Annotated in this window: 121 protein-coding genes (2 of these 121 cut by a window edge); 60 read left to right on the top strand and 61 right to left on the bottom strand. The window is 64.4% G+C overall.

Features of this window, described 5'->3' with window-relative positions; genetic code table 11:
- The 5 genes from mnmG to ABEA02_RS11430 all read left to right on the top strand — a co-directional run.
- A protein-coding gene (gene mnmG / locus ABEA02_RS11450) for a tRNA uridine-5-carboxymethylaminomethyl(34) synthesis enzyme MnmG (RefSeq protein WP_345533087.1) crosses the window boundary here: on the top strand, positions 1–1,325 show its 3' portion. The gene continues 598 nt to the left of window position 1, outside the view; 1,325 of the gene's 1,923 nt are visible here — the last part of the coding sequence; its start codon lies off the left edge, out of view; the stop codon is at positions 1,323–1,325.
- On the top strand, positions 1,322–1,849 hold the full coding sequence (locus ABEA02_RS11445; RefSeq protein WP_345533086.1) for a GNAT family N-acetyltransferase: 528 nt from the start codon (positions 1,322–1,324) through the stop codon (positions 1,847–1,849). The genes mnmG and ABEA02_RS11445 overlap by 4 nt, the downstream gene beginning before the upstream one ends.
- Positions 1,850–1,869: 20 nt before the next feature.
- The gene (locus tag ABEA02_RS11440) at positions 1,870–4,074 is read left to right on the top strand and encodes an OsmC domain/YcaO domain-containing protein (RefSeq protein ID WP_345533085.1); all 2,205 of its coding nucleotides are present in this window, start codon (positions 1,870–1,872) and stop codon (positions 4,072–4,074) included.
- 10 nt (positions 4,075–4,084) lie between these two features.
- A complete protein-coding gene (locus ABEA02_RS11435) occupies positions 4,085–4,591 on the top strand; it encodes a GNAT family N-acetyltransferase (RefSeq protein ID WP_345533084.1) in 507 nt (168 codons plus the stop codon).
- Positions 4,592–4,818: 227 nt separating this feature from the next.
- A complete protein-coding gene (locus tag ABEA02_RS11430; protein WP_345533083.1) occupies positions 4,819–5,322 on the top strand; it encodes a hypothetical protein in 504 nt (167 codons plus the stop codon).
- Between the two features lie 106 nt (positions 5,323–5,428).
- Here the strand turns inward: ABEA02_RS11430 and ABEA02_RS11425 are convergent, their stop codons facing one another.
- The 4 genes from ABEA02_RS11425 to ABEA02_RS11410 all read right to left on the bottom strand — a co-directional run bounded on the left by ABEA02_RS11425 (position 5,429) and on the right by ABEA02_RS11410 (position 10,639).
- The gene (locus tag ABEA02_RS11425) at positions 5,429–6,709 is read right to left on the bottom strand and encodes an aspartate carbamoyltransferase (protein WP_345533082.1); all 1,281 of its coding nucleotides are present in this window, start codon (positions 6,707–6,709) and stop codon (positions 5,429–5,431) included.
- Positions 6,710–6,784: 75 nt separating this feature from the next.
- Positions 6,785–8,284, bottom strand: a complete 1,500-nt coding sequence (locus ABEA02_RS11420; RefSeq protein ID WP_345533081.1) for an SH3 domain-containing protein — start codon at positions 8,282–8,284, stop codon at positions 6,785–6,787.
- Positions 8,281–9,531 (bottom strand): SPFH domain-containing protein, encoded by a 1,251-nt coding sequence (locus tag ABEA02_RS11415; RefSeq protein WP_345533080.1) that lies wholly within the window; start codon positions 9,529–9,531, stop codon positions 8,281–8,283. The genes ABEA02_RS11420 and ABEA02_RS11415 overlap by 4 nt, the downstream gene beginning before the upstream one ends.
- Positions 9,532–9,868: 337 nt before the next feature.
- Complete coding sequence (locus ABEA02_RS11410; RefSeq protein ID WP_345533079.1) at positions 9,869–10,639, bottom strand: hypothetical protein; 771 nt, start codon at positions 10,637–10,639, stop codon at positions 9,869–9,871.
- 191 nt (positions 10,640–10,830) lie between these two features.
- On the opposite strand from ABEA02_RS11410, the gene ABEA02_RS11405 reads away from it, so the two are divergent.
- From ABEA02_RS11405 to ABEA02_RS11370, 8 genes are all read left to right on the top strand, one after another.
- Entirely contained in the window at positions 10,831–11,571 is a 741-nt protein-coding gene (locus ABEA02_RS11405; RefSeq protein WP_345533078.1) for a hypothetical protein, read from the top strand.
- Positions 11,572–11,601: 30 nt separating this feature from the next.
- The gene (locus ABEA02_RS11400) at positions 11,602–12,300 is read left to right on the top strand and encodes a response regulator transcription factor (RefSeq protein WP_345533077.1); all 699 of its coding nucleotides are present in this window, start codon (positions 11,602–11,604) and stop codon (positions 12,298–12,300) included.
- Entirely contained in the window at positions 12,300–14,393 is a 2,094-nt protein-coding gene (locus tag ABEA02_RS11395; RefSeq protein WP_345533076.1) for a sensor histidine kinase, read from the top strand. The genes ABEA02_RS11400 and ABEA02_RS11395 overlap by 1 nt, the downstream gene beginning before the upstream one ends.
- Complete coding sequence (locus ABEA02_RS11390; protein WP_345533075.1) at positions 14,390–14,785, top strand: GNAT family N-acetyltransferase; 396 nt, start codon at positions 14,390–14,392, stop codon at positions 14,783–14,785. Before ABEA02_RS11395 ends, ABEA02_RS11390 begins: the two co-directional genes overlap by 4 nt.
- Entirely contained in the window at positions 14,782–15,204 is a 423-nt protein-coding gene (locus tag ABEA02_RS11385) for a GFA family protein (RefSeq protein WP_345533074.1), read from the top strand. Before ABEA02_RS11390 ends, ABEA02_RS11385 begins: the two co-directional genes overlap by 4 nt.
- Positions 15,201–15,812 (top strand): glutathione S-transferase family protein, encoded by a 612-nt coding sequence (locus ABEA02_RS11380; RefSeq protein WP_345533073.1) that lies wholly within the window; start codon positions 15,201–15,203, stop codon positions 15,810–15,812. Before ABEA02_RS11385 ends, ABEA02_RS11380 begins: the two co-directional genes overlap by 4 nt.
- 87 nt (positions 15,813–15,899) lie before the next feature.
- Complete coding sequence (locus ABEA02_RS11375; protein ID WP_345533072.1) at positions 15,900–16,487, top strand: sigma-70 family RNA polymerase sigma factor; 588 nt, start codon at positions 15,900–15,902, stop codon at positions 16,485–16,487.
- Positions 16,484–17,227 (top strand): anti-sigma factor, encoded by a 744-nt coding sequence (locus ABEA02_RS11370; RefSeq protein WP_345533071.1) that lies wholly within the window; start codon positions 16,484–16,486, stop codon positions 17,225–17,227. Before ABEA02_RS11375 ends, ABEA02_RS11370 begins: the two co-directional genes overlap by 4 nt.
- Before the next feature lie 15 nt (positions 17,228–17,242).
- Here the strand turns inward: ABEA02_RS11370 and ABEA02_RS11365 are convergent, their stop codons facing one another.
- Genes ABEA02_RS11365 through ABEA02_RS11345 form a run of 5 tightly spaced genes read right to left on the bottom strand, consistent with a single transcriptional unit; the run spans position 17,243 to position 20,408 of the window.
- A complete protein-coding gene (locus ABEA02_RS11365; RefSeq protein WP_345533070.1) occupies positions 17,243–17,686 on the bottom strand; it encodes a DUF3429 domain-containing protein in 444 nt (147 codons plus the stop codon).
- Positions 17,687–17,713: 27 nt separating this feature from the next.
- On the bottom strand, positions 17,714–18,445 hold the full coding sequence (locus ABEA02_RS11360) for an SDR family NAD(P)-dependent oxidoreductase (protein WP_345533069.1): 732 nt from the start codon (positions 18,443–18,445) through the stop codon (positions 17,714–17,716).
- A 33-nt stretch (positions 18,446–18,478) separates the two neighbouring features.
- Entirely contained in the window at positions 18,479–18,880 is a 402-nt protein-coding gene (locus ABEA02_RS11355) for a thiol-disulfide oxidoreductase DCC family protein (protein WP_345533068.1), read from the bottom strand.
- Entirely contained in the window at positions 18,880–20,064 is a 1,185-nt protein-coding gene (locus tag ABEA02_RS11350; RefSeq protein WP_345533067.1) for an FAD-binding domain-containing protein, read from the bottom strand. The genes ABEA02_RS11355 and ABEA02_RS11350 overlap by 1 nt, the downstream gene beginning before the upstream one ends.
- 35 nt (positions 20,065–20,099) lie before the next feature.
- Positions 20,100–20,408: a high-potential iron-sulfur protein gene (locus tag ABEA02_RS11345; protein ID WP_345533066.1), complete on the bottom strand. Its 309-nt coding sequence runs from the start codon at positions 20,406–20,408 to the stop codon at positions 20,100–20,102.
- A gap of 171 nt (positions 20,409–20,579) precedes the next feature.
- On the opposite strand from ABEA02_RS11345, the gene ABEA02_RS11340 reads away from it, so the two are divergent.
- Positions 20,580–21,665, top strand: a complete 1,086-nt coding sequence (locus tag ABEA02_RS11340; RefSeq protein WP_345533065.1) for a MerR family transcriptional regulator — start codon at positions 20,580–20,582, stop codon at positions 21,663–21,665.
- Here the strand turns inward: ABEA02_RS11340 and ABEA02_RS11335 are convergent.
- Both ABEA02_RS11335 and ABEA02_RS11330 read right to left on the bottom strand, forming a co-directional pair.
- Positions 21,651–23,615: a sensor histidine kinase gene (locus ABEA02_RS11335; RefSeq protein ID WP_345533064.1), complete on the bottom strand. Its 1,965-nt coding sequence runs from the start codon at positions 23,613–23,615 to the stop codon at positions 21,651–21,653. The genes ABEA02_RS11340 and ABEA02_RS11335 overlap by 15 nt on opposite strands.
- Before the next feature lie 33 nt (positions 23,616–23,648).
- Positions 23,649–24,314: a response regulator transcription factor gene (locus tag ABEA02_RS11330; protein WP_345533063.1), complete on the bottom strand. Its 666-nt coding sequence runs from the start codon at positions 24,312–24,314 to the stop codon at positions 23,649–23,651.
- Positions 24,315–24,612: 298 nt separating this feature from the next.
- Here ABEA02_RS11330 and ABEA02_RS11325 point away from each other — a divergent pair, with 298 nt between their 5' ends.
- The 9 genes from ABEA02_RS11325 to ABEA02_RS11285 all read left to right on the top strand — a co-directional run bounded on the left by ABEA02_RS11325 (position 24,613) and on the right by ABEA02_RS11285 (position 29,735).
- Positions 24,613–25,029, top strand: a complete 417-nt coding sequence (locus ABEA02_RS11325; RefSeq protein ID WP_345533062.1) for a COG4315 family predicted lipoprotein — start codon at positions 24,613–24,615, stop codon at positions 25,027–25,029.
- A gap of 62 nt (positions 25,030–25,091) precedes the next feature.
- Positions 25,092–25,904: a peptidoglycan-binding domain-containing protein gene (locus tag ABEA02_RS11320; RefSeq protein WP_345533061.1), complete on the top strand. Its 813-nt coding sequence runs from the start codon at positions 25,092–25,094 to the stop codon at positions 25,902–25,904.
- 95 nt (positions 25,905–25,999) lie between these two features.
- Positions 26,000–26,650 carry a 16S rRNA (guanine(527)-N(7))-methyltransferase RsmG gene (gene rsmG / locus ABEA02_RS11315; protein WP_425584677.1) on the top strand — a complete coding sequence of 217 codons (651 nt, stop codon included), beginning with the start codon at positions 26,000–26,002 and terminating at the stop codon, positions 26,648–26,650.
- 14 nt (positions 26,651–26,664) lie between these two features.
- Positions 26,665–27,435, top strand: coding sequence for a ParA family protein (locus ABEA02_RS11310; RefSeq protein WP_345533059.1), 771 nt, complete (start codon positions 26,665–26,667; stop codon positions 27,433–27,435).
- 5 nt (positions 27,436–27,440) lie between these two features.
- A complete protein-coding gene (locus ABEA02_RS11305; protein ID WP_345533058.1) occupies positions 27,441–27,731 on the top strand; it encodes a nucleotidyltransferase family protein in 291 nt (96 codons plus the stop codon).
- Positions 27,728–28,078, top strand: a complete 351-nt coding sequence (locus tag ABEA02_RS11300) for a HepT-like ribonuclease domain-containing protein (RefSeq protein WP_345533057.1) — start codon at positions 27,728–27,730, stop codon at positions 28,076–28,078. The genes ABEA02_RS11305 and ABEA02_RS11300 overlap by 4 nt, the downstream gene beginning before the upstream one ends.
- A 9-nt stretch (positions 28,079–28,087) precedes the next feature.
- Positions 28,088–28,948 carry a ParB/RepB/Spo0J family partition protein gene (locus tag ABEA02_RS11295; protein ID WP_345533056.1) on the top strand — a complete coding sequence of 287 codons (861 nt, stop codon included), beginning with the start codon at positions 28,088–28,090 and terminating at the stop codon, positions 28,946–28,948.
- Positions 28,949–28,954: 6 nt separating this feature from the next.
- Positions 28,955–29,278: a cupin domain-containing protein gene (locus ABEA02_RS11290; RefSeq protein ID WP_345533055.1), complete on the top strand. Its 324-nt coding sequence runs from the start codon at positions 28,955–28,957 to the stop codon at positions 29,276–29,278.
- A gap of 28 nt (positions 29,279–29,306) precedes the next feature.
- Entirely contained in the window at positions 29,307–29,735 is a 429-nt protein-coding gene (locus tag ABEA02_RS11285; RefSeq protein WP_345533054.1) for an EamA family transporter, read from the top strand.
- On the opposite strand, the gene ABEA02_RS11280 is transcribed toward ABEA02_RS11285, so the two are convergent.
- Complete coding sequence (locus ABEA02_RS11280) at positions 29,725–30,351, bottom strand: cation efflux transmembrane domain-containing protein (RefSeq protein WP_345533053.1); 627 nt, start codon at positions 30,349–30,351, stop codon at positions 29,725–29,727. The genes ABEA02_RS11285 and ABEA02_RS11280 overlap by 11 nt on opposite strands.
- A gap of 82 nt (positions 30,352–30,433) precedes the next feature.
- Between ABEA02_RS11280 and ABEA02_RS11275 the strand changes: the two genes are divergently transcribed.
- Positions 30,434–30,742: a MerR family transcriptional regulator gene (locus ABEA02_RS11275; protein WP_345533052.1), complete on the top strand. Its 309-nt coding sequence runs from the start codon at positions 30,434–30,436 to the stop codon at positions 30,740–30,742.
- A 211-nt stretch (positions 30,743–30,953) separates the two neighbouring features.
- Here ABEA02_RS11275 and ABEA02_RS11270 read toward each other — a convergent pair whose 3' ends face one another.
- The 3 genes from ABEA02_RS11270 to ABEA02_RS11260 all read right to left on the bottom strand — a co-directional run bounded on the left by ABEA02_RS11270 (position 30,954) and on the right by ABEA02_RS11260 (position 33,655).
- A complete protein-coding gene (locus ABEA02_RS11270; RefSeq protein WP_345533051.1) occupies positions 30,954–32,150 on the bottom strand; it encodes a pectinesterase family protein in 1,197 nt (398 codons plus the stop codon).
- Positions 32,151–32,232: 82 nt separating this feature from the next.
- Positions 32,233–32,946: a pectate lyase gene (locus tag ABEA02_RS11265; protein ID WP_345533050.1), complete on the bottom strand. Its 714-nt coding sequence runs from the start codon at positions 32,944–32,946 to the stop codon at positions 32,233–32,235.
- 169 nt (positions 32,947–33,115) lie between these two features.
- The gene (locus ABEA02_RS11260) at positions 33,116–33,655 is read right to left on the bottom strand and encodes a hypothetical protein (protein ID WP_345533048.1); all 540 of its coding nucleotides are present in this window, start codon (positions 33,653–33,655) and stop codon (positions 33,116–33,118) included.
- Between the two features lie 73 nt (positions 33,656–33,728).
- Here ABEA02_RS11260 and ABEA02_RS11255 point away from each other — a divergent pair, with 73 nt between their 5' ends.
- Positions 33,729–34,412 carry a DUF4197 domain-containing protein gene (locus tag ABEA02_RS11255; RefSeq protein WP_345533047.1) on the top strand — a complete coding sequence of 228 codons (684 nt, stop codon included), beginning with the start codon at positions 33,729–33,731 and terminating at the stop codon, positions 34,410–34,412.
- Between the two features lie 23 nt (positions 34,413–34,435).
- Here ABEA02_RS11255 and ABEA02_RS11250 read toward each other — a convergent pair whose 3' ends face one another.
- The 12 genes from ABEA02_RS11250 to ABEA02_RS11195 form a co-directional block, all read right to left on the bottom strand.
- Entirely contained in the window at positions 34,436–35,611 is a 1,176-nt protein-coding gene (locus ABEA02_RS11250; protein WP_345533046.1) for a multidrug effflux MFS transporter, read from the bottom strand.
- A gap of 83 nt (positions 35,612–35,694) precedes the next feature.
- A complete protein-coding gene (locus ABEA02_RS11245; RefSeq protein ID WP_345533045.1) occupies positions 35,695–36,147 on the bottom strand; it encodes a protease complex subunit PrcB family protein in 453 nt (150 codons plus the stop codon).
- Positions 36,144–38,552 (bottom strand): S8 family serine peptidase, encoded by a 2,409-nt coding sequence (locus ABEA02_RS11240; RefSeq protein ID WP_345533044.1) that lies wholly within the window; start codon positions 38,550–38,552, stop codon positions 36,144–36,146. The genes ABEA02_RS11245 and ABEA02_RS11240 overlap by 4 nt, the downstream gene beginning before the upstream one ends.
- 444 nt (positions 38,553–38,996) lie before the next feature.
- Positions 38,997–40,448 (bottom strand): radical SAM protein, encoded by a 1,452-nt coding sequence (locus ABEA02_RS11235; RefSeq protein WP_345533043.1) that lies wholly within the window; start codon positions 40,446–40,448, stop codon positions 38,997–38,999.
- Positions 40,445–41,131: a prolipoprotein diacylglyceryl transferase gene (locus ABEA02_RS11230; RefSeq protein WP_345533042.1), complete on the bottom strand. Its 687-nt coding sequence runs from the start codon at positions 41,129–41,131 to the stop codon at positions 40,445–40,447. Before ABEA02_RS11230 ends, ABEA02_RS11235 begins: the two co-directional genes overlap by 4 nt.
- Positions 41,132–41,171: 40 nt before the next feature.
- Positions 41,172–41,420, bottom strand: coding sequence for a hypothetical protein (locus ABEA02_RS11225; protein WP_345533041.1), 249 nt, complete (start codon positions 41,418–41,420; stop codon positions 41,172–41,174).
- Positions 41,421–41,435: 15 nt separating this feature from the next.
- Complete coding sequence (locus tag ABEA02_RS11220; protein WP_345533040.1) at positions 41,436–41,669, bottom strand: hypothetical protein; 234 nt, start codon at positions 41,667–41,669, stop codon at positions 41,436–41,438.
- Positions 41,666–43,552 (bottom strand): MFS transporter, encoded by a 1,887-nt coding sequence (locus ABEA02_RS11215; RefSeq protein WP_345533039.1) that lies wholly within the window; start codon positions 43,550–43,552, stop codon positions 41,666–41,668. Before ABEA02_RS11215 ends, ABEA02_RS11220 begins: the two co-directional genes overlap by 4 nt.
- 98 nt (positions 43,553–43,650) lie before the next feature.
- Entirely contained in the window at positions 43,651–44,034 is a 384-nt protein-coding gene (locus ABEA02_RS11210) for an endonuclease domain-containing protein (protein ID WP_345533038.1), read from the bottom strand.
- Positions 44,012–46,216, bottom strand: a complete 2,205-nt coding sequence (gene aas, locus ABEA02_RS11205) for a bifunctional acyl-ACP--phospholipid O-acyltransferase/long-chain-fatty-acid--ACP ligase (RefSeq protein WP_345533037.1) — start codon at positions 46,214–46,216, stop codon at positions 44,012–44,014. Before aas ends, ABEA02_RS11210 begins: the two co-directional genes overlap by 23 nt.
- Before the next feature lie 92 nt (positions 46,217–46,308).
- Positions 46,309–46,875 (bottom strand): YebB family permuted papain-like enzyme, encoded by a 567-nt coding sequence (locus tag ABEA02_RS11200; RefSeq protein ID WP_345533036.1) that lies wholly within the window; start codon positions 46,873–46,875, stop codon positions 46,309–46,311.
- Between the two features lie 63 nt (positions 46,876–46,938).
- On the bottom strand, positions 46,939–47,268 hold the full coding sequence (locus ABEA02_RS11195) for an ArsR/SmtB family transcription factor (RefSeq protein ID WP_345533035.1): 330 nt from the start codon (positions 47,266–47,268) through the stop codon (positions 46,939–46,941).
- 202 nt (positions 47,269–47,470) lie between these two features.
- Between ABEA02_RS11195 and ABEA02_RS11190 the strand changes: the two genes are divergently transcribed.
- On the top strand, positions 47,471–49,387 hold the full coding sequence (locus ABEA02_RS11190) for a pectate lyase (protein ID WP_345533034.1): 1,917 nt from the start codon (positions 47,471–47,473) through the stop codon (positions 49,385–49,387).
- Positions 49,388–49,446: 59 nt separating this feature from the next.
- Here ABEA02_RS11190 and ABEA02_RS11185 read toward each other — a convergent pair whose 3' ends face one another.
- Genes ABEA02_RS11185 through glpD form a run of 3 tightly spaced genes read right to left on the bottom strand, consistent with a single transcriptional unit; the run spans position 49,447 to position 51,935 of the window.
- Positions 49,447–49,926, bottom strand: a complete 480-nt coding sequence (locus ABEA02_RS11185) for a CinA family protein (protein WP_345533033.1) — start codon at positions 49,924–49,926, stop codon at positions 49,447–49,449.
- Positions 49,923–50,408 carry a phosphatidylglycerophosphatase A family protein gene (locus ABEA02_RS11180; protein ID WP_345533032.1) on the bottom strand — a complete coding sequence of 162 codons (486 nt, stop codon included), beginning with the start codon at positions 50,406–50,408 and terminating at the stop codon, positions 49,923–49,925. The genes ABEA02_RS11185 and ABEA02_RS11180 overlap by 4 nt, the downstream gene beginning before the upstream one ends.
- A 39-nt stretch (positions 50,409–50,447) precedes the next feature.
- Positions 50,448–51,935, bottom strand: coding sequence for a glycerol-3-phosphate dehydrogenase (glpD, locus tag ABEA02_RS11175; protein ID WP_345533031.1), 1,488 nt, complete (start codon positions 51,933–51,935; stop codon positions 50,448–50,450).
- Positions 51,936–52,062: 127 nt separating this feature from the next.
- On the opposite strand from glpD, the gene ABEA02_RS11170 reads away from it, so the two are divergent.
- Positions 52,063–52,650: a hypothetical protein gene (locus ABEA02_RS11170; RefSeq protein ID WP_345533030.1), complete on the top strand. Its 588-nt coding sequence runs from the start codon at positions 52,063–52,065 to the stop codon at positions 52,648–52,650.
- Positions 52,651–52,652: 2 nt separating this feature from the next.
- Here the strand turns inward: ABEA02_RS11170 and ptsP are convergent, their stop codons facing one another.
- The 7 genes from ptsP to gshA form a co-directional block, all read right to left on the bottom strand.
- Positions 52,653–54,371 carry a phosphoenolpyruvate--protein phosphotransferase gene (ptsP, locus tag ABEA02_RS11165; RefSeq protein ID WP_345533029.1) on the bottom strand — a complete coding sequence of 573 codons (1,719 nt, stop codon included), beginning with the start codon at positions 54,369–54,371 and terminating at the stop codon, positions 52,653–52,655.
- 87 nt (positions 54,372–54,458) lie between these two features.
- Positions 54,459–54,728: an HPr family phosphocarrier protein gene (locus ABEA02_RS11160; RefSeq protein ID WP_345533028.1), complete on the bottom strand. Its 270-nt coding sequence runs from the start codon at positions 54,726–54,728 to the stop codon at positions 54,459–54,461.
- A gap of 6 nt (positions 54,729–54,734) precedes the next feature.
- On the bottom strand, positions 54,735–55,130 hold the full coding sequence (locus ABEA02_RS11155; protein WP_345533027.1) for a PTS sugar transporter subunit IIA: 396 nt from the start codon (positions 55,128–55,130) through the stop codon (positions 54,735–54,737).
- A gap of 24 nt (positions 55,131–55,154) precedes the next feature.
- Complete coding sequence (locus tag ABEA02_RS11150) at positions 55,155–56,219, bottom strand: FAD:protein FMN transferase (protein WP_345533026.1); 1,065 nt, start codon at positions 56,217–56,219, stop codon at positions 55,155–55,157.
- A 55-nt stretch (positions 56,220–56,274) separates the two neighbouring features.
- Complete coding sequence (locus tag ABEA02_RS11145) at positions 56,275–57,069, bottom strand: M48 family metalloprotease (RefSeq protein ID WP_345533025.1); 795 nt, start codon at positions 57,067–57,069, stop codon at positions 56,275–56,277.
- Between the two features lie 168 nt (positions 57,070–57,237).
- Positions 57,238–58,176 (bottom strand): glutathione synthase, encoded by a 939-nt coding sequence (gene gshB / locus ABEA02_RS11140; RefSeq protein WP_345533024.1) that lies wholly within the window; start codon positions 58,174–58,176, stop codon positions 57,238–57,240.
- Positions 58,173–59,462, bottom strand: a complete 1,290-nt coding sequence (gene gshA / locus ABEA02_RS11135; RefSeq protein WP_345533023.1) for a glutamate--cysteine ligase — start codon at positions 59,460–59,462, stop codon at positions 58,173–58,175. The genes gshB and gshA overlap by 4 nt, the downstream gene beginning before the upstream one ends.
- A gap of 296 nt (positions 59,463–59,758) precedes the next feature.
- Here gshA and ribBA point away from each other — a divergent pair, with 296 nt between their 5' ends.
- The 6 genes from ribBA to ABEA02_RS11105 are packed head-to-tail and all read left to right on the top strand — an operon-like array spanning position 59,759 to position 63,807.
- Positions 59,759–60,856, top strand: coding sequence for a bifunctional 3,4-dihydroxy-2-butanone-4-phosphate synthase/GTP cyclohydrolase II (gene ribBA / locus ABEA02_RS11130; RefSeq protein WP_345533633.1), 1,098 nt, complete (start codon positions 59,759–59,761; stop codon positions 60,854–60,856).
- A 16-nt stretch (positions 60,857–60,872) separates the two neighbouring features.
- On the top strand, positions 60,873–61,346 hold the full coding sequence (ribH, locus tag ABEA02_RS11125) for a 6,7-dimethyl-8-ribityllumazine synthase (protein WP_345533022.1): 474 nt from the start codon (positions 60,873–60,875) through the stop codon (positions 61,344–61,346).
- A 1-nt stretch (position 61,347) separates the two neighbouring features.
- Positions 61,348–61,815: a transcription antitermination factor NusB gene (gene nusB, locus ABEA02_RS11120; protein ID WP_345533021.1), complete on the top strand. Its 468-nt coding sequence runs from the start codon at positions 61,348–61,350 to the stop codon at positions 61,813–61,815.
- A gap of 9 nt (positions 61,816–61,824) precedes the next feature.
- Positions 61,825–62,370: a metal-dependent hydrolase gene (locus ABEA02_RS11115; RefSeq protein ID WP_345533020.1), complete on the top strand. Its 546-nt coding sequence runs from the start codon at positions 61,825–61,827 to the stop codon at positions 62,368–62,370.
- Entirely contained in the window at positions 62,367–63,338 is a 972-nt protein-coding gene (gene thiL, locus ABEA02_RS11110) for a thiamine-phosphate kinase (protein WP_345533019.1), read from the top strand. The genes ABEA02_RS11115 and thiL overlap by 4 nt, the downstream gene beginning before the upstream one ends.
- Complete coding sequence (locus ABEA02_RS11105) at positions 63,307–63,807, top strand: GNAT family N-acetyltransferase (RefSeq protein WP_345533018.1); 501 nt, start codon at positions 63,307–63,309, stop codon at positions 63,805–63,807. The genes thiL and ABEA02_RS11105 overlap by 32 nt, the downstream gene beginning before the upstream one ends.
- 112 nt (positions 63,808–63,919) lie before the next feature.
- On the opposite strand, the gene ABEA02_RS11100 is transcribed toward ABEA02_RS11105, so the two are convergent.
- Together ABEA02_RS11100 and dusA are read right to left on the bottom strand one after the other, a co-directional pair.
- On the bottom strand, positions 63,920–64,516 hold the full coding sequence (locus ABEA02_RS11100) for a DUF2799 domain-containing protein (protein ID WP_345533017.1): 597 nt from the start codon (positions 64,514–64,516) through the stop codon (positions 63,920–63,922).
- 38 nt (positions 64,517–64,554) lie between these two features.
- Positions 64,555–65,586, bottom strand: coding sequence for a tRNA dihydrouridine(20/20a) synthase DusA (gene dusA, locus ABEA02_RS11095; RefSeq protein ID WP_345533016.1), 1,032 nt, complete (start codon positions 65,584–65,586; stop codon positions 64,555–64,557).
- A 142-nt stretch (positions 65,587–65,728) separates the two neighbouring features.
- Here dusA and ABEA02_RS11090 point away from each other — a divergent pair, with 142 nt between their 5' ends.
- The 13 genes from ABEA02_RS11090 (at position 65,729) to ABEA02_RS11030 (ending at position 78,148) form a co-directional block, all read left to right on the top strand.
- On the top strand, positions 65,729–66,214 hold the full coding sequence (locus ABEA02_RS11090; RefSeq protein WP_345533015.1) for a MarR family winged helix-turn-helix transcriptional regulator: 486 nt from the start codon (positions 65,729–65,731) through the stop codon (positions 66,212–66,214).
- The gene (locus ABEA02_RS11085; RefSeq protein ID WP_345533014.1) at positions 66,211–67,680 is read left to right on the top strand and encodes an efflux transporter outer membrane subunit; all 1,470 of its coding nucleotides are present in this window, start codon (positions 66,211–66,213) and stop codon (positions 67,678–67,680) included. The genes ABEA02_RS11090 and ABEA02_RS11085 overlap by 4 nt, the downstream gene beginning before the upstream one ends.
- On the top strand, positions 67,677–68,885 hold the full coding sequence (locus tag ABEA02_RS11080) for an HlyD family secretion protein (protein WP_345533013.1): 1,209 nt from the start codon (positions 67,677–67,679) through the stop codon (positions 68,883–68,885). The genes ABEA02_RS11085 and ABEA02_RS11080 overlap by 4 nt, the downstream gene beginning before the upstream one ends.
- 251 nt (positions 68,886–69,136) lie before the next feature.
- Complete coding sequence (locus ABEA02_RS11075; RefSeq protein ID WP_345533012.1) at positions 69,137–70,702, top strand: DHA2 family efflux MFS transporter permease subunit; 1,566 nt, start codon at positions 69,137–69,139, stop codon at positions 70,700–70,702.
- Positions 70,703–70,746: 44 nt separating this feature from the next.
- Positions 70,747–71,511: a hypothetical protein gene (locus ABEA02_RS11070; RefSeq protein ID WP_345533011.1), complete on the top strand. Its 765-nt coding sequence runs from the start codon at positions 70,747–70,749 to the stop codon at positions 71,509–71,511.
- A gap of 195 nt (positions 71,512–71,706) precedes the next feature.
- On the top strand, positions 71,707–72,030 hold the full coding sequence (locus tag ABEA02_RS20170) for a hypothetical protein (protein ID WP_425584676.1): 324 nt from the start codon (positions 71,707–71,709) through the stop codon (positions 72,028–72,030).
- A gap of 15 nt (positions 72,031–72,045) precedes the next feature.
- A complete protein-coding gene (locus ABEA02_RS11060; RefSeq protein WP_345533010.1) occupies positions 72,046–73,044 on the top strand; it encodes a phosphotransferase enzyme family protein in 999 nt (332 codons plus the stop codon).
- Positions 73,045–73,152: 108 nt separating this feature from the next.
- Positions 73,153–74,199 (top strand): Holliday junction branch migration DNA helicase RuvB, encoded by a 1,047-nt coding sequence (ruvB, locus tag ABEA02_RS11055; RefSeq protein WP_345533009.1) that lies wholly within the window; start codon positions 73,153–73,155, stop codon positions 74,197–74,199.
- 2 nt (positions 74,200–74,201) lie between these two features.
- Positions 74,202–74,843, top strand: coding sequence for a DUF502 domain-containing protein (locus ABEA02_RS11050; RefSeq protein ID WP_345533008.1), 642 nt, complete (start codon positions 74,202–74,204; stop codon positions 74,841–74,843).
- Between the two features lie 318 nt (positions 74,844–75,161).
- Positions 75,162–75,803: a hypothetical protein gene (locus ABEA02_RS11045; protein ID WP_345533006.1), complete on the top strand. Its 642-nt coding sequence runs from the start codon at positions 75,162–75,164 to the stop codon at positions 75,801–75,803.
- A gap of 72 nt (positions 75,804–75,875) precedes the next feature.
- Positions 75,876–76,949, top strand: coding sequence for a hypothetical protein (locus tag ABEA02_RS11040; protein ID WP_345533005.1), 1,074 nt, complete (start codon positions 75,876–75,878; stop codon positions 76,947–76,949).
- Positions 76,949–77,587, top strand: coding sequence for a hypothetical protein (locus ABEA02_RS11035; RefSeq protein WP_345533004.1), 639 nt, complete (start codon positions 76,949–76,951; stop codon positions 77,585–77,587). Before ABEA02_RS11040 ends, ABEA02_RS11035 begins: the two co-directional genes overlap by 1 nt.
- A 21-nt stretch (positions 77,588–77,608) precedes the next feature.
- A complete protein-coding gene (locus tag ABEA02_RS11030) occupies positions 77,609–78,148 on the top strand; it encodes a GNAT family N-acetyltransferase (RefSeq protein WP_345533003.1) in 540 nt (179 codons plus the stop codon).
- A gap of 37 nt (positions 78,149–78,185) precedes the next feature.
- Here the strand turns inward: ABEA02_RS11030 and ABEA02_RS11025 are convergent, their stop codons facing one another.
- The 3 genes from ABEA02_RS11025 to ABEA02_RS11015 all read right to left on the bottom strand — a co-directional run bounded on the left by ABEA02_RS11025 (position 78,186) and on the right by ABEA02_RS11015 (position 80,874).
- On the bottom strand, positions 78,186–79,142 hold the full coding sequence (locus ABEA02_RS11025; RefSeq protein WP_345533002.1) for a trypsin-like serine protease: 957 nt from the start codon (positions 79,140–79,142) through the stop codon (positions 78,186–78,188).
- 143 nt (positions 79,143–79,285) lie between these two features.
- Entirely contained in the window at positions 79,286–79,939 is a 654-nt protein-coding gene (locus ABEA02_RS11020; protein WP_345533001.1) for a lytic transglycosylase domain-containing protein, read from the bottom strand.
- Positions 79,940–80,103: 164 nt separating this feature from the next.
- Positions 80,104–80,874: a sulfite exporter TauE/SafE family protein gene (locus ABEA02_RS11015; protein WP_345532999.1), complete on the bottom strand. Its 771-nt coding sequence runs from the start codon at positions 80,872–80,874 to the stop codon at positions 80,104–80,106.
- Between the two features lie 115 nt (positions 80,875–80,989).
- Here ABEA02_RS11015 and ABEA02_RS11010 point away from each other — a divergent pair, with 115 nt between their 5' ends.
- Together ABEA02_RS11010 and ABEA02_RS11005 are read left to right on the top strand one after the other, a co-directional pair.
- Entirely contained in the window at positions 80,990–81,895 is a 906-nt protein-coding gene (locus ABEA02_RS11010) for a DMT family transporter (protein ID WP_345532998.1), read from the top strand.
- A gap of 21 nt (positions 81,896–81,916) precedes the next feature.
- Entirely contained in the window at positions 81,917–83,050 is a 1,134-nt protein-coding gene (locus ABEA02_RS11005; protein ID WP_345532997.1) for an HD-GYP domain-containing protein, read from the top strand.
- On the opposite strand, the gene ABEA02_RS11000 is transcribed toward ABEA02_RS11005, so the two are convergent.
- The gene (locus ABEA02_RS11000) at positions 83,038–83,823 is read right to left on the bottom strand and encodes an exodeoxyribonuclease III (RefSeq protein ID WP_345532996.1); all 786 of its coding nucleotides are present in this window, start codon (positions 83,821–83,823) and stop codon (positions 83,038–83,040) included. The genes ABEA02_RS11005 and ABEA02_RS11000 overlap by 13 nt on opposite strands.
- A 27-nt stretch (positions 83,824–83,850) precedes the next feature.
- Between ABEA02_RS11000 and pyrE the strand changes: the two genes are divergently transcribed.
- The 3 genes from pyrE (at position 83,851) to ABEA02_RS10985 (ending at position 85,697) form a co-directional block, all read left to right on the top strand.
- Positions 83,851–84,489 (top strand): orotate phosphoribosyltransferase, encoded by a 639-nt coding sequence (gene pyrE / locus ABEA02_RS10995; protein WP_425584675.1) that lies wholly within the window; start codon positions 83,851–83,853, stop codon positions 84,487–84,489.
- A gap of 13 nt (positions 84,490–84,502) precedes the next feature.
- Positions 84,503–85,129, top strand: a complete 627-nt coding sequence (locus ABEA02_RS10990; RefSeq protein ID WP_345532995.1) for a hypothetical protein — start codon at positions 84,503–84,505, stop codon at positions 85,127–85,129.
- Positions 85,130–85,490: 361 nt separating this feature from the next.
- Complete coding sequence (locus tag ABEA02_RS10985; protein WP_345532994.1) at positions 85,491–85,697, top strand: hypothetical protein; 207 nt, start codon at positions 85,491–85,493, stop codon at positions 85,695–85,697.
- A gap of 62 nt (positions 85,698–85,759) precedes the next feature.
- On the opposite strand, the gene ABEA02_RS10980 is transcribed toward ABEA02_RS10985, so the two are convergent.
- Positions 85,760–86,929: a class I SAM-dependent methyltransferase gene (locus ABEA02_RS10980; protein WP_345532992.1), complete on the bottom strand. Its 1,170-nt coding sequence runs from the start codon at positions 86,927–86,929 to the stop codon at positions 85,760–85,762.
- A gap of 56 nt (positions 86,930–86,985) precedes the next feature.
- Here ABEA02_RS10980 and ABEA02_RS10975 point away from each other — a divergent pair, with 56 nt between their 5' ends.
- Positions 86,986–87,612 carry an LON peptidase substrate-binding domain-containing protein gene (locus ABEA02_RS10975; protein ID WP_345532991.1) on the top strand — a complete coding sequence of 209 codons (627 nt, stop codon included), beginning with the start codon at positions 86,986–86,988 and terminating at the stop codon, positions 87,610–87,612.
- 25 nt (positions 87,613–87,637) lie between these two features.
- Here the strand turns inward: ABEA02_RS10975 and ABEA02_RS10970 are convergent, their stop codons facing one another.
- The 3 genes from ABEA02_RS10970 to ABEA02_RS10960 form a co-directional block, all read right to left on the bottom strand.
- Positions 87,638–87,877: a hypothetical protein gene (locus ABEA02_RS10970; protein WP_345532990.1), complete on the bottom strand. Its 240-nt coding sequence runs from the start codon at positions 87,875–87,877 to the stop codon at positions 87,638–87,640.
- 167 nt (positions 87,878–88,044) lie between these two features.
- Positions 88,045–88,635 carry a malonic semialdehyde reductase gene (locus ABEA02_RS10965; RefSeq protein WP_345532988.1) on the bottom strand — a complete coding sequence of 197 codons (591 nt, stop codon included), beginning with the start codon at positions 88,633–88,635 and terminating at the stop codon, positions 88,045–88,047.
- Positions 88,632–89,279: a DsbA family protein gene (locus ABEA02_RS10960; protein ID WP_345532986.1), complete on the bottom strand. Its 648-nt coding sequence runs from the start codon at positions 89,277–89,279 to the stop codon at positions 88,632–88,634. Before ABEA02_RS10960 ends, ABEA02_RS10965 begins: the two co-directional genes overlap by 4 nt.
- A 215-nt stretch (positions 89,280–89,494) precedes the next feature.
- On the opposite strand from ABEA02_RS10960, the gene ABEA02_RS10955 reads away from it, so the two are divergent.
- The gene (locus tag ABEA02_RS10955; protein WP_345532985.1) at positions 89,495–89,869 is read left to right on the top strand and encodes a DoxX family protein; all 375 of its coding nucleotides are present in this window, start codon (positions 89,495–89,497) and stop codon (positions 89,867–89,869) included.
- Positions 89,870–89,921: 52 nt separating this feature from the next.
- Here the strand turns inward: ABEA02_RS10955 and ABEA02_RS10950 are convergent, their stop codons facing one another.
- Positions 89,922–90,158, bottom strand: coding sequence for a DUF2798 domain-containing protein (locus ABEA02_RS10950; RefSeq protein ID WP_345532984.1), 237 nt, complete (start codon positions 90,156–90,158; stop codon positions 89,922–89,924).
- Between the two features lie 38 nt (positions 90,159–90,196).
- Positions 90,197–90,712, bottom strand: a complete 516-nt coding sequence (locus ABEA02_RS10945; RefSeq protein ID WP_345532983.1) for a DUF2938 domain-containing protein — start codon at positions 90,710–90,712, stop codon at positions 90,197–90,199.
- An 81-nt stretch (positions 90,713–90,793) separates the two neighbouring features.
- Here ABEA02_RS10945 and ABEA02_RS10940 point away from each other — a divergent pair, with 81 nt between their 5' ends.
- The 4 genes from ABEA02_RS10940 (at position 90,794) to ABEA02_RS10925 (ending at position 92,865) form a co-directional block, all read left to right on the top strand.
- Positions 90,794–91,219, top strand: coding sequence for a helix-turn-helix domain-containing protein (locus ABEA02_RS10940; protein ID WP_345532982.1), 426 nt, complete (start codon positions 90,794–90,796; stop codon positions 91,217–91,219).
- Between the two features lie 78 nt (positions 91,220–91,297).
- Positions 91,298–91,756, top strand: coding sequence for an RrF2 family transcriptional regulator (locus ABEA02_RS10935; protein ID WP_345532981.1), 459 nt, complete (start codon positions 91,298–91,300; stop codon positions 91,754–91,756).
- On the top strand, positions 91,749–92,147 hold the full coding sequence (locus tag ABEA02_RS10930; RefSeq protein ID WP_345532979.1) for a group III truncated hemoglobin: 399 nt from the start codon (positions 91,749–91,751) through the stop codon (positions 92,145–92,147). The genes ABEA02_RS10935 and ABEA02_RS10930 overlap by 8 nt, the downstream gene beginning before the upstream one ends.
- 67 nt (positions 92,148–92,214) lie before the next feature.
- A complete protein-coding gene (locus ABEA02_RS10925; protein WP_345532978.1) occupies positions 92,215–92,865 on the top strand; it encodes an alternative oxidase in 651 nt (216 codons plus the stop codon).
- A 3-nt stretch (positions 92,866–92,868) separates the two neighbouring features.
- On the opposite strand, the gene ABEA02_RS10920 is transcribed toward ABEA02_RS10925, so the two are convergent.
- Together ABEA02_RS10920 and pepN are read right to left on the bottom strand one after the other, a co-directional pair.
- Positions 92,869–93,363: a heme-degrading domain-containing protein gene (locus ABEA02_RS10920; protein ID WP_345532977.1), complete on the bottom strand. Its 495-nt coding sequence runs from the start codon at positions 93,361–93,363 to the stop codon at positions 92,869–92,871.
- Positions 93,364–93,389: 26 nt separating this feature from the next.
- Entirely contained in the window at positions 93,390–96,143 is a 2,754-nt protein-coding gene (gene pepN, locus ABEA02_RS10915) for an aminopeptidase N (protein ID WP_345532976.1), read from the bottom strand.
- Between the two features lie 191 nt (positions 96,144–96,334).
- On the opposite strand from pepN, the gene ABEA02_RS10910 reads away from it, so the two are divergent.
- The gene (locus ABEA02_RS10910; RefSeq protein ID WP_345532975.1) at positions 96,335–96,736 is read left to right on the top strand and encodes a hemerythrin domain-containing protein; all 402 of its coding nucleotides are present in this window, start codon (positions 96,335–96,337) and stop codon (positions 96,734–96,736) included.
- Between the two features lie 20 nt (positions 96,737–96,756).
- On the opposite strand, the gene ABEA02_RS10905 is transcribed toward ABEA02_RS10910, so the two are convergent.
- The 10 genes from ABEA02_RS10905 to ABEA02_RS10860 all read right to left on the bottom strand — a co-directional run bounded on the left by ABEA02_RS10905 (position 96,757) and on the right by ABEA02_RS10860 (position 104,586).
- Positions 96,757–97,386 carry a hypothetical protein gene (locus ABEA02_RS10905; RefSeq protein ID WP_345532974.1) on the bottom strand — a complete coding sequence of 210 codons (630 nt, stop codon included), beginning with the start codon at positions 97,384–97,386 and terminating at the stop codon, positions 96,757–96,759.
- A gap of 65 nt (positions 97,387–97,451) precedes the next feature.
- Positions 97,452–98,147, bottom strand: coding sequence for an ankyrin repeat domain-containing protein (locus ABEA02_RS10900; RefSeq protein WP_345532973.1), 696 nt, complete (start codon positions 98,145–98,147; stop codon positions 97,452–97,454).
- Positions 98,148–98,276: 129 nt separating this feature from the next.
- Positions 98,277–98,774, bottom strand: a complete 498-nt coding sequence (locus ABEA02_RS10895) for a GlcG/HbpS family heme-binding protein (protein WP_345532972.1) — start codon at positions 98,772–98,774, stop codon at positions 98,277–98,279.
- Positions 98,775–98,883: 109 nt separating this feature from the next.
- The gene (locus ABEA02_RS10890; protein ID WP_345532970.1) at positions 98,884–99,540 is read right to left on the bottom strand and encodes a response regulator transcription factor; all 657 of its coding nucleotides are present in this window, start codon (positions 99,538–99,540) and stop codon (positions 98,884–98,886) included.
- Positions 99,537–100,988, bottom strand: a complete 1,452-nt coding sequence (locus tag ABEA02_RS10885; protein WP_345532969.1) for a sensor histidine kinase — start codon at positions 100,986–100,988, stop codon at positions 99,537–99,539. Before ABEA02_RS10885 ends, ABEA02_RS10890 begins: the two co-directional genes overlap by 4 nt.
- A gap of 27 nt (positions 100,989–101,015) precedes the next feature.
- A complete protein-coding gene (gene speD / locus ABEA02_RS10880) occupies positions 101,016–101,375 on the bottom strand; it encodes an adenosylmethionine decarboxylase (RefSeq protein ID WP_345532968.1) in 360 nt (119 codons plus the stop codon).
- Positions 101,375–101,530: a hypothetical protein gene (locus tag ABEA02_RS10875; protein WP_345532967.1), complete on the bottom strand. Its 156-nt coding sequence runs from the start codon at positions 101,528–101,530 to the stop codon at positions 101,375–101,377. The genes speD and ABEA02_RS10875 overlap by 1 nt, the downstream gene beginning before the upstream one ends.
- Entirely contained in the window at positions 101,530–103,032 is a 1,503-nt protein-coding gene (locus tag ABEA02_RS10870) for a DUF4178 domain-containing protein (protein WP_345532966.1), read from the bottom strand. Before ABEA02_RS10870 ends, ABEA02_RS10875 begins: the two co-directional genes overlap by 1 nt.
- A gap of 13 nt (positions 103,033–103,045) precedes the next feature.
- The gene (locus ABEA02_RS10865) at positions 103,046–104,056 is read right to left on the bottom strand and encodes an SPFH domain-containing protein (RefSeq protein ID WP_345532965.1); all 1,011 of its coding nucleotides are present in this window, start codon (positions 104,054–104,056) and stop codon (positions 103,046–103,048) included.
- 137 nt (positions 104,057–104,193) lie between these two features.
- Complete coding sequence (locus tag ABEA02_RS10860; protein WP_345532964.1) at positions 104,194–104,586, bottom strand: DUF350 domain-containing protein; 393 nt, start codon at positions 104,584–104,586, stop codon at positions 104,194–104,196.
- A 433-nt stretch (positions 104,587–105,019) separates the two neighbouring features.
- Here ABEA02_RS10860 and ABEA02_RS10855 point away from each other — a divergent pair, with 433 nt between their 5' ends.
- Positions 105,020–106,534: a polyamine aminopropyltransferase gene (locus ABEA02_RS10855; protein WP_345532963.1), complete on the top strand. Its 1,515-nt coding sequence runs from the start codon at positions 105,020–105,022 to the stop codon at positions 106,532–106,534.
- A gap of 172 nt (positions 106,535–106,706) precedes the next feature.
- Positions 106,707–108,095 carry the 5' portion of a flavin monoamine oxidase family protein gene (locus tag ABEA02_RS10850; RefSeq protein ID WP_345532962.1) on the top strand. Its footprint extends 261 nt past the window's final position, so only the first 1,389 of its 1,650 coding nucleotides appear in the window; its start codon is at positions 106,707–106,709; the stop codon falls past the right edge of the window.

The following is a 108,095-nucleotide window of genomic DNA, read 5'->3' as shown; positions in this document are numbered from 1 at the left end:
TCGGCCGCCTGAAGACCGGCACACCGCCTCGCATCGACGGCAAGACCATCGACTTTTCGGTGATGCAGGAACAGCCCGGCGACGATCCCGAGCCGGTGTTTTCATTTCTCGGCTCGCGCGCCCAGCACCCCAAACAATTGCCCTGCTGGATCACGCACACCAACACGCGCACGCACGACATCATCCGCGCCAACCTCGACCGCTCGCCCATGTACTGCGGCGTCATCGAAGGCGTCGGCCCGCGCTACTGTCCGTCGATCGAAGACAAGATCCACCGCTTCGCCGACAAGGACAGCCACAACATCTTCCTCGAACCGGAAGGGCTGACGACGCACGAGTTCTACCCGAACGGCATCTCGACATCGCTGCCCTTCGACGTGCAGCTCGACATCGTGCATTCCATCCGTGGCCTGGAGAATGCTCACATATTGAGACCCGGCTACGCCATCGAGTACGACTACTTCGACCCGCGTAACCTCAAGTCCTCGCTGGAAACCAAGAGCATTGCCGGCCTCTTCTTCGCCGGCCAGATCAACGGCACGACGGGTTACGAAGAGGCCGCCGCACAAGGCCTGCTCGCCGGCGCCAACGCGGCCTTGCAGGCGCAGGGCAAGGAGCCGTGGTGCCCGCGTCGTGACGAGGCTTACCTCGGCGTGCTCGTTGACGACCTCATCACGCGTGGCGTTTCCGAGCCCTACCGCATGTTCACCTCGCGCGCCGAATTCCGCCTGCAGCTGCGCGAAGACAATGCCGACCTGCGCCTCACCGAACATGGCCGCCGCCTGGGTCTCGTCGACGACCGCCGCTGGGACGCCTTCTGCCGCAAGCGCGACGCCATCGAAGCCGAAGTCGCGCGCCTCAAGACGATATGGGCGCGCCCGCAGCACCTCACCGCTGACGAGATGAACGCCACCTTCGGCCAGGCGCTCGAACGCGAGTACAACTATTTCAACCTGCTGCGTCGCCCCAACGTGAGCTACGCACAGCTGATGGCCTTGTCCGGTGCGCCGACTGATCCGCTGACCGAAGCCGACGTCATCGAGCAGGTCGAGATCTCGTCGAAGTACCAGGGCTACATCGACCGCCAGCAGGACGAAGTCGCCCGCGCGGCGACGCAGGAAAACACCCGCTTGCCCGCCGACATGGACTACACCGGCATCCCCGGGTTGTCCCGCGAACTGCAAGGCAAGCTCAACCAGCAGAAGCCCGAAACCATCGGCCAGGCCTCGCGCATCCAAGGCATGACGCCGGCGGCGATTGGCATCCTGCTGGTGTGGCTCAAGCGGGGTGAGTTGCTCGTCAAAGCGTCCGACCATGCCGCATGAGCACGTTCGATTTCCGCCCTTGGCTTGAGGGTGCGCAACTCAGTTTGCGTCCGATAAGCGAGGACGATTTCGAGCAGCTCTACGCGGCTGCCGCTGACCCACTGATCTGGGCGCAACACCCGGATCCGCAGCGTCATCGTCGCGAAATCTTTCTGGCGAATTTTTTCGCGGGTGCCATTTCCTCTCCGGGCGCCTTGATCGTCATTGACAAGCTCGGAGGCGGCATCATCGGCTCTTCACGCTATTACGACTGGAACCCGGATCGACGCGAAGTTGCCATCGGTTACACCTTTCTCGCTCGCAGCCACTGGGGCGGAGCAGCCAATTCCGAGATGAAGCGTCTCATGCTCGACCATGCTTTTGGGCATGTGGATACCGTATGGCTTCACATCGGCAGCAGCAATCTGCGCTCGCGTCGCGCGGCAGAGAAGATCGGTGCCCGCTTCAGCCATGAAGAAGTGCGCACTCTGGCGGGGCTTTCCGTTCCTTACGCTTTCTACCGACTCGACAAACCGCGCGCCTGAAAGCCCTTTCTGGAATCCTCATGGAAATCAAAGTCAATTTTCTCGACAAGCTTCGCCAGGAAGCGAAGTTCGACGACTTCACGGTCATTGCCGACCAGCCCATCCGCTACAAGGGCGACGGCTCGGCGCCGGGGCCGTTCGATTACTTCCTCGCCTCCTCCGCCTTGTGCGCGGCCTACTTCGTGAAGGCGTATTGCGACACGCGCGGCATTCCGACCGAGCACATGCGCCTGTCGCACAACAACATCGTCGATCCGGAGAACCGCTACAAGCAGACCTTCAAGATCCAGATCGAGCTGCCGCCGGATATCTCGGAGAAAGACCGCGTGGGCATCCTGCGGTCCATCGACCGTTGCACGGTGAAGCGTGTGGTGCAGAACATGCCCGACTTCATCATCGAGGAAGTCGAGAATCTCGATGCCGACGCGCAGGCCTTGCTGTTGCCGAGTGCCGAGGGCACGAGCACGCGCATCGCGGGCAAGGATCTGCCGCTCGAAGAGACGATCGCCAACATGTCGGCCCTGCTGGCGAATCTGGGCATCAAAGTCGAGATCGCGTCCTGGCGCAACATCGTGCCCAACGTGTGGTCGCTGCACATCCGCGATGCGCATTCGCCGATGTGCTTCACGAATGGCAAGGGCGCCACCAAGGAAAGCGCGCTGGCGTCCGCCCTGGGCGAATACATCGAGCGCACAAGCTGCAACCACTTCTACAACGACCAGTACTGGGGCGAAGAGTTTGCCAATGCGCCCTTCGTGCATTACCCCGAGGAGCGCTGGTTCAAGCCGGGCAAGAAGGATGCGCTGCCCAAGGGCTTGCTCGATGAATACTGTCTCGCGATCTACAACGCCGATGGCGAGTTGCGTGGCTCGCATCTGTACGACACCAACTCCGGCAACGTCGAGCGGGGCATCTGCGCGCTGCCCTATGTGCGGCAAAGTGACGGCGAGGTGGTGTACTTCCCCGCCAACCTGATCGACAACCTCTTCCTCAGCAATGGCATGAGCGCGGGCAACACGCTGGCCGAGGCGCAGGTGCAGTGCCTGTCGGAAATTTTCGAGCGCGCGGTGAAGCGCGAAATCCTCGAAGGCGAAATCGCGCTGCCCGATGTGCCGCAGGACGTGCTGGCGAAGTACCCCGGCATCGTGGCCGGCATCAAGGGGCTGGAGGAACAGGGCTTTCCGGTGCTGGTGAAGGATGCCTCACTGGGCGGGGAGTACCCGGTGATGTGCGTCACCCTGATGAACCCGCGCACGGGTGGGGTGTTCGCGTCATTCGGTGCGCACCCCAGTTTCGAGGTGGCGCTGGAACGCAGCCTCACCGAGCTGCTGCAGGGGCGCAGTTTCGAGGGTTTGAACGATCTGCCTCCGCCCACCTTCGAGAGCAATGCGGTGACCGAGCCCAACAACTTCGTCGAGCATTTCATCGATTCCAGCGGCGTGGTGTCCTGGCGCTTCTTCAGCGCAAAGCACGACTACGAATTCGTCGAGTGGGACTTCACCGACGCGGGCAAGGCCTCGAACGAGGACATGGCGGCGACGCTGTTCGGCATCTGTGAGGCGATGGACAAGGAGGTCTACATGGCGGTGTACGACCACTTGGGCGCCCAGGCTTGCCGCATCCTCGTGCCCGGCTATTCCGAGGTGTATCCGGTCGAAGACCTGATCTGGGACAACACCAACAAGGCGCTCGCCTTCCGCGAAGACATCCTCAACCTGCATCGCCTCGATGACGACGCACTCGAAGCCCTGCTCGAACGGCTGGAGGAAAGCGAGCTTGATGAGCAGATGGACATCATTACCCTCATCGGCGTGGAGTTCGACGAGAACACCGACTGGGGGCAGCTGACGATTCTTGAACTGAAGCTCTTGATCAATCTCGCTTTGCAGCAGCTCGATGCCGCCAAGGATCTCGTGGAGTCATTCCTGCAATACAACGAGAACACCGTCGAGCGCGGCCTGTTCTACCAGGCCTTGAACGTGGTGCTTGAAGTGCTGCTCGATGACGAGCTGGAGCTCGCCGATTACGAGCCCGCCTTCCGCCGCATGTTTGGCGACGCGCGCATGGATGCCGCCATCGGCTCGGCCAACGGCAGCGTGCGCTTCCATGGCCTCACGCCGACCAGCATGAAGCTCGAGGGGCTGGACCGGCATCAGCGCCTGCTTGACAGCTACCGCAAGCTGCATGCGGCGCGTGCGAAGGCGGTGGGCGCAGGGCGTCAATAGACGAAGCGTATTGCGCCACAAAGTCTTCAAGGGTGAGCTGATGAACCTGGTGTCGTTCAGACCGGAGATGCAGGGCGCGCTGGAGGCATTCCTTCAGATCATGCAGGAGTCCCGCGGTTACAAATTCGACCGCAGCAAACTGCCGCCAGACATTGCCAACGTTAAAACCGCATACAAGGATTGCGGAGGCGACCTTTGGGTTGTGAAGAACGACGACGCGATTGTCGGCAGCATTGCATTGAGAGCCCTCGACCCCGACGCGGGCATCGGAGAGATCAAACGCTACTTCGTACTGCCCTCATACCAGCGGCGGGGAATAGGCGGTGACCTGATGCACCACGCCATCAACGTGGCCAGAGAGAGCGGGTTGCGCAGGGTCAGGTTGGACACGATGAAGAAGTCCGAGGCAGCGCTGATCGTTTTCAGGAAATTTGGCTTCTACGAGATCCCGAAATACAACAACAACAACGTCGCCGAGATCTTCATGGAGAAACTTCTGAGCGCGGCGACAAATTGAGTGCGGAGGCAAGGCTGTCGAAGCAATTCCCCGTGTAGTGGATTCGACAGGAGGCTGGAAGTCGCTTTGCGCTGTCCCTGCTTGCCTGCTCTTTTGGGAAACGTCCGCCGCAAGTGGATTGACGAACGAGCGTGAGTATCGCTCTGATCCGGAGCATTCATCGCCAGGCTTCGACTTCCGGAACACAACCGAGACTCATTACTTACATCAGACTACGGGCTTCCTGCATGCAACGGATACTTCTTCTTCCGCTGATGTTGCTGTCGCAAGCGGCGTTTGCCGATCAACTGCATGTCGTCGTCGGCGTAATGTGTACGCCCACCCAACTTGAAGTGAAGATCGAGCGAGCCTGGAATGAAGATGGAGTGGAGCTTCTTGCCGACTGGTATCCCAAAAGATGGAATACGGAAGAGCTCCGCACGATTACCTCCAGCGATGAAGTGCACTATCGTACTAAACAGCATCGCAAGACCGTGACCTGCAAGCTATCCGGTACTGCCGTGCGCGTTGTCGTGCAGCCGGAGTTTGCGCTGCGGTGGCATCCGGTTGGTTGGTGTGCAACACGAACGGGTGTCAGGGTAAAGGTGTATCGAGGTGGTTCGCTGCTGATTTCCGATGGACACGACGTGTGCTCAGAAATTGGTGATGTACCGATTTCCATTTCAGTATCTGCAAAGGGAGCGCCAGCTGTGGTGCGCATGCCGGCGACAGAGTTCATTGAAGTGCAATGAACATGAGTTTTTCCGAGCGTTCAGGTTTGAGCCAACGGTGTGGGGCTGTCGCGGACCGTCGCATCTTGCCTGCTGCCTGGAGGCCTGCAGCATTCGCCAGCGTGCCTCACCCGCCAACAGGTCGGTGAAAAGCCGCATCCTGTTTGCCGATTCGAGCAGGCCGTCGCCACCGGGCATCGCGCATCGCGGACGATAGCTGGCTCTCCACCCCTAGCAACACCGCAAACACCGCCATGCGTACGGCAATGCCGTTGTCGGTCTGGCGGAAGATGGCGAGGCGCGGGTCGTCGTCGAGGTCGGTCGCGAGGTCGTTGGCGGCCGGGTCGCTGTCGCGCGGCAGGGGGTGCAGGATCACGGCGTCTTTCTGCGCGACGCGGCGGATCACCGCCTTGTCGATGCGGAAGCGCTCCGGGTAGCTCTCCATGATTTCGGTCGTCATGCGTTCGCGCTGGATGCGTGTGGCGTAGATGACGTCAGCGCCCTTGAGGCCGGTGTCCAGCGTGCTGTGCTGTGTCACTTTGTGGCCCGCAGCGCTAGCGGTTTCGATGAGCTCGGCGGGCATGGCCAGCGCACTCGGTGCGACGAGCTTGAAGTGCACGCCCTTGAACACCTGCAGCAGGCGGAACAGCGACTGCACGGCGCGGCCGTGGCGCAGGTCGCCGACCAGGGCGATGCAGCTGCCGTCGATGGATTTGCCGAGGCGGCGGAACTCCTGCTCGATGGTGTAGATGTCGAGCAGAGCCTGCGTGGGGTGTTCGCCCGCGCCATCGCCGCCGTTGATGACGGGCACTTCGATGTCCTGAGCGAAGCGCGCAACCGAGCCGGTGTCCGGATGACGCAGCACGAGGATGTCGAAGTAGCCGGCGACGACGCGTGCCGTGTCGGCGAGTGATTCGCCCTTGGCCATCGACGAGAAGGTGAAGCCCGTGGTGTCGCAGATCGATCCCCCGAGCCGCGCGAAGGCGGCACCGAAGGAGAGCCGCGTGCGCGTGCTGGGTTCGAAGAAAAGGTTGCCGAGTACCGCGCCGTCGAGCACGGGGCAGACCTTGCGTCGCTGGGCGACCGGCTCCAGCAGCTGCGCGATGCGGAACAGGGCTTCGAGCGAGTCGCGGTTGAACTGGCTCACGCTCAGCACGTGAGGCACGCCCTCGCACTTCAGGCTGTCGAGCAGGGTGCCGTCGGCGAGCGCCCCTGATCCCAGCGGCCAGCGTTGCGTGATGAGCTGGCGCACGGCGTCCGGCATCCGGCGCGCCTCCTTCGAACTATCTGGCAGCAGCCAGGTGTCCAGCGCGCGCTTCTTGATGCCCAGCTGGTTGGCGAACTGCTCGCGGGTGAGCTTCGTGGCCTGCAGGTGGCTACGGAGGAAGTCCTGTTGTGATGTACGCATTGCGCATCCTTGTACTGAGCTTACCGGCAGTTTGCCCGAACGATAGCGAAATCAAAGATGCGCAATGCGTAGTGCTCAGCGCACGCTCACCGTCGTACCCTTCCAGCGCGGGTCCTGCCACTTGTAGAAGGCGGCCAGTGACTCGAAGCGGTCGGCCCAGCGGGCGACCTGCAGGCTGTCGAGGTTGAGGATCTCGAAGCTGCGCTTGTAGCGGCCGTCGACGCGTACTTCGCGCGCGGCAAGGATCTGCTGGTTGCCGGGCACCCAGCCGGCGAACTCGATGTAGCCGATGGCCGGGCCTTCGGTCGTGAAGTTGGCGGAAGGCGGGATCACATCGACGTTCCAGCCTTCTTCGCCCTTGCGGAACAGCCACAGTTCGCGCCAGGTCTCCCCGGTCTGCACAGCGACCGTGACGGCTGTGCGTTGCGCGTTGACGCTGGCCGAGGCAGTCCACACCGTGCCCCAGGTGCAGCGCTCGAACACCGCACTGCTTGCACCCCCACCTGGGCCATTCGGCCCAGGCTGCCCCCCAGGGGGGCTGCGAAAATCTTGGGACGGCCCGGCGATTTTCTTGTTCTCCTTGGCGTCGATCAACTGGATGCAGGTTTCACCGGGTTGGCCGGCGCGGGTCGTCAGGCTCAGGCTGGCGGGCTTGCCCGGCAGTTCGGCGGCCCAGCGCACGGCACCGACGCGCACGGCGGCATCGCTGTAGCTGTTGGCGTCGTCTTCGGTGAGCTCGCTCTTGTTGATCGCGGCGAGGCTGCCGAGTGCACGCTGGGCCGTTTCCATCGGGTTCTCGTTACGGCGTGCCTGTTGATACGCGATGGCAGACAGCACACCGGCGCGTCGCATGTGGATGCGGTTCTTCAGGTGCTCGGGCAGGGGCGTGGTGTCGACGCGGCTCAGCACGTCGTAACGCCAGGCGTCGAGGCTGGCACGCTCGGTGGGCGTCAGCGTGGGGCTCACGCAGTCGTGGCGCGTGAGGGCCAGCGCGGCGCGGGCCTTCTGCTCGGGCGTGCTTTTCGGCAGTGCCATCACGCGGCGGAAGGCTTCGCCGTCGTAGCAGATCTGCATCTGGCCGTCGCGTTCGAAGCTCTGCATCGAGACCCCATACGCAGCGACGACTTCGAGTTGCTGCGCGGTCAGCACGTCACCGGCCTTGCCGCGTGATTGCGAAGCGCGGCGGGCGAGGCGATCGGCCATGGTGCCCAGGGCATCGAAGGCTTCCGGCGTGATCGCCTCGGCCGGTGCAGCGTGCAGGAAGGCCGCTGCGTGGCTGATGCCCAGCGCCTCCTGCCCCGGCGTGTCGCGAACGAACTGTGTGACGGCGAGCAGTGCCGGGGCGGATTCGGCGTTGAGGGTGTAGCGCCGCACCTGGGTGGCGCGCAGGTAGCCGCCGCGCTCGCGGCGGTGATCCCACACCTGCAGGAAGTCGCCCTTCTGGCCGCGCACTTCCAGGCTCTCGCCCTGCGCGAGCTGGACCTGCTGCGGTGCCGAGTCACGCGGTGCGGCGCGCAGGGCGGTCTGGTCCTGCGTCACGATGGCCATGACGGTGAGTGCGGTGGCGAGCATCATTCGGCTCCTTCTTCAGCGGTCTTGGGCGCGGGGGCCGGCGCAGCGCCGTTGCCGATGAGGTTGCTGCCAATGAAGCCGCCGGTGTTGGGCGGGGCGATGATCACCGAGATCTTGTCGCTGAGCTTGTCGGCCATGGCCTTCTGGATCAGCAGCGGGTGTTTCGACAGCAAGGCACCATCGCGCTCCATCTGCGCGCTGGCGGCTTTGCCCATCACTTCGACGCGGTAGGCATCGGCACTCGCGAGCTTCTGGCGCGATTCGGCCTCGGCGACGACTTCGATCTTGCGTGCTTCAGCCTCGGCTTCGGCGCGTTTGATGCGGGCGATTTTCTCGGCGTTGGCTTCCAGCTCGCGTTGCTGGATCTGCTTCTCCTTGAACGGCAGCACATGCTTCATCGCTTCAGCCTGCGCCTTGGCGGCGATTACCTGTTCGTTGCCGGCCGCTTCGGCGGCTTTCTCGCGGCGCACGGCTTCGGCAGCGCTTTCCAGCTCGGTTTGCTTGACCTGCTTTTCCTTGAGCTCCAGCGTGTAACGCATCTTCTCGGTGGCGAGCTCTTCGGACAGCAGGTGGTCGAGACCGGCGCGGTACTCGGCCGGCAAGTCGACCTTGCCCATCATCACGCCGCGCAGGATGATGCCGTCCGCCGCGAGCTTGGGCTTGAGCTCGGCTTCGATGCTTTGCTGGATCTCGGCGCGCTTGGTCGAAAAGATCTCGCGCACCGTGTAACGCGTGAAGGTCTTGTAGACCACGCCCTGCACTTCGGGCTCAACGACCTGGCCACCAATGTCATCGGGCAGCGACTTCGCAATCGCGCTGACGCGCGCCGGGTCCAGCGCGTAGCGCACGGTCAGCTCAACGCCCAGCGACATGCCCTCGAGCGACTGGAAGGGGGCTTCACCTTCCGCTGTCGCGCTGCGCTCGGCGCGGTAGATCTGGTCGCGCAGCGAGAGGCGGCGGATCTGGTGCAGCCCGGGGATGAGCAGGGTCGAACTGTCGCGCACCTCGGTCACCGAACCCGTCAGCTGGTTGGTGCGCAGGCCCACTTCGCCGCGCTCCACCGTCGTCACGGGCGGATGCTTGATCACCGCGTAGCCCACACCACCGACGAGGGTGACGAGAATCAGCGGGCGCACGACGCTGCGCAGGCCGTCGAGCTTGACGGCGTCAGGCGTCTGCAGCCGGCCGGAGATCTTCATGCGCAGGGCGCGCAGGGCGGCGGAGATACGGTTCATACGAGGCATGTTCATGGCGGTGCTCCCTTCGGTTCGGTGGTGGCTGGCGTGATTGCCTTGCCGTGATGCCATCTTCGAACCGGGGCCGTGGAAGGCTCAATGACGCGGCCTTCCGACTTTCTTCCGGGGGGCGGAAGGAATCTTCACGTCGGGGACAAATGAACAAATGCCGTCATTCCCGCGAAGGCGGGAATCCTGTGTCGTAATCGCAAGCTCGTAAAGTCGCTGGATTCCCGCCTGCGCGGGAATGACGGTGTGGGGTTGTTGCCAAAGACGCGGGATCTGTTGCCAACCAGAAATGAAAATGGCGAACCGGGCAAGGCCCGGTTCGCCTTCAGCTGGAAAAGACAGTTCAGCAACCGCAGGCCGGCATGCTGCCCGTGAAGTGTGCGGCCTTGCCCACAAGCTGTCCCTCACGGGCCTGCGATGACATATACAAACGATAGTCGTAGCCGCAGCTGCTGCCCGGCAGGCTCACGATGAAGTCGATGCGGCCGTCGCTGTCCAGATCTCCCACCCAGTGCACGATGGGCGTGGTGTCTTCGCCGTAATGCCCTTCTGCGTCGGTGCGGAAGAGGAACTGCTTCGTCGTGCCATCACCGAGGTGGTAGCGGAAGCTGCCGTCGGCCAGCTTCACCCACGACAGCTTCAGCGAGTCACTGCCCGGCAGCTTCCAGTAGCCCAGCTTGTGCAGGCTGCGATGCTGCGTGGTCGGATGGTTCTCGTCCGGCTGGTAATGGGTGGTGACCGGGCCTGTTGCAAGGTTCAGTGCGTTGAAAACGGCGAGTGGCGAATCGTCGATCAGCAGCTCCTCGCTGGGCTCCAGCTCACCCAGGACGTTTTCTTCTTCGGCCAGCGCGATGCGCACGCGCGCCCGGCGCAGTTCGCAGCCCTTCTTGTCACAGAACAGGCCTTGCCAGCCGGGGCTGCGCGGCAGCGCGTCGCGCTCGTAGCGGCCACCGTCTCCGAGACTGACGAAACCGGGAGTGGGCGACGGAGTGTCCTGCGCATTGGCAGCGGTCGAATACGCCAGTGCGATGGCGCCGATCATGCACAGCAGGTACAGCCAGTGCGCCTTGTAGCGGCGCAGGTTGCGCCAGGTCTGGGTGATGCTCTTGTTCATGGTGTCCTCCCGGTTTGTCTGAAGAGGGCCGGCATGTCGCCTGGCCGTGATGCCATCTTCAAACTGCGCCCGTGGAAGGCTCAACGCCGCTACCGGCCGACTTTCTTCCGGGGCGCGGAAGGAATCTTCACAAGCCGTTTTCGCTCTATCAAACCGGGCAGAATGGCCTCGTCATTCCACGAGGAACCAAGATGAAGCCCGCTAGCCAACCCTCCCGTACCGAAATAGTGCTGGTCCTCCTGATGACTGCACTGTTGCTGGGTGGCATCTACTTTGTCCTGAAGTCCGATGCCGTCGTGACCACAGAGTCTGAGACGGAGACCGTCGAGACCGCGGACGAAGGTGATGAATCGGCGGAGGGTCAGGACGAGACATGCGAACAGGCGTCTGGCGCGGAAATCGCCGCCGCTTGTGAACCCCGGGAACAAGCCAGGTTTGAGGTCTCCCGCCTCGAAGGTCAGGGCGAGCTGGCGTTGATGTTCTCTGACGAGATTGCCGAGCAGGTCTGGCTCATTTTCCGCGCCCACAAATGTGAGTCAGAGAATGTGACCGTATATACCCGGCGCGACCACCCGGAATCGCTGGTTGTGTCGCGCTGCGAGAGGGTCAGTCAGCCGAAGAAGGAAGGGCAGGAAGACGTTCTGGAACGTGAGTACAAGATCATGGTAGTGGTCCGCGAAGATCGCATTTATGAGCTTGCCAATGCTTCAGAGTACGGATTCATGAACGCCTCCGGAAGCGTAGGCTATGTAACGGATATGAACGCAGATGGGCACCTTGAACTGTGGCTCTATGGCAGAGTCTGCGAATGTGATGGCCTGAAGGAAGGCGAGACTTGTGAGTGTGAGGGGACGAAGATTGTCGAGCACTTCGAGGGCGAGCTTCGTCCTTACACTTCGGAACTGAACGCAAAACGAGCAACACGTGACTAGTTTGCAATCTGCAAGCAGAGGAAACTCAGCATGACCAAAGTCGCCGTCATCGAAGACGACATTCCCACCAGCAACCAGCTGCGCGGCTGGATCGAGGCGGCGCGCCCCGGCATCGTCGTCGAGCAGTGGTTCACACGCGACGAGGCCGAGGCGGCGATTGCGCGCGAGCAGTACGACGTCATCCTGCTCGACATCGAACTGGGCCGCGAACGCAACGCCGGCGTGGCCATCATCAATGCCATCAACAAGGCCGGCACGACGCCCGTGCTGGTGGTGTCGGCGATGCCTGCGGCGATCTACCGCAGCATCATGAAGGCGCTGGACGCATGGGACTATCTGCAGAAAACAACGTTCGAGGAGAGCGACTTCGTCGAGACCTTCCTCGACATGCTGCGCAGTGCCAAACCGCGTAGCGAAGCCGCACCGGCAGCGCCTGCAAGGGAGGAGCTCTCCATCGATCCGCTGCGGCAGGGCGCAACGCAGTGGCGTGGCAAACGCGTGAACCTGCCGCTGACGGCCCAGCGCATCCTGCTGGCGCTGTACGAGCATTCCGGGCAGGTCGTGTCTTACGAAGACCTGTTCCAGGTGGTGAAGAGCGGGCGCAACCGCGACAACATCCGCAAGCATGTCAGCACCATCCGCGACGCCTTCCGCGAGATCGACCCCGATTTCGACGGCATCGAGAACGTGCCCATGCGCGGCTTCCGCTGGGCGCAGGGCGAGCGCTGATGCAATCGCTCAGCCGCGCGCTGGCCTGGCTGGCGTCGATCCGCCTGCGTTTCTTTTTCCGCGTGGTGTTTCTGCTGCTGGCGTGCGCCATCGTTGCGCTGGCGGTGTTCGTGCTGCGCGAAGAGAAGCAGCAGGGCTTCGATGCCTATCGCGAGGGCTTCGCCAAGACTGCCGACCAGATTGCGGCGCGCTTGCGTCACCCCACGGGGCAGCTGGCGCTTCTGAATCCCGAAGCAGGCGGGCAGCACCTGACGCCCTTGCGGCCCTTGTTGCTGCCTTATGCCGCGCTCGATTTCGACGATCCCGGCAAGGTACGCGTAGCGGTAGAGACCTCGGGCTGCCTGGTGCAGTACCCCGACGATGCGGCGATGTGCGTGGCCGTCGGTTCGCGGCAGTGGGCCGGTGCTTTCGTCTATGTGGCCGGACGTGTGAACGTCGACACCCTGGTGTCGCACCGTCAGGGTCAGCGTGATCTGAGCCTGGCGCATCGCATGCGCGTGCAGCTGGCGCTGCGCGGTGTGCAGTACAACTGGCTGGCCGTCTTCGAGGGTGAGACACCGCCCGAGGCGCGCGCCCAGCGCGGCCGGCTCACGGGTTTTGTCGAGCGTGCCGATGGCGACTACAGCCGCATGCGGCCCCAGCGCGACTTCCGCGGCTGGCTATGGCAATCGCCGGAATGTGCGCGCCCGCAGGAGGTGCCGCAGGGTGCGGCAGACTGCGCGCGCGAAGTGTTCTATTCGCTGCGCCTGCCCGTGGCCTTGCTGGCCGAAGAGTTCGACACGCGTCGCAACACCGTGTGGCCACCGCCTGACCTTGCTGACATGCGCGTGAGCCTGGCCCTGCATGCGCCGGGCAATGCGACGCCGCTGTTCGACAGCAACCACGATGAAGCGCGCATGGTCTTCCAGCTCGACGACCTGCGCAGTCTGCTGCTGCCCGGTGAGAGCCTGATGATCCGCAAGGTCGGTAGCAGCAAGCCCGGCGCCGAGCTGCTGCGCATGGTGGGCACCGACGATTCGGAAGACCCGGTGTCGCCGCTGATCAATGCCCTGATCCGTCGCCTGCCCGTCGACGCCGGCACGCTCAAACTCGACGCGCAGGAATTCATCAGCACGCCGGGCGGTCGTTACGAGCTGTTGCTTGCCGGTGACGTGCGCAACGCCAACCGCATCCTCGCGCGCACGGCGACGCGCATGTCCTGGATCGTTGGCGCCTTGCTGCTGGCCATTGGCATCGCCTGGTTCCTCATCGAGCTGGGCATCATCCGGCGCATTGCCATCCTCACCCGCCGCACGCGTGCCGCGCGCCAACTGGCGACGGCGGCAGAGCGATTGGAACAGTTCGACGTGGCCGACCTGCGCGGCGGCGACGAGCTGGGCATCCTCGCCACCAACCTGCACGAGTTGCAGGGTCGCGTGCGCGAAGACATGGCCCGCGAAAAGATCCGCGCCGCACAGGAGAAGGACATGTGGCATGCCGTCGGCCACGAGATCATGTCGCCGCTGCAGTCGCTGCTCGCCCTGCATGGCAGTGATGAGGACGCCAGTCGGCGCTACCTGCTGCGCATGCAGCAGGCCATCCGTGTGCTGTACGGCCATGCCTCGCCCAGCGAAGCCTTCGAGACTACCCAGCTGCAGCTGCAGGCGCTGGACGTCGACGCCTTCCTGCAGGCGATCGCACAGAACGCGCCCGCCGCCGGCATTGCCGATGTGCGCTACACACCGGCCGGCGCGCCCGTGTTGGCGCGTGCCGACGAGTTTCCGCTCGAAGACGTGGTGACCCACGTGCTCAGCAATGCCGCGCGCTTCCGATTGCCCGACACGCCGATCAGCATCGAACTCGCCCGGGACGCCGAGCGCGTGCACATCCGCATTCACAACGCAGGCCCGCAGATCGCGCCTGACATGCTCGACAAGATCTTCGAGTACGGCGTCTCTGACCAGCCCGACTCCGCCGCGCAGGGCAATCGTGGCCAGGGCCTGTTCGTCGCCCGCACCTACATGGCCAAGATGGGCGGCACCATCGCTGCGCGCAATGAAGAAGATGGCGTGAGCTTCACCCTCAGCCTGATGCCTGCCAAGGATTCCGCATGAGCTACACCTTGCGCCCCCTGAACCTTGCCGATCATCTGCACCTGCTCGCCCTCATGCAGGCCACGGCGCGCTACCTCGCCCGCAATCCGGGTCTGAGCTTCGTTGCCGAAGTGGCAGACGAAGTGGTCGGCTGCCTCATGGCCGGCCACGACGGCCGGCGCGGCTACCTGCAGCATCTGCTGGTGCTGCCTGCGTATCGCGGGCAGGGCATCGCGCGGGCGCTGGTCGACGCCTGCCTCGCCGCGTTGGCGCAAGAGGGCATCGCCAAGTCGCATTGCGACGTGCTCGTCAGCAACGCAGCGGCGCAGGCCTTCTGGGCGCACCTGGGCTGGGCGAGGCGGGACGATATCCTGCGGTTTTCGGTTATCACCGGTGGGGAAGACAACGCATGAGCATCAATCTGACAGAGGTCGATGGGGTAGCCATCCAGCCGCGGCATCGTGCGCGCTGTCATTGCGGCAGTGTCGAGCTGGAGCTGGACTTGCCGGATGGTCTGATCGATGTGCGCCGCTGCGATTGTTCGCTGTGTCGGCGGCGGGGAGCGATCGTGGCATCGGTGCCTCTGGCGGGCATTCATGTCATCAAGGGCGAGGAGCATCTGACGCTCTACCAATTCAACACACGCACGGCGCGCCACTATTTCTGCCGCGTCTGTGGGATCTATACCCATCATCAGCGTCGCTCGAACCCGACGCAATACGGCTTCAACGTGGCCTGTCTGGACGGTGTGAATCCCCTCAGGATCGAAGGCATTCCAACATACGATGGGGTGAATCATCCGGCAGACCGCAAGACGGGAGAACAGTTGTGACTTACACGGTGTTCGGCGACATCCAGTCCGGCAATTGCTTCAAGATCCGCCTTGTGCTGGATCAGCTGGGCTTGCCGTACCAGTGGCGCCACGTCGACATCCTGAACAAGGAGACGCACACGCCCGAATTCCTGGCGATGAATCCCAACGGCAAGATTCCCGTGCTGGTGTTGCCGGATGGCAGTTGCCTCGCGGAGTCGAACGCGATCCTGCACTACCTGGCTGAGGGCTCGACGCTGTTGCCGACCGATCGCCTGCTGCGTGCGCAGGTGCTGCAGTGGATGTTCTTTGAGCAGTACAGTCATGAGCCGTATATCGCGACAGCGCGCTACATCGTGCGCTACCTGGGGCGGCCGCCTGCGAAGGAGCAGGCCTTGCAGGACAAGATGCCGGGCGGGCATCGCGCACTGGGTGTGATGGAGCAGCATCTGGCTACCCGCCAGTTCTTCGTGGGCGAGCAGTACTGCATCGCCGACATTGCGCTCTACGCTTACACGCACGTCGCGCCGGAGGGCGGCTTCGACATTGCGGCCTACCCGGCGGTGAAGGCCTGGCTGGCGCGCGTTGCTGCGCAACCCGGCTATCGCGGGATGAACTTGCCCGACTGACACCGCTGCGGCCCCAGTTCTGGGGGCAGACAGGGATGCAGGAGTTTCTTAGCTTCGGCCTCTTTCACTGCGATACTTCAGCCTGTGATGCATTCAAGCAAACCTGCCAATCCTGATTCCGCCCTGCTCGCCGAGCAGCTTGCCCGTGTGGCGCTGGGCGACCGTGCAGCCTTCCGGCGCGTATATGAACTGAGTTCAGCGCATCTGTTTGGCGTGGCGCTCCGTATATTGAACCGGCGCGATCTGGCGGAAGAGGTGTTGCAGGAGTCCTTCGTCAGCGTGTGGCACAAGGCGGGGGACTACCAGGCGTCGATGGCGGCGCCGATGACCTGGCTGATCAGCGTAGTGCGCAACCGTGCGCTGGACCTGGTGCGCAGTGCGGCGCAGCGGCATGAGACGGCGCTGCCGCAGGACGAGGATGGGCGCGAGCTCGATATCGAGGACGGGAAAGGGGATCTGCTCGACATGCTGGGAGAGGCCACCGAAGCGTTGTCGGTACGCGGCTGCATGGACGCGCTGGATGCCCCGCACCGGCAGAGCCTCGCGCTGGCGTACTACCACGGCCTGTCGCACAGCGAAGTGGCCGAGCAGATGGCGGCACCACTGGGTTCGGTGAAGGCCTGGGTACGGCGCGGGCTGGATCGCCTGAAGCGCTGTCTGGAGGCGCAGGCATGAACTACCAACGCCCCGAGTTGATCGACAGGCTGGCCAGCGAGTACGCGCTGGGCACCTTGCGCGGCCCGGCGCTGCGGCGTTTCCGCCGCCTCATGCAGCAATCGCCGCAGATCCGGCAGGCCGTGCAGCAATGGGAGACGCGCCTTGCTGCGCTGGCGGTGTCGGTGCCGCCGGTGGCGCCACCGGCAAAAACCCTGTTGGCCATCGAAGCGCAGCTGGGCTGGGCGACCAAGCCCCGGGCTTCACTGTGGTCGTGGCTACGCCCGGCAATGGTCTTCTCGGTGGGTCTGGTGATCGGTGTCGGCGCGGTGATGCTACAGCCGCAGCGCTTCGTCTCGCTCGACGCGCTGGCGCAGCGCGAGCAGGCCCTGCCGCAGAGCTACGTGGGCCTGCTGACCGACCGCGAGGGCCGCCCCACGGTGCTCGCCAGTTCGACCCGGCAGGGCACGCGCATGACCATCAAGCTGCTGCGCCCGCTCGACGTGCCGACCGGCAAGGTGCTGCAGCTGTGGGCCCTGCCGCAGGACGAGGCGGGCAAGCCGCTCGCCGCTTTCCCGCTCGGCGTGGTGCCTGCCACTGCCAAGGGTGGCTTCGAGATGGCCGCAAGCGCCGAGAGTCTGCTCAGCAACGTGACGCGGCTGGGCGTGACGCTGCAGGAAGCGCCGGCTGCGGCCGGTGATGCGCCGCCCGCTTCAGCTGAAGCCTTCGTGCTGACGGGGCATTGCGTCAAGCTCTGGTAGCTAACGCCCGTTGGTTCAGCAGCGCGCGGCCCCGAAAAGGCAGGACATCGTTGCCACCGCGGTCAGCTGCAACCGCAAGCCCAGCCAGGCCTGCAGGCCGTGCGCGGGGTACACCCGGCGGTCCACGCCATAGCACAGCAGCAACATCAGCCCGAGCAGCAGCAAGGCGTGTCGCGCGGGCAGCAGCAGGGCCGCAGCGGCGACCAGCGAGGGCAGCACACCCCACAGGAAGCGCGCCGCGCCGCCGTCGCGAAATGCGAGGCCCCAGTGAATGCCGCCCAGAAACGAGACGATCACCGCTGCATAGGCGCCTAGTGCCTGGCTGGCAAACGCGTGCCAGGCGCTGGGTCCGGCCCACAGCAGTGCCGCCGGTATTACGAAGGGGACGAGGCCGGAATGGCCCAGGCAACGAGCCAGGCGCCGGGGGGCCAACGGCTTGGGCGGGGAATACAGCCTCATCAGAACGCGCTCTCCCCTCGTAGCGGCCTACTTCACCAGCGGACGCACGGCAGTGAAGCCGCCATCCACGGGAATGATCTGACCGGTCAGGCGCGCGGCGCCATCACTGAGCAGCCAGGCCATCACCTCGGCCACCTGTTCGGCGGTCTGCACGCCTTCGAGCGGGTATTGCCGGGCGGCGCCCTCGCGCAAGGATGCGACCTTGAGCATGCCGGCCGTCATCGGCGTGTCGGTCATGCCCGGCGCCACGGCGTTCACGCGCAGGCCCTGACCGGCATAGGTGGCGGCTGCGCTGCGCACCAGCGCCTCTACGCCGCCCTTGGCGGCGGCGATGGCCTCGTGGTTGGCGACACCGATGCGCGCCACGACCGAGCTGGCGAACACCGCTGCGCCACTGCCGCCCTGCAGGGCCGTGATCCAGGCCTGCAGCATGAACACCGCACTGTCGAGATTGACGCGCATCACGTCGTGATAACTCTCGAGGCGCGTGCGATGCAGCGGCGTGATGAGTGTGCTGCCGACACAGTGTGCGAGCAGCGTCGGCATGGCGCCGAGCACTTCCTGGCAACTGGCGACCGCCAGCGCAGCGCCTCCGGGCGTGGTGGTGTCGGCCACGATGCGCGCGGTGGCATCGACCTCGGCGAGCCGTGATTCATCGCGCCCCACTGCGGCAACGCGGTAGCCCTGCGTGTGCAAGCGGCGCGCGAGGGCACGACCGATGCCGCCGCTGGCGCCAGTGATGAGAACGATGGGAGTCATGAAGGCTTGTTCCTTGAAAGAGAGCAATCGGTTTCAGTGGTTCGCACGCTTGCGGTCCAGTCTTGCGGCCCACCGCTGCAGGCGAGGCCGCAGGCGCAGGAAAAGCCTGTAGCAACGCTCCAGCAGCCACTCCACGCCGGGCAGGTGCGCCATGCGCGCCAGCCAGCGCCATCCCGGCAGCGCCGCCCACAGGGCTACAAAGGCCGCGGCGCCGCTGAGCAGTTCGCCATCGGGATTGCGCAGGTGAAAGCGCGCCAGCAACTCGGCGCGCGTGCGCCCCGGCGGCAGCGCGGTCCTCGTGTCGCTGATGTCGACAAAGCACAGCGGCGCGCGCGGCTCCAGGCTGCGGTAGAGCGCCATTTCACGGCGGCACAGGGGGCAGTCGCCGTCGTACAGCACGGTCAGTGGCGCGGTATTGGGTGAGGTCTCGGGCATTACTGCTTAGCCTCCTGCGCGGCGCCGATGTCGAGTCCGGGCGCGGCACGCTTCCACCACTGCGCAAAGGCATCACAGCGCCTGTCGATGGTCGGGAATAACGGCGCCTCGGGCACACAGGTGGCGAGCTGCGACAGCCAGGGCGACAGGTGCGGCTCGGCGACGCTCCATACACTGCGCGCCGAGTGCAGCGCCGTCGCGATGGCCTGCGCGTCGCCCACCCAGCAGCATTCCGCCAGCTCGGCCATGCGCGTGCTGACAAACCGCCAGCGTCGCTCGCTCCAGGGCCAGGCGCGATGGAAGTCGGTCAACACGAGGCCGATCACGCAGACATCGGGCGGCAGATCGGCTGGCAACTTGCCGAGGTTCCAAGGGTGGACCAGCCACACGTCGCGATGCTTGACGCGGGCCGCATCGGGCGCGCTCAGCCCCGCATCGCCGGGCGGGTGCGCCAGTAGCGGGGGCTCGGTGACGGCGGGCGTGGTGGCAGAGCCTTGCGCGCGGAAGGCCGGGTCGCGCGCCCACTCTTCCAGCTGTGCGTAGGTGGTGTCGATCACCGAGCCTGCGCTATGCCAGGCGGGCGGCGCGTAGCGCGCCACGTTCTCGGCATTGAAGAGGTAGGGCTTGCAGCTGCCGGTGCCGGCCACCCACTGCCAGCTCAGGTGGTTGCTGGCGAGGTCGCCATCGAGCAGGTGGCCGTACAGCCAGTCGGCGCCAACGCGCCAATGCACCTTGCGCAGGTGCACCACATAGCTGGCCAGCCACATGCGCGCGTGGTTGTGCAGCATGCCGGTGGCGTACAGGCTGCGCACCGCCGTGTCGATGACCGGCACACCCGTGCAGCCATGGCGGATGTCATCGGGCAGGCTGCGGCTGTAGGCCGCATCCGGCAGGGGCCCCGCGTGCAGGGACTGGAATATGCCCTCGCCCCGGTGCTGCCAGACATGACGGAAGTAGGCGCGCCAGCCCAGTTCGAAGACGAACTTGTGCTGCACATCCAGCGCATGGCGTGCCGCAACGCCCGCCAGCACCTCGGCCAGCGTCACGAAGCCATGCGTGATGTAGGGCGACAGCCCGGTCACCGCTCCGTCGATGGCGTTGCGCGTGCGCGCGTAAGCGGCCGGCTGCACGGCGGCGATGCGGGCATGGGCTGCCGCGAGGGTGGGGGCGAAGTCTTCAGCCATGCTGGCCGCCTGGTGCGTGAAGCAAGGCGTCAGCCTCAGGCTTTTTTGGCCCAGGCACTGCACCAGCCCGCTGCGGCGACCTTGCGTGTGCCGAATGCGGGGCAGCCGCCCAGCTTGTCAGAGGCCTTGCCCTGGAACAGCGCACAGTTGCCGCAGTTGTGGCCGGCCGCGTACTGCGGAAATTTCTTCGCATCGGCCCGCTTGGCATCGGCGACATAGCCCAGCGCAACAGCCTGGGGATCCTTTTCATCCAGCGTGGCCTGCGCCTGCGCCCGTGTGGCGAGGGCGGCACCGGATGCAGCGAGCGTAAGCAGGAAAACGCGACGGGAGACTGGGTGCTTCATGGCAGTTCCTTCCTTGAGTGTGAGACAAGCCGGTGGCAACAGACTTGGGTGGGTATGCCGCAAAAGGCCGAGCAATAACGACTCGGTTTGACTACACGAGCGAATATAGACAAGACAATCTGCGACAAAGCGAGTCAAAATGAAGTCACAAACACGAAATCAGGGGTAAACATGGGAAAAAAGCTGGTCGGCCCTCTGTCGGGCAAGCCCTTGGCCGGGACGGCTGACAGGTCGGGCCTCCGCAGTGGCGCCGTGGCCCGCATGCTGGGCATGCCGGTGACGACCCTGCGCGTCTGGGAGCGGCGCTATGCGCTGACCCGGGCGGCGCTGTCGGCCAGCGGACAGCGCCTCTATTCGGCCGACGATGTGCAGCGCCTCGCGCTCATCAAACAGCTGGTAGACCGCGGCCACGCCATCGGCAGCCTCGCCGGCATGGACATTTCGCAGCTGCAGGGTGTGGCGGCCACGCACGCCAGGACGCGTGCGCGCACCGCAGAGGGCGAGCTGGGCGAGCCCCGAGCGGCCCCGCAGGCGCGGCCCTGGCGGCTGGCCGTGATCGGCGCCGGGCTGGCGCGGCGCATCCAGCGTTCGCGGCCACTGCTGCGCCGCCTCGGGCGGCCGCTGGTGCTGCTCGGGCCATTCGAAAGCTTCGCCGAGGCGGCTGCGGCGTTACCTGCTGCGGAGGTGGATGCCGTGCTGTGTCATGCGCCGCAGCTGCACGCCGGCTGGCTCGACGCCGAGGTGACGCAGGCGCCCGCGCTGGCGCATGTGCCGCGCGCCGTGCTCTACGGCTTCGCCGCCGATTCAACCTGCGAGGCCCTTGCCGCCGCCGGCTTTGCGCTGCTGCGCGAGCCGCAGCCCGATGCCGTACTGGCCCAGTGGTTGCGCGCCTTGAGCCAGGCGACGCCGCCTGCAGCGGCGCCCCCCATGCACGAGCCCGAGAGCGTTCCACCGGTGCGCTGGGATGTCACGGCGCTGGCCGACTTTGCCGTGCGCTCATCGACCATCGCCTGCGAATGCCCGCGCCATGTGGCCGAACTGCTGGCACAGCTCACGCACTTCGAGGCCTACAGCGCGCAGTGCGAGAACCGCAGCGCCGCCGATGCCGAACTGCATGGCTATCTGCGCCGCGTGGCCGCCGCCGCGCGGGCGCGCTTCGAGTCTGCGCTGGAGTACGTTGCCCTGCACGAGGGCCTGCCCCTGCCAGCGGCACGGCCCGTCAGCGCGAAAGACGCGCGGGGCTCAGGCGCTGCCTGAGTTGCTGCCAGAGTTGGTACCTCCGTTGGTACCGCAGTTGGTACCTGAGTCGCCGGGCCGCGGCAGCGGCAGGGTCAGGCGAACCGTTGTGCCCGCTGGCGAGCTGCTCAGCAAGAGCTCGGCACCCAGCGTGCGGGCGCGTTTGTCGAGGCTGTTGAGTCCCTTGCCCTGGCCGCCCTGACGCGTGGCGTCGACCTTGAAGCCGCAGCCGTCGTCACGCACTTCGATGACCAGCGCGGTCGGCGACTGGCTGATTGACACCCACAGTGTCCGCGCGCGCGCGTGCTTGAGCGTGTTGGTGATGCTCTCCTGCACGATGCGCAGGATGGGCAGCTTGCACTCGGGCGGCAGGCTCTGCTCGTTGTGGTCGAGCTCGGCATGCCACTGCAGCGCGATGCCGGCGGACTTGAGGCGCGGCTCCATGCGGAAGCGCAGATTGCCCAGCGCGAGGGCCAGCGAATCGTCGGCGTCGTTCGAGGTGTCGATGGCCAGACGCAGGTCGTCGATGCAGCTGCGCAGCAGCTCGTAGGTCTGCTCGCGGCTCAGCTCGCCGGCCTGCGCCATGGCCAGCGAGCTGACCAGCTGCGAGCCGAGGCCGTCGTGCATGTCCTGCATGAAGCGCTCGCGCTCCATGATGCGCAGATTGGCGGCTTCGGCGGCGCGGATGCGCTCATGGGTCAGCGCGAGTTCGGCGCTCTTTTCTTCGATGCGCGACTCCAGTGTGCGCGTCAGGTGGTCGGCTTCGTCCTGCGCCTGCGCAAAGCGCACGAACATGTTCCACGCCACGGCGATGAACAGCACGGGCGGCCCGTAGTGCAGGTAGTAGGGCGTGCTGTAGTCGAGCAGGTTGGCGTAGACCAGCCAGGCATGCAGGCTGAGGCCGAACACCACCGAGGTGGCGCCCAGCAGCAGCACGGTGGCGGCGCTGCGGTCACGCCAGGCGACGCGCGCCAGCGCGCCGAGGATGTAGGTGCCGATCAGCAGCAGGATGGCGTAGCAGGCGGTGGTGGTGCTGCGGAACTGCAGCGCGTCGACCGCCCACAGCACGCAGGGCGCCAGCACGGCAAAGGCGGCCATGCCGCGCTCCAGCCAGGGGCGGCGCAGGTTCTCGAAGCGCAGCACGAACATGAACATCAGCAGCGCCACCCAGATTTGCGAGCTGGAGACCAGCAGTTCCCAGTAGTGCACGGGCAGCGGCAGGTCGCGGAACAGGAAATGCGTATTGCGTATGCCCCACAGCAGCACCGAGGCGCCGTAGTAGCCGTAGGCGCTGCTCCAGCGGCGCAGCATCCAGGCCAGCAGGGCCAGCGAGCTCAGACCCACGCTGAGCGCGCTGGTCATTTGCACGGTGATGAGCTGCCAGAAGTACTGGTCGCGCCACATCTCGGCAACCGGCGTGCCCACACCGAAGTAGAGCTCGGAGAGACCGCCCGCGTCGTTGGCATAGGCCTTCACGCGGTAGTGGATGACATTGCGCCCCTCGACCAGCAGGCTTTTCGGGATGACGTAGATCTGCGGGCGGTACCACTGCCGCGCGATCGGCTCGGTAAAGCGTCCGCCCGAGCCGACGAACTCGCCATTGATGAAGGCCGCGCCGTTCATGCTCACCTTGGGCACGTGCAGGGCCGAGAGCTGCAGCTGCTTTGCGTTGAGCGTGAACTCGATGCGATACCAGGCAAAGCCGCCGACGCCGGGGCGCGTCAGGCTCCAGTTGTCCGGCAGTTGCTGCGGCTGCCAGGCTGCGCTGTCAGGCGGTGGCGTCAGCGCGTCGCTGAAGAGGATCTGCGCTTGGTCAAGACGCGTTGGCGCGGGGGGCTTCGGTGGGGTGGTGGGTTTGCCGGCGGTGCTCTGGGCAAGCACGCTGGCACACAGCAAGGCCGCAAGCAAAGCGAAAAGACCGGTGGCCCATTTGAGGCTGGCGAACCATCTGAGGGAGTGAGGCTTGGGCACGTAAGGCTTTCGCGGTAGCTGGGTCTCGCCAGCTTACAGCCACCCGCGCTGGCGGGCCTCGAACACGGCTTCGCCGCGCGAATTGACTTCCAGCTTGCGATACACGCGCCGCAGGTAGCCCGTCACGGTGTGCCAGGTGATGCCCAGGGCCTGCGCCACCTCGTCGTAGGTCAGGCCCTTCTCGATGAGGCGCAGCACTTCGTGTTCGCGCACGCTCAGCGTGTTCTCTGATTCGGGCACAGCGGGGGCGCTGGGTGCGGCTGGTGAAGGGGGGGTGGAAACGAAGTGCTGCAGCATGCGCCGCGCCACGCTGGGGCTGATCGGCGAGCCACCTGCCACCAGCTCGGCGATGCGCTGCGCGATCTCGCCGGTCGATGAATCCTTGAGCAGGTAGCCCACGGCGCCGGCAGCGAAACTGCTGACGATGTGTTCGTCGTCGCCAAAGGTGGTCACCACCATCACCAGCGCGCCGGGCTGGTTGCTGGTGATCCAGCGGATGAACTCGCGCCCGTCCGCGTCGGGCAGGCCGAGGTCGACGAGGTAGACCTGGGCGGCATGGGTCTGCGCCAGCGCCTTCGCTTCCGCCACGGTCTGCGCGGCGAAAGCCAGCGTCAGCCCGCTGTCGGCCTGCACGGCGCTTTCGAACAGGCGGCGCACGTGGGTTTCGTCATCCACCACGGCGACGGCGATCGGCAGCATGGCGCTGCTGTGTGCCGTGTGAGGTGCAGAGAGAGGGGCAGGCCCGTTTGTCATCACCCGAGCGTATCGGCGCCCCCGGGGCTTGGCAACGGATTTGTCATGCGCGCGTGGCCCCAATGTTGGGGCTATCTGGCGAAGGCCTGACGTTTCAGAGTCTGCCGGCGCTGAGGGCAACACGCCACACAACACGCCGCAAAAGTATTTTGCGAAAGCTGCATCCGATTCCGGGGGCCATTCCGTATGTGGGGTGTCCGGCCTTGAATCCGGCAAACCTTCAACTCACACAGGGAGTCACACCATGAATCGCATCACCATCCGTATCACTTTCGCTGCCGCCCTCATTGCCCTGACCGGTATGGCACAGGCCAATCCCACCATCGAAAAGAACGGCATCCTCGCCAGCAAGGAAGGCCGCACGCTCTACACCTTCGACAAGGATGCCGCCGGCAAGAGCAACTGCAACGGCGCCTGCCTGACCGCCTGGCCGGCCTTTGCGGTTGCCAACCCGGCCGCGGCAGATGCCGACTTCACGATCATCAAGCGTGACGATGGCAGCAGCCAGTGGGCCTTCAAGGGTCAGCCCCTGTACTTCTTCGTCGGCGATGCGCAGCCGGGCGATGTGAATGGCGACAAGTCGGGTGGCGTCTGGCACGTCGTGCCTGCGGCCAAGAAGGCTGCCGCGGTTGAGGCGCCCAAGAGCGGCTATAGCTATTGATGTTGCAGGATGCCGCGCACCTGGTGTGCGCGGCTCTGGTTTGAATCACAGGAGTCAATGTGATGGCAGTCAATTCGGGTCTGGCCGTGGTGACCATGCTGGGTAATGCGGGCGGTATCGGCCCGGGTCATACCGCGCTGGTGGTCGGCAGTGACACCTACTCGTTCGAAGACTGGGCGTTCTGGCAGGCGCCGAGTGATGCGTGGATGTTCTTCAACACCCGGCAGTACCTGCTGCAGATGAACCGTACGCGCCCTGCGATCGTGCAGGAGCTCACGCGCAGCGTGCAGTTCAAACCCATCGCTACCTACCTGGTCGAATCGATCCAGGCGGGTGATCAGTACGCGGCCGATGGCGTTTGCAGCTCGCAGGTCGCAGCCGCCCTGGTGCGCGGCACGGGGCCGGAATTCCGGCCACGTGGCATCGTCACTCCGCGCGAGGTGTATCTGATGCTGCAGCGTTCCGGCCTGGTGTCGCGAAGCTATTACTACTGGCCCGACGAGCCATCATCGCTGACCCTGCCCGGTGTACCCCCGCCAAAATGGGTTATCACCGAGCGCTTGCGGCGTGAGTATCCCGGCATCGTGCGCGCGCCTGACGATGGCGTCGTGAGCTGGAGCAAGATCAGCCTCCCGGCCCCCGAAGCACCGGCCGCTCCGCCACCGGAAGCCGCGCAGGCGCCGCGCGCCGAATGGCTGACCGGCGTGCAATACCGGCTGCGCTATCTCAAGCTCTACACGGGCCCGGTCAGCGGCGTGCATGATGTGGCGAGTCGTGATGCGGTGAAGGCTTTCCAGCGAGCGCAGCGCATCGCCGTTGACGGCATTCCGGGGCCGATCACCCAGGGCAAACTGGTTGCGGCCTGCGGCTTCTGAAGTGATCGCGGGTGGGCCTGGCGCTTCACCCCTTATCCCGCAACCCGCCGGGTGAATGTGAACATGCCTGGGGTTCGCTGTCGCAAGCCGGTAAAATGCCGCGTTTTGCCAGCCGCAGCCGTCACGTGAACGCCGCCCAACGCCTCGACGCCCATATCCAAGCCCTCGGCCTGTCGCTCGATGCGACGGTGCGTGAGCGGCTGCTGGCCTACGTTGCCCTGATCCTCAAGTGGAACAAGGTCTACAACCTCACGGCCATCCGCGACGAGGCGCAGGCGATTGACCTGCACATTGCCGACTCGCTGACACTCCTGCCGCACATCACGGTGGACCGCCTCGCTGACATCGGCGCCGGGGCCGGCTTGCCGGGCATCGTGCTGGCGATCTGCCGGCCGGATCTGGAAGTCCATCTCGTCGATACGGTCGACAAGAAGTGCGTCTTCATGCGCCAGGCGGCGGGCACGCTGGGGCTCAAGAACGTGACCGTGCATCATGCGCGGGTCGAAAAGCTGGCGCTGACGCCGTTTCCGGCCATTACGTCGCGCGCCTTCGCCGAACTCGCGGATTTCGTGAACTGGACCGGGCATCTGCTGGCCGACGGGGGCCGCTGGCTGGCCATGAAAGGCGTGTATCCTTCTGACGAAATTGCGCGGCTGCCGGCCGGGGTGACGGTGGCCGGATCCATTCCGCTGCACGTGCCGGGGCTGGACGCCGAGCGGCACCTGATCCTCATCCAGAAAACCTGATTCCAGAGGCTGAAATGGCCCGCATCTTTGCTGTTGCCAACCAGAAGGGCGGGGTCGGCAAGACCACCACCACCGTCAATCTCGCTGCCGCGCTTGCCGCCCATGGCCAGCGCGTGCTGCTTGTCGACCTCGACCCGCAGGGCAACGCGACCATGGGCTCCGGCGTCGACAAGCGCACCGTGCCTTCCACCGTGTACCAGGTGCTGGTGGGCCTCAAGACGCTGAAGGAATCCTTCGTCCGCGCCGAGGAGTCGGGCTACGACGTGCTGGCTTCGAACCGCGAACTGGCAGGTGCCGAGGTCGAGCTGGTCGAAATCGACAACCGCGAAAAGCGCCTCAAGGACGAACTGGCGACGGTCGATGCCGATTACGACTTCGTGCTCATCGACTGCCCGCCCTCGCTGTCGATGCTGACGCTCAACGGCTTGTGCTCAGCGCACGGCGTCATCATCCCGATGCAATGCGAATACTTCGCGCTCGAAGGCCTGTCCGACCTCGTCAACACGATCAAGCAGGTGCACGCCAAGCTCAACCGTGACCTCAAGATCATCGGTCTCCTGCGCGTGATGTTCGACCCGCGCAGCACCTTGAGTCAGCAGGTGTCGGCGCAGCTCGAAGCGCACTTTGGCGACAAGGTTTTCAAGGCCGTCATCCCGCGCAATGTGCGGCTTGCCGAGGCGCCCAGCCACGGCCTGCCGGGCGTGGTGTTCGACAAGGCCGCCAAGGGCTCGCAGGCTTACCTGAGTTTCGCCGCCGAGATGATCGAGCGGATCAAGACGATGTGATCGCCATGCGACCTTCTGAAGCCCTTCAACAACATCGCAGCGAAGTGCTGGCGCTGGCCTCGCAGCACCATGTGCGCAGCCTTCAGGTGTTTGGCTCGGTTGCACGCGGTGAGGATACGGACAGCAGTGATCTGGATCTGATCGCGGAGTTTGAGGAGGGCGCTACCTTGTTCAATGCCTTCGCCCTGCAGGAGTCGCTGGAGGCTTTGTTGAAGCATCGCGTTGAACTGGCCACGCGGGAAGGCCTCCATCCCCTCATTCGCGAGCAGGTGCTGCGTGAGGCGCGGATGCTATGAATGCGTCGCGTCGCAACGAGAATCTCTATCTTGCGGACATCGTGCAGGCGGCGCGCGAGATCGAGACTTACACGACACTGAGCAAGGAAGATTTTCTGGCTGACCGCATGCGTCAGCGCGCAGTGATCCAGTGTTTTGAAGTGATTGGCGAAGCGAGCAAAAAGCTGGCCCCTGAATTTCGTGGCGAAAATGCCCATATTCCGTGGCGCTACATGGCAGCATTTCGCGACAAGCTGATTCACGACTACTTTGAGGTCGACCTCCAGCTGGTGTGGGCGACCGCCCGGCAGGAAATTCCGGCCCTGATTGTGCAACTTGAACAACTCGCTCAGCGTCTGGGCGAGTAAGAAACAGACATGAATCCACCCAAGATCAAGAAAGGCCTCGGTCGCGGCCTCGAAGCCCTGCTGGGCGGCGACACCTTGCCGTATGACAACGTCGGCAACCTGACCACCCTGCCCGTCGACAACCTGCAGCCCGGCAAGTACCAGCCGCGTACGCGCATGGACGCCGGCTCGCTCGAAGAGCTGGCCGCGTCGATCAAGGCTCAGGGACTGATGCAGCCGATCACGGTGCGCCCCATCGGTGGGGGCAAACACGAAATCATCGCCGGTGAGCGCCGCTGGCGCGCTTCGCAGATCGCCGAGATGACCGAGGTGCCGGTCATCATCCGCGAGATTCCGGATGAAGCCGCGCTGGCCATGTCGCTGATCGAGAACATCCAGCGCGAAGACCTCAATCCCCTCGAAGAAGCACTTGGCATCCAGCGCCTCATCGACGAATTCGGCATGACCCACCAGCAGGCGGCTGACGCACTGGGCCGCTCGCGCCCGGCAACGTCGAACTTGCTGCGACTGCTGCAACTGTCGAACCCCGTGCGCGAAATGCTGATGGTCGGTGACATCGAGATGGGCCACGCGCGTGCGCTGCTGGCGCTCGACGCCGCAGGCCAGATCCTCATCGGCAACCAGATCGTCGCCAAGCGCCTGTCGGTGCGCGACACCGAGAAGTTGGTCAACAGTCAGCTCGCGCCCAAGGATGCGAAGACGGCCAAACGCGCCGAAGCCAGCACCGATTTGCTGCGTCTCGAAGAAGACCTCTCCGACAAACTTGGTGCCATGGTAAAGATCAAGGCCAACAAGAAGGGTGCGGGCACGCTCTCCATCGACTTCGGCAGCCTTGATCAGCTTGACGGTCTGCTGGCACGGCTCAAGTAACGCTGCGTGACGCCAGAGCTCTTCAACCTGCTCGCCCAGCTGCCGCTGACCAGCGAGGCAGAGGACTTCCAGACCCTGTTCGAGAGCGATCTCGTGCGCATCGAGCGCATCGTCTCGGACGGTCAGCGCAGTGACCCCGATTTCTGGTACGACCAGCCACATGACGAATGGGTCATGCTGTTGCGCGGTGAGGCGACGCTGGAGTTCGAAAGCGGTGATCTGCGCACCTTGCGCGAAGGCGACAGTCTGCTGCTGCCGGCGCGCTGTGTGCACCGCGTGGCCTGGACCGGGCCGCGCACGGTGCGGCTGGCCATTCACGTATTCGGCTGAAAGTCAGCGGGGCAAACGGAGGGCGGCGATGAGCGAAAGCTGGTTTCACTGGGCCCTCTTCTCAGCTGTTTTCGCAGCACTGACCGCAATCTTTGCCAAGCTGGGTCTCGATGGTGTCGATTCGGACTACGCGACGCTGATCCGCACCGGCGTCATCTTCGTCGTGCTCGCGGCGATCGTGCTGGCGCTGGGCAAGTGGCGCAATCCGCTGGCTCTGCCCTCACGCAGCATCGTCTTCCTCGTGCTGTCGGGGTTGGCGACCGGCGCTTCGTGGCTGTGCTACTTCCGCGCGCTCAAGCTGGGCGAGGCCTCGAAGGTGGCGCCGGTCGACAAGCTGAGTCTTGTGCTGGTGGCGATCTTCGCGGTGCTCTTTCTCGGCGAACGTCCGGATGCGCGCAGCTGGCTGGGCATTGCGCTGGTCGCTGCCGGCGTCCTGATCCTCGGCTTCAGGCGCTGACGGGCGTCAGCAATTCCTGTCTGGCCTGACGGATGATCGAGCTGCCGGCGGACAGGGCGAGGCCACCCATGACCACGGCGACGGCCAGATCCGGCCAGCCCTGACCGGTGCCGAAGACGCCTGCCGCAGCGAGCAGTACGGCAATGTTGCCTAGTGCGTCGTTGCGCGTGCATAGCCACACCGAGCGCATGTTCGCCTCGCCTTCGCGGAAGGCATACAGCAGCACCGCCACCGAGACATTCGCGAGCAGGGCCAGCAGGCTGATGGCGCCCATCGTGAACGGCTCCGGCGGCTGACCCTGGCTTGCCTGCCAGATCGCGCGCCTGAGTACGAAGATGCCGAAGCCCGCCATCGACAGACCCTTGAGCATCGCTGCGCGGCTACGCCACACCGGCAGCATGCCCAGCATGGCCAGCGCAATGCCGAAGTTGGCGGCGTCACCGAGGAAGTCGATGGCGTCGGCGAGCAGGGATACTGATCCCGCTTTCCAGTCGGCGGCGAACTCGACACCGAACATTGCGGCATTGATCAGCAATGCGATCCAGAGTGCGCGGCGCACGCGGGTGCGGGTCTTTTTGGGAGCGTGGCAATGGTCGTCGTGGCAGCAGCCGGGCATGGCGTGATTCCGGAACAAATCGGCAATGCCTGCATCAGCTACCCTGTAGCCAATACAGGGTCAAGCTCTTGCCGGAGTTGTCATGCAAGCGGCCAATCTGAAGATCGGAGACCTGGCCCGCCTCGCTGGCTGCGGGGTGGAAACCGTGCGCCACTACGAACGCGAAGGCTTGCTGCCAACCGTGGCGCGCACGTCAGGCAATTACCGCCTGTATGGCGAGGCGCATGTGCAGCGCCTGCGCTTCATTCGACGTTGTCGGGCGCTGGGCATGAGCCAGGACGAAGTGCGTACCCTGCTCGACCTGCAGTCCCGGCCCGGCGAAAACTGCGAAGCCGTGGACGCCTGCGTGACGGCGCACATCCGCCACGTCGAACACCGCATCACGGAATAGCAGGCGCTCCTGCACGAACTGCAGGACTTGCGCGTCAGCTGCGGGTGCAGCGATGTGGTCGCCACATGCGGCATTCCCGGTGCACTGCAGACTGACCAGCCTGTGGCTATTGCAACGGCCCATCCGCAATCCGGCGAGGGCTGCTGCTGACGAAAAAAAGCCTGCCAGGGTGAACCGTGGCAGGCAAGGAGACAGACCGGTGCGACGGCAATCAGTAACCGCTGTTGTTGTATTCGTTAAATCGGTTGGCGGAATAGGTGCAGCTGCTAGAGCAATACGGGCGGCCGGCTGTCGAGGTGCCCCAAGGCGCGCTGCTGCGGATGAAGCTGTCGATAGCTGTGTCACGGATCACCAGCTGACCGTTCGGCGAGGAGCCATTCACGTAGCTCGACACGCTGCTGACGCCTTCGTCCCAGGCACGACCGAGGTAGATGGTTCCGGTCGAGGCGCTGCCTGTGGAGTTGATCGTGCTGCTGATCACCAGGAAGCCGTAGCTGTTGGCCGCCACCGTGCTGGGCGCAAAGATGTAGCTCGCGACGCCGGCACCGAGACGCGCGGCGGAGTACTGGATGGTGCAGCCGTGGAAGACGGCAGTGCCGTGGCCGAACACGAAGTCGGTGTCGCCCTTGATGAAGCTGGAGCGGAAGTAGGCGCGGATCACCGTCGAGTAGCTCGTCGAGCCGACATACACCGTGTCCTGGTTACCGAGCAGGCGCACGTTCTGGTACATGCCTTGGTCACCGCGTTGTGCCAGCGCCAGCGCCGACTGGTTGCTGCCGCTGTAGGTGCCCTCGGCGTAATCGTTCGAGATGGTCAGGTTGATGACGCGGAAGTACTTGGCCAGCACGGTCAGCGTGGCGCTGTTGAGCGTGCCGACGGTCGTTGCGGACGAGTTGCTGACGCAGCCGTTGGTGACGGTGCCGGTAGATTTCGGCGTCAGGTTGGCATTGTTGTAGACGAGCGTCGTATCGGACGCCGTGGTGCTGATGCCGTACAGCGTGATCGGTGGCGCCGAAGCGGGCACGCAGACCACTTCGCGATAGGTGCCGGCCTTGACGCTGATGTACTTGCGGGTCGTGCCGCCCGCGGCCACGGCGGCGCTGATGGCGGCCTGGATGGTCTTGTAGCTGGCGGTGCCGTCGCTGGCGACAGTGTAGTTGGCGGTGAAGCTGCTCGAAGTGCCGACGCCGCCGGTGGGGTCCCAGTTATCCGTGGTCAGCGAGCCGATGGTGCCGGCCTGCGCCATGTATTTGGCGATGGTGTAGCTCGCTGCCGTGGTGCTGGTGAGCTGCGGGCGGGTCGAGGTGCTGGTGGCGGCCGTGGCGGGCAGGCTCGCAACCGTGGCAAAAGTGGCGCAAACAGCGGCCAGCAGGTTCCGCGACATGCGGAACGGGCGGAAGGCATTCATGGCGTTCTCCGGATCGGGGCGGCGCGGGGATAAGGCCGACCACTCGCGCGGCCGGCCCGTGCAGCTCAGGCTGAGGCGGACCTCAGTAGGCTGTGATGTTGGAAGTCGTCACGACGCAGTTGGTCGTACCCCACTTCTCACCCAGCGAAGTCGGCTCGGCACCAGTGTTGTTACCGGTGTAGGCCACGCAGACCTTGGGACTGCCCTTGGTCCAGCCCTTGATCGACAGGTTGGTGATGGTCGCCGTGTCGCCGTAGTTGCTGTTGATGCCGACGACAGCGGCCGACACGCCGTTGAGCTTGACGCTGTCGATGATCACCTTGCGGGCGCCGCTGCTGGTGTTGGTCGTGCAGTTACCGCAGGAGCGGTAGAGCTTGCCGATCGTCTCGCCATAGAAGCCGCCGTAGATCTGGATGGTCGAGCCCAGACCGTTGTGCTGGAATACCTTGTCTGCGGCGCTGTAAGCCGCGCCGCCCTTGACGTACATGACGGTGCCCGAGCCGCCCTTCATGGTGGCGGCGTCTTCGCAGACATCGGCCCAGGTCACGTTCTCGAGCTTGCAGTTGCCCAGGCAGTGGATACCGTCGGCGGCTGCGCCGGCCTTGATCACGACGTTCTTGATGGTGGCGCCAGCTTTCAGCACGAACACCGGCGCCTGGCTTTCGGACTGGCCGTCGCAGGACGTGCCGACCGTGGCGCCGCTGTAATCAACTGTGCCGGAGATAGTGGAGGTGGCGTGGCTCATAGTGGCGGTGGCTGCCAGAACCAGGCCGAACATCAGGTTGCTGTAACGCATGGGAGTCTCCTCTGTTGTGATGCAGGCACCCCCAATGGGCAACCCGCCGGCCTTTGCGACCGGTAACAATGCTAAAACAACAAAACCAACAGAGTTGTTAAGAGCAGTAAAATCTATGAGCAAATAAATGACATTGATCACGAAGGCCGTGATCAATCCCGAACACTGCCTAGTTGCCGGAGCTGCCGTTCCTTCTGGCCGAGGACCAGTGCAGCCAACGCGCGCGCAGACGCTGCACGGCCTGCCACAGCGGGTGTGCCTTGAGCCGCCCGTAGAGATAGGCGCGCAGGCGCTGCAACCCTTCCCACAGGCGGGCAAACCAGGCCAGTTGCATCAGGGCCGGGCGGGTCAGCGCGAAGATGCGCGCACCCAGTGCAGTGCCCACAACCTTGGCGGACAGGAAGACGCCGACGCCCGAGACGACATGCCCCTTGCCGAGCAGCCACAGGCCGGCGAGCTTGAAGGGCAGCAGCGACACCAGCGGAATGGCGAAGCAGGCCAGCGCCAGCCAGGGCGGCGCGCGCTGGATCAGGCCTTCGATCTGGCGGATCACCGGCAGGCGACCGATACCGTGCATCAGCTTGCCCAGCGGCTCCCACAGCCACTCTTCGAGCCACAGGATGAGGGCTGCCAGCAGCACGACGGGAAAACCTGCTGCGCGGCGCAAGCGGCGGGCGAGGTCGGGCTGGGGTTCCTTGGGTTGCTCCATCGGTCGGCAAGACACTGCGTGGCATTCGAAGGCCGTTACTCTCCCATACCTGTCCGAACACGAGGTGAACACCATGCAGCGACGTCATTTCCTTGCGGCCCTGGCCTTTTCCGGCTTGTCCTTCTCCGTGCGTGCCAGCCTGCTCGACGCGCTCTCCAGCAAGGACGCCAGCGCTGGCCTGAAGCAGGCGCTGGAGCAGGGCGCCGGTCAGGCGGTGGCCATGCTGGGCGCCAAGGATGGCTTCTTCGCCAGTGACCGCTTCCGCCTGCCTCTGCCCGACAGCCTGCAGCAACTGGAGCCCGTGCTGCGCACGTTCGGCCAGGGTGCGGCGCTCGACGAGCTTCACCTCGCGCTCAACCGCGCAGCCGAAACGGCGGTGTCCGAGGCCAGGCCCTTGCTGGTGGGGGCGGTGAAGAGCATGAGCGTGCAGGACGCCAAGGGCATCCTCACCGGGGGCGACGATTCGGTGACGCAGTTCTTCCGTGGCAAGACCTTCGATGCGCTGACGCAGAAATTCCTGCCCGTGGTCAGCAAGGTCGTCGCTGGCCAGAAGCTCGCTGAGCGCTATGACCGCATCGCGCGCCAGGCCAGCAAGTTCGGCCTCATCAGCCAGGACGATGCGCAGCTCGACCGCTTCGTGACACGGCGCGCCCTCGATGCGCTCTATATGCGCATCGGCGATGAAGAGAAGGCCATCCGCGAGAACCCCGCTCAGGCAGTCGGCAAGCTGGCGAAGAAGGTCTTCGGCGCACTGTAGGGTGCGCACGGCGCACCGGAAAACTACGACCGCATCGACCACCAGCAGGCCAGCGTGCTCAGCAGCAGACTCGCCGCCCCTGCCAGCGCCAGATGCAGCGTGGTGCCCCACACAAGCGGCGCGATGACGCCTGCCGCGAAGGCCATCACAAGCGTCTGGATGGCGCCCTGGCAACTCGCTGCGAGGCCACGTCGTGCCGGAAACATGTCAAGCGCGTGCAGGGTCAGCGTGGGCATCGCGGCGGACATGCCCAGGGTGTAGAGCGCCAGCTGCGGGATACGCATCGACAGGGTGTCGGGCATCGCGGCACTGAGCACAAGATTGAGCAAGGTGGCGGCAGCGGCGATGGTGTAGCCGAGCTTCACCGTGGCAATGGGTGACAGGCGCCCCGCCAGTCGTGCGGAGAGCATGGAGCCACCCATCATGCCCAGCACCAGCGGCACGAACAGCCAGCCGAACTGGGTGGCATCGAGATGCAGGTGTTGCATCAGAAACACCGGTGCCGACATCACGTAGAGGAAGAAGCCGCCGAACAGGCTGGCCATGGCCAGCGACAGAAGCACGAAGCGATGATCGCCAAGCACGGACGAGTAGGCCTTGAGCAGGCTGGCTGGGTGCAGGGACTGGCGTTTGTCCTGCGGCAGGGTCTCCGGCAGCTGCGTCCACACCAGCACCATCAATGCGGCGGCCATCAGTGCCAGCAGGGCGAAGATCGCTCGCCAGCCCCAGGCTTGGGCCAGCGCGCCGCCGATGATGGGAGCCACGCCCGGCGCGATGGCGAACACCAGGGCGACGTGCGACATGAGACGTTGCGCGGCGGGGCCGTCGAGCAGATCACGCACGATGGCGCGACCGACGATGACGCCCGAGCCGGCCGACAGGCCTTGCAGCGCGCGGCCCAGCCAGAGCATCTCGATGTTCTGAGCGAATGCGCACAGCAACGATGCGACGAGATAGCAGCTCATGCCGACGAGGATGACGCGACGACGCCCCAGCGCATCCGACAGGGCGCCGTGCCAGAGCATCATGATCGAGAAAGGCAGCATGTAGGCCGTCAGCGACTGCTGCACGGACAGGGTGGTAGTGACCAGCCCGCTCTCGATGGCGGGGAAGGCGGGCAGGTAGGTGTCGATCGAGAAGGGACCGATCGCGTTGAGTGCCGCGAGGATCACGGCCAGCAGCGGGTAGGGGATTTTCACGGCGGTGCAGCGCAGGGCGGGAATGCGACTTTAACCCCGCGGACGCCTTGTGGATTGCGCCGGATCATTGCCCCGCGGGCAATTCAGCGTTGCCGCAACTGGGCGAGTACCTTGCCGCGCGAGTCGACGACCTCAAGCGCGTCAGGGGCGCGCTGCGAGGCGCGCAGTATCAGGCAGGGCCAGCTGATGACCTGTGGCAGCATCGCATCGGCCGGGGGCGGTACTTCATCGACGACCAGTTGCCAACGCGCAGCGCGTTCGCTGCCTTCGACACGCATCAGCTTGAGCTGGTAACCCGGCGTCGGGCGTTGCCCGGCGTTGAACACCAGCAGATTGTCACGTCGCCAGTCGAGTGAGCCGAAGCCGTGTGCGGCGTTGCCGGTCAGCGTCGACCACTCGGCGGCGCTGCGCACCACATGCACGCCAGCCTCCATCCTGCCCCACTGGCATTGCTTGACGGGGCTGCTTTCCAGCTGCGGCTGAGTCGCCAGACTGGTGCAGGACGTCAGGCCCAGCACGAATGCCAGTTTTCTCATCTGACGCTCAGGGGTGCAGGCAGACTGCTGCTACCGGTGGTGCCGATCAGGCCCACCGAGAAGTCCACACCCGTCGTCTTGCTGGCGATCGAGATGAAGCTGCCCGTTGCCGGATAGAGACCGCAGGCTTCACCCACATCGCAGAAGTAGCCATTGAAGTTGTTGTCAGTGCCTGCCAGGAAGGTGATGTTGCCGGCCGGGATGCCGGTCAGGCCCCACACGTACTTGCCATTCGAGGGGTTCACGCTCGTCGATTTGATGACGGCGCCGGTGTTGGCATTGCGCGCGACGATCCACAGGCGGCCAAAGCTGGCGCTGGTGTTGGCAGCCGACGTGGCTGTGCGTGTCACCGCCAGCTGTACGATGAAGGTCCGGCTGGTCGTCACCACGGTGATCACCGGGTAGCTGGTACCCACGGCCAGTTTGCTGCGGTCGACCGTAACCGTGTAGTCCCCCAGCTTGGTCGTGTTGTCGATGGACAGCGGTGTCACCGTGATGGCGGCACTGTCATCGGTGATCGAGGTAACGACTTCGGAACTCGCGGCGGTGAGCTTGAGTGTCAGCACTGCGCTATTGGTCGCACTGCCGAAATCGATGCCGGCGGGCGAGGCGATCACCACGCCGCTGGGCGCTGAGCCTGAACCTGATGCCAATGCCAGCGATTCGTCGACGGCTTTGCGGGCGTTGATCAGGCCATAACCCGTAGCATCGTCACGACCACTGCTACCGATATCATCGGTCAGCTTGCCCAGTACCATCAGGGTGTCGATCTGTGCCGGTGTGATGGCTGGGTTGGCGTAACGCATCAGCGCCATTACGCCTGCCACGTGCGGCGCAGCCATGGAGGTGCCCATCATGCCGCCGAACGAGGGGATGCGGGTTGCGCCGTTGTTATTGAAGGCACCCAGCGTGCTGAAGACGTAATCCGGGTAGCCGGTACCTGTCGTCGAGTAGCGCGCATCACCACCGGGTGCTGCGACCATGAGATTGGGGCCGGATTGCGAGTAATAAGTCTGCTGCTTGTTCGGGGCGACAGCGCCGACCGAGATGACGCCGTTGCAATTGGCTGGTGTGGCGACAGCCACGGCGTTGTCCTGGTCGTTACGCGCCGAATTGCCCGCAGCGGCGACAACGATGACGCCCTGCGCGCGTGCCTGGTCGATGACGTTCTGGTACACCGTGGGGCATACGCTGTTGCCCCCCAGGCTCATGTTGATGACGTCGGCTTTGCGCGCCGGCAGGCTGCCCGACACATTGCTCAGACCCGAGGCGTAGAGGATGGCCTGCGAAACATCGTAACTGGTGGTGTAGGCCACGCTGGGCTGGAACACGCGCAAGGGCATGATCAGCGCATAAGGCGCGACGCTGGCGCCGAACACGGCATTGTTGTCGCTGGCGGCGATGGTGCCCGCGACGTGGGTACCATGCCAGGCAGGGGAGTCGGCCTGCGTGCTCGGGTCATTGCCACCCGCCGTGGCAGAGCCACCGACGAAGCTGTAGCCGGCCACCTGCTGGCCGGTGAAGTCCGGATGGTCGGTGACCAGGCCGGAGTCGATGACGGCGACGATGGGGCGTTGCGAAGTCGGTGCGGCAGCGATGATGCGGTCTATCGCAGAAGGTTGATTGATCAGCTCGTAGTGCCAGCGCTGCGGCGTGTAATACGGATCCGTCGGCGTATAACTCAGGCTGGTCATTATGTAGTTCGGCTCGACATAGTCGAACTGCCCGGACTTGCGCAGTGCACGGGCGTAGAACAGGGTATCGACCGAGCGTTCCATGCGCCGGATGTTCGCCGGCTGGGTGGAGGGCGAAGACTGCCAGGGGCTGTGGGCCGCAGGGCGCAGACCCAGGGTCAGCATGGCCTCTGCATCGGGAACCTTGACGCGGCTTGGCGGCGTGGCGTCGTCGCTGCGGGTCACCAGCTCACCCTGCACGAAGGCCGGGGTCGAGGTTGCCACCACGCTGCAGGCGCCACCTTCGCCCGGGGCGCCGATGCGCAGGTTGTAGAGGCTGGCACCCTTGTAGCCAAAAACCAGGATGTAGTAGTGGCTGTTGCGCGAGATCTTCACGCATTCGCGGCTGCCTGTACCCTGCGAGACACCGACCAGTGCGCCGGTGTAGGCGTCATAAACGCCAAAATCCAGGTCGTTGGTGCTGGTGCTCTCGCTGAACGTCAGTTCGATGGTCTGCCCGGCGCTCAGATCGGTGTGGTACCAGTCATAGACGTCGCCTGCGGCATAGCGAGCAGCATCCGGGTCGCCAGTGCCGGGGTTGTTGACGCTACCGATGAGCTCTACCGGCGTACTGATCGGCTGGGCCGTACCGGCAGTGTCGTTGGACTTCCATCCCGGCTGCAGCGGATCGCTGGTGTCATTGTCGACGGCCGAGGTTTCTGGCAGTGACACGGTACCGCATACGGTGTAGGTGCCAGCCGCGCTGGTTCCTGCACAGGGATCGGTTGCGCCCCCACCACTCCCTCCTCCGCCCCCGCCTCCGCCTCCTCCACCACAGGCGGCAAGGCCGAATGCCATTGCAAGCATCAAGGGAGCGGACCATTGGAAGTTCATCGTAATGACCTTGGCGTGCGGGTGGGTTGCCGCGAAAGCTGAAACAAAACAACAATATGCTGTCATTAATGCTTCGCAGCAGCAAGGCCGTTCGCCTGTTTGGGCACCCCTTGCCGGGGGCGGATGCCGGGGCAACAGTGAGGCTCAGGACCGAAGCTCAATGACGCCACTCATCCGGCGACCCCCGATTTCCGCGGATTTCGATCGGCGGAATCCCGATGTCCTGCATGGCACCTACAGGCGGCTCATCAAGCTCCGTCGCGCCTTGCGGCGTGGCAGCCGCTATGAAACCGGATGCACGCGGAACACCTGGCGCCGGGCCAGAGTGGCCGCGTCAATCTCGGCGCGGATCTGCTGCAGCGTCTGCTGTCGTTCATCCCGATAGAACAGGTTGTGCGACTCGAAGGGAATCATGCGGCCATCGGGCTGGACCATGTGGATGCAGGACTTCTTGAGGGCGCGGATGTCGAGGTTCTGCGCATCCATGAACTGCACGATCAGCACCCGGAACACGTTTTCATAACTCAGCGCCGGCGCGTCGATCTTCGGCAGACAACACAGTAGATCCGACAGACAGCTGGCCTGAGAATCGGGGGAGTGATTGGTCGAGAACAGCTTGAACAGCTGGGCTTTCAGCGCCGGGTCGCGCTCGAAGACGATGGTGTTGGCGTCCCCCGCCAGCAGCACGTCGGGGCCGAGGTGGCGCGTGAGTGGCGTCACCGTGTCGCCCAGCTTGAGCGCATAGGCCATGGCCAGCGTGTCCGGGTTGCAGGGCACGGGCACCACATCGTCGAGCGTGAACACGCCGGACTGCTCGGCGATGCGGCGGCGTATCTCGCTGACCGTGAGGCGGTGGCGCGCCGACTCGAAGTCCGTATTGCGGCCAGCATCCTGGATCGGTTGCAGGGTCACGCCGCGCACGCAGGGCTGCGTCAGCCCGAACTGGATGATGTCGCCGATCTCGCCATCGTTGAGGCCGCGCTTGAGTGTGACGACCAGCGTGGTCGACAGCTTGTGGCGGTTGCAGGCCTCCAGCGCCTCGCGGCGGATGCGCGTGAGGTCGGCGCCACGCAGCGCCTGGTGAACTTCACCGCGCAAGGAGTCGAACTGCAGGTAGATCTCGATGCCGCGCCCGTATTCGGCGAGGCGTGCGGCAAAGTCCGGCTCCTGGGCGAGGCGGATACCGTTGGTGTTGATCATCAGGTGCTTGATCGGTCGCGCGCGTGCCGCATCCAGAATCGCGAAGAAGTCCGGGTGCAGGGTCGGCTCGCCGCCCGAGAGCTGTACCACATCAGGCTCGCCCTCGTTCTTCACGATCGCATCGAGCATCTGCTCGACGACTGCCAGCGGCTTGTGCGTCAGTCGCTCCGGCCCGCTGTCGGCGTAGCACACGGGGCAACGCAGGTTGCAGTGGTCGGTGATCTCCAGCACGGTCAGACATGAATGCTGCATGTGGTCCGGGCAAAGGCCGCAGTCATAGGGGCAGCCGTACTGCATCGCGGTCGAGAAGTGCTCCGGCATCTCCGGGCGCTTCACGTAGACCTCGCGGGCGAGGCGGTAGTAGTCGGCGTCGTCGGCCATCAGCACGCGCTCGGTGCCATGCGCCGGGCACCACTTGTCCATGAACACCTGGCCGTCCTTGATGAGGATCTTGGCCTCTACCTGGCGCAGACAGGTCGTGCACACCGAGCTGGTGGTGTCGTAGAAATCGTAGGGGCGGTTCTTGCGGCTCATGCGGAAACCCGGTGCTGAAAGAGAGGCCGCAGCGTCAGCGGCAGGTAGACGGCGAGTGCGGCGAGGCACACCCACTGGATGCCCGACAGGCCCAGCGCGTATTCGAAGGGCACGGGCTTGAGTCCGTCGATGGCGAGACGCCAGAGCAGGTAGGCCGAGGTCGCGAGCTTGAATTGCAGGCCCGGCACGTCGCTGAGCCGCGGTGCCATGCGATGCAGGCCGGCCCAAAGCGTCAGCGCGAAGCCGATTTCATACAGCTGCGTCGGATGGCGAGAAACGCCGTCACCGAAATCGATGCCCCAGGGCAGCGTCGTCGCTACGCCATAGGTGCCATCGTTGAGCCCGGCGAGAAAGCAGCCGATACGGCCGATGGCCAGCGCCAGCAATAGGGGCGCGACGAACAGGTCGCCGGTCGAGCGCCGCTCACCGGTCGCGAGCTTGGCGAGTTCGGTGCCGATCAGCCCGCCCAGCCAGCCGCCCACCATGGACTGCCCGGCCCAGATCTGCTGCCAGACGTTGTCGCGGGTGAAGAGATGCGGCCATTCGATGGCGAACACCAGTTTGTTGCCGATGCCCGCACCCAGCAGGCAGCCGAACAGGATCCAGTAGGCATTGCCCATTAACGCAGATGCCCCCGGCTGGCGGCGGCGGGCGAGGAAGTAGTAGCGCGCACCGATGAACATAGCCGCCCCTTCGAAACAGGCATGAACAATGTGGGCGGTTTCAGGATTTGAAATCATCTTCGACCGGGTGGCGCCTTTTATATTCTTCAACCATTTCATTCATGGCTTTTTCATCGGCAGCGCGTGAACCGAAAATCATTCGGCCCAGATAGAACGCGGACACGCCGCACCAAGCCAGTCCGATCCAGGCGCCTGTCGAGCCTCCCATCGAAGCGAGTATCAGGCAGCCGCCCGGACCAACTATCAGGAGAAGCAGCAGATACAGCAGTACCTGGAAAATCTTTGTCATGAGACTTTGGGGGCACTAGGCGTCTGAAGGATCTGTCTGCTTGCTGTGTCGCGAACCAAAGATGCGCAATACCAGCCACATCGCAGCTACACAGATGATGCCGAACCAGAGGAAGCCCAGTGTCAGCGTGATGTCGTTACGGAATGAGTCCGCCAGCATCATGCAGCCGCCGAAACCAAAGATGCCGGAGAGGGCAAGGAACAGGAGGGCTGCTCCGATGGCTTGCCAGAGGCTTGGGCGCAGCTTCATCGAGCGTCTCCTCGTAGAGTGCTGACGATTTGCTGCAACGCTTCCGGCGTTGCTTCGGCGGGGGGCACAGTCGGCGCAACGACCAGCTCGACCGAACTCCATACCCCACGTCGCATCGCGCGCAGCAGGCTGGAGCCCGGCTTGCGGGCGAAGGCGCTGTCCCACAGGCCGCGCAAGGCCATGGGTACGACCGGTACCGGTGTGCGTTCGAGCACCTTGCGGATGCCACCCTTGAACGGGGCGATCTCGCCGTCGCGCGTGATGCCGCCCTCGGGGAAGATGCCGATCAGCTCGCCGTTGGCGAGGGCCTTGGCGATCTCTTCGTACGCGGCTTCAAGCAGGGCGGGGTCTTCCTTCGCCGGTGCAATCGGGATCGCACGGTTCTCGCGGAATACGAAATTGGCGAGCGGGATCCTGAAGATGTTGTGATCCATCACGAAGCGGATCGGCCGGCGCGAGGCGGCGCTGATGATCAGCGCGTCGACGTAGCTGACGTGGTTGCAGATCAGCACGGCGGCGCCTTCGTCGGGGATGTGTTCAAGGCCCTTGGCACGCACGCGATAGACGCTGTGCACCAGCAGCCAGCACAGGAAGCGCATGAGGAACTCGGGCACCAGCTTGTAGACGTAGAAGGCGACCGCGATGTTCATCAACGCCGTGATGAGGAAGATCTGCGGAATCGTTACGCCACCGGCCAGCGCGCCAGCCGCGAACGCTGCCGAGACAACCATGAAGCCCGCATTGAGGATGTTGTTGGCGGCGATGATGCGCGAGCGCTCTTCGGGCTTGGAGCGCGCCTGGATCATGGCGTACAGCGGCACCGTGTAGAAGCCGCCCGACACGCCGATCATCACGAGGTCGAACAGCAAGCGCCAGTTGGCCGTGTCGAGCATGAAGCCGCTGACACTGGCGATATGCGGCGGTGTCGCCGGGCTGGCCCACCACAGGTCGATGCCGAACACGGTGAGGCCGATCGAACCCAGCGGCACGAGGCCGATCTCGACATGCTTGCCCGACAGGCGTTCGCAGAGGAAGGAGCCCAGTGCGATGCCGACGATGAAGGTGGCCAGCAGCGCGGTGACCAGCAACTCGCCGCCGCCCAGCACGGTCTTCACGAAGGGAGCGAACTGCGACAGGAAAATGGCGCCGTAGAACCAGAACCACGAGATGCCGATCAGCGAGTGGAACACCGTCCGGTTGCCATTGCTGTGCCAGGCCATGCGGATGTTGGCGACGGTTTCGGAGAAGGGGTTGAGGTTGATCTTCAGGTCGGGCGCCGAAGGAGGCGCGGCCGGAATGCTGCGGCTGGCGATGTAACCGGCGATGGCGACGATCACGCAGGCGATGCCGGCGATGGTTGGACCTTCAGGCTTGATGGCCATGAACAGCCCTGCCAGCACCGAGCCGAGCAGGATCGCCACAAAGGTGCCGCTCTCCACCCAGGCATTACCGGCAACCAGCTCGTCGTCATGCAGGTGCTGCGGCAGGATCGAGTACTTGAGCGGGCCGAAGAAGGTGGAGTGCAGGCCCATGAGGAACAGCGCAGCGAGCAGGAACTCCACGTGCTGCGCCGCGAAGCCCGCCAGCGCCAGCGCCGCGATGCCGATCTCGATGAACTTCACGATGCGCACCACGCGCGCCTTGTCGAACTTGTCGGCAATCTGCCCGGCCATGGCCGAGAACAGGAAGAAGGGCAGGATGAACAGGCCCGCCGCAAGCTGCACGACGATGGCGGGGTCGAGGCCCAGTATCTTGCCGCTCTGGAAGGCGACGAGCAGCACCAGCGCGTTCTTGAAGATGTTGTCGTTGAAGGCGCCGAGGAACTGGGTGAGGAACAGCGGGCCGAAGCGTTTCTGGGTGAGGAGGTTGGGTGTTGTGCTCATGGTTCTTCTGTCGGCGGGTTGTGCGGGTTGTTGTCCTCTCCCGGCCCTGCGGGCCACCCTCTCCCACAAGTGGGAGAGGGGATCAGGCGTGTGTCCAGTCAGCTCCCCTCTCCCGCCTGCGGGAGAGGGGTTGGGGGAGAGGGTTGTTCCACCGTCAGCCGGATTTTCTCCAGAACGTCTTCCAGCTGGTTCATGACTTCATTGTTCCAGAAACGCAGCACCGTAAAACCTTCCTTTGCCAGCCAGCGATCCCTTGCAGCGTCATAAGCCGCAGCATCCTGATGCTGGCCGCCATCAATCTCGATGACCAGCATCTTTTCCACGCACGCGAAATCCACGATGAAAGGGCCGACAGGTTTCTGGCGCTTGAACTTCAAACCGGCGAAGCGATGCGCGCGCAGGTGATACCAGAGTTGTTGTTCTGCCGGAGTCTGATCGCGGCGCAATGTCTTGGCGCGATCAATCTGCTGGGGTTCGTGCATGTGCCCTCTCCCCCAACCCCTCTCCCGCGAGCGGGAGAGGGGAGCTGGATTCCGCCCATTGTTTGAGCGTTACATAATCCGTCTTCCCCGTACCCAGCAGCGGCAGCGCCTCCACCACCACGATCTTGCGCGGCACCGCCAGCTCGGGCCAGCCGCCGGTCTTGGCGGCATTCTGCAAGGCCTCACGATTCAGACTCTTGTCGGTCGTGAACAGCACCAGCGCCTCGCCCTTGGCTTCATCCGCCACGCTCGACGTGGCATGGACAAAGTTGGGCGAGGCCTGCGCAGCGAGCTTCTCGACCGACTCCAGGGAGATCATCTCGCCCGCAATCTTGGCGAAGCGCTTCACACGGCCGACGATGCGGATGAAGCCGTCGTCGTCGAGCTCGACCACATCGCCGGTGTTGTACCAGCCCTGTCCGGCCTCTGATTCGGGCGGCTGCAACTCGCCGGGCTTCTCGACCTTGAGGTAGCCCGACATGAGGTTGGGGCCGCTGACGTGCAGGATGCCGCCGCGCTCGATACCGGCGACGGGCATCAGTTGCGATGCAATGCCCGGCAGCAGCTGGCCGACGGTGCCGGTGCGGTAGGCCATTGGTGTGTTGACCGACAGTACCGGCGCCGTCTCGGTCGCGCCGTAGCCTTCGAAGATGCGCACGCCGAATTTCTCGAACCAGGCGGCGCGCACGGGCTCGCTGAGCTTCTCGGCGCCAGCGATGACATAACGCAGGCGGTAGAAGTCATAGGGATGCGCGTGCTTGGCGTAGTTGCCGAGAAAGGTGCTGGTGCCCAGCAACACGGTGCAGGCGCGGTCGTAGGCCAGCTCGGGGATGATGCGGTAGTGCAGCGGCGAGGGGTACAGGAAGACATTCGCGCCGCCCAGCACCGGCAGCAGACCGCCGGCGTTGAGGCCGAAGGAGTGGAATAGCGGCAGGGCGTTGAGGATCTTGTCGTCGACCGAGAAGTCGATGACCGCGCGGATCTGCGCGACGTTGGCGAGCAGCGCGCGGTTGGACAGCACGACGCCCTTGGGTTTGCCTTCCGACCCGGATGTGAACAGCACGACCGCCGTCTCCTCGGCGTTGCCCTTCGGCGTGGCAAGACGCGGGAAGGGCAGCGCCCACAGTGCGAGCCACAGCTTGTCGGCCAGGCCCAGGGTGGGGCGCAGGTCTTCGAGGTAATGGATCTGTACGCCCTGCAGCGCGGCGACCTTGTCGCCCAGCTTGGCCTGCTCGATGAAGGCGCGCGAGCTGACGATATGGCGGATGGTGGCGGCCGTACAGGCGGCCTGCATGCCGTCGACGCCGGCCGTGTAGTTGAGCATGGCCGGCACGCGGCGCTGCGCATTGAGGCCGAAGATCAGCCCCAGCGTGGGGGCGAGATTGGGCAGCAGCACGCCGACGCGCTCCCCGGGCTGCGTGAAGCGCGCCACCAGCCGGCCCAGGGCGAGCGCCATCTTGAGCAGGTCGCCGTAGCTGTACTCGATCTGCTTCATGTCTTCGACGAGGCGGCGCTTGCGGCCATGCAGACTCATCGCATTGAGGAAGGCTTCGAACAGCGTCTGCTGCGGCCGGCTGGCGAAAATCATGTTCTGCATCACGCGGCGCATCGCCTCACCGGCGCGGCGGCGGCGTTCGCGCGCCGTGTTGCCGGGGGGCATGGCTATGCGCGTCGGCTCACAGACGGTCAGCGAAATCTGCGGCAGCGCGCGGCGCGGGAAGCGGCCCGACATGCGCGAGAAATAGGTACGCGCTGCGCCGTCGATGCGGATCGGCAGCACCGTCGCACCCGTCTTCGCGGCCACGAAGGCCGGGCCGTCATAGGTCTTCATGAGGCTGCCGGTCAGCGTGATGCGGCCCTCGGGGAAGATCACCACCGGGCGACCCGATTCGAGCAGGCGGATGACCTTCTTCATTGCCAGCGGGCTGGTCGGGTCCACCGTCAGGTAGTCGCAGAGCATCAGCACCAGCTTGAACATCGGGTTGGCTGCAACGCCGGTGTGCACGATGAACACCGGGTTCTGCGGCAGCCACAGGCCCAGCAGCAGGCCGTCGAGAAAGGATTCGTGGTTGGCGATGATCAGCAGGCGCTCGGCGCGGAGCGCGGGATCGCCGCGCAGCTGGACGCGGAACAGCAGGCCGGTGATGGTGCGCAGCAGGGACTTGATGAGGCTTCTCAACATGATGGCGGGGATCCAGTCGGGTTATGCAAGGGATTGTCACCCGGAAGCGACCCATGTCGCTCGGCAATCCGGGCAAGCTTGCCGTCCGTGTATCAGGCGCAGTCGAACACGGTTGTCATGTGTGGGCAGCTCAGTTCGCTGGCCGGCGTGATGGTCTCGCGCCGCCATGGGATGCGGCCGAAGAACCACAGGCGCCAGAAGCCCAGCTGTGCATCAGGGTTGCGTCCGAGCAATTGCGCAAAGGTCTCGATCCGGCCGACGCGGATGCCGCAAGCTTCGCGCAGCACTTCATGGACGAACTTGGAGCAGAACTGGCGGCGCGAATGCAGCGCAAAGCCAGTGTGATAGAGCGTGCCGAGTCGCCGGGCCACGGCTTGCTGCAGGCGTTGCTGCTGGTCTGCATCGAGCGGCACGGGCAGGCGGCGAATGCAGTAGCGCCGGTTTTCCGAGCGGGCGACAAAGGCGTCGAAGCTGCGCTGGCGGGCAAAAGGCACGCAGCTTTCGGCGACCTGCCAGACGCCGTCTTTCTGACCGGTGACGATGCCGACATGGTTGGTCCAGCTCGCCGTCGTGTCGGCGACCTTGCGGAAGAACAGGACCGGGATGCGGATGAAGACGAGGTCGCCGATCTGGAGTTCGGGCATTGCGGCAGCACTCATAACGAAATTCCTAAATTTATCGATATGTTGTAGTCAAAAAACGCCGGACCCTGCCCGGCGTGCTCAGAGGTAATCGCGAAGATAGGCCGTCACGTCGCCGAAAACGGATTCGAGAAAAGGCTTGTTCACGCGGAACCAGACTTCCTTGCCCTGCTTCTGCGCGACCAGCACCTGGGCTTCGCGCAGAATCTTGAGGTGGTGCGAGACGGTCGAGCGCGCCAGAGTGGACACTTCGGCGATCTGGCCGACGTTGAGTTCTTCGCCGGGCTCGAAGCTCAGCACAATGCGCTGGCGATGCTCGTCGCCGAGCGCTTCGAAGACCTTGGCCATGTGCTGCCATTGCGGAGGAATGGCTCGGGAGTAATCGCGATTCATATCGATAAACTTAGACATGTCGATGTGTTGTGTCAAGAGTGCCTACGCCAAATTGTTCATGTTTGCGAAAAAGAAGGATGGCGAACGCCTTCTGTCTTGCTAAGATAGGACGCGATGTGACCGATAACACGCCGAGTGTTTCAGGCCGCAGAACGGCAATGACCCCAGCCGGACCCGACAAAGAGCGGTACCCGGCAGTAGCAAGTGGACGGAGACAAACATGAATCGCGTAGTACCCTGGATGGCAACTGCCATCGCAATGACTCTCGCTGCCTGCGGTGGCGGTAGTGGCGGCGGCAGCGCCGCACCGGCTTCGGGCAGTTCTTCCAGCGCATCGAGCGCATCGAGTGCATCCAGCACATCCAGTGTGGCCAGTTCGTCGTCGAGCAGCGTCGCGTCGAGCAGCAGCTCGTCGGCCAGTTCGGTCTCCAGCTCTTCGTCGAGCTCGTCTTCCAGCGTTGCCAGCTCGTCGTCGAGCAGCTCGTCAAGTGCAGCTTCGGTGAGCGCTTATGTCCCGTCGAATGGCGCAACGGCAATCCACTACGACACGCGCCTGTCCATCACTTTTGACGCTACCCCCACGCTGGGCACATCGGGCTACATCAAGGTCTACAAGACCAGTGATGATTCCCTCGTCGACACCATCAGCCTCAACGTCTTCAATACGGGCAGCGCGATCTATTCGAGCTACGCGGCGGCAACGCTGCAGGCCAACGACGTGCAGACCGTGATTCCGCGCAACAACACCGAGATCGACAAGCTCGGCAACAACGTCTCAACCCTGACGCAATACCGCTGGATGTTCTACAAGCCGGTCAGCATCTCGGGCAAGACGGCGACGATCCGCCTGCACGACAACGTGCTGTCGCCGGATACGGGTTACTACGTGACAGTCGACAACGGCGTGCTCACAGGCAATGTTGGCGGTACGGCGTTTGCTGGCGTCAGCAGCAAGACGGCCTGGGCTTTCACGACACGTTCGGCACCTGCTTCCAAGACGGCTGTAACGGTTGACGACACGGGCACGACGGCAGACTTCCGCACCGTGCAGGGTGCGCTGAACTGGGTCATGGGCCAGTGTGGCGGCACGTCGACCGACGCTTGCAATAGCGTCTCGGTGGCCAAGACCATCACGGTCAACGACGGCACCTATACGGGCGACCTGTTCATCCGCAACATCAGCAACCTGACCATCTCCGGTACCAGCCGCAATGGCGTGATTGTGCAGTCGGAAAACTTCGAGCAGTACAACCCCGGTACCGGCGGCAGCGGTACGACGCCGACCACCACGGTGGTGGCCGAAACCGGCGGTAATCGTCCGCGCCTGAATGGTGGTCGTGCCGTATTGCTGGTTGAAGGCACTGACCTGCTCAAGCTGACCAACTTCACGCTGCAGAACACGCACGTGAAGAACGTCTGGGAAGGCGTGACAGGATCGATGAACAACCAGGCCGAGACGATTTACTTCAACAGTTCGACGCTGGCCGGTTCGCGCATGATCGGTACCTATATGAACTTCTACAGCACGCAGGACACCATCCAGGTCAAGGGTTGGGTGTGGATCTACCAGTCGCTCATCAAGGGTGACGTGGACTACATCTGGGGATCGCCGTTTGCAATGCTGATTGAAGAGAGTGAGCTGCGTACCATCGTCGATACGACCAGCGCCAGTAGCGGCGGCTACGTCATCGAATCACGCACGGCGTATGGCTACCCTGGATTCGTAGTGCTCAACAGTCAGCTAACCAAGGAATCTGGCGTTCCCGCAGGGGCGACGTACCTCGGTCGTCAGGCCAGCAACTTCTCGAGCGGCTATTGCTCGGCGCAATGGACCAGCTCTGGCAGCCTGAGCGGAAATACCTACTTTGGCTGCAACAATGTGGCTTTCATCAACAACAAGATGGACACCCACATCATTGCTGCCGGTTGGCTGGCCACCAATACGCCGCCGATCACCACGCCGACTGCTGCGGCCGGCTATCGTGAAAGTGGTAGCAAGGATCTGACGGGCAATACCATCGACACGAGCGCACGCTCGTCCTACTCGACGACCAGTGCAGACCTTTCTGGCCTGGACACCCGCGCAGAGGTGTTCTCTCAGTGGAACAGCAACGCGGGTTGGGTACCCACACCTTGAGCGCGTTGAATCAACCTATGAAAAACCCGGCGTGAGCCGGGTTTTTCATTTGAGGCGCTTTACTTGAGCCGCAAGATTGCCTCGAGTACGAAGCGCGCCGCGGCTTCGCGCACCGCAGCGCGATTGCCGGGAAAAACAGCATGATGCACGTGCTGTGCCGTGGAGGTTCCCCATGCCATCCAAACCGTACCGACGGGTTTGTCCTGCGTTCCGCCGCTGGGGCCGGCAATGCCCGACAAGGCGACGGCTACGTCGGCGCCCGAACGTGTCAGCACGCCGGCCAGCATTTCGCGTACGGTCGCTTCGCTGACGGCACCGTGGTTCTTCAGCGTGTCGCTTGCGACGCCCAGCATGCGGATCTTGGCTTCGTTCGAGTAGGTCACGCAGGCGCTGTCGAACCAGCCGCTGGAGCCGGCCACTTCAGTGATAGCCGCCGCCACCAGGCCGCCCGTACAGGACTCGGCAGTCGCCAGCGTCCAGTGCCGCGCATGCAGGAAGGCGCCTACCTCGACGGCAAGTTTCGTTAGCGCTTCGTTCATGCCGTCGGTACCAGACGCAGGGCAAGTGCGATACAGATCAGCGTGTAGCCCGCGGCCAGCAGGTCGTCGAACATCACACCGAAACCATTTTTGAAGCGCCCGTCTGCCCAGCGTATCGGCCAGGGCTTGGCGATGTCGAAGACGCGGAAGGTGATCACCGCGAAGGCTTGCCAGGCGAGGGTCCATGGCGTGAAGGCCAGAACCAGCCAGACGGCGACGAACTCATCCCACACGATGCAGCCCGGATCGGCCTGACCCAGTGCGCGACTCGTGACGGGAATCAGCCAGCAGCCCAGTGCAAAGGAAAGCACGATGCCGCCGATCAGGAAAGCCAGTGGGGTGGAATCCGGCAACAAGGCGAACAGCGCCCATGCCGCAAGGCTGCCGAAGGTGCCGGGTGCTTTGGGCGCGAGGCCGCTACCGAGCCCCAGCGAGATGAAATGAGCGGGGTGTGAGACGAGCAGACGCAGGCTGGGGCGCATGAATGAAAGGGGATCGAAGAAGGAAAAAGGGTGCAGCGTCTATTGGCTGCGCGCCCTCTGGCGGGCGAGCCAGTCGTCAAGTATGGCGACCGCATCTGCTTGCAGGTGCAGGCCAAGCTTGCTGCGTCGCCATAGGATGTCTTCGGCACTGCGGGCCCATTCGACGTCGTAGAGGTAGCGCAGCTCGGCTTCGCTCACACCCGGCAGTACGGCCTGACGGTTGCCGGCGAGGATGTGTTCGGCCCGCGTGCCGTATGCATGCGCCAGACGCAGTATCTGACTGGCGTCGACGTCGGCATGACGTGCCCGTAGCGAAGCAGCGAAGGCGGGGAAGTCGGCACCCGGCATGTCACCGCCTGGCAGGGGCGCCTCCGCTGTCCAGCTTGGGGCGCCGTGCTCCAGCAGATCCGCGATGCGGTCCACCGCTTCTTCGGCCAGTTTGCGGCAGGTGGTGATCTTGCCGCCGAAGACGGACAGCAGCGGCGCCTCGCCGCTGTCCAGCTCCAGCAGGTAATCGCGTGTGTTGCGTGACAGGGCGGCATGTTCGTCGTCCAGCAACGGGCGAACGCCGGAGTAATGCCAGCGCACATCGGCAGGGCTCACAGGCAGACGGAAGAAGCGGCTGGCAGTTTCGCAGAGATAAGTGGTTTCAGCGGCGTCGATGTGCGCTTGCGCCGCATCGTCATCCTGTGCCACTTCGGTGGTGCCGATCAGGGTGTAATGCTGCTCGTAGGGGATCGCGAAAACCACGCGGCGATCCGCGTTCTGCAGAAGGTAGGCCTTGTCGTGCTCGAACAGACGCGGCACAACGATGTGGCTGCCGCGCACGAGCCGCACGCGGTGGTGCGAGCGCAGCCCGGCGTGATCGCTGAGGAAGCTGGCGACCCACGGGCCTGTTGCGTTGACCAGTAGACGCGCCGTGACCGCACGCGAAGTCTGCGCGTTCCTCAGGCTTGCGTGCCAGACACCATCACGCCGCTCGGCCCGTTCGCAAAGTGTACGGGTAAGAACCTGTGCGCCCCGCTCGGCAGCGTCGACGGCGTTGAGCACCACCATGCGGGCGTCGTCTACCCAGGCATCGGAATATTCGAACCCGTGTCGCCAGCCGGCTTGCAGGGCTTGCCCCGCAACGTGACGCGATAGATCGATGGGCTCCGACGATGGCAGGCGGTCGCGTCGTGCAAGATGGTCGTAGAGAAACAGGCCGGCGCGCACCAGCCAGCGCGAGCGCACCGCATCGTTGTGCGGCATCACGAAACGCAGTGGCCAGGTGATGTGCGGCGCGGCGCGCAGCAGGACCTCGCGCTCGGCGAGCGCTTTCTGCACCAGCGAGAACTCGAAGTTCTCGAGGTAACGCAGGCCGCCATGGATCAGTTTTGTGCTGGCCGAAGAGGTATGTCCGGCGAGGTCGTCGCGTTCCACCAGCGCGACGCGCAGTCCACGACCTGCGGCATCACGTGCTATGCAGGCACCGTTGATGCCCCCTCCTACCACCAGTACATCGAAGTCGACTGCATCGGACGACATGGCGCTTTTCCGCTTGGTCTTGTCTCTGGATTAAAGCACGGCGGCGCGACGGATGGCAGCAATGACGGGTGACAAGCGCCAAGGTCGCGGCGCAGAATCCGCACATCACCGGTCCCGTGGAGCCCGCATGCGCAAGAACCCGATGATTCTTCTGTCAGCCCTCCTGCTCACCGCCTGTTCCACCGCACACATGGATGCGCAATGGCGCGACGCCCAGCTGACCGACCCAGTGCTGCCCGGCAGCAAGGTCTTCATTGCTTGCGACGCCGTAGAGCAGACCCTGCAGCGCATCTGCCTCGACAAGCTCGCGGCGCAGTTGCGTCTGATGGGGGCCGAACCTGTACTACCCGGCTCGCAAAGTTTCGACAGTGCGCTCAGTGCGGCGCGCGCCGCCGGTACGCCCTGGATGATTGTTGCAACCATCCGCCTCAATCCGGTGGTGGTTGCGGAGCAGCGTCCTTCGTTTGGCTTCGGCGTGGGCGGTGGGCGTGGTGGCTTCGGCAGCGGCGTCGGCATCCAGTTTCCATTTCCCGGCACGACGACGACCGTGACGCCGTCGAACAACTACACCTCCGACACGGCCATCACCCAGGTCGGCAGTGGCAAGCTGCGCTGGTCCGGCAAAGCCAGCAGCATGGCGGACGACATCGACAAGCAGCTGCAGGGGCTGATGAAGGTCACGCTGGAGGCGGCGCGCAAGGACGGCTCGCTCTAGGGTTAGAGCTTATCGACAGCCTCGTTGATGCGATCCGGTTCGTCCTGGCGCATCAGCTTCGTCACCTTGGCGGCGAGCTCCTGACTGTCGGCGCGCAGGATCTCGCGTTTCACTTCAAGGATCTGCGCCGGGTGCATCGAGAAGCTGCGCAGGCCCATGCCCAGCAGCAGTCGCGTGTAGCTCGAATCGCCCGCCATTTCGCCACACACCGACACTGGCAGGCCGTGCTTGGCACCGGCCTGGATGGTCATCGAGATGAGACGCAGCACGGCAGGGTGCAGCGGGTCGTAGAGGTGGGCGACCGATTCATCGGTGCGGTCGATGGCCAGCGTGTACTGGATCAGGTCATTGGTGCCGATTGACAGGAACTGCAGGCGTTTGACAAAGACGCCCAGCGACAACGCGGCCGCGGGAATCTCGATCATGCCGCCAACGGCCACATTCTCGTCGAACTTCACCTTCTCGGCGCGCAGCTGGGCCTTGGCCAGCGTGATGGCAGTCAACGTTGCGTCGATCTCGTGGGCATGCGCCAGCATCGGCACGAGGATCTGCACCTTGCCGTAGTGCGAGGCGCGCAGCAGTGCCCGCAACTGGGTGAGGAACATCTGCGGTTCGGCGAGGCTGTAGCGGATCGCGCGCAGCCCCAGCGCAGGGTTGGTTTCGGTGCGCGGCCCGCCTGACTGCAAAGGTTTGTCGGCACCGATGTCCAGCGTGCGGATGGTGACCGGCTTGCCACCCATGGCTTTCGCCACGGCGCGATACGCTTCGAACTGCTCTTCCTCGTCCGGTAGCTGATCGCGGTTCATGAACAGGAACTCGGTGCGGAACAGGCCGACGCCATCGGCTTCGACATCGCGCACCTGTGCCGCGTCGGCGGGCAGCTCGATATTGGCGTGCAGGCCGACGATTTCGCCATCCAGCGTGGCCGCCCGAGTGCTGCGCAGACGCTTGAGCTTGGAGCGTTCGAGCTCGTATTCGCTGCGCCGCAGGCGGTACTCTTCGAGCACGCGCTCGTCGGGGTCGACGATGACAACGCCCCGCGAACCGTCGATGATGACGATGTCGTCTTCACGTACAACGTGGCGTACATGGCGCAGACCGACCACGGCCGGGATGCCGAGACTGCGCGCGACGATGGCGGTGTGCGAAGTGGCGCCACCAACGTCGGTGACGAAACCGGCAATCTGGTTGTTCTTGAAGTGAATGGTGTCGGCTGGCGACAGATCGTGCGCGACAACGATGGTGCCCAGGCCATCCTGCTGCTTGCCAGGTACCGAGCCGGGGTGACCGAGCAGTCCCTTGAGCAGGCGCTCGACCACCTGCACCACGTCGGCCTTGCGTTCGCGCATGTAGGCGTCTTCGATAGCCTCGAACTGGTCGACGATCTGCTCCATCTGTTGCACCAGTGCCCACTCGGCGTTGCAGCGGCGTTCGCGGATCAGACGTCGCGAAGATTCGACCAGCATGGGGTCGTCGAGCAGCAGCGTGTGGAGGTCGACGAAGGCGGTCAGTTCGGACTGTGCAGCGGTCGAGGTTTCGCGCAGGGCGCGCAGTTCGAAGCGCACTTTGGCGGCGGCATCATCGAGGCGGGTGACTTCGGCGTCGATGTGGCGCGGGGCGATCAGGAAATGGTTTACCTCAAGCAGCGCATGCGACACCAGATGCGCGTGGCCGATGGAGATGCCTTGCGAGACGGGGAGACCATGAATGACGAAAGGCATGCTGCGAAATCCGGAGAAGCGCGGGTCATCGCGCAATAACGCGATCACCCGCAGGATCGCACAGCCGGGACAAATTGGCTATGCGGACTATTCGCGCTCGCCGAAACGGCTGCCTATCAGTTCGACAATGGCGCTCAGGGCCGCCTCGGCATCATCGCCTTCGGCTTCGATGGTCAGCTTTGCGCCCTGGGCGGCTGCCAGCATCATCACGCCCATGATGCTCTTGGCATTGACGCGGCGGCCGGCGCGTTCGAGCCAGATCTCGCTGTTGAACTGTGTCGCCAGCTGCGTCAGCTTGGCTGACGGCCGGGCATGCAGGCCAAGACGGTTGGAGATTTCTGCTTCGGCTTTCGGCATGGCTCACTACTCCCTGGACTTCACGTGCAGCACGCCGTCACAACCCCCGGCGACGGCTTTCTGGATAACGGTTTCAATAACGTTCTTGTCCCGATAGGTCAAGATGCGAAGCAGCATGGGCAGGTTCAAGCCCGCAACGATTTCGACCTCGCCGGGCAGCGCCAGCTTCATCGCGATGTTGGAAGGGGTGGCGCCGTAAATGTCGGTCAGGACCACAACGCCTTCACCGGAATCAACCGAACTGCAAAGCTGGCGAGCAGTGGGCAGCAGGTCCAGCGGGTCGTCCTGTGCCGAGACGCCCAGCTGCGCGATCTGCAATGGGCGCCGGTTGAGCACGTGGCAGCAGCACTGGATGAGGGACTCCCCCAGTGTTCCGTGCGTCAGCAGCAAGATGCCAATCATGATCAGTTCGTCCGATGAGCGAAATCAATCTACAACCAGGTCAGGCCCATGGTTGGCGGGAAAGTTCAGCCGCGCGAGCATGGCCCGTGTGACGGCAATACGACCTTCGGCGTCGACGCGCAGCACATGCTGTACCCCCATCTTATCGGCAAGCTGTCGCCAATCCTTGCCCGCTACGAAAATCGGCTTGCTGTCGGCGTCGGACAGCAGGCCGGCGTCAGGGCCGGGCGGCATCAGGATGGTGACAGCGTGCGTGCCTTCGGCAGGTTTGCCGTTGCGCGGGTCGATGAGGTGACTGTAGCGATGACCCTCCAGCTCGAAATAGCGCTGGTAATCACCGGAGGTACCGACGGCCTCGCCATCCAGCAGGGCCAGGCTGGCGATGGCACCGCCGCCGCGCGGGTCCTGGATGCCGATCTGCCACGGCACGTCACCTTTCTTGCCAAGCGCCATCACGTTGCCGCCGATGTTGATGAGCGCATCGTGGATCCCCTTTGCGTGCAGGATCGCTGCCGCGCGGTCGAGCGCCCAGCCCTTGGCGAAGCCGCCGAAATCGGGCGACACGGCCGGGTTGCTGCAGCGCGCCTGACCGCCACTGACCCGGATGTCGCGCATGCCGGGTCGGGCAGCAACGAGACGTGCCAGCTCGGCGGCATCAGGTAGCTTCGGTACGAAAGTGTCGGTGTGGAAGCCCCATAGCCTGACGAGGGCGCCGATGCCGGGATCGAACAGGCCTTCGCTGCGCGCGCTGAGCATTCCGGCCTTGTCGAGCAGCGTGCCGAGTTCAGCGGATACCGGATAGGGCTGGCCGTTACGGCAGGCATCGGCCAGGCGGGTCAGCTCCGAGGGTTCCCAGGCGTGGTAGTTGCGATGGATGCGATCGAACTCGCGCAATACCTCGGCCATCGCACTGACCGTGGCTTCAGGGTTGCTACCCACGCTCAGCAGCTCGACCCGGGTGCCGAAGACGAAGGCTTCGCGCTGAACCAGTTGCTTGCGCTGGCAGGCGGACAGGCCCAGACACACCAGGGCGGCCAGCATCAGCAGGATGGCGCGGCGTATGCGGCGGGAGAAAGGCGAAGCGAGCATTCCGCCATGATAGCCGCACTGCAGCAATCGGCAGATGCCCGCTCCTGTCGCTGGCTCAGTTGCTCAGTGAGTCGGCGACGTGTTGGCCCGATGCATTCAGGGCCAGGTTGGGCGGGGGGTTCAGGCGCATTACTTCTTCGGCAAATGAGCGCGCCTCGGCCACACAGTGTTCGTCATGTTGGAGCACGGGCTGTTCCTGACTGATCAGGCGGATGCCGTTGCTGGCGTCGTCGCTGACCAGGTAGCGGACCATGCTCAGCAATGAATGATCGGTAATGGCGCGCAGGGCGTGGCGGTGCTGCAGGTGGCCCAGCTGCAGGGTCAGCGCATTCATCAGGTCTTCTTCAGACGGGTGTTGTGCGACGAAAGCATCGGTGACCACGATCTGGCCACCGGCCAAAGCGAAGCTGATCGGGCCGAGACGGTCGCTGCGGCGGAAGACAAGTTCGTAGAGCGGGGCATTGCTGGTCGGCATGCGCAGCGCGGCAAAGCGGCTGCGGATCTGCATCTGCACGGCTTCGGGCAGCTGGCTGGGGGCCAGCGAGGCGGCGTCGAGGCGCTGCAGGGACTGGATTGAGCCGGAATACACCCAGCTGCTCGGAATGCGGCTGGCAATCATGCCGCCCAGCAACCTTTCGATCGGGTGTGACAAGGCGGTCAGCAGCAGCGCGACGCCCAGCAGCGTCAGCAGCCAGCGGTGAGTCCGGCTGAGGCGGTCACCGGTCAGGCGACCGAGAAGGCGCCCTCCCCGCGTCCGCTCGGAGCGCGGCATCAATGCCGGTAAGGCATTGATCTCGGCAGGGCTGACAGGTTTGCTGGCGGGGTGGCGCATCTGGAGAGGGGCTCGCATTGAACAAGGCAGCGCGTTTGAGGGCGCTGCACCTGTTTGAATTATGCGTAGCCATCTTGCATGCAAAGGCAATTTGCCCTTTCGTACATGCAACGTACTGTCACGAATTGTGACTTCCGTTTGAACTGTCAAAAAGCGTGACAGCGGGTGTCGGAAAATCTTCTGGCTTCAGGCGCGGCCCGCAAGTACGTCGATCACCCGCCCCGCGATATCCAGATTGCTGCCCTGCGCAATCTCTACCATGCAGGTGGGGCTGGTGACGTTAATTTCCGTGAGGCGGCCGCCAATCATGTCGAGTCCCACGATGAGCAGGCCGCGTGCCCACAACACCGGTGCGAGTTGCATTGCAATTTCGCGCTCCGCAGCGTTGATGGGCATTACGACGCCCCTTCCGCCGGCTGCGAGATTGCCGCGCGTCTCGCCAGCCTTGGGGATGCGCGCCAGGCAGTACGGCATCACTTCACCGCCAATCAGCAGCACGCGTTTGTCGCCCTCTGCGATCTGCGGCAGATAGCGCTGCGCCATGATGCTGCGTGTGCCGTCGCCGGTGAGTGCCTCGATGATCGCATTGCGATTCGGGTCGTCGTGCCGCACGCGGAAGATGCCGCTGCCACCCATGCCGTCGAGCGGCTTGAGGATGACGTCGCCCAGCTCGTCAATGAAGGCGTCGATGTCGTCGGCATCACGGGCGACGAGCGTCGTCGGCGTGAACTGCGGAAATTCGAGGATGGAGACTTTCTCGGAATGATCGCGGATGGCGCGCGGATCGTTGTAGACACGTGCGCCCTGCGCCACGGCACGTTCCAGCAGCCAGGTGGCGGCGACGTACTCGGCGTCGAATGGCGGGTCCTGCCGCATCAACACAGCGTCGAAGCTGTTCAGCGCGCGCTTCTCGGCCGGGCCTTCGTCATACCAGTGGGCATTGTCGGCGCGCACCGTCAGCGGCACGGCCAGTGCGCTGACCACACCATCCCGGGCGCTCAGTGTTTCGCGCTGGATGGCCGACACCGCGTGACCACGTGCCGCAGCGGCCCGCATCATGGCGATGGAAGAATCCTTGTGGGCCTTGAGCTTGTGCAGCGGGTCGACGATGAAGGCGATGTTCATGCCGTGGCCTCAGCCGGTGCCGTCTGTTCGATCTCCAGCGCAGCGGCCAGCAGGGCAAGTCGGCCAACCACGCCATACGCGTAGAACCTGTTGGGCGGTGCGTCGGGCGCCTGGCGACAGTCCGGCAGGTTGCAGCCGGTGGCAAAGCCCAGCGGCTCGAAGCTCATACCCGGTGCGTTGAGGTTCTCGTCGCGGCCGCGCGCTGTGTTGACGCGGTAGAAGCCGCCGACGACGTAGTGATCCATCATGTATACAACCGGCTCGGCAACGCCGCCGTTCACGGTTTCCAGCGTGCTGACGCCTTCCTGGATGATGACTTCACTGACCTGCAGGCCTTCTTTCACCACGCTCATCTTGTTGCGCTGCTTGCGGTTGAGGTCGCGCACGTCGCTGGCGTCATGCACGGTCATCACGCCCATGCCATAGGTGCCGGCATCGGCCTTGACGATCACGAAAGGCTTCTCTGTCACGCCGTACTCCCTGTACTTCTCGCGAATGCGCGTGAGCAGGAAGTCGACCTGGCTGGCGAGGCAGTCCTCGCCCGTGCGTTCGTGGAAGTTGATCTCGCCGCAAACACCGAAATAGGGGTTGAGCAGCCAGGGGTCGATACCCAGCATCTTGCTGAAGTCGGCGGCGATCTGGTCGTAGGCCGCGAAGTGCTTGGACTTGCGGCGCGTCGCCCAGCCCGCGTGCAGTGGAGGAATCAGCCACTGGCCTTCGAGGCCCTGCAGGATCTCCGGCACGCCTGCCGACAGGTCGTTGTTGAGCAGGATCGCACAGGGGTCGGCCCCTTCCACGCCCAGCCGCGTGCCGCGGCGGATCAGCGGCTCCAGCGTGAGGTGGCTGCCGTCCGGCAGGTCGATGGTGGTCGGCGCCGTGATGTCGGGCAGCAGCGAGCCGACGCGCACGCGCAAGCCGGTATGTCCAAGGATGGTGACCAGGCGTGCCACGTTCTGCAGGTAGAACAGGTTGCGCGTGTGGTTTTCGGGAATCAGCAGGATGCTGCGCGCGTCCGGGCAGATGCGTTCGATGGCGACCTGGGCAGCCTGCACACAAAGCGGCATGAATTCCGGATTCAGGTTGTTGAAGCCGCCCGGAAACAGGTTGGTGTCGACCGGCGCGAGCTTGTAACCGCTGTTGCGCAGATCGACCGAGCCGTAGAACGGCGGCGTGTAGTCCTGCCACTGGCTGCGGAACCAGCGTTCGATGGCGGTGGAGTGGTCGAGGAAGCTGCGTTCGAGTTCCAGCAGCGGGCCGGTGAGGGCGGTGGTGAGGTGCGGGACCATCGGTACTCCTGTGTGTGCCGGTCAGATCAAGCAGACCAGCTGACGGCCGGCCATGTTACACCCGGGGTTTGTCCGGATTCTTGCGCGTGCTGCGTGAAGGCAGTCGGGGTTATTGACGCATTACCGGGCGCAGCTGCCGTCGATGGCGTAAAATTCCTCATCTTTCAAGCATCTGCGCGCCCGACGTCGGTGACGCTATCAATTGGGTACGAAGGCCCGGTATTTCAATCGGGCATGATATGACCCTCTTTCCATCAGGGTGAGGCGTGAGCGTCGAGCCCGAGAGCCGGAACACCATGGAAGCCTGCAACCTCTCTCCCATCCGCGACATCATCGAAGACATCCGTGCCGGGCGCATGGTCATCCTTATCGACGATGAAGATCGCGAGAACGAAGGCGACATCGTCGTCGCCGCTCAGTACGCCACGCCCGAGGTCATCAACTTCATGGCCCGCCACGCGCGCGGCCTGATCTGCCTGACGCTCACCGAAGAGCGCTGCCGCCAGCTGGGCCTCAACCCCATGGCGCGCGACAACCGCAGCCAGTTCTCGACGGCCTTCACCGTCTCCATCGAGGCTGCCGAAGGCGTTACCACCGGCATCTCGGCGGCCGACCGTGCGCGCACCGTTGCCGCCGCCGTGGCCAAGTACGCCAAGCCGGCCGACATCGTGCAGCCCGGTCACGTCTTCCCCATCATGGCCAAGCCGGGCGGTGTGCTCGTGCGTGCCGGCCATACCGAAGCCGGCTGCGACCTCGCCGGCCTGGCCGGGCTGGAACCCGCCAGCGTGATCTGCGAAATCATGAACGAAGACGGCAGCATGGCCCGCCTGCCTGACCTGCTGGTCTTCGCCAAGGAACACGGCCTCAAGATCGGCGCCATCCGCGACCTCATCCACCACCGCTCGGCCGAAGAGAAGATGGTCGAGCGCGTGGCCGACAAGCCGGTGCCAACTGCGCATGGCGAGTTCCGCCTGGCTGCGTTCCGCGAGCGCATTTCCGGCGAGATCCACCTCGCCATGTACCTGGGCGAGATCCGCCATGACGTCGAAACCCTCGTGCGTGTGCACGAACCGGTCTCAGTGCTCGACTTCATCGACCCCGCCGGCACACGCCACAGCTACACCATCGACGAATCCCTGCGCCGCATTGCAGCGAATGGCCACGGTGCCGTGATCCTGCTGCGTCGTCCTGTCAGCGCCGAAGAGATGCTGGCGACGCTGGGCGTCGAGACCAGTCTGCCCACGCCCACCAAGTGGGACCCGCGCATTTTCGGCATCGGCGCGCAGATCCTGCGCGACCTTGGTGTCGGCAAGATGCGCGTCCTCGCCACGCCGCGCCGCATGCCCAGCATGTCCGGCTTCGGTCTTGAAGTCACCGGCTTCGAAGCCCCCTGATTCACAAGGATTCACCATGGCTCCCCGTTTCGAACACATTCCCGAAATCACGCCCCGTCTCGAAGGCAAATCGTTGCGCATCGCCATCGTGCTTGCGCGCTTCAACAGCGAAATCGGTGACAACCTGCTCAGCGGTTGCATTACCGAGCTGCTCACGCGCGGTGCCGACCCCGAGCATCTGCTCGTCGTCACCGTGCCCGGCGCGCTCGAACTGCCGCTGACCCTGCAGACCCTGGCGCGCAGCGGCCGCTATGACGCGCTGGTGGCGCTCGGCGCCGTGATTCGCGGCGATACCTACCACTTCGAAATCGTCTCCAACGAGATGGCCGCCGGTATCACCCGCGTTCAGCTCGACACCGGTACGCCCATCGCCAACGGCGTGCTCACGACTGAGGACGATGACCAGGCCGTCGCGCGCATGCACATCAAGGGTCAGGAATGCGCCCTAGTCGCCATCGAAATGGCCAACCTGCTGAAAGCCCTGCACTGACATGAACGACACCGTCCAGGTTGAAGAACCCAAGAAGTCCCCGCGTCGCCTCGCGCGCGAGCTGGCCATGCAAGGCCTCTACCAGTGGCGCATGAGCGGCAACTCCGTCGAGGTCGTCGAAGACCATCTCGAACAGGAGTCCGAGGCCTGGGCGCGCGCCGACAAGCCGCTCGCCCGCCTGCTGCTGCGTAGCGCCGCCGCACAGGCTGACGCTCTCGAAGCCCGCTTCCTGCCTTATCTCGACCGCCCGATCGGCGAAATCTCGCCCATCGAACGCGCCATCCTGCTGCTCGCCACCTACGAGCTCGCCGAGCGCATCGAAACGCCCTACCGCGTCGTCATCAACGAAGCCATCGAGCTCACCAAGTCCTTTGGCGGCACTGACGGCCACCGCTTCGTGAACGGCGTGCTCGACAAGCTCGCGCCGCAGCTGCGCGCGGCGGAAGTGGAAGCCAAGAACAAGCGCTGAGAAGAAACAGTGCCCACGATCCTGACGCATGCCGCCGTGCCACTGGCGGTCGGACTGGGTCTCGGACGCCCGCGCATTTCGAGACGCCTGCTCGCTGCAGGCGTTTTTGCATCCATCTGCCCGGACTTCGATGTCGTTGCCTTCAAGCTCGGCATTGCCTACACCGATGCGCTCGGCCATCGCGGCGCGACGCACTCCATCGTCTTTGCGGTGATGCTGGCAGTCTTCGCTGCATTGGCAGCAAGGCCACTGCAGGCCCGGCGCGCTGTGGCGGCGGCCTTCGTGTTCTTGTCCGCAGTCTCGCACACCCTGCTCGACATGTTCACCGACGGCGGTCTGGGTGTGGCGCTGTTCTGGCCGTGGTCCGACGAGCGACTGTTCGCCGCGTGGCGGTTCATCGAGGTGTCACCGATAGGTGTGCAGCGCATCTTCAGCGCGCGAGGCCTGACCGTGTTGTTGTCCGAGTTGCAGTGGGTGTGGGTTCCATCACTCATCCTGTGTGCGCTTATCCGCGTGCTGAGCAAGCGCCACGACAAGCTTGCTCGACACCCATGACCAGCGAATTCGACCTCATCCGCCAGCACTTCACGCGCGCGACGACGCACACCGATCTCGCTGTCGGTGACGACGGCGCCTTGCTGCGCGTCGCACCCGGCATGCAGCTGGTGGTGTCGACCGACATGCTGGTTGCGGGTACGCACTTCCTGCCCGACGCCGACCCTGCCGACATCGGCTGGAAGACGGCCGCCGTGAATATCTCCGACATGGCGGCGATGGCGGCGCAACCGCGCTGGATCACCCTGGCGTTGGCCTTGCCGGCCGCGGAAGTCGATTGGGTCGCGCGCTTTGCAGAGGGCTTTGCGGCCTGCTGTGCGGCGTTCAACGTCGACTGGATCGGCGGTGACACCACGCGCGGGCCGCTCAACCTGTGTGCCACGGTGTTTGGCGAAGTGCCGGTCGGGCGGGCGGTATTGCGCAGCGGCGGCAGTGCCGGCGATGACATCTGGGTTTCAGGGCAGCCGGGGCTGGCTGCGCTGGGACTGCAGGCTTTGTTGGGTCAGCGTGAGCTGGCTGGCGAAGCACGCACGAGTTGCCTCGCTGCCCTGCTTCGGCCACAGCCGCGCGTGGCCTTGGGTCTGGCACTGCGAAGTGTGGCAACGGCCATGCTCGATGTGTCTGACGGCTTGCTGGGTGATCTGCAGCACATCCTCGAACGCTCAGGCTGCGGTGCGCAGCTGGAGGAGGTCGCGCTGCCGCTCGCGCCCGTGCTGGCCGCCTGTGGTGATGCGCAGGCTGCGCGCGATGCACTGCTGCGCGGTGGTGATGATTACGAGCTGCTGTTTTGTACGCCATCGACGCAGCGCGATACGCTGCAGGCCCTGAGTGACAAACTGGCACTGCCACTCAGCCGCATCGGCTGTCTCGTGGAAGGTGAAGGCATCGTGCTGTGCAGGCAGGATGGTTCGCGTGAAGCACTGGCGGGGAGAGGCTATGACCACTTCGGAAAACCGGGCGGCAACTGAGCCGGCCGTTCAAGGCACGCCGCAGGGCGCGCTGGAATTCAGGCTGCTCGATCACGACAGCATGGGCCTGATCGTGCCGCTCTACGTCTCGGTGTTCAATGCCGAGCCCTGGAATGATGGCTGGCATCCGATGGTGGTGCTGGAGCGCCTGCAGGCCTTCGCGCAGTTTCCGCGCTTCGAATGCATGGTCCTGCTGTGCGACGGGCAACCGGTTGGCGCCGTGCTCGGCTGGGGCGAACGCTGGGTCAACAGTTGGGTATTCCACATCAAGGAGATGTTCGTTGACAGCGCGCAGCAGCGTCAGGGCTATGGCCGCTGTCTGTTCGAGGCCTTCGAGGTGTACCTGCGGCTCAAGGGTTTCACGGGTGCTTATCTGCAGACAGGTGAAGCCGCGCCGGCGCGGCAGTTCTATGAGCGCATGGGTTACGAGCGCTTCAACGTGGTGTCACTGCGCAAGCGGTTCGCCTGAGCGCGCGCAGAGCGTGATGCAGGGAGGGGCGTAGGGCGGACTTCAGTCCGTCATCAGTGGATCAAAACACGCCCGACGTTTTGCGCAGTGGGGTGTCCGATTGAAATCGCACCTACGAGGCGGGTGTAGCGAGTTTGCGCTGGTAGTCCCACATGCGTTCGCGCGCACGCCAGGCGTTGTGTTCGGCCAGACTCAGTTGTGAGCTGAACATGCCGGGCATGCCGCCCCAGATGCCGACGCTGTAGCGGTATTCGCGTTCAACCGCATCGCGTTGCGGGCCAGGCTTGAGGCGCGCGAGGTCGAGCTCCATGTTGCGGATGCGCTGGCGCAGTTGTTCGAGTTCCCGCTCCGCGCGCCATGCATCATTGCCAATACGCCAGCCCGGCAGGAAGGCGGCTTCCATGTCTGCCGGGCAGGTGCCGGTGGTGTAGTAATAGCCGCGGTAGCCGGCTTCGACTGCGTTGTGTGGCGTGCAGAACTGCTTCAGGCCTTGCTGGCGGCCGTTTTCCCACAGCGCGCTGTCGGGCTGGATGGCGTATTTGCCGCAGGCCTTGCGGTGATCGTCGAGGCGCTGCGCGGCGTAGCCGGCGAGGCCTTCTTTCTGGCCCAGCGCCTGCCAGTCGCCACGACGGCATTCGGCCTCGTTGAGTGAGGCGCAAGCACTCAGGGCAAGGCATAGCAGGGCGGGCAGCAGGCGGGTGAGAGGCATGGCTTCAATAACGCATCGGCGCCCGCTGTGATGACTCGTCAGGCAGCGGACTCGGTCGCCACGCCCACTTGCTGCCAGGCCTGCCACAGCAGGTCCGGCCTGGCGTCGCGCAGCAGGGCGGCGTCGGACAGCATGCGGCGGAAGCTGCGCGCGCCCGGCAGGCCGTTCGCCATCTGGAGGACGTGGCGCACGATGGCGCGCACCGGTGTGCCGCGTTCGCGCTGTTCGCGTTCGCAATAGGCCACCATGGCGGCGATCACTTCCTCGCGCGTTGGTGCCCAGTCAGCGTTGAACAGGCCGGCTTCCCACTCCACCAGCGACCAGGGGTTGTTGTAGGCCTCGCGGCCGACCATCACGCCGTCCACTTCGGCGAGGCGGTCCTGAATCATCGGCAGATTGGCGATGCCGCCATTGACGATGATTTCGAGCTGCGGGAAGTCGTGCTTCAACTGTTGCGCGAATTCGTACCGCAATGGCGGAATCTCGCGGTTCTCCTTGGGCGACAGGCCCTTCAGCCAGGCATTGCGGGCGTGCACGATGAAGGTCGCAGCACCCCCTTCGGCCACCGTGCCGACGAAGTCGCGCACGAAGTCATAGCTTTCCACCTGGTCGATGCCGATGCGGTGCTTCACGGTCACCGGAATGCTTACCGCGTCGACCATGGCTTTCACACCATCACGCACCAGTTCGGGCTCGTTCATCAGGCAGGCGCCGAAGGCACCGTTCTGCACGCGTTCCGACGGGCAACCGCAGTTGAGGTTGATCTCGTCGTAGCCCCATTGCTCGCCGAGCCTGGCGCTGTGGGCCAGCTCGGCGGGGTCGGAGCCGCCCAGTTGCAGGGCCACCGGATGCTCCTCGGCATTGAAATCGAGGTGGCGCGGCTGGTCGCCATGGCGCAGCGCACCGGTCGTGATCATCTCGGTGTAGAGCCAGGCGTGGGGCGCGAGCAGGCGGTGGAAGAAGCGGCAGTGCCGGTCCGTCCAGTCCAGCATGGGCGCGACCGACAGGGTGCGGGGCGGCAGTGCGGCGGGCTGAGCGGCTGAAGAATCAAGGGTTTGCGGTGCAGACATGGCGACATTCTAGCCGTCGGGCGAGGGCTGGGGTCAGGGCTGGAAAATGCCCTGGCAATCACTGTTTTAACAATTACTGCCTTGACAGCTAATTTCCGCAAGGCTAGATTGCTGCCAAGGCAATCATTGCAAGGACAGTGAAATGCAGTTCCAACCCGAAAACTTCAGGTTCGAAGAATCCCTTGGCTACCTCGTCGGCAAGCTGCGCGGTCTCATGCAGCTCGCGCTGGAAGAAGAGGTCGCCGATCTGGGCATCTCGGCCGCTCAGGCCATCGTGCTGATGCGCATCCAGCTCTACCCCGGCCTGCCGGCCGCCAAGCTGTGCCGCTTCAGTGGTTACGACACCGGCGCCATGACGCGCATGCTCGACAAGCTCGAAGACAAGGGCCTTGTCGCGCGTCAGCGCAGCGCGGCGGATCGTCGCGTGGTTGAACTCGAACTCACCGTTGCGGGCAGCGAGCTCTGCGCCAGGCTGCCCGAGCGCTTCTGCCGCATCGGCAACGTGCTGATGGAAGACATGGACCCCGAAGAGGTGGCCACGCTCAAGGGCCTGTTGCGCCGCACGCTCGACAAGGCCGAGCAGGCCTTTGCCCGCCAGGTGGCGCAAAGCGAAGGAGAGACCGAATGAGCGCCCTGCGTCATTCCCTGGTGCTGTCCGCGCTGGCGCTGGCCGTGTCGGCCTGCGTCTCGTCGCGCGGCATCGCCCCCACCGTGTCCCCGATGACTGTGCCGACTGCGCTGGGCAGCACGGCACGCCTGCAATCCGCTGCACTGCCCGGCGAGCGCTGGTGGCAGGCGCTGGGTGACCCCGCGCTCGACAGGCTGGTCGACGCCGCCCTGCGCGATGCACCCGGCATCACCGTGGCGGCCATGCGCCTGCAGCGCGCACGCATCGTCATCGACGCGGCCGAAGCCGCCTACGGCCCGGGTGTCACACTGAATGCCAACCCCACGCAGCAGCGCTTCTCCGAGAATCACCTGACGCCCAAGCCGCTGGCTGGTTCGGTGCGCACCAACAACCGTCTGGCGCTCGACTTCGCTGGCGAGATCGACCTCTGGGGCAAGCACAAGGCCGCGTTCGACGGTGCCGTGGCACAAGAGAAAGTTGCCGCTGCCGAACTCGCTGCAACGCGCCTCGCCATCTCCAGCGCCATCGTGCGGGCCTGGGGCGAGCTCGATCGCATCACGCACCAGCGCTCTCTCGTCAGCAAGCTGCTCGCCACGCGAGACACCGCGCTGGATCTGCAACGCCTGCGCGAGAAGGCAGGCTTCGAGCCCGGCGTCGAACGCGCGCAGACCGAAGCGGCAATGGCCGGCTTGCGCAGCGAACTGCGTGCGCTCGAAGAACGCGCCCTGACACAGCGCCACCTGCTCGCCGCACTCGCCGGTCTCAACCCTGCCGATGGTGAAACGCTGCCCGACCCCGTGCTGCGCGAGCTGCCGCCGGGCTTGCCGCAAGCCCTGCCGGCTGAACTGCTGGCACGTCGCCCCGAAGTCGTCGCTGCACGCTGGCGTGTCGAAGCGACGAGCAAGGATGCCGCCGTCACCAGAGCCGGCTTCTATCCCAACATCAACATCAGCGGCTTCATCGGCTTTCAGGCGCTGGGCCTCGACAAGTGGATCGAGTTCGGCTCGCGTGCCTATCAGGTGGGGCCGGTCATCAGTCTGCCCATCTTCGATGCAGGTCGCCTGCGTGCCACCTACGGCATGAAGACGGCTGATGTCGACGCCGCTGTCGCGCAATACAACCAGAGCCTCGTCGATGGACTGCGCGACATCGTCGACAGCCTCACCGCTTTGCAGGGTAGTGATGCCCAACTCACCGAACAGCAGACCGTGCGCGACAAGGCGCTCGAAGCCGCCACCCTGCTCGCACGGCGCGAGCAACGCGGCCTCATCAACCATCTGCCCGTGCTGAATGCGGACCTGCAGGTGCTGGGCGCCGAACGCAACCTCACCGATCTCGCGGCGCGTCGCTTCGACGCCCGCGTGCAGCTGGTGCGCGCGGTTGGCGGCGATGGTGCCGTCGCCCTAAAGGAATTGTTGCCCGCGCGTGCCGACGCGAACACCGCTTCAAAGAAGGATCAATCATGAGCCAGAACGAACAGACCTCCCCCAGCAACGCCGCGCCCGCTGCCCAACCCGTCGCAGCTATTGCGCCCGCCGCGCCAGCCCCCGGTGCCCGCAAGCGCGGCATGGCACGCCTTGCCGTCATCTTCCTGCTGCTGGCTGTTGCCGGCGCGGCATGGTGGTACTTCGTCCTGCGTGGTCACGAGAGCACCGAAGATGCCTACGTTGCCGCCCACGTCGTGCAGATCACGCCGCAAGTGGGCGGCACCGTCACCGCGGTGCGCGTCGACGACACGCAGAGCGTGAAGGCAGGTGATGTGCTGGTGCAACTCGACCCGGTCGATGCCCAGCTCGCCCTCAAACAGGCCGAGACAGCACTCGCCCAGAGCGTGCGCGAACTGCGTGGCGTGTATGCCAACCTCAACTCGCTGGGCGAGGCCATCAAGGTGCGTGAGGCCGAAGTCGCGCGCACCAGCGACCTGCTCGAACGCCGCGCCAGCCTTGCCGGTACCGGCGCCGTCGCGCAGGAAGAAATCGACCAGGCGCGCGAAGCCGACAAGGTGGCACGCGCTGCCCTGCGTGTGGCGCGCGAGCAACTCGCCGCCGCCAGCGTGCAGACCGCGGGCCTGAAGATCGAGGATCACCCCGCCGTGCAACGCGCCGCCAGCAAGGTCGAAGAGGCGGCCGTGGCACTCGCCCGCACCACCCTGCGTGCGCCCGTCGATGGCGTCGTGGCGCGTCGCAACGTGCAGCTCGGCCAGCGCATCGCTGCGGGGGCGCCGCTGATGGCCGTGGTGCCGCTCAACGATGTGTGGGTCGATGCCAACTTCAAGGAGAGCCAGCTGCGCGACATGCGCATCGGTCAGGCGGTGCGCGTCAAGGCTGACGTCTATGGCAGCAGCGTCGACTATGCCGGGCGCATCGTCGGCATGTCGGCAGGCACCGGGGCCATGTTCTCGCTGTTGCCCGCGCAGAACGCCACCGGCAACTGGATCAAGGTCGTGCAGCGTGTGCCCGTGCGTGTCGCGCTGGATGCCGAGCAGCTCAAGGCGCATCCCCTGCGCGCAGGCCTGTCGGTCGAAGCCGAAGTGGATGTGCGCCAGTCGGGTGGCGAGCCGGTGGCGGCAGCACGTGCTGAAGCGGCGCCGCTCGCCAGCGTCGACGAGGCCGTGCTCAAGGCAACCCATGAGCACATCGCCCGCATCATCCGCGACAACCTGGGCCGCTGAAGCCGTTTCGATCTGCCTACAAGACCGTCATTCCCGCCAGCTTTACTCCCGGTGAAACCGCATTCCGCGCCCCTCCCCCGCTTGCGGGGGAGGGGTTGGGGGAGAGGGCAAGAGCGGGAATCCAGCGGCGTTGAAAGTCACCGGGTTCCCGCCTTCGCGGGAACGACGAGCGCAATGACGGCATGAAAGTTCTTTGCTGTCAGCGCCATCGCAGCTGTGAGCCGTGCTTCAAGCACCACCGGAGTAAACCCATGTCAGCCCCCTCAGCCCCCGCAAGCCCCCACACGCCACCGCCTCCGCTTGAAGGCCGCGCGCGGACCATGGCGACCGTGGCCCTGTCGCTGGCCACGTTCATGAACGTGCTCGACACCACCATCGCCAACGTCTCCCTGCCTGCCATCGCAGGCGACGTGGGCGTGTCGCCCAATCAGGGCACCTGGGTCATCACATCGTTCGCCGTCGCCAATGCCATCTCGGTGCCGCTCACCGGCTGGCTCACGCAACGCTTCGGCGCGGTGCGGCTGTTCGTGGCGTCCATCCTGCTGTTCACGCTGGCCTCGCTGCTGTGCGGCCTGTCGACCAGCCTGCCCATGCTGATTGCCTTCCGCATCCTTCAGGGTGCGGTGGCCGGGCCGATGATCCCGCTGTCGCAGACCCTGCTGATGTCGAGTTATCCGAAAGAGAAAGTCGGCCTCGCGCTCGCCGCCTGGTCGATGACCACGCTGGTCGCGCCGGTCATGGGGCCCATCCTCGGCGGCTGGATCTCCGACAACATCTCCTGGCCGTGGATCTTCTACGTCAACATTCCCGCCGGCCTGCTCGCCGCCTGGGTGGTGTGGGGCATCTTCAAGACGCGCGAGACGCCGCGCCGGCTTGTGCCCGTCGACCTCGTCGGCCTCGTGCTGCTGGTGGTGTGGGTCGCCGCCCTGCAGCTCACGCTCGACAAGGGCAAGGAGCTCGACTGGTTCAATTCGAGCGAGATCATCCTGCTCGCCATCACCGCCTTCGTCGGTTTCTGCTTCTTCATTGTGTGGGAGCTGGGCGAGGCGCATCCTGTGGTCGACCTGCATCTGTTCAGGAAGCGTAACTTCACCGTGGCGACGCTCGCCGTGTCGCTGGGCTACGGCCTGTTCTTCGGCACCGTGGTGCTGATGCCGTTGTGGCTGCAGCAGTTCATGGGCTACACCTCGACCTGGGCCGGGCTGGCGACGGCGCCCATCGGCATTCTCGCCATCCTGCTCTCGCCCGTGGTCGGCAAGAACCTGCCGAAATTCGACGCGCGTTACGTGGCCAGCATCGCCTTCGTGATCTTCGCGCTGGTGTCGTTCATGCGCTCGCAATTCACCACCCAGGTGGATTACTGGACGCTGTTCCTGCCGCAGTTCATCCAGGGTGCGGCGATGGCGACCTTCTTCATCCCACTCGTGTCGATCAGCCTGTCGCAGGTCGCCCCGCAGCAGATTCCCTCGGCCTCGGGCGTGTCCAGTTTCGTGCGCATCACCTGCGGTGCGCTGGGCGCATCCATCTTCACGACGCTGTGGGAGAGCCGTGCCGGCCAGCACCACGCGCAGCTCGCCGAAGGCATCAACCCGTTCCGGCCCGAAGCCGCCAACACGCTTGCGCAGATGCAGGCCAGCGGCATGAGCGAACAGCAGGCCCTGAGCGTGATCGACCGCCTGCTGAACCAGCAGTCCTTCACCCTCGCGGCCGATGAGCTGTTCTGGGCCAGCGCGATACTGTTCGTGCTGCTCACGGTGACCGTGTGGTTCGCGACGCCGGTGCGCGGCGGCAAGGCAGGGGCCGGCGGCGACCACTGACAGCAGGTGCTCGGCCACATGGCGCGATGCAGTAAGCTCGTGCCATGTGGAAAAAACTGCGCATCCTGATCCTGCTTTTCATCCTCGCCACCGTGGCACTCAGTGCCTGGCGTGGTCAGGCCCGTGCCCGTGACTGGCACAACACCGTGCAGGTCGCCATCTTCCCCATCAATGGCGATGGCAGTACGGCAGCCGCCAAGCGCATCGCGGGTCTCAGCGATGACAGCTTCCGCGACATCGAAGAGTTCTTCGTCGAGCAGGCGCATGCCCATGGCGTGCGGGAGACGCATCCGCTGCGCGTCAGCCTGCAGCCGGCCCTGAACAGCCTGCCGCCGCGCCCGCCAAGTACCGGTAGCGCCTTCGATATTCTGGTGTGGAGCCTGCAGCTGCGCTGGTGGGCCTGGAAGCAGCCGGAAGGCAGCCCGCGCGCCGGCGTCCGCGCCTTCGTCATCTACTGGGATTCCACGCAGACCGAGGGCCGCATTCCCGATTCCCATGGTCTTGCCAAGGGGCAAATCGCCATCAGCAACGTGCATGTGCAACAGGACATGCAACGCACCAACAACGTGGTCATCGCGCACGAGATCCTGCACACCATGGCCGCGACCGACAAATACGGCCCCGACCTCATGCCCGTCTTCCCCGATGGTTTTGCCGAGCCCGGCGCCAGTCCGCGCTACCCGCAGCGTCTGTGCGAAATCATGGCAGGCCGCATTCCGCTGTCGGCGTCGCAACTCGAGATGCCGCACTCGCTCAAGGACTGCGTGATCGGCCCGGCGACGGCACGCGAGATCGGCATAACGCACTGAGGGACGAATGCTCAACCCCTCCCCTCCCTCCCCTTGTCAGGGGAGGGCGATCACACACGCCAGATCGTGCGCCTCCCCTGACAAGGGGAGGTTGGGAGGGGTTGTCGTCTGAACGGGGATGCCAGCCTTTCTGTCGCCGCGGTGAAAGCACGGTCCTCTTTTGACGCCCCCCACCCCCGCTCCTATACTCGCCCGATGATAGAAACCGACAAGCTCCAGCCCGGCCGCCTCGTCTCGCCCGGCGCCGCCACGCCGCAGGAAGACGCCATCGAGCGCGCGCTGTTGTTCAGCGCCCCAGGTTTCGACCCCATGCTCCGTAAGATGCTCAGTGCCATGTTCGAGAAATTCAGTGGAGACCCGGTCGGCTTCGACAACCTAGCAGCAGCAATAGGCGAAGTACCTGACACTTTCCAAGACTTCCCTGAACTCCGATCTCTTCGAAAGCTGATCCGCATACGACAAAGCGTGCCCAACGTTTGTCATCGCCTGTCAGCGCGGCACCAATTCGTTTTTGTCTGATGAGTCGCGAATAGCATGCACGTATCTGTGCTTCATTCCACGCTATCGGAACGCGATCTTCTTGGCTACGTGTTCACTCACTATTCGCTGGCCAAGGATGACTATTTCCGCTGTTTCTTCGTGGAGAAAGGTTGCAACGACACTTACCTGATAAAGGGAGAGAACAATCGATTCATATTGCGGGTGTACCACGCAGAGTGGAGAACTCCTTCTCAAGTTGCCTTCGAAATGGAGGCATTGCAGTGGTTACTTGTGCAAGGTGCAAGTGTGTCGCAGCCCATCAAAAGGCGTGATGGCGCTCTGTTAGGCGTCATAGGTGCTCCCGAGGGGGAACGGATTGTGGTGATGTTTTCCTATGCGGAAGGGGCTCCTGCCGAGTTCGGCGCCCTTGAAAGGGAAGAATGCGTCTCCTATGGTCGTGCCCTTGCAGACCTGCACAATCGAGCCAGAGGATTTTTGGCAGTGAGCCCAAGGTTTTCTCTTGACGAAGAGCATCTGATTACCAACCCATTGCGGCTCATCGAGCCGCATTTGCGTGACAGAGTGAAAGACTGGAAATTTTTGCTGGAGTTTGCCGATTTGCTCAAGGCGCGGATCGGCGAGTTGGACCAAGAGGGGCTTACCAAAGGGCTGTGTCACGGAGATGCGCATGGAGGCAATGCGCACCGCGATCAAAGCGAAACTGTGACATTTTTCGATTTTGATTGTTGTGGTATGGGTTGGCTTGCCTACGACATTGCAGTTTTTTTATGGGCAGCACGTATCAAGGAGAAGCATCTCCAACGCTCTGGTGAATTCTTGAGCGGTTATGAGAGCGTGCGACGGATCAGCAGTACTGAAAAAGCCGCACTACCTGTGTTGATCGCGATGCGTGATATCTGGATAACGGGAACGACCATTTCTAATGGCGGTAAGAATGGACATCGTTGGGTAATGAATAGCCGTTACTTCGATATCCACATGACGAGATGGCAATACATGCGCGACGAATGTTTCCCGATTAGCAGCGTCTGAAGCCGGCGGTTCGCGGTTCCGAGAGACTTTTCGCCCCCGCTGCGCGTCCGCCTTCATAGGCTTTGATCGCGCTTTGACGCCCCCCACCCCCGCTCCTATACTCGCCCGATGATAGAAACCGACAAGCTTCAGCCCGGCCGCCTCGTCTCGCCCGGCGCCGCCACGCCGCAGGAAGACGCCATCGAGCGCGCCCTGCGCCCCAAGCGCCTGGCCGACTATGTCGGCCAGCAGAAGATCCGCGAACAGCTCGAAATCTTCATCCACGCGACCAAGAACCGTAATGAGGCGCTCGACCACGTGCTGCTGTTCGGCCCACCCGGCCTCGGCAAGACCACGCTCGCCAACATCATCGCGGCAGAACTTGGCGTGAACCTGCGCCAGACTTCCGGCCCCGTGCTTGAACGCGCGGGCGACCTCGCTGCATTGCTGACGAACCTCGAAGCGCACGACGTGCTCTTCATCGACGAGATCCATCGCCTTTCGCCCGTCGTCGAAGAAATCCTCTACCCCGCGCTCGAAGACTTCCAGATCGACATCATGATCGGCGAAGGCCCGGCCGCGCGCTCGGTCAAGCTCGACCTGCCGCCCTTCACCCTGATTGGCGCCACCACGCGCGCCGGCATGCTCACCAATCCGCTGCGCGACCGCTTCGGCATCAACGCCCGGCTGGAGTTCTATACGCCGCAGGAACTCGCGCTGATCGTCAGCCGCTCCGCGCGCCTGCTCGAAGTGGGCATCGACGACGAAGGCGCATTCGAAATCGCGCGCCGCTCACGCGGCACGCCGCGCATCGCCAACCGCCTGCTGCGTCGCTGCCGCGACTACGCCGAAGTGAAAGCCGACGGCCGCATCACCAAGCCCGTTGCCGACGCGGCGCTGTCCATGCTCGACGTCGACCATCTCGGCCTCGACCTCATGGATCGCAAGATGCTCGGCGCCATGCTCGAAAAATTCAACGGCGGCCCCGTCGGCCTCGACAATCTCGCCGCCGCCATCGGCGAAGCACCCGACACCATCGAAGACGTGCTCGAACCCTATCTCATCCAGCAGGGCTACCTGCAGCGCACCCCGCGCGGGCGTGTGGCGACACCGGCGATCTGGCGACACTTCGGCTTGCTGCCGCCGCGCGCCGACAACGATCTGTTCGGGGCCTGAGCGTGCAGCGTTTCCTCCGATCGCTCTCGCGCACTTTTCTCGCGGGCAGTCTGGCTTCCTTGCCGCTTGTGCTGACCGTTGTGCTGCTGGGGTGGGCTGTCGGCCTCGCTCGCAGCCTTGTGGGGCCCGGCAGCCTGATAGGTCGATTGCTGTCGGGCATCGGCGTCCAGATCGTTGACGTGGAGAACCCCGTCGTCACCTATGCCGTGGGTATCGCCATCCTGCTCATCGGGGTGCTGTTGCTGGGCCTCGTGGTGCAGACAAGCCTGCGCCAGACCTTCACGCAGCTCGTCGACCGCACGGTGCGGCGCATCCCGCTGATCGGCACCCTGTATGACGCGACCAATCACTTCGTCGGCATGTTCGACCGCGACAACAAGGCGGACGTGCGCGCCATGGCGCCGGTCTGGTGTTTCTTCGGTGGCGAAGGCAACACTGCCGTTCTCGCGCTCATGCCGAATCCGAAGCCGATCCGCCTCGGCGAGCACGACTATCTGACTGTCCTCGTGCCGACCGCACCTGTGCCCGTGGGCGGCGGCCTGCTGTTCGTACGCGCGGACTGGGTGCGCCCGGCAGAGATCAGCGTCGAGACGCTGACCAGCGTTTACCTCTCGATGGGGCTGACATCACCGGTCAGCAAGTAGGGCGGAACGCCGCAGGCGGTTCCGCCGCGAGTCGGGCCCGATCCGGTTTCGCCGGGGGGCGTGGCGGATCGCCGCTGGCATCCGCCCTGCGAGATTCCGGGGTACGCGGTGGCATATTGTCAGCGCGTGGGGGTGAGTTGCCTCCATGCTTTGAACCACCCCACGCTCTGCGGCGCTGTTAAGTAACGAAGAGAGAGAACTGTGTCAGCACGATGGATTGAGAGGTATAGCAATGGAGAGGAGCTTGCGGTCTGGCAAGAGCTTCACTCGCTTGACCCGGTTCCCCGAGGCTCCGCCCTGCAAGCTGAAGCCCAAAAAGTGGTGGACGAGACCATGCGCAGGGCGAGGCACAACATCGCGTTGCTGATCGCTCGCCTGAACAGCGCAGGCTATGAATTTGTGGACACCAATTCAGGCAGTCATGCTCGCAACACACCACATGTGCCTCCGAGCAAGGATGCGCCCGCTCACATTGAGTTTCTGGAAGCCTTGGTCGGGCCTTTGCCGCTGACCATCGCCAGCTGGATCCTCAATGTCGGTGATGTGAATCTTCTCGGCAATCATCCGGCCTGGCCAGAGCGCGACATGCAGACGGATGCGCTGGTTGTTGAGTTCGAGCTGAGTGCATACGAAGATCGATATCCTGACCAATCAGCACGAGACTACTTTGAGGAAGAGTTCCGGAACTGGAGCGAGAACGTTGCTGAATACGGTCTCGATGACGTCGGACGCTTTGCACTCCCGTTTGCGCCAGACGCGTTCCACAAGATCAATGTGAGTGGCGGGGAGGCATACGGCATCTACCTGCCCGATGGAAGCGTGGACGCTATGTCCAGGATTGACGGACGTGATGTGCGCTTCGTCAATTATCTGCGTGAGTGCTTTGCCTGCGGCGGATTTCCGGGTGCGCGGTCCTTGCCCGGGATACCTGAACTTGCGCAGGGACTTCTCCCAATCTAGCGCGCATGATGGGTTCGCGAAGCAACTCACTTCTTTCCGGGAACAACCGATAGTGGGTTGAGCTGTGTGCTGATGAACTCCCCTGCAACCGCCTCGCCATCCATGTTCAAGCTACTCAAATCCCTCATTCAACCGACCACCAAAGACTCCGCCGCCGTAGACCTGATCGCGGTTACTGCACACACGCATCTCGAAGCCCCAGGCGTCACCCACTTCGATGTTGCCGCCGCGATGCGCTTGGAGAACAGCTTGCCCGTCATGGATTGGGCCGCAGCCGAGCGCTGGGTGGAGAGCGTGGCGGATGCCGATGCACAGGCGCGGGCCTGGGCGGATTGCGAGCTGGCCTGGCTGTCGCATCTGCGTGACGCTCTGGGTGGTAGCTACCAGTTGCGCAGGCAGGGTTCGGCGCTCCTGCTGTCGTCGCTGGAGCCGAATGTGGCGGCGGCGACGCTGGCCTTCGTGATCCGCACGGTGCAGCGCATCGTGCGCGTGCTCGACGGGGTGGCGGAGTCGCCGGCCTGGGGGCATGACATCCTCATCGTGTTCGATGACCAGGAGTCGTACTACCGCTATGTGGCGCAGGCCTACCCGGAGGCGGGTGAGTTTGCGGCGAGCAGCGGCATGTACATCCATGCGGGCTGCGGGCATTTCGTGACGGTGAAGGATGATCTGCAGACCATCGAGCCGGTGATTGCGCATGAGCTGACGCATGCCTGCCTCGGACACTTGCCGATTCCGGCCTGGCTCAACGAGGGGCTGGCGGTGAATACGGAGAACCGGCTGTGCCCGTCACCGCATGGCATGCCGGACGCACGCCGGCAGCATGCGCGCCATCTGGCGTTCTGGGGCGAAGCGGAGATCCAGCAGTTCTGGTCCGGCAAGTCCTTCCTGCGCAATGATGAGGGCAACGAGCTGTCGTATGACCTCGCACGCATTCTGGTGTCGCATTTCGCGGCCGATTGGGAGCGTTTTCGAGGTTTTGCGCGCGCGGCAAACCTTGCCGATGCGGGCGCTGCTGCGGCGCACGAGCACCTGGGCATGGATCTGGGTGAGGCGGTGTGTGCGGTGCTGGAGCGTGAGGCGGACGTGGCTTGGGCGCCTCGTGCAGAGATGTGGAACAGCGAGCCGGAGCGCGGAGCGTTCTGATGCGTGAAGAGCTGCCTGACTCGATACCCGGCATGCAGAGGATTTCTTCGCTGTCGCTGGAAAAGCACGAGGGGCCATACGGGAAATGGCCGCGGCAAACCCGGCTGTATGTGGATGGGCGAGACACGCAGAGGACTGTGGCGGGCTATGTGATCGAGGCGCAGTACCGTTGCGCGGCGGGGTATCTGCTGGTGCTCTCGCAGGACTGCCTGTTCGAGGAGTCCTGTGATTGCGTGCTGCTCGATGCGCAGTTCAATACCCTCGCCGAGACTGGCCTGGGGGCAATGTATTGCTCCTTCCTTCTGGATACGCATTGGCCGATCTCTGCGACGTGTTTGCGTCTGCATTTCTACGGCGATTATTTTTATGACCTGCATATCGAGACCGCCATGCCCTTCTGCATGCCGGTGGCGCGGTCTCTGATGGACAGGGTGTGGTGCAGGTTGCGCGGAGGTGTTGATGCGGCATCGCGCAATGCGTCTGAACCAGGGATTCCGAGTGGGCCCGCATGGCGTCTGAGGCTGTCGCCGTTTGATGATTACCGGAACGACCCGTTCTGCATGGCGGCCATTCAGGATCAGGAGGCCAGACTGGAGAAGATCCGGGAGGCAGATCCGCAGGATTCCGGTGGGGCGTAGCGGCTCCGTACCAGACGCATCATGTATTCCCCGCTCTTGCTTCGTAAGGCCACGGTTGCCGATCTTGATCTCATCATGGAGATGGAGCGTGCCGGGTTTGCCGCGGGCGACAGCGAGGCGCGCGAGGTGTATGCGCATCGCATCGCGCACTTCCCGCAGGGATCGTTGATGGCGATGTGTGGTGATCGTGTCGCAGGCTGTCTGTTTGCCGAGATCTGGGCAGACGAAGCCGCGCTTGTGGCAGCGGATTTTGCGCTGGGCCACGACATCCGCGCACGGCATGTGCCGACGGGAAGGGTTCTGTACATTGCGTCGATGACGCTGATGCCGGCGTTTCGCGGGCGCGGGCTGGGCGGTGAGCTGTTGGAGTCTGGCATCGCGCACATCATGACGAGGCATCCGCAACTGCGCGAGGCGCTACTGCTGGTCAATGAGACCTGGACATTCGCGCGCAGGATTTACACGGCCGCAGGCTTCACCGAATGTGGGCGGCTGCCGGGCTTCTTCCAGCCAGATGCTCACACGGCACAGGATGGCATCGTGATGCGCCGCCTGCGTTGAGATCGGCCCCCGGATGCTTGCCGTTCGCGGCCGCGCGTCAGAGGTCTGGCGGTGCGCTGCGCCGGCGCAAGCCCAGCACACCAAGCCCACCCAGCAGCAGCATCCAGGCCTGCGGCTCGGGCACGGCGGCGATGGTGGTGTTGATCCAGTCCGCATAGGCCGGCACGTAGGTGGCGCCGCCGATCGAGCCGAAGGACGAGGCGTTGAGCGAGTAATAGCTGCTGCAGCTGCCGGCGGAGACTGCTGCGCAGGTCTGTCCATGATAGGAACCGATGCCGTAGAGCAGCCATTGGCCGCCGGACTGTACGAACATGGGGCTGCCGGAGTCCCCGCTGCCGTACTGTGCTTCGGCGGGTGAGGAAATGGTGCCGGCGAAGGCGTTCTTGCCACCACCGTCGAAATCGAACTCGACGATCTCGGTCGTGCCGGTATAGCCGGCAGTGCCGACGCTGTTGCCGTCGGCATACAGGTGATCGATGCGGTTGCTGCCGATGGTACGCGTGCCATAGGTGCCACTGACCTCGCCCGTTCCGCCGTTGCCGATGTTGCCGAAACCGACCATGGTGACCAGGGTGTTGGTGGTGGCTGTGCCGCTGAACAGGTCGAAGCCTGTGGCGCCGGCGGGCGCGGCGCCAGCGAGTTTGATCAGGGCGATGTCGTTGTTGAAGCGGCCTCCGCTATCGGTGCTCCAGTTGAAGCCGTCGACGTAGATCGCTTCAGCGGCGACCGAGGTCAGTACGCCATTGATCGAGAAGGTGACGTTGAGGCTCGACGGGTTGTTGATGGCACCGTAGGCCACGTGACCTGCCGTGAGGATGTAGCCGGAGCTGAGCAGCACACCCGAGGCGCCATTGACTTCGACGACGCCAGTCCAGGACGAAGTTGTGTCAGCCCCAGAGCCGCCAACAATGGCGTGACTGGCGGGCGCGCCCAGACCGAGCGTCAGGCCGAGTGCGCAAGCGGCCAGAGCGTGGGGCATGTGTTGTCGTTTCATCGTGCTCTCTCTCGTGTGGCCTGGGGCATGCGCGGGAGGGTACATGGCTTGAATTGCAGGTATCAACCTGCAGGGTGTAAATGTTCTTCAAGCGCGGAGACTGGTCCGGCGCATGCCGCGCGCATGGTGTGGGACGCTGCGTGTCAGTAGCGGTTGCGCGCCTCTTTGGCTTCGCGTCGCAGCAGGCGAAGCTGGGCGAGGACGGCCGGCACGTAGTACTGCGTCTCGGCATAGGGCGGGATGCGGCGGCCGTGCTTCATGACGGCGCCCTCGCCGGCGTTGAAGCCCGCGAGGGCGAGCTGGACGTCGTTGTCGAAGGTGTCGAGCAGCCAGGCGAGGTAGCGGGCTCCGCCGTGGAGGTTTTGCTGCACGTCGTAGGCGTTGCGCACACCAAAGCGCTGCGCGGTCTGCGGCATGAGCTGGGTGAGGCCCATGGCGCCCTTGGGTGAACGTGCCTTGGGGTTGTAGCGGCTTTCGACGGCGATCAGTGCGGCGAGCAAGGCCGGTTCGATGCGGTGGGCGTTTGCGGCTGTCTCGATGTGCGGCATCAGCCAGTCGGGGGGGCGGCGCAGCACGTCAAACTGGCGTGTCTGCTCGATACCCTTGGGCCCATTGGGGTCGCGCCAGTAGAGGCGTGCGCGCGGGTCGTCCTTGCGGTCGGTGAAGTGCGTGGTGCCGTGCTCATCGACGAAGGTGTAGATGTTGCCGGCGCGTGTGAGCGGGCTGCCGATGAGCAGCGCGCCGGCCAGCAGCAGGCAAGCAAGCGGGGGCGTTCGCGCGGGCAATAGGTTTTTCATGGGGCGCATTAGACCGTTAACGGTCATAGGGCGGGGAAGTTTGCATCAGCCGCCGTACGGCGTTCGTGACAAGCATCATGGGCTGTTACTCCCGATCAGTCCCGGCTTCTGGCGTCCTTCGTCTGACGGATGCAGAACCTTGCTCCAGCGTTTCATCAGAGCGCTCACAGCCATGGACGCACGGTTTCCCACACCAGCTTGGCGAGCAGGCTGACGGCGAGGATGAGGAATAGACGGCGGATCCACTGGTTGCCACCCTTCATGGCCAGGCGCGCGCCCAGCATGGCGCCGGCAATGCTGGCGATGCCCATGGGGATGGCGTAGTGATAGAAGACCATGCCGGTGGGGATGAGGAATGCCAGCGCGGCGAGGTTGGTGCCGAAGTTGACGACCTTGGCGCAGGCGGTGGCGCGGAGGAAGTCGAAGTGGAAGCAGCGCACGAACAGGAACAACAGGAAGCTGCCGGTGCCGGGGCCGATGAAACCGTCGTAGAAGCCGATGGCAAAGCCCAGCAGTAGCCCGCGTCGCAGTTCGACGGGCGTGATCTCGCGGTATTCGTCTTGCTGGCCGAAAGCGGGGCGGAACCAGGTGTAGGCGAGCATGACGGCGAGCACGACGATGACGATAGGCCGCATCCAGCTGCCGGGCACCAGGCTCATGAGGCTGACGCCGGCCAGGGCGCCGATGAAGGCGGCCGCAGCGGCGCGCCACAGCAGCTTCCAGGGCAGGTCCATGCGCAGGGCGTAGTGCCGCATCGAAGTGGCGTGGCCGAAGATGGAGGCCAGCTTGTCGGTGCCCATCAGCTGTGCCGGCAAGGCGGTGGGCAGGATGGCGTAGAGGCCGGGCACGAGGATCAGGCCGCCGCCGCCGACCGCTGCGTTGATGGCGCCGGCAATGAAGGCGATGGGAAGCAGGATGAGCAGTTCGGTAGGCATGGGGTGGTGCAGCGCAGGTCGGTCCGGGCGGACCGTTGGGGCGTGGGGAGTCGGAGGGACTAGCCTGTCGATTTTATCGGTTATGGCCTCTCCCGGCGGGCGCTATCATCCCTGCATGCACTCACTGATCGCGCGTTTTGACCGCCCCTGGATCTTGCTGTTGCTGACCGTGCTGTTCTGGTCGGGCAACTGGGTGGTAGGCCGGGGTTTCCGTGGCGAGGTGCCGCCTGTGGCGCTCGCTTTCTGGCGCTGGGTGATTGCCTTCGTATGCGTGCTGCCGCTGGCCTGGCCGCATCGCGCCCAGCTGTTGCCGGCCTGGCGGTCGCACTGGGGTGTGCTCTGTCTGTTGGGTCTGCTGGGTATTGCGGGGTACAACACGCTGGCCTATCTGGGTTTGCAGACCACGACGGCGACCAACGGGGTGTTGCTCAACTCCTTCATTCCCATCGTCATCATCGGCTTGTCCTGGGCTTTTCTGGGCAAGCGGCTGCGCGGGAGCGAGGCCGCCGGGGTCGCCCTGTCGCTGGCGGGGGTCCTCATCATCGTTGCGCACGGCGAGCCAGCCAGGCTGCTGGATCTGGTCGTCAATCCCGGTGACCTGTGGGTCATGGCGGCCGTACTGGCCTGGGCGGGCTATACGGTGCTGCTGCAGTTCCGTCCTGCCGGTCTGCATCCAGCGGCCTTGCTGGTCAGCCTGACAGCGGTTGGCCTCGTCTGCCTGTTGCCTTTCTATGTGCTGGAGATCGCGAGCGGACGTCTGATTCATCTGTCGGCCGCGTCCCTGGCCGGCATTGCCTACACCGGCATCTTTCCCGGCTTCCTCGGTTACGTGTTCTGGAACCGGGCTGTGGCGCAGGTCGGCGGCACGGTGGCCGGCCTGTACATCCATGTGATGCCGGTCGCCACGCCCTTGTTGTCGGCCCTGTTCCTCGGCGAAGCGCCCCGGCTCTATCACTTTGCCGGCATGGCCCTGATCCTCGGGGGCATCTTCGTAGCGACGCGCCGGATTCAAGCCCGCTAGCATTTCCGTCGTAAAAGGTGGATGGCCGAACTCCACAAACTTCAAGCAGACCAGCTCATGCTCGGCGAGCCCTTGCCTTGGGACGTGCTCGACATGGGCGGTACCTTGCTGTTGCGCAAGGGCTATGTGCTGCGCAATGAAGAGCAGCGCGAGGAGTTGCTGGAGCGCGGCATGTACGTCGATGCGGCCGAATACCGCGCGCACGAAAACCGCAAGCGCGTGGCGGTGTACGACCCCATGTACCTCATGGAGGCCGTGCAGGCGCGCCTGGCCTGGCTGCTCGAAGCAAAGCCCTGTGATGGCAGCTTCGTCGCCGAGGTGAAACAGCTGAGCGAGCAGGTCAGCCAGCTTGCGCAGCGCAGCCCCGATCTGGCGATTGCGGCGATGCAGATCCTCGAACACCGCAACTATCCGATTGCCCACAGCATGCACACAGCCGTGCTGGCCTGCCTGCTGGCTCGCCGCGCTGGCTGGGACGACGACAAGCGTGAGACGGCGCTGTGTGCCGCGCTGACCATGAACATCGCCATGGCCGAGCTGCAACTGACCCTGCGCAACCAGCGCGAGGCACCGACAGCCGAGCAGCGTGCGCGCATCAACGAGCACCCGGCCGAAGGGGCCAAGGCGTTGATGGTCTGCCGAGTCGATGACAACGAGTGGCTGCGTGCCGTGCTCGAACACCACGAGCTGCCGGAAGGCACGGGCTACCCGCGCCGCGTGAAGAACCCCAGCGACATCGCCCTGCTCATCAACGCTTGCGACATCTTTGCCGCCAAGCTGAGCCCGCGCGCCTATCGCAAGCCGGTGGTGGGTAGCGAGGCGACCAAGATCCTGTTCACCAAGCTGGGCCAGAACCCGGCCAACCCCTGGCCCGGCATGCTGGTCAAAGAGGTTGGCATCTACCCGCCCGGTACCCTGGTCAAGCTCGTCAATGGCGAGATCGGCGTCGTGTACATGCGTGGCGCGACCGCCAAGTCACCGCTGGTGATGGGCCTCATCAACAGCAAGGGCATGCCCTTTCTCGAACCGGTGCAGCGCAAGACCGATGAACCGGGCTTCGGCGTGGCCGCCGTGATGCCGCTCGACAAGGCGCTGGTCGGGCTCAACTTCGAGCAGATCTGGCACAAGCGGACCCGCAACGCTCAGGCTGCGTAGTCGACGATCAGCGGTGCGTGATCTGAAAAGCGTTGATCCTTGTAGACGCTGCAGGCCTTCACCTTGGCTGCGATGCCCGGTGTGGCGAGCTGGTAGTCGAGCCGCCACCCCACGTTGTTGGCCCAGGCCTGACCGCGGTTCGACCACCAGGTGTAGCTCTCGCCCGTCGTTTCCGGATGCAGCTTGCGATACACATCGACCCAGCCCAGTTCGTTCTGCACACGCGTCATCCAGGCACGTTCCTCGGGCAGGAAGCCGGAGTTCTTCTGGTTGCTCTTCCAGTTCTTGAGGTCGATCTCGTGGTGCGCGATATTCCAGTCCGCGCAGACGATGACTTCGCGTCCGCTGGCGTGCAGGGCGGCGAGGCGCGGGTAGAACAAGTCCATGAAACGGAACTTGGCTTGCTGGCGCTCTTCGCCACTAGACCCTGAGGGCATGTACAGGGACACGACGGTCAGTTTCTTGCCACCGTGCTCGAAATCGGTCTGGATGTAACGGCCTTCTGCATCGAACTCGGCGTTATCAATACCGCGCGAGATGTTGCCGGGCTGGCGCACGTAGAGCGCCACGCCGCTGTAGCCGCGCTTCTCGGCACAGAAGAAGTGGCCCGTGTAACCGGCCGGATTGAGCATGTCCGCAGTCAGGTCGGCCTCCTGCGCCTTGACCTCCTGCAGGCAGACCACATCGGCGTTCTGGGCCGGTAGCCACTCGAAGAAACCCTTGCTGGCGGCCGAGCGGATGCCGTTGAGGTTGGCAGTGATGACGCGTAACATCGGGCAATTCCATCAGAAAGATTGATCGTGCATTTTAGTCGTGAGTTTCTGGGCCTGGCGGTCCGCAAAGGTGTGCTGCGTTTCGGCGAGTTCAAGACCAAGGCGGGTCGCCTGTCACCCTATTTCTTCAACAGTGCGTTGTTTGATGACGGTGAATCCTTTGGCGAACTCTGTGGTTACTACGCCCGAGCCATCCGCGACAGTGGTTTGGCGGTCGACACCCTGTTCGGGCCGGCTTACAAAGGCATCCCGCTCGTCGCTGGCACGGCCATGCAGCTTGCTGCACAAGGTGTCAATCTGCCATTCTGTTTCAACCGCAAGGAAGCCAAGGACCACGGCGAAGGCGGCACCCTCGTTGGCGCACCCCTCAAGGGCCGCGTACTGGTGCTCGACGACGTGATTTCCGCAGGGACCTCGGTGCGTGAATCAGTCGAGATCATCCGCGCGGCAGGCGCCGAGCTGGCAGGCGTCGTGATCGCGCTGGACCGCATGGAACGCGGCACCGGCGACAAGAGCGCCGTGCAGGAAGTGCGCGACTCTTTCGGTGTACCGGTTGTGGCTGTGGCCAGCCTCACCGACTTGTTGGGATTCCTGGCTGACAGTCCGCAGATGGCGGTGCAACTGGAAGCCGTGCAGCGTTACCGCGACACTTACGGTGTTGCCTGAGAGAGAAGAACCGATGCCGAAGCACTGGTGGAGTCTTGCAGTCCTGGCCCTGTTTGCGGGCAGCGCCCTCGCGCAGGGCACGACGCCGGCACGTACGACCTACTGCTGTGCGGATAACAACGGGCGCAAGATCTGCGGAGACACGCTGCCGCAAGTCTGTTACGACCGGGCGTACACCGAGTTGTCTGGCTCCGGTCGCACGATGCGCGAGATTGCCGCGCCGATGACCGCCGAACAGCGTGCCAAGTACGACGCCGAACTCAAGGCGGCCCGCGAGCGCGCCATCCGCGAGGCTGAAGCCAAGCGGCGCGACCGCGTGCTGCTCGACAGCTATGCCCGCGTCGAAGAGATCGATGCGCGTCGCGATCGTGAAATCGCCAGCGTCGAAGCCGACCTCAAGCGCGCCCGCGCACAGGAGACCGAGCTGCTGGCCAAGCGTGCTGCGCTCGAAAAGCTCAAGCCCGCCACGGGCCAGATTCCCAGGGATGTCGCGGAAGACCTCGTGACCAACTCCGGCGAGCTTGCCGCGACGCGTTCGGTCATCGACAGCAAGCAGCGCGACATCGAAGCCATCCGTACGCGCTTCGAGATGGACCGTACGCGCTTCATCGAGCTCTCTGGCGCCAGAGGCAAGCACTGAACGAAAGCGGCGTATCCGCTCCGCAGTTTCCGGTTACCTCAACGACGACCGTTCATCGCTCTGGCGATACGCTCGTCGTTCGTTTTTCATCCCCCTGTCATCAGACCTTCGGGCAAGTGTCACGAACCTCGGGGCATAGTTGCCGTGTCGTGTGCGCGCAAGGCGCATGATTCCTCAAGATTGTTGCACCGCAAGGGTTTGCGGAGAGTGTGTAGGTGGTTTCATCAGGCGTGACAGGCTTTACATTGTCTGCGTGATTCCGCTTTAAACCTTTTGCGAAATGGTTCGTTATAGAGCTTGTGGGCGGTCGGAAATTTCCGGCTGACTGCAACGGACCAGAACCCTGGCGGGAGAACTCAACATGGCGGTGAAGATCATGGATATGAGAACCGGCGAAACCCTTACCGATGCAGAACGTTACGGCGATGAAGTGCTGAACGCGAACTGGTTGTCTCACCCGGCCCTGGCGCTGGGCTTGCAGACCCAGGCCACGCAGTCCAAGCATGAAGCGGCGATGTTTACCGATATCGACGGCTTCCTGGCGCGCCTCTACAGCGCACAGGAATGATCGTTCCGGCGGCCGACTCCGTGTGGGTCGGTCGCTGATGGCTGCCGCTTGACTGCAGCCCGTCAAAGCGCGTGAGTACGGTCGCCGCGCGCGAATCCCCTCAGGGGCGCCTCCAGACCGCGGCCCAGTGCCAGCACCTTGAAAACCTCCCCCATGTCATGGGCGCCGATCAGGCGCTGCAGCGCGCGCGATGCACGCAGGTAATCCGCGCTGTCCGTCTCGCCACGCAGCGCCAGCCTCTCCAGCACACCGCAATTGACCAGGAAGCTCGCCTGCGTCGTGTAGCCCAGCACTTCAAGCCCGGCGTCAAAGCCCGCTTCGGCACAAGCCGTGAAGTCCACGAAGGAAGTAATGTCGTTAAGCCCCGGCCAGCGGTAGAACGCCGTGTGTGCGCGGTGCCGGTAGTAGCACTGCAGCGTGCCCTGACTGCGCGAGGGCAGGTAGTACTCGGCAGTCGGATACCCATAATCGATCAGCAACAAGGCCCCCTGCTGCAGGCAGCGCGCCCATTCGGCGACCCAGGCAAAAGCCGACGGGCAGATCTCGCTGACATAGTCGCCAGATGTGGGGGGCGTGACAGGGAGCTTCGCCACGGCAGCAGCGAGCCCGGCGGACAGCGGGCGTGTGGCATCGACAAGCTGGCCTTCCGCAATGCCCACGCCCAACTCCTCGCAGCCACCTTTGCGCCAGCGCAGGCGATGCACAGGCATCACATCGAGCACTTCGTTGGCCACCACGCAGCCGCTGAACATCGTCGGCATGGCGTCCAGCCAGCGCACGCGTTCGACGAGGTGTGGCACGCGCGCCTGCAGCGTTTCGCGCTGGCGTTCGCGCAGCTCGCCGCTCAGTTCGAGAATGTCGTAGTGCGTCGGCAACGCGCCGAGGGATTCGAGCGTGGCGAGCAGGTCGGCAGCCAGCAGTCCGGTGCCGGCGCCGGCTTCGAGCAGGTGTGCAGAAGACTGCGCCATTACTTCCGCGACTTGTGCGGCCAGCGCTTCGCCGAACAGCGGCGAGATTTCTGGCGCAGTAACGAAGTCGCCGTCACTGCCGAACTTGCGCGACCCGCCGCTGTAATACCCGAGGCCCGGCGTGTAGAGCGCCAGTGCCATGTAGTCGGCGAAGCTGATCCAGCCACCGGCATCGGCGATGCGCTGGCGGATCTGTGCTTCAAGTGCTTCGGAATGCGCCAGTGCATCGGCTCCGGGCGGTGGCAGCGTATTGATTTCTTTCATGGGGCGGATTGTAGGACCGAACGTCGCTGCACATCCGCACGTGGTTACAATCGTGCATGACTTCGAAACCCGCTGCTCCGGGCGTTTCCACTGCGCCCGCTGCCTCGCAGCTGCCGATCTTCCCGCTGGGCAATGTGCTGCACCCCGAAGGACGCATGAAGCTGCGCATCTTCGAGGCGCGTTACATGGACATGATCGGCGAATGCATGCGCAACGATGCCGCTTTCGGTATCTGCCTCATCGACCAGGGCCGCGAAGTGGGCGAGGCGGCGACGCCGCATGCTGTGGGCGTTGAAGCGCACATTATCGATTGGGACATGACCCAGCCGGGTGTGTTGCACATCACTGTGCGCGGTGGGCGACGCTTCCGTATCCGCAGTCACCAGATAACGCAGCGTCAAACGGTTGCGGCCGAGGTCGATTGGCTGATGCAGGAGACGGCGAGTGTTGCGCCGAAGTTCGTATCCATGCAGTCGCTGCTGCGATTGATTGCGGCGGACAAGGGAAGGGACGTGATTGCCGAGCCGCATGCGTTCGACGAGGCGAACTGGCTCGCGTTCCGTTTTGCGGAGATCCTGCCGATACCGCCGCTGGCGCGGCTCAAGTTGCTGGAGCTGGACGACGCAGACATGCGTCTGACCATCATCCACCAGTACCTCATGGAGCACGGCCTCATCAAGTGAGGCCGGCAGGGCGATCAATTTGTGATCAGGACGGACGCTGCATCTGCGAAGACAGCGAGTCGTCCCAAGTCACCAGACCCAGTTCGCGCAATCGACGCAGGTTTTCTTCTGCGCCATCACCGAGCGCAGCCTGAAGGTTGGAGAGCGGCTTGTGCCCGTCCACGAGAATCAGCAGCGAACGCAAGCGTGCATCAAGTCGCATGGCGCGCGTACGGATTTCCGTTGCGCCGGCTTCTGTCTTGAGGGGAATCACGTTGGTATCCAATCTGATGTATCCGACAAACATTTGGGGGAGTTCGTAGGGATACCTTAGCTGTCCACGATGTGCACATGCATCAGGAAGAACCCCTGCTCCACGCGTAATTCTTCACGAAAGAATTGTCGAAATTTCTCTGACACGCGCTACTGCAGGGGCTCAGCGTGAAACAAGCCTCAGAGGATTTGCGCTACCTCATCGAACGACAGACGCGGACCACGCGGATGCGTACCGCCTTCGGCGCCATAACCCAGATTGATGAGGAAGTTGGCACGCCAGCGACCATCCGCGAAAAACTCGGCATTCACCTTGTCGGCGTCGAAGCCGCCCATGGGTCCGCAATCGAGTCCCAGCATGCGTGCGGCGATGATGAAGTAGGCGCCCTGCAAAGTGCCGTCACGCAGCCCCACCTTGTCGGCGAGTGCCGGGTTGGCTTCGTACATCGGCTTGGCGTCGTATGCCGGGAACTGCGTGGCGAGATGATCGAAGAAACGTGCGTCGGTGGCGACGATAACGGTCACCGGCGCCGCCATGGTCTTTTCGAGGTTGCCGGCGGACAGCGCCGGGCGCAGGCGCTCGCGCGACTCCTTCGATTTGAGGAACACGAAGCGTCCCGCCTGGCTGTTCATCGAGGTCGGCCCCCACTTCATCAGCTCACGGATTTCGTACAGCGTGGCGTCGCTGACTTCGCGATCGCTGAAGCGGTTGAAGGTGCGTGCCGTACGGAAGGCAAGGTCGTAGGCTTGATCGGGAAGGGGAAGGCTCATGCTGTGGCTCCTGTGAGGGATCTGATCTGGTCAATGAAGGTTTGCGGGTTGCCGTAGTGGCGACCATGGTCGAGACGGTGCAGGCCACTGGCCGTCTCCAGAATGAAGGTCGGAAAGCCCTGACCGCCTGCGGCATGCAGGCGCTGGCGCGCCTCACTCACGCACTCATCCAGTTGCGTCGCCTGTTTTGTCATTGCGGTTGTGAAGGTGGCTTCGTTAAAACCCAATGCGCCAGCGAGCTTTGCGAGATGCGCCGGGTCACAGATGTCTTCGCCGCGCTGGTAACGCGCGGCCTGAATGGCCTCGAGCATATCCAGTGTTAACGACGACTCGAGCTGGCGAGCGGCCAGCAGGGCTAGCGTTGGTGTGGTCGATTCGAGCACCATGGGGGCGTCGCTGAGCAACCAGTCGATGTAAGGCTTGCCGAAAGGTACACCGGTCAGCTGATGGATTCTCTGGTCGGCATTGAGGATGTATGAACGCCAATCCGGTCCCAGGTTGCGTGGTGAATCGAACATCAGGCCCGGATGAAATTGCAGTGTCAGCCCATTGCCCAGCGCGGTGACTGCATGGCGCAGTAGCGGGCTGGCGGCATAGCACCAGCCGCAGAGCGGGTCAAAGATGTAGTGCAGGGTGGACGGCATGATGCTTTCTACAGGTTGGGGTGCTTACACTGTAGCCCGAGCAGAAAACGGGATACAGATGGCTCGAAGGCATTCTCTGATGCCGTAGGCGCAACAATGTGTTCCGCCAGCCCGGCTTATTGACCGGCGCGATATCTCCTACAGTGACACCACGCAAGCAGCCCCCACCACTGCAGCAAAGCTTGCAGCGCAACCCAACACTGGAGAAAACCATCATGAACAACTATCTGCATCTCGCCGGCCGCATCCTGCTGGCCCTCATCTTCGTCATCAGCGGCTTTGGCAAGCTCGCCGACACGGCTGGCACCGCCGGTTACATGGCTGCCATGGGTGTGCCGACCGTGCTGCTGTGGCCGACCATTGCGCTCGAAGTGCTTGGCGGCATTGCGATCATTGCGGGCTTCCAGACGCGTTGGGCAGCGCTCGCACTGGCGGGCTTCAGCGTGGTTTCCGGCGTGATCTTCCACAGCAACTTCGCTGATCAGATACAGCTCATCATGTTCCTCAAGAACCTCGCCATGGCGGGCGGCTTCCTCCTGCTGGCTGCGAGCGGTGCCACGGCTCTGAGCGTGGACGCGCGCCGCGCCTGATTCACGGAGCACGTCCTGTCGGGCGCACGGTCGATGGTCGTGCGCCCGATTTTCATGTAGTCAGCCGTCCGACGACACGGCGCACCCAGGGTGCAAGCAAGGTGACTGAAGCGAAGGCCACCGGCCAGGTCGTCAGGCAGCTTTTCAGCCAGCGCGCGGGGAAGTCGGCACTGATGCCCTGGCTCACAGCCAGTACGAAGGCCGACACGATGGCGACCATGATCACGGAAAGCAGCGCGCCGAAAAGGATCGGGGCGAAGCGGGCGGGAATGCGTGGGGTGTTGCGCATGATGTTCTCCTGTTGAATGAGGGGGGCGGAATGTGCGTTCAGGACGCGGGGGTGAAATCGGTGATGACGCGGATCAGCAGCGCACTGGCGTAAAGCCCGCAGCCAAACACCGCGTGAGTGATGAGGCTCTGCAAACGCGCCGCATTCGGGCGAGGCGTGCGGCTCGCCGCGATGCCTGCGCCCATGCCCGGCTGCATCAGCAGAAAGGGGGCGGCGACCGTGACGAGTCCGAACAGCAGCGCCGATGCGAGACGTGGCGATTGCAACCAGGCAGGGCCGCACAGCGCGACCAGCAGGGCGGCGAAGGCCATGCCTGTGAGGTAGTGCGCTGCCCAGCCGATCAGGCTTTCACCTGCGACAGCTTCGACCCGCGCAATCGCCTCGTGGCGGAAGTGGCCGCGCGGCATGTGTGCGAACCAACGCCCAACGAGGCCGTAGTCGGGGAGCGCGACGCCCAGCAGGCGCCGTCGCAGCAGCGCCCAAAGATCCGTGATCGCGGTCGCGCCAATGCCGATCAACAAGGTGTTTGTCAGGATATGCCCCAGTGATTCCATTTCGTGCTCCTCAGGCTTGCCATGGCATGGCCGTAAGCGCACAGTGCCACCTCAAGTCAACTTGAGGTCAAGGGGTTTTGTATGGACATTGCCGAAGTCGCGAAACACAGCGGCGTACCGGCCTCGACCCTGCGCTATTACGAAGAGAAAGGGCTGATCCGCTCGGTCGGTCGGCAGGGCTTGCGGCGCGTGTTTGCGCCGGCCGTACTGGAGCGCCTGGCGCTCATTGCGCTGGGGCAGTCTGCCGGGTTCTCGCTCGACGAGATCGCGCGCATGTTCGGCGCCGACGGCCAACCCGACATCGACCGCGAGCTGCTGGCCGCCAAGGCTGACGAACTCGACGCGACCATCCGCAAACTCAGCGCGATGCGCGACGGCTTGCGGCACGCTGCCGTCTGCCCCGCACCGAGCCACATGGAATGCCCGACCTTCCGCCGTCTGCTCGGCGCGGCCGCCGTCGGTGCACTGGGTGAGCGCGGCAGGGCGCGTTCGCAGCGGAGGCGTTGAGTCGGGTAGAAGCGCCAAATAGTTGCATTTCAAATGCATCAATACTAGAGTGCAGGCAAGCCCCCACGGAAACTCGCCATGCAGCTCACCCGCTTTACCGATTTCGGCCTGCGTATCCTCATGTACCTCACGCACGAGCGCGACACGCCGGTCACCATCGGCGAGATTGCTCAGCAATTCGAAGTACCTCACAACCACCTTGTCAAAGTGGCGAACCGCCTCGGCAAACTTGGCTGGGTCACTGCCGTACGCGGGCGTAAGGGCGGGCTGGTATTGGGCGTGGATGCCGAGCGCTTGCGCATCGGCGACGTCCTGCGCCAGCTCGAAGAGAGCGAATCGCTGATCGACTGTGCGTCGCAGCCCTGTGCACTGAACGGCCGTTGCCTGCTCAAGGCCGCACTTAATGCAGGGCTTGCGGCGTTCTACGACAAGATGAACGAGGTGAGCCTGGCCGACGTGAGCCGTGGCAAGACGGGCAGCGCCATCGTGACGCTGCATCGTGACTTCATCACCACGATGGGGGCTGGCCATGCATGACGTAGCCAGCGAACTGGGCCTGCCGCGAGTGGCAGAGGTGGTGGCGCGTTTCTACGCCGCGGTGCGCGTGCATCCTGCCCTGGCGGCGCCGTTTGCGCGTGTAGGCGACTGGCCGGCGCACGAGGCGGTGCTGACGCACTTCTGGTGGGTCACGCTGGGTGGCAAGCGCTATATGGACTACCGCTACCGCGTGGCCGAAAAGCACATCGAATCGGGTTTTACGCCGGCCTTGCTCGAAGACTGGCTGGCCCTGTTTGCCGACACGGTGCGCGAGAGCCTGCCGCCCGAGCTGGCCGAGCCCTGGCTGGCACGTGCGCGGCACATTGGCGAATCGCTGCGCCAGTTGCACGCCTTTCATGCGGAGTCGGCTTTGTCCGCAGTGCGTGCTTAGACGGGCTTTAAAAGTTGCATTTCATATGTATCAATAGCGTATCCGAAGACCCCGACAAGGAGCCATCATGACCCCCCCAACCACCTATCGCTTCACCCACCGCGCACCGCGCGACCTGCACGACCGTGTCGCGCTGGCCTTCACGAAACTATTGCGCTTCTGCGCTGACCTGTTCTTTGCCAGGCGTTACGGCCACCGCGCCGTGGTGCTGGAGACCGTGGCGGCCGTGCCCGGCATGGTGGCCGGCACGCTGCAGCACCTGCGCGCCTTGCGCAACATGTGCGACGACCGGGGCTGGGTGCGCCAGCTGCTTGATGAGGCCGAGAACGAGCGCATGCACCTCATGACCTTCCTCGCGATTACGCAGCCTTCGCGTTTCGAGCGCGTTCTGGTTCGACTCGCACAGGGCGTGTTCTACAACCTGTTTTTCGTGGTGTACCTGGTGTCGGCGCGCACGGCGCATCGCATCGTCGGCTACTTCGAGGAAGAAGCCTGCCGCAGCTACACCGAGTACCTCGCGGGCATCGATGCGGGGCGTTACGAGAACGTGCCGGCCCCGCAGATCGCCATCGACTACTGGAAGCTGCCTGCCAACGCCAGGCTGCGCGAGGTCGTGATTGCCGTACGAAAAGACGAAGCAGGGCATCGCGATGTCAACCACGGCTTCGCCGACGCCTTGTCGGGCGACGCAACGGCCTTGGGTGACGCAGCGCGCTGAGTATCAGTCCAGCGCGAGCGGTGCCGGGTCGATGCCCAGGTGCTGCGCGATGGCGGTGACGACCAGCATGTGATCGGCGCGCGGTGCGAGACCCGACACCGTCACCGCGCCGATCACGGCGGCGCTGCCGCGCAGGCGGATCGGGAAGCTGCCACCCACGGCCTCGTACTCGGCGCGCGTCGAGCCGGTGCGCGCGTCCAGCGTGGTGTTCGCTTTCTGCGTGTCCAGCCCGACAAGGTGCGAGCTCTTGAAGAAGCGCATCACGCTGTTGCGCTTGCGGCGAATCCAGTCAGAGTGGCCGGGATTGGTGCCGGGCATGGCGTAGAAGAACAGCGGCGCGCCGGCCAGCGTGATGTCGATGGCGACAGCAATGCCGCGTGCCTCGGCCACGCTCTTGATCAGGCCGCCCAGCGCCCAGGCGGTGGTGGTGTCGAACTCGGCGAACTGCAGGGTCTTCTCCTGCAGTGCGGCGCGGGCGATTTCTGCATCCAGTTCCATCTGTCTCTCCGTCAATGGTGCTTGCTTCAACCCAGGGCTTTGCCGACGACTTCAGCCACGTCGCTCGACAGGCCATCGTGCACGCGGATGCGTTCGAGCTGTTCGCGCGCCTTGCCCTGACGCGTGTCGTCAAACTTTCTCCAGCGGTCGAATGTACGCGCGATGCGCGATGCGACCTGCGGGTTCATGCTGTCGAGCTGCAGGATCACATCCGCCGCAAGCCTGTAGCCGCTGCCATCTGCCGCGTGGAAGTGCTTGGGGTTGGCCGCGCAGAAAGCACGCACCAGCGAGTACACCTTGTTCGGGTTGCGGATGTCGAAAGCTTCGTGCGCCATCAGGGCGCGTACATCGGCAGTTGTCGTGGGCAGACGCGACGTCGATTGCACCTGCAGCCACTTGTCGACCACCAGAGCCTCGGCCTTCCAGCGCGTATAAAAGCTGTCCAGCGCGGTGTGGCGTGCCGCGATGTCGAGATTGGCCAGCGCGCCGAGGGCGGCCATGGTGTCGGTCATGTTGGCAGCCTGCTCGTAATGGCTGACCACCAATGCGTTCGACGCTTCGTCGCCCAGCTCGGCCAGATAACCCAGGCAGACATTGCGCAGCGCGCGCTTGCCAGCCTGTTCGCCATCGGGCGAGTACGGGCCGTGAATGGCCAGACGTGCGTAAGCGGCTTCGAAGTCGGCCCGCAGCGCCTGTGCGAGATGCTGGCGCAGGGCAAGACGGGCAGCGTGGATGGCATCGGGATCGACGACTTCCATCTGCTCGGCGAGGTAGGTTTCGGAGGGCAGGACCAGTGCTTCGGCAACGAGGGCCGGGTCACCACCAGGCGTGAAGGCAGAGGCCAGCAGGCTGCGGATGGCGCTGGTGTAGCTGGCGGGGACCCACGCGGGCTCCCACGGCGTGGGGAGGAAGGTCGCCGCGCCGACTTCCACATCGGAGGGCGCTTCTTTCCAACCCGTGGGGCGGGGGGCCGCAAGCATCCTGACGCCATTCATAAGGATGCCTGTGGCGAGGCGTTGGCCGGCTTCCCAGCGATTCACTGCATCAGTGTCATGCGCCATCAGGTGCGTCAGCGCGGCCTCGCTGTAGTCGTAGTCGAGGATCACCGGCGCAGAGAAGCCGCGCAGCAGGGAAGGCACGGGCTCAGCGGTGATCTCCTCGAACACGAAGGTCTGCGTGTCCTCGCGCACAGTGAGTACGCGTTGCGTGCCCTGCACGGCCGCCTCGCCGGCGAGGCGCAGCGGCAGCTCCTTGCCCGCAGCATCCAGCAGGCCAATCACCAGCGGCAGGTGATAAGGGCCACGCTCCTGCGGAAGGCCTTCGCTGGCCATGCGCTCTTCGTAAGGTGTGGCGGGGTACTGCTGCGTGACCGTCAACGTGTAGCGCTTCGCAGCAGCATCAAACTCGCTCTTCACCACAAGGCGCGGCGTGCCGGCCTGGTTGTACCAGCGCTGGAACTGCGTGAGGTCGAGACCGGATGCGTCCTGCATCGCGGCGACAAAGTCCTCACAGCACACAGCCTGCCCGTCGTGGCGCGCGAAGTACAGATCCATGCCCTTGCGGAAGGCCTGCTTGCCGATGAGGGTGTAGATCATGCGGATGACTTCCGCCCCCTTTTCGTACACCGTCGCGGTGTAGAAGTTGTTGATCTCGGCGTAGCTCGCCGGGCGGATCGGGTGGGCCATGGGACCGGCATCTTCCGGGTACTGCGCGGCGCGCAAAGTGCGCACTTCCTGGATGCGCGTCACGCCGGCCGAGTGCACGTCCATGCCGAAGTTCTGGTCGCGGAAGACGGTGAGGCCCTCCTTCAGCGAGAGCTGGAACCAGTCGCGGCAGGTCACGCGGTTGCCCGTCCAGTTGTGGAAGTACTCGTGCGCGACGACGCGGTCAATGTTCTGGTAGTCCGTATCGGTCGCGGTGTCCGGGCGGGCCAGCACGTACTTGGTGTTGAAGATGTTGAGACCCTTGTTCTCCATTGCGCCCATGTTGAAGTCACCGACGGCGACGATCATGTAGTGCTCAAGGTCCATCTCCAGACCGAACACATCCTCGTCCCACTTCATCGACTTCTTCAGCGCGGCAATTGCGTGGTCGCACTGGTCGAGCTTGCCGGGTTCGACATACACGGCGCAGCGCACGCGGCGGCCCGAGGTCGTCGTGTAGTAGTCCTCCAGCACGTCGAGCTTCGCCGCGACGCAGGCAAACAGGTAAGCCGGCTTGGCAAACGGGTCTTCCCAGGTCGCCCAGTGGCGGCCCTCATTTCCGTCACCGCTCTCCTCACCCTGCGCAACCGGGTTGCCGTTCGACAGCAGGATGGGGAAGCTGGCCTTGTCCGCATGCAGGGTGCAGCGGAACTTCGCCATCACGTCCGGCCGATCCGGGTAGAAGGTGATGCGGCGGAAACCCTGCGCCTCGCATTGCGTGAAGTAGCCATCCTTGGAGCGGTAGAGCCCCGACAGCTGGGTGTTCTTGTCGGGCTCGATGCGTACTACCGTCTCCAGCACGAAGGCGTCCGGGGTGTCGGCCAGCGTCAGGCTGGTCTCGTCAAGCTGGTAGGCGCTTTCAGGCAGGCTGCGGCCGTCGAGGCGCAGGGCCTCAAGGTGCAGCTCTTCGCCATCGAGCCGCAGCGCACTGGCACTGGACGCCGGGTTGCGACGCATCGCCAGTCGGGCCGTGACACGGGCAAAGCCCCGGTGAATGGCGATATCCAGCTCGACCGTGTCGACCAGGTGGCTGGGGGGGGTGTAGTCCTTGAGATAGATGGTCTGCGGGGCGTTCATGCGGGGATTCCAGTGAGGCAGGGCAACGGCGAAGCGCCCATTGTAGGCCGTAGGGCGGGAGCCGAGCCGCGTTGACCTGGATCAAGCCATGCTGCGCCGCGCTGCAGTTAGAGTCCAGACTGGCTTGTTGTTTGCTGGAGGAGTAGACGGCAAAGCCGGCAAACGCCACCGGCGGGACAGGAACGACCATCATGCGAAAACTCAGTCTGCGATTGAAACATCTGACCCAGGAGCACCGTGCAGCAATGCTGCTGGCTACGGCTGCGCGCGATGCCATGCCGCAGAGTGATGAGGACCTGCCCGAGTTTGTCGAGCGGATCCGCAACATTTTCATCCAGGAGATGGAACCCCACTTCCTCGAAGAAGAGCGCCACGCACTGCCACGCCTGCGCGAGCTGGGCCGCGACGACCTGGCCGACCGCACCTACCAGGAACACATGCACATGCGCGGCCTCATCGAAGCCTTGCATGAGCAGCCCAGCGCGCTACTCATCCGCGAGTTCTCGAATGCCATGCAACGGCATGTGAACTTCGAGGAGGAAGAGGTTTGGGAAGTGCTGGAGGATGCAATGGAGGCGACACAGCAGAGTTGAGTCGGCCGTACGGGCTCCGGTCAGCCAACCGTGATGGTTTTTGACGGCCCCTTGAAGACATGCATCTTGCCGGAGTGCAGTAGCGATACCTTGCCCGTCACGCTGGTGACCTGGTACCCGAGGTTGGAGGCGAGGGTTTGCTTGCCGATACCCGTGATCTCGCCGTGGTCGGCGCTGCTTGCAACCCCCGGCCCCGAAACCGTGTTCAGCTTGCTGCTGCGCTTGTAGTGCACCTGCACCGACGTCGCTCCGGTGCGCTGGAAGTGCACGTAGATGGAATCCGTTGTGGAGGTTGGCAAGCCGGATTCCACCGTGTCGTAACACAGCACATCACCCCTGTAGCCCAAGGCTTTGGCCAGTGCGGCCACTTCGCTGGACAGATCCCCGTCCTGGCCCGTGCCATAGCGTTTCGCAAAGAAGCCGGCGACGTACATCGCGTTCCACTTCGGGTCCTGGATGAACCCGCTGTGCTGACCAATCCACTCCGCGAACTTCTTGCCGCCCTGATCACCGCCGATCAGATGCATGCCGAAAAGGCCACCGTCATTCTGCAGGACAAGCGCCATGCAGTCCGCGAGATTGGGGAAGCCCAGCAGGCTGGTGCTGTAACCGATCTGGCGTTCGCACAGGTAGCGCAAGGTGTCGGGCATGGCTCATCTCCATCGGGTCAGAGAAGTCGTATGATGTCACGCGACCTGACAGATGGGTGCGCCCGTCAGCGCTTCGTCCGCGACTCTTCGATGATTCTCGCCATCGCCGTGTAACCGCGTGCCCGCGCCAGCACCAGGGGCGTGTTGCCCTCGCGGTCAGTGAGTCTTGGCGACGCACCAGCTTCCACCAAGGCGCGCAGTGTGGCCTGATGGCGCAGGCCGCCATCGCCGAGCACGATGGACTCGATGACGGCTGTCCAGTGCAGGTTATTGACGTGGTCGAGCGGTGCGCCCGCAGCGATGAGCTGCTTCACGACGCCGTCGTGGCCGAGATGGGCAGCGGCGATCAAAGCCGTGCCTTCGTAGCGGCTGGTGACCTGCTTCGCACTGGCGCCCAGCGACAACAGCACGCGTAGCGTTTCTTCATCGTCGGCAACACTGGCGATGGTGACGCAGTCGTAACGGTCGTCTTCGAGCAGATCGAGTTTTGCGCCGGCTTTGGCGAGCAGGCGGATGACTTCGCGTTGCTTGGCAAAGCTGGCAACGTGCAGGGGCGTGCGGCCGTGGCCGTCGCGTGCGTTGAGGTCAGCGCCGCTGGCGATGAGTTGTTGCAGGCGGGCCGTGTCGCCCTGGTGGGCGGCGGCGTGCAGGCCGCTGTAGCGGGCAGCTTCGCTGGCGCTGGGGGCGGTCTGGGCTTGTGCTGAGGGTGTGGTGGTGAGTGCCAGCAGCAGGAGTGTGGCGAAGCGGGAGAGGTTCAGCATGGTGTCCTCCGTGCTTTACGGTTACAAGCGGTTCAGATCGTCATTCCCGCGAAGGCGGGAATCCAGCGTCGTTCGTAAAGTCACTGGATTCCCGCCTTCGCGGGAATGACGGTACAGGCAAAGACCGACTTACTTGAGCAGATCCTTGACCTTTTCAAGCGCCGCCATCGCGCACTGTTCATCCAGGTGGCCCCCGGGCGCACCACCAACGCCGACTGCGCCGATTACGTCGTTACCGACCTTGACCGGCACACCACCGCCAAGCAGCAGGTAGCCCGGGATGTAGACGAGGTTGGCGGCTGCGGGGTTCTTCTGCGCACCTTCCATCATGGCCAGCGTGGTGTTCTTCGCCGAAGCCGAGGTCCAGGCCTTCTGCTGGCTGGCGGCCAGGGTGTGCGGGCCGGCGTTGTCTGCACGCTGCACGGCACGCACGGTGCCGGCGCGGTCCACCACGGTGGCAGTGACGGCGTAGCCATTGGCGCTGCAGGCAGCGACGCTGGCGGCAGCGATCTGGTTCGCCAGATCGAGCGACATGTTCTTCTCGGTACGCACAGCAGTGCTCTGGGCGCTGGCGAAACCGGCGGCGGCGAGCAGGGCGATGGCGGTGAGGGTGTGGATCTTGCGCATGGTGTTCTCCTTTGGGTTGGGCGCCGCAGATGCGGCTGCCATGGGGAGAACTCTAGGGATCGCGCCGCCTGCGGCCCATTCGTAGGGCTACGTCTGGCCCTCCGTAAAACTACTGAGAGGCGCCGTCCGCCGCCTCGACCAGTGTCGCGTACTGGCGAATGAGCTGCGCCAGCGATTCGGCCTGCAGCTTGGCGAAGAGGTTGGCACGGTGGGTCTCGACGGTGCGTGGCGAGACGTCCAGTGCGCGGCCTATTTCCTTGTTGGTGAGGCCGCTGACGATGAGGCCCAGCACTTCGCGCTCGCGCTCCGAGAGCTGGCCGTAGCGCTCGCGTGCGACACGGTCGGCGGCGTGCCGTTCGCGCGAGCGCACATGCTGACGTACGGCGTTCTGCAGGGTGTCGAGCAGCAGCTCGTCGTTGACGGGCTTTTCGAGGAATTCGGCGGCGCCTGATTTGAAGGCGCGTCGGCAGAGGTCAACCGTGCCGTGGCCTGTCAGCATGATGACGGGCTGGTCGACCCCGCGTGCGATGAGGGTGTCGAGCACGCTCAAGCCGCTGATGCCGGGCATGCGCACATCGAGCAGGATCGCGCCTATGCCTTCGGGCGAAAAGCCATCGAGGAAGGCTTGCGGGTCGGCCCAGGTCTCGACGCGCAGTCCCACGGTGCCGATCAGCAGCGCGAGGCCTTCGCGCACGGCGGCGTCGTCGTCGATGAGGTGGATCAGGGGTGAGAGGGAGGAAGGAGATGAGGGGGGCGAGCTGTTCATGTGCTGGCTTCCGGCAAACGCAAGGTGAACTCGGCGCCCTGCGGCACACGGTTGGCCGCACGCAGCTCGCCGCCCATGCCGGCTGCCAGCGTCTCGCACAGGCTCAGGCCCAGCCCGAGGCCATCTTCACGCGTCGAGAAGAAGGGTTCGAACAAGCGCGGCAGCACCTCGGGGGCAATGCCGGGGCCGCAGTCGGCGACGCGCAGCACGCCTTGCCTGTTGTCGTGACTGATGTGCAGCGTCAGCGCGCGTTGCGCGGTCGGCACTTTCTCGAGCGCTTGCAGCGCGTTCATGACGAGGTTGTGGATCACCTGTTCGAGTGCCACCGGCTCGGCCAGCACCACGCGCGAAGCGTCGCCTTCCAGTGTGACGGCCACGCTACGCTTGTGCGCCTCCGGTTCAAGCAGGTAGAGCACCTGGCGTGCGACCTGCACGAGGTCGACGGCGACGCGTTCGGCGCCGGCTTCCGGGCGCTCCACCACACGGCGCAAACGGCCCACCACCTCGGCTGCGCGCTGCGCCTGTTCGGCTGCCTTGCCCATGGCGCTGCGCGCGGTGTCGAGCTCGGGTTCATCATCGTCGAGCAGGCGGCGTGCAGCCTGCGTGTTGGCGAGCACGGCGGTCAGCGGCTGGTTGAGTTCGTGGGCCATGCCGGCCGCGAGTTCGCCCAGCGTGTTGAGGCGCGCGACCTGACCCAGACGCAACAGCTCTTCGGCGCGGAGGCGTTGCGCACGCTGCGTACGCAACTGGTAGGCCGCCACGCAGCCGGCAACAACCAGCGCACACCAGCCGGCCATCCACCCCCAGGGCAGCTGCAACCAGCCGACGATGCGCTCGGCATAGACCTCGAAAGGCTGGCTGTCGGCGGCCAGATGCTTGCTGAAGCTGAAGCCTTTTCCCCAGGGCAGGTAACGCCCTTCCTGCAGGACAAGCGTCTGCGCGTCATGGCGCAACAGCACGCGTACCGGGCTGGCCTTCGGGTCGGTCGGCCACTCGGCCCAGGGCAGCATTTCGCGCAGGCCCACGGTCATGGCGTGACTTGCCGGTTGTCCGGCCAGCACCAGCACGTAACGCCCCTGCGCGAAGTCGGCATAGGCCAGCTCCGGACGGCGCAGTTCGCGGGAGCGCGCTTCTGCCGCCGTCAGACGCGCATCGCTCCAGGCTTCACCGGCCGCCCGGCGTTGCATGCCGAGGATCTGTGGATACAGCGCGCTGAGACGCTGCTCGCGCTCGCTGCCTTGCTCGGCCTGCAGCAGTGACACGGTGGCGAGGATCGCATCGTGCTGCACCACGCGCTGGCTCAGCACGCGATGCATGATGCGCGCATCGGTCTCGAAGGCCTCGCGCTGCTGCGTGAGCGCGATGCGGCCGAGCAGCCACACGCCGGCGATGCACAGCAGCGCGCCAGACAGTAGCCACCAGCGGAGTCGGATGAGACGTTTCAGCATGGCCACATTGTGGCAAAAGCGCGCCGCCTACGCTGCCGTATCGCTGACGTGCGTGCTGTGGCGAGACACCACGCGCAGTTGCCCGGCCGCTTGCAAGCCCTGTTCGATGTGGCGCGCAGCGAGGCGCGGCTGCGCTTCGCCGCACATGAAGATATCGACCGCCGCGAAAGCGTTCTCGGGCCAGGTGTGGATGCTGATGTGCGACTCACGCAGCAGCAGCACGCCCGTGACGCCCATGCCAGGGCCGAAGTGGTGGAAGTGGCTGTGGATTACCGTCGCGCCAGCGAGCGCGGCCGCTTCGCGCAGCAGGCGCTCGATGGCCGGCGCGTCGCCGAGCAAGGCGGGCGCGGCGCCGTCGAGGTCGAGCAGCAGATGCTGGCCGGCCATCACTTGTGACCGCCGCTGAAGCCGCCACCGCTGTAGCTGCTGCCACCGCTGTTCCAGCTGCGGTAGTTGCCGCTGCTACTGCTGACAGCGCCGTAGTTGCACGAGGTGACGATGACTGAAACCAGCGTGGCGTAGATGACGTAGAGAAAGCGCATCAGTCGTCATCCTCCAGCTGATCACTGAACTTGAAGAGTGGATACCACAGCGCGACGATGCCCAGGATGGGCCAGATGAGATTGGTGTTGTCCATGAACAATGCCGGGGCATTGACGGCGCCCAGACCCAGCGTGGCGTACACCGCGGCGTTGCGGCACCACGTGCGCGTGTCGACCTCACGGCTTGCTTGACGGTTGCTCAGGGCCTGGCGCGGTGCGGCGTCCGCCTGTTTGCCGAACCAGCGCAGCACAGCCTGCGTCTGCACGCGCTTGGCGAGGCTCCAGGTCAGCTCCTGCGTGTCGCGCTCGGCACTGAGGCTCTGGTCGCCCGCCTTGTAGTCGGTGATCGTGACGCGGTCACCCACATGCACGCGCCAGTTGAAGGCGCCGGCCGCCCAGGTGACTTCGGCGTCATAGGTGAAGGTCTTGCGGTATTGCAGGCCGCGCAGTTTCACGCCGTCACCCGCCGTGGTGCCGGGCCATTCGTCGAGCACTTCGACGAGGTCCCAGCCCTCGCTGGTCTCCACCAGCCACTTGAGGCCCTTGTCAGGGTTGTGCAGCAGGTACTCGATCCAGGTGGAATCGTCCTCTCCGACCTCGCTGCGTTCGAGTACGCCGATGAGGGTCCAGGTCACGTTCTGGATCTGTGCCTTGTCACCCAGTGATAGCGTCGTCTGGCGCGCTTCGAGTTCTTCGTGTTTGGCCAGCACGCTGAAGCGGTCGGTGCCACCTTGGGCCTGCGGGTCTGGCGAAACCTCGGCGTGGCAGACCTGACAGATCAGGTGTTGGGCGAGGCCCGCGCGATATGCAATCGATGCGCCACAGCTGGGGCATTCAAGGTTGGCGACGCTGCCCGGCAGCTTGCCCGCGCTCTGCGCGATCTGGTCAGCCGTGCGCAGCATCTGGCACTTGAGCGACTCCAGCGTCACGCTCTTGCCCACATACGCAACCGGCGTGGTGTCGGAGTAGTCGAGCGTGAGGAACAGGTTGCCGCTGCGGAAGTCCGCCACGCGTGCTTCCCAGCCCGGGCCGGCCTTGAAGGGCAGCTCGCCCTGACCACCCGTGCAGCGCGCGGTGCGCACATCGGCCGCAATGTAAGGCGTGCCTTCGAACTGCAGCGAACCGCCCGGCGTCAGGCGCTCGAAGGGCGGCAACTGCGGCTGGGTTTTCGCGGCGGCGGTGATGACGTATTGCCCGCCCGCATCCGACAGCCAGGCGCTGCTGCCGTCGTCCAGCACGGCATGCCATTCGTTCCAGAAGCCGTTTTCATAAACGAGTTGCAGGCGGCCGACGATGGTGAAATTGACGCCAAGAAAAATGCCGCTCGTGCCGATCTGGATGCGCGACCAATCCTCCAGCACGGCCGACATCTTGCCGATGTCGCGCACCGAATCCGCATCGCGGATCAGCGTGCTCTGGCAATAGCTGCACACCGCCATGACGCTGGCGGCCGAGCGAAAGCTGACCGGTGCCCCGCAGGCGGGGCAGGCTGTCTGGTACATGGAGGGCCCGGCCTCAGCCAATCATTTTCTTGAGGATCTCGGCCTTCGCGCCGTCGTAATCGGCTTGCGAAATCAGCCCCTTGTCGAGCATGGTCTTGAGCTTTTCGAGGCGCACCTCGGGGGCCTCGGCTGCTGGGGTTGCCGGCGCTGCGGCTGCCGGCGCCATGGCATTGCGCATCGCGTCGCCCATCATCTGGCCGACGCCCACGCCGGCCGCGAGGCCTGCGCCGATGCTGGCAAGACCGCCCTCATTCTGCGCGGCCAGCGGAATGCTGTTCGCCACCTGGTACTGCGTGAACTTGCCGAGGTCGCCCATCATGCCCATCGAGATGCGCGTGTCGATGGCCTTCTGCAGCTCTTCAGGCAGCGAGACGCTCTCGACGGCGAAGGCGTCCAGCGCCAGACCATAACGCTCGAACACCGGCGTCATTCCTTCGCGCATCTTGTCCGACATCAGCTGCTGGTTGGCCGCCATGTCCAGGAAGGGCACGTCCGCTCCGCCCAGCGTGCTCGACAGGCTGGTGACGACCAGGTTGCGCAGTTGCTGCTCAAGATCTTCCACCGTGTAGGTGTCGCGCGTGCCGCTGATTTCGGTGTGCAGCTTCTTCGGGTCGGCGAGCTTGTAGGAATACATGCCGAAGGCGCGCAGGCGCACCATGCCGAAGTCCTTGTCGCGAATCGTCAGCGGCTGCGGCGTGCCCCACTTGCGGCCCAGCTGCAGGCGCGTGCTGAAGAAGTACACATCGCTCTTGAAGGGCGACTCGAACAGCTTGTCCCAGTTCTGCAGATAGGTCAGCACGGGCAGCGTCTGTGTCGTCAGCTTGTAGGTGCCGGGGCCGAACACATCGGCCAGCTTGCCTTCATTGACGAACACCGCCATCTGCGACTCGCGCACGACCAGCGTGCCGCCATTCTGGATTTCCATGCCCGCCATGGGGAAGCGCCAGGCCAGCACGCCGTCGCTCTCCTCGGTCCACTGCAGGACGTCGATAAACTGTTTCTTGATGAAATCGGTCAGGCCCATGGTTCAGCTCCTTGCGTGGTTCGGTGCAGCAGCGGTTGGTACGGCATTGGTGATGTGCGCGCCGCAGCCCTCTCCCCCAACCCCTCTCCCGCAGGCGGGCGAGGGGAGCAGGCAGCGGCTGCGCCGGCAGTCTGGCATCAGGACAGGCAGGCCGCGTTGATGATGCCCACCACGATGGAGACCAGCCCCATCAGCGCGCCCATCGCCACGTTGTTGTCTTCAAGTTCGGCATTCATGTTGGGCAGGGCGCGCGACAGCACGGCATAGGCCACGACCTGCACGACTGCGGCGAGCGTTCCCCACAGCACGAACATGATGAAGTTGTCGTTGTGCAGGATGCTGGAGGCCACCGTGAGCGAAAAGCCGATGGTTGCACCGGCCAGCGACAGCGCTGCAGACACGCAGCCCTTGCGGATCAGGTCGAGCTCGCAAAAGGGCGTGACACGCGTGTAGACCGTGACAAACACACCCACCATGGCCAGCCCCGCCAGCAGGTAGATGAAGTAGTTGTAGATGGCTTGAATGTGCATTGCGTTGCGCGCCTCGGGGTCACTCTGACGTCATTGCGTCACGAGGGCACGAGACTAGCAAGCAGGGGGGACACGGGCAAGCGCAAATCCACTGCCGGCAGCGCCGACCATCGGGCAGCGCGCTGGCAGGGCAGGGCGCGATCATTGCTGTTCCCTCTCCTGGAGGAGAGGGTGGCGCGAAGCGCCGGGAGAGGTGGGGACGCACGCATCCGGGCATGGGTAGCTCGGCGAGCGCGAGGCCTTCCCCCTCTCCCGCCCCTGACGGGGCACCCTCCCCCTCATGGGGAGGGAACGGCAATGATCGCGCCTTGCTCATTCGCCCCGCGTACCAAACCCCTGTCGTTCACCCGCTTGACATGCCAGCAAGCGCCACACGCACCCGCAATCCCTTAAGCTTGCGCGACTCCCGCTTCGGCCCACCTCCGCCCCGCCCATGTTCGCCGACCGCATCCTCATCCTCTCCGTCTTCATCGTCGCCTCCTGCGGTCTCGCCTACGAGTTGATTGCCGGCGCACTGTCGAGCTACCTGCTGGGCGACTCGGTGCTGCAATACTCGTCGATCATCGGCGCCTACCTCTTCGCCATGGGCATCGGCTCGCACCTCTCGAAGTACGTGCGCGACGAAGACACGGTCACGCGCTTCGTCGAGATCGAACTGCTCGTCGGCCTCATCGGCGGCCTCTCGGCGCTGGCGCTGTTCATCGTCTTCGCCTGGCTCGCCGCGCCCTTCCGCACCGTGCTGTATGCGCTGGTGATCATCATCGGCACCCTCGTGGGCATGGAGATCCCGCTCGTCATGCGCATCTTCAACGCGCGCCGCGCCGAGTTCCGTGACATGGTCAGCCGCGTGCTCACCTTCGACTACCTCGGCGCGCTGGCGGTGTCGCTGCTGTTCCCGCTGCTCATGGCACCCAAGCTGGGACTCGCGCGCTCGGCCCTGCTGTTCGGCATCGCCAACGTCATCATCGCTCTCGTCACTGCCCGCTGCCTGCGCGACGAAGTGCGCTCGCTCCGTGCCGTCATGGCACGCGGCCTCATCGTGCTGGCCGTGCTGCTGGGCGGCTTCGCGAGTGCTGGCCGCATGACGCACTGGGCCGAGCAGGGCCTGTTCGGCGACCGCATCGTGCATGCCCTCAGCACGCCCTACCAGCGCCTCGTCATCACGCAGTGGAAGGACGAACTGCGCCTCTACCTCAACGGCAACCTGCAGTTCTCCTCGCTCGACGAACACCGTTACCACGAGGCCCTCGTGCATCCGGCCATGCAGAACCTGCCGGCGGCGCGCACGGCGCTCGTGCTCGGTGGCGGTGACGGCTTCGCCGTGCGTGAGCTGCTCAAATACCCGCAACTGCAGAAGGTCACCCTCGTCGACCTCGATCCGCAGATGACCCAGCTCTTCTCCAGCGCCGCCAACCTCACCGCGCTCAATCACAACGCACTCAACGACAAGCGCGTGCAGGTCATCAACGCCGACGCCGCGCAGTGGCTGGAGCAATCGCGCGACAGCTTCGACCTCGTCGTCATCGACCTGCCAGACCCTTCCAACTACGCGCTCGGCAAGCTCTACTCCGTGCCCATGTACCGCCTCGTCGCCCAGCACCTCGCCGCGAATGGTTACGTCGTCGTGCAGTCCACCTCCCCCTGGTATGCCCCGCACGCCTACTGGTGTGTTGCCGAAACGCTCAAGGCTGCCGGTCTCAACATCTGGCCCTACCACGCCCACGTACCCTCGTTCGGCGAATGGGGCTACGTGCTCGCCGCGCCGCATAATCGCTTCACCGTGCCGACGAGCTACAGCGTGCCCACACGCTTCCTCGACGCCGACAGCACACGCGCCATGTTCAGCTTCCCTGCCGACCTGCAGGTACCCAAGGTCGAACCCAACCGCCTCAACGACCAGGCCCTCGTGCGCTATTTCGAGCAGGACTGGGGGCGGTTTCAGCGATGAGACAGCCACCATCGCCTTCCGCAGAGAAGCCTGAAATTGGAGAGGCTATGCGCCCCTCCAACAGGGTTGGACGTTTGGCCCGTCGTTCCCGCGAAGGCGGGAACCCAGTGACTTTCAACGCCGCTGGATTCCCGCCTTCGCGGGAATGACGGCATAGGGCCAGCGCCTGACCATGCAACGCCGCCACTTCCTCACCACCCTCGGCGCACTCTCCGCCAGCAGCCTCACCGCCTGCGAGTGGGGCAAGGGCGTGTTGGGCAGATCCACGCCCCCCGTCACCGTCTTGCGCACCGGCATGCAGCAAGGCCACGCCGCGCGCGACTTGGCCATGAGCACGCGCCCGCTGCCCGACCCCGGCGAGACGATCCACTGCGACCTCGCCATCCTCGGCAGCGGCGCCGCCGGCATCACGGCCGCGTGGAAGCTCGCGCGCGAGGGCTACAGGAACTTCATCCTGCTCGACGGCCCCGTCGCCGGCGGCAACACCGCAGGCGAACAACTCGGCGGCGTGCCATGCCCCACCGCCGCGCACTACCTGCCACTGCCGTCGCAGGATTCCATCCACGTGCGCGAAATGCTCGCCAGCCTCGGCATCCTGCGCGGCGACCCCAACGCCGTCGCGCCCGAGTACGACGAGAACATCCTCGTCCACCCCCTGCACGAACGCCTGCGCAGCGGGGGCCGCTGGCAAGACGAACTGCTGCCCCACGCCGGCACGCCGGATCAGGCACGCTTTCTCGCCACCATCGCCACGCTGCGCGAAGCCAGAGGCAACGACGGCCGCCGCGTCTTCGTTTCCCCGCTCGCCCTCTCGTCAGCCGACCCGCACTGGCGCGCGCTCGACGCGCTCAACTTTCGCGACTGGCTGCAGCGCGAGCAGTACACCGACAAGCACCTGCACTGGTATGCCAACTACATCTGCCGCGACGAGTTCGGCACCGGCTACACCGACATCTCCGCCTGGGCCGGCCTGCACTACTTTGCCAGCCGCGACGGCCACGCCGCCAATGCCGAAGCCGGCAGCGTGCTCACCTGGCCCGACGGGCTCAACAGCCTCGCGCAAGGCTTGCTGCGCCAAGTGCCCTTTGGCAATGATTCCTCGTCTGACACCACCCGGCCGCGCCGCCTCGCCGGCAGCGCCTTGCGCGTGCGCGAGCAAGGCAAGCAGGTCGAGGTGCTGGTCATGCAAGCCGGCCCGCAGGGCGCGCCGAAGTTTGTGTGCATCAATGCCAAACGCGTCATCTGCGCCATGCCCCTGCACATCGCCCAGCACGTTGTCGAAGGCATCCGCGACCTCGGCTTCCACTCCGAACACCTGCCGCGCCAGGCACCCTGGCTGGTCGCCAACTTCCTGCTGCGCCGCTTCCCCGACGAGAAAGGTGATGTGCCGCTCGCCTGGGACAACGTGCTGCGCGAAAGCCCCGCCCTCGGCTACGTCGTCGCCACCCACCAGCTGATCCGCGTAGCCAAGCCCGAGCGCACCGTCTTCACCACCTACAACGCGCTGGCCGAAACCACCCCCGACCGCGCACGCATGTGGATGAAGCAGGCCAGCGACAGC

The sequence above is a fragment of the Viridibacterium curvum genome (assembly GCF_039544165.1).
Taxonomy (GTDB): Bacteria; Pseudomonadota; Gammaproteobacteria; order Burkholderiales; family Rhodocyclaceae; genus Viridibacterium; species Viridibacterium curvum.
The sequence above is the reverse complement of the archived record's forward strand: the minus strand, read 5'-3'. Positions and strand labels throughout refer to the sequence as shown.

Excerpts from the sequence above, each read along its gene's own strand:
- ABEA02_RS10950 (WP_345532984.1), bottom strand. The coding sequence starts at position 90,158 with ATGCGCAACACCCCACGCATTCCCGCCCGCTTCGCCCCGATCCTTTTC.
- ABEA02_RS11360 (WP_345533069.1), bottom strand. The coding sequence starts at position 18,445 with ATGACTCCCATCGTTCTCATCACTGGCGCCAGCGGCGGCATCGGTCGT.
- ABEA02_RS11060 (WP_345533010.1), top strand. The coding sequence starts at position 72,046 with ATGCACGTATCTGTGCTTCATTCCACGCTATCGGAACGCGATCTTCTT.
- ABEA02_RS11070 (WP_345533011.1), top strand. The coding sequence starts at position 70,747 with ATGTGGAAAAAACTGCGCATCCTGATCCTGCTTTTCATCCTCGCCACC.
- ABEA02_RS11185 (WP_345533033.1), bottom strand. The coding sequence starts at position 49,926 with ATGAACGAAGCGCTAACGAAACTTGCCGTCGAGGTAGGCGCCTTCCTG.
- ABEA02_RS11270 (WP_345533051.1), bottom strand. The coding sequence starts at position 32,150 with ATGAATGCCTTCCGCCCGTTCCGCATGTCGCGGAACCTGCTGGCCGCT.
- ABEA02_RS11085 (WP_345533014.1), top strand. The coding sequence starts at position 66,211 with ATGAGCGCCCTGCGTCATTCCCTGGTGCTGTCCGCGCTGGCGCTGGCC.
- ABEA02_RS10955 (WP_345532985.1), top strand. The coding sequence starts at position 89,495 with ATGAACAACTATCTGCATCTCGCCGGCCGCATCCTGCTGGCCCTCATC.
- ABEA02_RS11265 (WP_345533050.1), bottom strand. The coding sequence starts at position 32,946 with ATGCGTTACAGCAACCTGATGTTCGGCCTGGTTCTGGCAGCCACCGCC.
- ABEA02_RS20170 (WP_425584676.1), top strand. The coding sequence starts at position 71,707 with ATGATAGAAACCGACAAGCTCCAGCCCGGCCGCCTCGTCTCGCCCGGC.
- rsmG (WP_425584677.1), top strand. The coding sequence starts at position 26,000 with ATGCCGCGTTTTGCCAGCCGCAGCCGTCACGTGAACGCCGCCCAACGC.
- ABEA02_RS11295 (WP_345533056.1), top strand. The coding sequence starts at position 28,088 with ATGAATCCACCCAAGATCAAGAAAGGCCTCGGTCGCGGCCTCGAAGCC.
- ABEA02_RS11395 (WP_345533076.1), top strand. The coding sequence starts at position 12,300 with ATGCAATCGCTCAGCCGCGCGCTGGCCTGGCTGGCGTCGATCCGCCTG.
- ABEA02_RS11200 (WP_345533036.1), bottom strand. The coding sequence starts at position 46,875 with ATGAGTGCTGCCGCAATGCCCGAACTCCAGATCGGCGACCTCGTCTTC.
- ABEA02_RS11080 (WP_345533013.1), top strand. The coding sequence starts at position 67,677 with ATGAGCCAGAACGAACAGACCTCCCCCAGCAACGCCGCGCCCGCTGCC.
- ABEA02_RS10885 (WP_345532969.1), bottom strand. The coding sequence starts at position 100,988 with ATGCTGAAACGTCTCATCCGACTCCGCTGGTGGCTACTGTCTGGCGCG.
- ABEA02_RS11340 (WP_345533065.1), top strand. The coding sequence starts at position 20,580 with ATGGGAAAAAAGCTGGTCGGCCCTCTGTCGGGCAAGCCCTTGGCCGGG.
- aas (WP_345533037.1), bottom strand. The coding sequence starts at position 46,216 with ATGTTGAGAAGCCTCATCAAGTCCCTGCTGCGCACCATCACCGGCCTG.
- pepN (WP_345532976.1), bottom strand. The coding sequence starts at position 96,143 with ATGAACGCCCCGCAGACCATCTATCTCAAGGACTACACCCCCCCCAGC.
- ABEA02_RS10930 (WP_345532979.1), top strand. The coding sequence starts at position 91,749 with ATGCATGACGTAGCCAGCGAACTGGGCCTGCCGCGAGTGGCAGAGGTG.
- ABEA02_RS10985 (WP_345532994.1), top strand. The coding sequence starts at position 85,491 with ATGGCGGTGAAGATCATGGATATGAGAACCGGCGAAACCCTTACCGAT.
- ABEA02_RS11145 (WP_345533025.1), bottom strand. The coding sequence starts at position 57,069 with ATGCGAGCCCCTCTCCAGATGCGCCACCCCGCCAGCAAACCTGTCAGC.
- gshA (WP_345533023.1), bottom strand. The coding sequence starts at position 59,462 with ATGGTCCCGCACCTCACCACCGCCCTCACCGGCCCGCTGCTGGAACTC.
- ABEA02_RS11015 (WP_345532999.1), bottom strand. The coding sequence starts at position 80,874 with ATGCCTACCGAACTGCTCATCCTGCTTCCCATCGCCTTCATTGCCGGC.
- ABEA02_RS11420 (WP_345533081.1), bottom strand. The coding sequence starts at position 8,284 with ATGATGCTCGCCACCGCACTCACCGTCATGGCCATCGTGACGCAGGAC.
- ABEA02_RS11030 (WP_345533003.1), top strand. The coding sequence starts at position 77,609 with ATGTATTCCCCGCTCTTGCTTCGTAAGGCCACGGTTGCCGATCTTGAT.
- ABEA02_RS11440 (WP_345533085.1), top strand. The coding sequence starts at position 1,870 with ATGGAAATCAAAGTCAATTTTCTCGACAAGCTTCGCCAGGAAGCGAAG.
- ABEA02_RS10975 (WP_345532991.1), top strand. The coding sequence starts at position 86,986 with ATGACTTCGAAACCCGCTGCTCCGGGCGTTTCCACTGCGCCCGCTGCC.
- ABEA02_RS10960 (WP_345532986.1), bottom strand. The coding sequence starts at position 89,279 with ATGCCGTCCACCCTGCACTACATCTTTGACCCGCTCTGCGGCTGGTGC.
- ABEA02_RS10860 (WP_345532964.1), bottom strand. The coding sequence starts at position 104,586 with ATGCACATTCAAGCCATCTACAACTACTTCATCTACCTGCTGGCGGGG.
- ABEA02_RS11300 (WP_345533057.1), top strand. The coding sequence starts at position 27,728 with ATGAATGCGTCGCGTCGCAACGAGAATCTCTATCTTGCGGACATCGTG.
- ABEA02_RS11235 (WP_345533043.1), bottom strand. The coding sequence starts at position 40,448 with ATGAGCCGCAAGAACCGCCCCTACGATTTCTACGACACCACCAGCTCG.
- ABEA02_RS11255 (WP_345533047.1), top strand. The coding sequence starts at position 33,729 with ATGCAGCGACGTCATTTCCTTGCGGCCCTGGCCTTTTCCGGCTTGTCC.
- ABEA02_RS11405 (WP_345533078.1), top strand. The coding sequence starts at position 10,831 with ATGAAGCCCGCTAGCCAACCCTCCCGTACCGAAATAGTGCTGGTCCTC.
- dusA (WP_345533016.1), bottom strand. The coding sequence starts at position 65,586 with ATGTCTGCACCGCAAACCCTTGATTCTTCAGCCGCTCAGCCCGCCGCA.
- ABEA02_RS11350 (WP_345533067.1), bottom strand. The coding sequence starts at position 20,064 with ATGGCTGAAGACTTCGCCCCCACCCTCGCGGCAGCCCATGCCCGCATC.
- ABEA02_RS11365 (WP_345533070.1), bottom strand. The coding sequence starts at position 17,686 with ATGAGGCTGTATTCCCCGCCCAAGCCGTTGGCCCCCCGGCGCCTGGCT.
- ABEA02_RS11020 (WP_345533001.1), bottom strand. The coding sequence starts at position 79,939 with ATGAAAAACCTATTGCCCGCGCGAACGCCCCCGCTTGCTTGCCTGCTG.
- ABEA02_RS11260 (WP_345533048.1), bottom strand. The coding sequence starts at position 33,655 with ATGGAGCAACCCAAGGAACCCCAGCCCGACCTCGCCCGCCGCTTGCGC.
- ruvB (WP_345533009.1), top strand. The coding sequence starts at position 73,153 with ATGATAGAAACCGACAAGCTTCAGCCCGGCCGCCTCGTCTCGCCCGGC.
- ABEA02_RS11025 (WP_345533002.1), bottom strand. The coding sequence starts at position 79,142 with ATGAAACGACAACACATGCCCCACGCTCTGGCCGCTTGCGCACTCGGC.
- ABEA02_RS11155 (WP_345533027.1), bottom strand. The coding sequence starts at position 55,130 with ATGATTGGCATCTTGCTGCTGACGCACGGAACACTGGGGGAGTCCCTC.
- ABEA02_RS11305 (WP_345533058.1), top strand. The coding sequence starts at position 27,441 with ATGCGACCTTCTGAAGCCCTTCAACAACATCGCAGCGAAGTGCTGGCG.
- ABEA02_RS10910 (WP_345532975.1), top strand. The coding sequence starts at position 96,335 with ATGCGAAAACTCAGTCTGCGATTGAAACATCTGACCCAGGAGCACCGT.
- gshB (WP_345533024.1), bottom strand. The coding sequence starts at position 58,176 with ATGAACATCGCCTTCATCGTCGACCCGCTGCACAAGCTCAAGGCCCAC.
- ABEA02_RS11220 (WP_345533040.1), bottom strand. The coding sequence starts at position 41,669 with ATGAAGCTGCGCCCAAGCCTCTGGCAAGCCATCGGAGCAGCCCTCCTG.
- ABEA02_RS11150 (WP_345533026.1), bottom strand. The coding sequence starts at position 56,219 with ATGCTCGCTTCGCCTTTCTCCCGCCGCATACGCCGCGCCATCCTGCTG.
- ABEA02_RS11415 (WP_345533080.1), bottom strand. The coding sequence starts at position 9,531 with ATGAACATGCCTCGTATGAACCGTATCTCCGCCGCCCTGCGCGCCCTG.
- ABEA02_RS10990 (WP_345532995.1), top strand. The coding sequence starts at position 84,503 with ATGCCGAAGCACTGGTGGAGTCTTGCAGTCCTGGCCCTGTTTGCGGGC.
- ABEA02_RS11225 (WP_345533041.1), bottom strand. The coding sequence starts at position 41,420 with ATGACAAAGATTTTCCAGGTACTGCTGTATCTGCTGCTTCTCCTGATA.
- ABEA02_RS10920 (WP_345532977.1), bottom strand. The coding sequence starts at position 93,363 with ATGGAACTGGATGCAGAAATCGCCCGCGCCGCACTGCAGGAGAAGACC.
- ABEA02_RS11425 (WP_345533082.1), bottom strand. The coding sequence starts at position 6,709 with ATGCGTACATCACAACAGGACTTCCTCCGTAGCCACCTGCAGGCCACG.
- ABEA02_RS11105 (WP_345533018.1), top strand. The coding sequence starts at position 63,307 with ATGACCACTTCGGAAAACCGGGCGGCAACTGAGCCGGCCGTTCAAGGC.
- ABEA02_RS11100 (WP_345533017.1), bottom strand. The coding sequence starts at position 64,516 with ATGCCTCTCACCCGCCTGCTGCCCGCCCTGCTATGCCTTGCCCTGAGT.
- ABEA02_RS11325 (WP_345533062.1), top strand. The coding sequence starts at position 24,613 with ATGAATCGCATCACCATCCGTATCACTTTCGCTGCCGCCCTCATTGCC.
- ABEA02_RS11370 (WP_345533071.1), top strand. The coding sequence starts at position 16,484 with ATGAACTACCAACGCCCCGAGTTGATCGACAGGCTGGCCAGCGAGTAC.
- ABEA02_RS11170 (WP_345533030.1), top strand. The coding sequence starts at position 52,063 with ATGCGCAAGAACCCGATGATTCTTCTGTCAGCCCTCCTGCTCACCGCC.
- ABEA02_RS10945 (WP_345532983.1), bottom strand. The coding sequence starts at position 90,712 with ATGGAATCACTGGGGCATATCCTGACAAACACCTTGTTGATCGGCATT.
- ABEA02_RS11215 (WP_345533039.1), bottom strand. The coding sequence starts at position 43,552 with ATGAGCACAACACCCAACCTCCTCACCCAGAAACGCTTCGGCCCGCTG.
- ABEA02_RS11280 (WP_345533053.1), bottom strand. The coding sequence starts at position 30,351 with ATGCCCGGCTGCTGCCACGACGACCATTGCCACGCTCCCAAAAAGACC.
- ABEA02_RS10905 (WP_345532974.1), bottom strand. The coding sequence starts at position 97,386 with ATGCCCGACACCTTGCGCTACCTGTGCGAACGCCAGATCGGTTACAGC.
- ABEA02_RS11000 (WP_345532996.1), bottom strand. The coding sequence starts at position 83,823 with ATGTTACGCGTCATCACTGCCAACCTCAACGGCATCCGCTCGGCCGCC.
- ABEA02_RS10895 (WP_345532972.1), bottom strand. The coding sequence starts at position 98,774 with ATGCGCAAGATCCACACCCTCACCGCCATCGCCCTGCTCGCCGCCGCC.
- nusB (WP_345533021.1), top strand. The coding sequence starts at position 61,348 with ATGAACGACACCGTCCAGGTTGAAGAACCCAAGAAGTCCCCGCGTCGC.
- ABEA02_RS11445 (WP_345533086.1), top strand. The coding sequence starts at position 1,322 with ATGAGCACGTTCGATTTCCGCCCTTGGCTTGAGGGTGCGCAACTCAGT.
- ABEA02_RS11090 (WP_345533015.1), top strand. The coding sequence starts at position 65,729 with ATGCAGTTCCAACCCGAAAACTTCAGGTTCGAAGAATCCCTTGGCTAC.
- ABEA02_RS11210 (WP_345533038.1), bottom strand. The coding sequence starts at position 44,034 with ATGCACGAACCCCAGCAGATTGATCGCGCCAAGACATTGCGCCGCGAT.
- ABEA02_RS10980 (WP_345532992.1), bottom strand. The coding sequence starts at position 86,929 with ATGAAAGAAATCAATACGCTGCCACCGCCCGGAGCCGATGCACTGGCG.
- ABEA02_RS10965 (WP_345532988.1), bottom strand. The coding sequence starts at position 88,635 with ATGAGCCTTCCCCTTCCCGATCAAGCCTACGACCTTGCCTTCCGTACG.
- ABEA02_RS11385 (WP_345533074.1), top strand. The coding sequence starts at position 14,782 with ATGAGCATCAATCTGACAGAGGTCGATGGGGTAGCCATCCAGCCGCGG.
- ABEA02_RS11180 (WP_345533032.1), bottom strand. The coding sequence starts at position 50,408 with ATGCGCCCCAGCCTGCGTCTGCTCGTCTCACACCCCGCTCATTTCATC.
- ribH (WP_345533022.1), top strand. The coding sequence starts at position 60,873 with ATGGCTCCCCGTTTCGAACACATTCCCGAAATCACGCCCCGTCTCGAA.
- ABEA02_RS11075 (WP_345533012.1), top strand. The coding sequence starts at position 69,137 with ATGTCAGCCCCCTCAGCCCCCGCAAGCCCCCACACGCCACCGCCTCCG.
- ABEA02_RS11160 (WP_345533028.1), bottom strand. The coding sequence starts at position 54,728 with ATGCCGAAAGCCGAAGCAGAAATCTCCAACCGTCTTGGCCTGCATGCC.
- ABEA02_RS11275 (WP_345533052.1), top strand. The coding sequence starts at position 30,434 with ATGCAAGCGGCCAATCTGAAGATCGGAGACCTGGCCCGCCTCGCTGGC.
- ABEA02_RS11400 (WP_345533077.1), top strand. The coding sequence starts at position 11,602 with ATGACCAAAGTCGCCGTCATCGAAGACGACATTCCCACCAGCAACCAG.
- ABEA02_RS11245 (WP_345533045.1), bottom strand. The coding sequence starts at position 36,147 with ATGAGAAAACTGGCATTCGTGCTGGGCCTGACGTCCTGCACCAGTCTG.
- glpD (WP_345533031.1), bottom strand. The coding sequence starts at position 51,935 with ATGTCGTCCGATGCAGTCGACTTCGATGTACTGGTGGTAGGAGGGGGC.
- ABEA02_RS11430 (WP_345533083.1), top strand. The coding sequence starts at position 4,819 with ATGCAACGGATACTTCTTCTTCCGCTGATGTTGCTGTCGCAAGCGGCG.
- ABEA02_RS11375 (WP_345533072.1), top strand. The coding sequence starts at position 15,900 with ATGCATTCAAGCAAACCTGCCAATCCTGATTCCGCCCTGCTCGCCGAG.
- ABEA02_RS10900 (WP_345532973.1), bottom strand. The coding sequence starts at position 98,147 with ATGCTGAACCTCTCCCGCTTCGCCACACTCCTGCTGCTGGCACTCACC.
- ABEA02_RS11195 (WP_345533035.1), bottom strand. The coding sequence starts at position 47,268 with ATGTCTAAGTTTATCGATATGAATCGCGATTACTCCCGAGCCATTCCT.
- thiL (WP_345533019.1), top strand. The coding sequence starts at position 62,367 with ATGACCAGCGAATTCGACCTCATCCGCCAGCACTTCACGCGCGCGACG.
- ABEA02_RS11285 (WP_345533054.1), top strand. The coding sequence starts at position 29,307 with ATGAGCGAAAGCTGGTTTCACTGGGCCCTCTTCTCAGCTGTTTTCGCA.
- ptsP (WP_345533029.1), bottom strand. The coding sequence starts at position 54,371 with ATGCCTTTCGTCATTCATGGTCTCCCCGTCTCGCAAGGCATCTCCATC.
- ABEA02_RS11345 (WP_345533066.1), bottom strand. The coding sequence starts at position 20,408 with ATGAAGCACCCAGTCTCCCGTCGCGTTTTCCTGCTTACGCTCGCTGCA.
- ABEA02_RS11230 (WP_345533042.1), bottom strand. The coding sequence starts at position 41,131 with ATGTTCATCGGTGCGCGCTACTACTTCCTCGCCCGCCGCCGCCAGCCG.
- ABEA02_RS11320 (WP_345533061.1), top strand. The coding sequence starts at position 25,092 with ATGGCAGTCAATTCGGGTCTGGCCGTGGTGACCATGCTGGGTAATGCG.
- ABEA02_RS11330 (WP_345533063.1), bottom strand. The coding sequence starts at position 24,314 with ATGCTGCCGATCGCCGTCGCCGTGGTGGATGACGAAACCCACGTGCGC.
- ABEA02_RS10935 (WP_345532981.1), top strand. The coding sequence starts at position 91,298 with ATGCAGCTCACCCGCTTTACCGATTTCGGCCTGCGTATCCTCATGTAC.
- ABEA02_RS11010 (WP_345532998.1), top strand. The coding sequence starts at position 80,990 with ATGCACTCACTGATCGCGCGTTTTGACCGCCCCTGGATCTTGCTGTTG.
- ABEA02_RS10925 (WP_345532978.1), top strand. The coding sequence starts at position 92,215 with ATGACCCCCCCAACCACCTATCGCTTCACCCACCGCGCACCGCGCGAC.
- ABEA02_RS11410 (WP_345533079.1), bottom strand. The coding sequence starts at position 10,639 with ATGAACAAGAGCATCACCCAGACCTGGCGCAACCTGCGCCGCTACAAG.
- ABEA02_RS10875 (WP_345532967.1), bottom strand. The coding sequence starts at position 101,530 with ATGCGCTTTCTCTACGTCATCTACGCCACGCTGGTTTCAGTCATCGTC.
- ABEA02_RS11005 (WP_345532997.1), top strand. The coding sequence starts at position 81,917 with ATGGCCGAACTCCACAAACTTCAAGCAGACCAGCTCATGCTCGGCGAG.
- ABEA02_RS10940 (WP_345532982.1), top strand. The coding sequence starts at position 90,794 with ATGGACATTGCCGAAGTCGCGAAACACAGCGGCGTACCGGCCTCGACC.
- ABEA02_RS11190 (WP_345533034.1), top strand. The coding sequence starts at position 47,471 with ATGAATCGCGTAGTACCCTGGATGGCAACTGCCATCGCAATGACTCTC.
- ABEA02_RS11310 (WP_345533059.1), top strand. The coding sequence starts at position 26,665 with ATGGCCCGCATCTTTGCTGTTGCCAACCAGAAGGGCGGGGTCGGCAAG.
- ribBA (WP_345533633.1), top strand. The coding sequence starts at position 59,759 with ATGGAAGCCTGCAACCTCTCTCCCATCCGCGACATCATCGAAGACATC.
- ABEA02_RS10870 (WP_345532966.1), bottom strand. The coding sequence starts at position 103,032 with ATGTACCAGACAGCCTGCCCCGCCTGCGGGGCACCGGTCAGCTTTCGC.
- speD (WP_345532968.1), bottom strand. The coding sequence starts at position 101,375 with ATGGCCGGCCAGCATCTGCTGCTCGACCTCGACGGCGCCGCGCCCGCC.
- ABEA02_RS10890 (WP_345532970.1), bottom strand. The coding sequence starts at position 99,540 with ATGAACAGCTCGCCCCCCTCATCTCCTTCCTCCCTCTCACCCCTGATC.
- ABEA02_RS10865 (WP_345532965.1), bottom strand. The coding sequence starts at position 104,056 with ATGGGCCTGACCGATTTCATCAAGAAACAGTTTATCGACGTCCTGCAG.
- ABEA02_RS11040 (WP_345533005.1), top strand. The coding sequence starts at position 75,876 with ATGAACTCCCCTGCAACCGCCTCGCCATCCATGTTCAAGCTACTCAAA.
- ABEA02_RS11035 (WP_345533004.1), top strand. The coding sequence starts at position 76,949 with ATGCGTGAAGAGCTGCCTGACTCGATACCCGGCATGCAGAGGATTTCT.
- ABEA02_RS10855 (WP_345532963.1), top strand. The coding sequence starts at position 105,020 with ATGTTCGCCGACCGCATCCTCATCCTCTCCGTCTTCATCGTCGCCTCC.
- ABEA02_RS11355 (WP_345533068.1), bottom strand. The coding sequence starts at position 18,880 with ATGCCCGAGACCTCACCCAATACCGCGCCACTGACCGTGCTGTACGAC.
- ABEA02_RS11390 (WP_345533075.1), top strand. The coding sequence starts at position 14,390 with ATGAGCTACACCTTGCGCCCCCTGAACCTTGCCGATCATCTGCACCTG.